We start from the raw sequence: 115,343 nt of genomic DNA, 5'->3' as shown, positions 1-115,343 counted from the left end.
CGCCCCTTCGAGCACCGCGAAGCGCTGGCGGTGAGCAACTTCGGCCACGCCTCGCTGGACACCCTGCTGGCAGGCAACCATGTGCCAAAGGAGCTGCTGCCGGCCTACGAGTCGGTGGCCCGCGACCTGCTCAAGCGGGTCGAGGCGGTCTACGCGCGTACCCCGCATCAACTGATCCGCCTGCACGGCGACTGCCACCCCGGCAACCTCATGCACCGCGACGAGGCCTACCACGTCGTCGACCTCGATGACTGCCGCATGGGCCCCGCCGTGCAAGACCTGTGGATGATGCTCGCCGGCAGCCGCGAAGAGCGCCTCGGGCAGTTGGCCGAACTGATCGACGGCTACAACGAGTTCCACGACTTCGACCCGCGCGAGCTGCCGCTGATCGAGCCGCTGCGGGCCCTGCGCCAGCTGCACTACAGCGCCTGGCTGGCACGCCGCTGGGACGACCCGGCGTTCCCGCGCAGCTTCCCCTGGTTCGGCCAGCCGCGCTACTGGGGCGACCAGATCCTGGCCCTGCGCGAACAGTGCGCAGCCCTCGACGAGCAGCCGCTGAAATTGTTCTAGAACCCCCTGCAGGTCTGTCTACAATAGGTGTCGCTGTATTTAGCTACCTAAGCAAGGATTCTGCATGCACGCTGCAAACCCGCGTCGCGGGTATATTCTGGGCCTTACGGCCTACATCATCTGGGGCCTGTTCCCGCTGTACTTCAAAGCCATCCAGAGTGTGCCGGCGGTCGAGATCATCGTCCACCGGGTGCTCTGGTCGGCGCTGTTCGGTTCGCTCTTGCTGCTGGTCTGGAAACACCCGGGCTGGTGGCGCGAGCTGCGCGACAACCCGCGCCGGCTGGCGATCCTGGCCCTGAGCGGGGCGTTGATCGCCGGCAATTGGCTGACCTACGTGTGGGCGGTCAATAACGGCCGCATGCTCGAGGCCAGCCTGGGCTACTACATCAACCCGTTGGTCAACGTGCTGCTCGGCATGCTGCTGCTCGGCGAACGGCTGCGCCGCCTGCAATGGCTGGCGGTGGCGCTGGCGGCGCTGGGTGTCGCCCAGCAGGTGTGGCAGGTCGGCAGTTTGCCGTGGATCTCGCTGGTGCTGGCGCTGACGTTTGGCTTCTATGGCCTGATCCGCAAGCAGGCGCCGGTCGCGGCGTTGCCAGGGCTGGTGGTGGAAACCTGGATGCTGGTGCCGCTGGCGCTTGGCTGGTTGCTGCTGAACCCGACCGCGAGCAGTGTCCAGGGTGACTTTTTCACCACCAGCGAGGCGCTCTGGCTGATCGCTGCCGGGCCGGTGACCCTGGTCCCGCTGGTGTGCTTCAACGCGGCGGCGCGGCACCTGCCCTACACCACCTTGGGCTTCCTGCAGTACCTGGCGCCTACCCTGGTGCTGCTGCAGGCGGTGCTGCTGTTCAACGAGCACCTGTCGTCGAGCAGCCTGGTGGCGTTCGTATGTATCTGGGCGGGCCTGGCGCTGTACAGCGTGGATGCCTGGCTGTCGCTGCGCAAGCGCGCCTGATCATTAAATGATCAAAACCCTGCAGGCCACGGCTGGCGTGGCCTGTAGAGACATCTCCAGAGGTTATCCACACCCTGATCCCCGTGCTTTGTGCACAAGCAGCTGATTTCTGGACGTTTTTTGCTCAGTTGGCTGCAAGCCTCGGTGCGCGTGGGCTGGCGGCGAGCGCCCCCAGGTTATCCACAGGCAGACCCCCTTAAAACAGGGATAACTGCGCTGGTCTTTTCGCGGGTAAACCCGCTCCCACAGGGTGGTGGCACTTGTCCGTGTGGGAGCGGGTTTACCCGCGAAGAGGCCTGCACTGACACCGCCTAGTCCTCGGGCCGCAATTCAAGCTCCACCATCAGGTCGTCCGCCAGGTCCTCCAGGCGCTTCTGCAGTTCGTCCAGTGACAAGGTCAACGGCAGCGCCAGCAGCGCATCGGCATGAAACAGCGGCTCACTGCTCATCGGCGCGGGCCGCACCTCGGTGGTAAAGCGCTCAAGGTTTACCCCCAATTCGGCCAACAACCGTGTAATGTCCCGGACGATGCCCGGCCGATCATTGCCGACCAGCGCCATGGCGATCGGTTTCCAGGTACAGGAAGGCTCGATACCGCTCTGGGCGATCAGCACCCGAATATCGTATTTGCCCAACGCCTGAAGCGACTTCACCAGATCGTCATAGGATTCCGCCGGCACCGCCACCCGCAGGATCCCGGCAAACTGCCCGGCCATGCGCGACATGCGACTCTCCAGCCAGTTGCCGTTATGCTCGGCGATGCACTGGGCGATGCGCTCGACCTGCCCGGCCTTGTCGGGGGCGATGACTGTCAATACGAGGTGGTCCACTGAGCTCTCCTCTCCTGCGGTTCGGCTTCAGGCCCCGCCGTACAAGGCGTGAACCCTGGGGATCGAATCAGTATAGGCAAGCCGCGGCAACCTGCCGCAGGGCAATCCAGACAACCAATCGTGTACTGTTTCAAGATTTATCTGGAACAATCCCCCTGTTTTTTGCGAACATGCCGTTTCCCGGCCTGACTCTAAGCGACCAACGGGTCGCGCAACGACGTTTTTAGTCTGATGTTCACCCGCCTGCTGCTTCATGTAGTATGCCCCGACGCGGACTACAAAACGTCGTTTGGATGTCTGCCATGGCGCCTGTGAAAATACGCAACCCGCCCGCCGGCCCTTCTGGCAGGCCGCACCCAGCCGCCCTTGGGCACGAACTGGTGCGTGTTTAGAGAAGCGCTACAGGCTTAATACGATGAGCGAAATAGCTGAGCAGAGTGAGGCAAGCAATGACTGAACACGTTCAAGTCGGTGGCCTTCAGGTCGCCAAGGTCCTGTACGACTTCGTCAACAACGAAGCCATTCCAGGGACCGGCATCGTCGCCGAGCAGTTCTGGGCCGGTGCGCAAAAGATCATCAACGACCTCGCTCCAAAGAACAAAGCCCTGCTCGCCAAACGCGACCAGCTGCAAGCCCAGATCGACGCCTGGCACCAGGCGCGCCAAGGCCAGGCCCACGACGCCGTCGCCTACAAGGCTTTCCTCGAGGAAATCGGCTACCTGCTGCCGCAGGTAGCCGATTTCCAGGCCACCACGCAGAACGTGGACGAAGAGATCGCACGCATGGCCGGCCCACAGCTGGTGGTGCCGGTGATGAACGCCCGCTTCGCCCTCAACGCCGCCAACGCCCGTTGGGGTTCGCTGTATGACGCGCTGTACGGCACCGATGCCATCAGCGAAGCAGGCGGCGCCGAAAAAGGCCAAGGCTACAACAAGGTCCGTGGCGACAAGGTAATCGCCTTCGCCCGCGCCTTCCTCGACGAAGCCGCACCACTGGCTGCCGGCTCGCACGTCGACGCCAGCGCCTACCGCATCGACGCCGGCAAGCTGATCGTCGCCCTCAAGGGTGGCAGCAACAGCGGCCTGCGTGACGACGCTCAACTGATCGGCTTCCAGGGCGACGCCAACGCGCCGACCTCGGTGCTGCTCAAGCACAACGGCCTGCACTTCGAAATCCAATTCGATGCCAGCACCCCGGTCGGCAGCACCGACGCCGCCGGTGTCAAAGACATCCTGATGGAATCGGCGCTGACCACCATCATGGACTGCGAAGACTCGGTCGCCGCCGTCGACGCCGACGACAAGGTGGTGGTCTACCGCAACTGGCTGGGCCTGATGAAAGGCGACCTGGCCGAGAGCGTCAGCAAAGGCGGCAAGACCTTTACCCGCACCATGAACCCGGACCGCGAGTACGCCGCGCCGAACGGCGGCACGGTGACCCTGCACGGTCGCTCGCTGCTGTTCGTGCGTAACGTCGGTCACCTGATGACCAACCCGGCGATCCTCGATGCCCAGGGCAACGAAATCCCCGAAGGTATCCAGGACGGCCTGTTCACCGGCCTGATCGCCCTGCACAACCTCAACGGCAGCAGCACCCGCAAGAACAGCCGCACCGGCAGCGTGTACATCGTCAAGCCGAAGATGCACGGCCCTGAAGAAGTGGCCTTTGCCGCCGAGATCTTCAGCCGCGTCGAAGACGTGCTGGGCATGCCGCGCAACACCATGAAGGTCGGCATCATGGACGAGGAGCGCCGCACCACGGTCAACCTCAAGGCCTGCATCAAGGCGGCTGCCGAGCGCGTGGTGTTCATCAACACCGGCTTCCTCGACCGTACCGGCGACGAGATCCACACCTCGATGGAAGCCGGCGCCGTCGTGCGCAAGGGCGCCATGAAGCACCAGAAGTGGATCGGCGCCTACGAGAACAACAACGTCGACGTTGGCCTGGCCACCGGCCTGCAGGGCCGTGCGCAGATCGGCAAAGGGATGTGGGCCATGCCCGACCTGATGGCCGACATGCTCGAGCAGAAGATCGCTCACCCGCTGGCCGGTGCCAACACTGCCTGGGTGCCGTCGCCGACCGCAGCCGTGTTGCACGCGCTGCACTACCACAAGGTCGACGTGCAGGCGCGTCAGGCTGAACTGGCCAAGCGTGCGCCAGCATCGGTCGACGACATCCTGACCATCCCGCTGGCCGCCGACACCAACTGGTCAGCCGACGAGATCCGCAACGAGCTGGACAACAACGCCCAGGGCATCCTCGGCTACGTGGTGCGCTGGATCGACCACGGCGTCGGTTGCTCGAAGGTGCCGGACATCAACAACGTCGGCCTGATGGAAGACCGCGCCACCCTGCGTATTTCCGCGCAGCTGCTGGCCAACTGGCTGCGCCATGGCATCGTCAGCCAGGAGCAGGTGGTGGAAAGCCTCAAGCGCATGGCGGCGGTGGTCGACAAGCAGAACGCCGGCGATGCCGAGTACCGCCCGATGGCGGCGAACTTCGACGACAACGTGGCCTTCCAGGCGGCGGTGGAGTTGGTTGTCGAGGGTGCCAAGCAACCGAACGGCTATACCGAGCCGGTCTTGCACCGTCGTCGCCGCGAGTTCAAGGCGCGTAACGGCCTGTAAGCTAAAAGCCTGGGCCGCTGTGCGGCCCAATCGCGGGCAAGCCCGCTCCTACTAGATCGTGCGATCCCTGTAGGAGCGGGCTTGCCCGCGATTGCGTCAGGTCTGGCAACCCTTCACTCGATCCGCAACTCCTTCCTTACCAACTCCAGCAACCTCCCCAGGTCCACCGGTTTCAACAAGAAGTCCACCACCCCCAGGTGCATCACGTCCACCGCCTCCTTCACATCGGTGTCGCCCGACACGACGATGATCGATAACGCCGCCCGCTCCGACTCACGAATCTGCCGAATCAGCTCCAGGCCATCCTTGGGCTCCATGCGCAGGTCGGTGATCATCAGGCCGATACTCGGGTCCTTGCGCAGCTTGTTCAGCGCCGCCTGCGCGCCGTCGGCAGTGACACACTCGACGCCCTTGGTCTGCAGGTAGATGCACAGCGCCTCGCTGTTGACCGGATTGTCATCCACCACCAACACCCGCTGGGTCGCCGCCAGCGGCGCGCTTACCATGGCCAACGCCTCGCGCTCGGCGTCACTCAGGATCTCGTCATGCTCAGCCATGGTCATCTCGTCATCTGATCGGGTGCACGGGTAGGACCGCAAAACACTCAGGTGTGCAGTCGGCCTTTCGTCGGAATGCTGATCGTCGCAGGGCTCGATCAGCGGCCCAGTGCACTCATAGACTTACGTCCAATGGGCACACGCTGGCCGCCAGCCGACCATGGGGTCCGAGAACAACAAAGGCCGATATCACTATATATAGATAGAGATATATAGATCGGCATAGCGATACGGTCAGTTCATGAGTAAAAAGGACGCCTACAGCCAAGCTGGCAGAACCGCGGTTCTGCAGAACATCCAGGGCACCCTGCAATTATTGCAGCGCTTCCCGCCGTTCAACCAGATGGAGCACAGCCACCTGGCGTACCTGGTGGAGCAGTGCCAACTGCGTTTCTACGCCAGCGGCGAGAGCATCATCAAGCCCGCCGACGGCCCGGTCGAGCACTTCTACATCGTCAAGCAGGGGCGGGTCGCCGGTGAGCGCCAACACGTCAGCAAGCCCGGCGTGGAGACCACCTTCGAGATCGCCAGCGGCGAGTGCTTCCCGCTGGCGGCGCTGCTCGGCGAACGTGCCACGCGCACCGAGCACGTGGCGGTCGAAGACACCTTCTGCCTGCAACTGAACAAGGCGGCGTTCATCCGCCTGTTCTCGATGTCGGAGGTGTTTCGTGATTTCGCCTTGCGCGGGGTCAGCAGCCTGCTCGACCAGGTCAACCAACAGGTGCGCCAGCGCGCCGTGGAAACCCTCGGCACCCAGTACTCGCTGAACACCCCGCTGGGCGAACTGGCCATGCGCCACCCGGTGGTGTGCGGCCCGGACATGCCGCTGCGCGAGGCCGTGGGGCTGATGCACGAACAGCAGGTCGGCAGCATCGTGATCATCGACCCGCAGCGCTTTCCGATCGGCATCTTCACCCTGCGCGACCTGCGCCAGGTGGTGGCCGACGCCAGCGCCGAACTCAGCGCACCGATCGCCCGGCACATGACCGCCGCCCCGTTCTACCTGGCGCCCGAAGCCAGCGCGTTCGACGCCGCCATGGCCATGACCGAGCGGCATATCGCGCATGTCTGCCTGGTCGACAGGCAACGCCTGTGCGGGGTGGTCTCCGAGCGCGACCTGTTCTCGCTGCAGCGGGTCGACCTGGTGCACCTGGCGCGCACCATCCGCCACGCACCGCGGCTGGACACCCTGGTGGCGCTGCGCGGCGAAATCGGCCAACTGGTCGAACGCATGCTCGCCCATGGCGCCTCGTCGACGCAGATCACCCAGATCATCACCCTGCTCAACGACCACACCGTGTGCCGGGTGATCGAGCTGGCGCTGGCCGAGCGCGGCGACCCCGGCGTGCCGTTCAGCTGGCTGTGCTTTGGCAGCGAAGGCCGGCGCGAGCAGACCCTGCACACCGACCAGGACAACGGCATCCTCTTCGAAGCGGCCGACGCCCGCGAGGCCGAGGCCGTGCGCCAGCGCCTGCTGCCGCTGGCGCAGTACATCAACCAGTGCCTGGCGCAGTGCGGCTTCAGCCTGTGCCAGGGCAATGTCATGGCCGGCAACCCCGCGCTGTGCCTGTCACGCGGCGAGTGGGCGCGGCGCTTCGCCGGGTTCGTCCGCGAGGCCAGCCCGGAGAACCTGCTCGGCTCGACCATCTACTTCGATCTGCGCGTGGTCTGGGGCGATGAGCAGGCCTGCGAGCAACTGCGCCAGGGCATGCTCGCGCAGGTCCAGGACAACCGCATCTTCCAGCGCATGATGGCCGACAACGCCCTGCGCCAGCGCCCGCCGGTCGGGCGCCTGCGTGACTTCGTGCTGACCCGCCAAGGCAACGACAAGGCCGCCACCCTCGACCTCAAGGTGCAGGGCCTGACGCCCTTCGTCGATGGCGCGCGGCTGCTGGCGCTGGCCAACGGCATCGCCGCCTGCAACACCCTCGAGCGCCTGCGCCAGCTGGTCGCCAAGGGCGTCATCGAGGCGCTCGACGGCGCGGCCTTCGAAGAGGCCTACCACTTCATCCAGCAGACCCGCATGCAGCAGCACCAACGCCAGAGCCGCGATAACCTGCCCTACTCCAACCGGCTCGACCCGGACACCCTCAACCACCTCGACCGGCGCATCCTGCGCGAGTCGCTGCGCCAGGCCCAACGCCTGCAGGCCAGCCTGACCCTGCGGTACCAGCTGTGAGCCTGTTTGCCTGGCTGCGCCCAGCCACGCCGGCGCTGGACGAAGACGTGCGCCGGCGCCTGGCGCAACTGCCCAGGCCCACCGCGCTGAGCGTGCAGTCGCTGCGCGAACAGCGCTGGGTGGTACTCGACCTGGAAACCAGCGGCCTCAACCTCAACCGTGACCAGGTGCTGTCGATCGGCGCCGTGGCGATCGAAGACGGCGCCATCGACTTCAGCCAGCAGTTCGAACGCACCCTGCACCGCCCCGCGCAGAAGACCAACCCCAGCGTGCTGATCCACGGCCTCGGCCCCGACGCCCTGGCCGCTGGCTGTGATCCCGGCGGGGCGCTGCTGGAGCTGATGGAGTTCATCGGCGACAGCCCGGTGTTGGCGTTTCATGCGCCGTTCGATCAGCGCATGCTCGCCCGTGCCCTCAAGGACAGCCTCGGCTACCGCCTGCAGCAGGTGTTTGTCGATGTCGCCGAACTGGCGCCGATGCTCAACCCCGATACCGTGCTGCGCGAGGCTGGCCTCGACGACTGGATCGCCCGCTTCGGTTTGCAGGTCGGCGAACGCCACCACGCCAGCGCCGACGCCCAGGTCACCGCCGAGCTGGCCTTGATCCTGCTCAGCCAGGCCCGCCGCCAGCAGCTCGACAGCCCGCTGCAACTGAGCCTGCGCCTGCAGCAATGGCGCCGCCGCAAAACCCAGCTACACAGTTGGTAGTGGCTATCCGATAGACGTCGATTGCGCCGCCCACCCCGCCTCTGCAACAATCGCGAATAATTATCGTTAGTTAACGCATTGTTTTTTCGGGGGACGCTGCTTGTCGTCTGCGCAAAGCCCACACGCCGACCTGGTCGGCGCGCTGTACCGCGACCACCGCAGCTGGCTGATGGCCTGGCTGCAGCGCAGTACCACCTGCCGCCAGCGCGCCGAAGACCTCAGCCAGGACACCTTCGTGCGCCTGCTCGGCCGCGACCAGCTGGCCGCACCGCGTGAGCCGCGGGCGTTTCTGGTGGCGGTGGCCAAGGGCTTGTTGTTCGACCATTTTCGCCGCGCTGCGCTGGAGCAGGCCTACCTGGCCGAGCTGGCGCTGATCCCCACTGCCGAACAGCCCTCGCCGGAACTGCAACTGCTGGTCCTCGAAGACCTCAAGGCCATCGACCGCCTGCTCGGCAAGCTGTCGAGCAAGGCCCGCGCGGCCTTCCTGCACAACCGCCTGGACGGCATGGGCCACGCCGAAATCGCCGAGCAGCTGGGCGTTTCGGTGTCGCGCGTGCGCCAGTACATCGCCCAGGGCATGCGCCAGTGCTACATCGCCTTGTACGGGCAGCCGACGTGAACGCCAAACCCGTTTCGAGCAAGGTCCTGGATGCGGCGATTGCCTGGAAGCTGTGCCTGGACGACAGCGCCGACGCGGCCCAGGAGCGCAGCGCCTTCATCCATTGGCATGCCGCCAGCGAGGAACATGCGCGCGCCTGGCGCCAGCTGGGCATGCTCGATCAGCGCGTCAGTGCCGCCGCCGGCCCGGCGCGTAAAGCCCTGCTGCAGTCGCGGGTCAGCCTGCGCAGGCGCGTCGGCACCCTTGGCGGTGGCCTGGCCGGGCTGCTGCTGGTGGGCGCCCTGCTGCTCCAGGTCGGCGCAGGCTCGCTGGCGCCGGGCTACTGGCTGGCCGACCAACGCACGGGCACGGGCGAGTTGCGCACCCTGCGCCTGGAAGACGGCACCTTGCTGAGCCTGAACACGCACACCGCGGTCGACATCGACTTCGCCGGTGAGCAACGGGTGATCGTCCTGCACCAGGGCGAGATTTCGGTAGAAACCGGGCACGCCGACTTGCGACCGCTGCTGGTGCGCACCGACGATGGCCGCCTGCGGCCATTGGGCACGCGCTTCCTGGTCAAGCGCGAAGCCCACGGCACGCGCCTCGAAGTGCTGCAGTCGCAGGTGGCGGCGATGCCGTCCAACAGCGGCGACGAACAGATCCTCGGCGAAGGCCAGCAGGTGCTGATGAACGCCAATGGCCTGGGCCAGATCGGCCCGGTAGCCGCCGGTGCCGATGCCTGGACCCGCGGCATGCTGGTGGTCGACAACGTGCGCCTGGCCGATCTGCTCGAAGCGCTGGGGCGCTACCGCAGTGGCCACCTGGGCGTGGCCGACGAGGTCGCCGACCTGCGCGTGACCGGCAGCTTCCCGCTGACCGACACCGACCTGGCGCTGGCCTCGCTGCTGCCGGCGCTGCCAGTGAAGATCGAGCGGCATACGCCGTGGTGGGTGACCGTGGTCGCCAAGTAACGATGCGGCGCCTGGGCCGGCCTTTTCCCGGGGCAAGCCCAGGCGCAGCAGATACCCCGCCTGAAAAATAATTTCGACAGCCCCTGTCACTTTTCAACTCTCGCCCGGCATGGAAGCAGTTAGCACTTATCCTTCGAGGAGCCGCTGCATGTCCCGTGCTGTTGATTGTTTCCTGCGTCCGAGCCTGATGGCCCTGGCGATCGCCCTGTCCGCTCCGCTGATCAGCCCTGCCCTGCATGCCGCCGAGCAGTCCGTGCGTGCCTACGATCTGCCGAGCGCGCCGCTGGCCACCACCCTCAACCAGATCGCCAGCCAGGCCGGTATCGCCCTGGCCATCGATCCGACGCTGGTCAGCGGTCGCACTTCGGCGCCGGTCAGCGGCCAATATGACGGTCGCAGCGCCCTGCAAGCCGCCCTGCGCGGTACCGGCCTGCAACTGCAGCAGAGCAGCGTCGGCAGCTACAGCCTGGTCGCCACGCCGGACGGCAGCCTGGCCCTGCCGGAAACCAGTATCAACGCCAATACGCTTGAAGACGGGAGTTACGAATCGGGATACCGGGTTGAAAACCTCCGCAACGTGGGCGCCCTGGGAGGCATGAAACTGCAAGATACGCCCTACTCCATGAGTGTTGCATCACAGGCGTTTCTGAAGAACACGCTGGCTACGTCGCTAGACGATGTGATCAAACGCAATCCCGCCACGCAATTGTATGCCCCGAGAAACGCGGGCTACGCCAGCGCGGTCAGCATGCGCGGCTTCAGCGGTTCCGGGAACCTGAACATTGCCAACGATGGCCTGCGGTTCAGTAACGGTGCCGACAAAGGCAATTTCATCGAAGACACCGAGCAACTTGAAATCATCACCGGGCTGACCGGTTTTCTTTATGGGCCCGCCACACCAGGCGGGCTGGCCAACTACGTCTTGAAACGCCCAACATATGAACGCTACAACAGCGTGACTTTGGGCAATGCTGGCGGGCAGAACTATTACCTGCATGGTGATTTCGGCGGGCCGATAGACTCGCAAGGGAAGTTCGCCTATCGACTGAACGTTCTGACACAGGACGGTGAAACCGCGATCGATCTGCAAAAGCGCCGCCGCCAAATGATCAGCCTGGCATTGGACTGGAATGTCAGCGACGACCTGTTGATACAGTTCGACGCTGCGCACAAGGAAAGCCAGACCCGCGGCTTGAGCAGCTATTGGTTCGTTCCGGCAGGCATCCAACGCCCCGACGCCTCGGACTTGAAGAACGACAAGCTCTACAGCCAACGCTGGTCATTCTCCGACAACCAGACCGACAAGGCAGGTGTGCGAGCCAACTGGCGCCTGAACGACACGTTCACGCTGCGGGCAGCCTTTGCCGCGCAGCGGTACACCGATGAGTACACCTACACAGGTCCGACCCTGACCAGCGCAACTACCTACTCTCAACCGCTCTATGCATTCGCGCCCGTGGAAACCGAGGAAAAATCCGGTTATCTGTTCATGGACGCTGCGTTCGCTACAGGCCCGCTGGGCCACAAGGTCACCGTCGGCTACCAAGGTAATACGTCGCGGACCAAACAATATGTCGACCACATTCCGTTTCCTGGCCCACAGTATCAATCCCCCGTCGGCGACATACCGTTGGGCGAACAGCCGCAGGTCGGCAAACCCGGCTATTCGATTGGGCACGGGGATCAGCGCCTCGCCGACAGCTCAGAAAGCAACAACTTCTTGCTGGGTGACATCATCACCTTCAACGAGCAATGGTCAGCGATCCTGGGTGTGACCCAGACCCAGATCAAGAGCTACACGAACGAGTTCGTCTATGCCAATGCATTTGGCACCCCCGAAACAGAAACCAAATACAACAAGAGCAAAACCTCGCCCAACCTGTCGTTGATCTACAAGCCAACGCCCTGGCTGACCACCTACATCACCTACATCGAAGGCCTGCAAGCGGGCGGCGTGGCGCCCAGCGATGCCCTGAACGCCGGCCAGGCGCTTGCCCCTCAGGTCAGTGAGCAGTACGAAATCGGTGCCAAGGCAACCTTCGGTGAAACGCTGGTAACACTCGCACTGTTCAACATCGACAAACCGAACAACTACAAGAACAGCCTGGGCTTCTATGCCCAGGATGGCCGCCAGGAAAATAATGGCTTGGAGTTCAGCGTGACCGGCAAAGTCATGCCCGAATTGACTGTCGTGGGTGGGATGACCTTACTGGATCCGCAGATCAAGAAGACCAGCATCACCGCCAACGAAGGCAATGCGCCAACCAACGTGGCCAAGCAGCTGGCCAAGGTCTATGCCGAGTACGATATCGGCCAGGTGCCCGGATTCGCGTTAACCGGTGGCGCGTTCTATACCGGTAAGCAGTACGCAGACGAGGCCAACCGAACCAGCCTTCCATCCTTCACGACCTTCGACGCCGGTGCGCGCTACAAAATGCACGTCGCCCAAAATGATCTGACACTGCGTGTCAATGTCAGCAACCTGACCAACAAGGAATACTGGCTGAACAGCTTCTACCTCGGGGATCCTCGGACTGTGGCCTTTTCTGCCCAGCTAGAATTCTAACCCGCCAGCGTCAACTACAAGTTCTGAGTTGTGACCGGGGCTGCCTTGCAGCCCTTCGCGGGCAAGCCCGCTCCTACAGGGACTGCGCCGTTCTCATGTTTGGCGCGGTCCCTGTAGGAGCGGGCTTGCCCGCGAAGGGCCGCACAGCGGCCCCAATGCAGACGACACAAGAGCCCGAGCGATGAAAAGCCAAACCATCCGCCGCTGGTCCGTGATCCACACCTGGAGCAGCCTGGTGTGCACGCTGTTCCTGTTGTTGCTGGCCCTCACCGGCCTGCCGCTGATCTTCCACCACGAGCTGGAACACCTGCTCGGCGACGCCCCTGAACTGCGCGAGATGCCCGCCGACACCCCCCACCTCGACCTGCAGCAACTGGTGCTGAAGGCCGAACAGCATCGCCCCGGCGAAGTCATGCAGTACTTCGGCTACGACGAGGACGAGCGCAACGGCGTCATCGCCATTACTGCAGCCACCGCCGGTACCGACCCCAACGACTCGCACACCTTCATGCTCGACGCCCGCACCGGTGAAGCCGTGGCCATGCCGGCCGCCAACGGCGGCCTGATGATGACCTTGCTGCGCCTGCACGTCGACATGTTCGCCGGCCTCGCCGGCAAGCTCTGGCTGGCGCTCATGGGCGTACTGTTCATCCTCGCGATCATCTCCGGCACAGTGCTTTACGCGCCGTTCATGCGCCGCCTGCGGTTCGCCACCGTCCGCCACGACAAGTCGCGCCGGCTGCGCTGGCTCGACCTGCACAACCTGATCGGCATCGTCACCCTGACCTGGGCCCTGGTGGTCGGCGTCACCGGGGTGATCAGCGCCTTGTCCGACCTGGTCATCGCCGCCTGGCGCAATGAAAGCCTCAGCGCAATGGTTGCGCCCTACCGCGATGCCCCGCCGCTCACCGAACGTGCACCCGCCAGCCAGCTGCTGAGCATCGCCCGCGAGGCCGCGCCAGGCATGCACGCCGATTTCATCGCCTTCCCCGGCACCCGTTTCTCCAGCGAGCACCACTATGCAGTGTTCATGAAAGGCGCCACGCACCTGACCTCACACCTGTTCACGCCGGTGCTGATCGACGCCAGGACCCTCGAGGTCACCGCGGTCGGGGATCGGCCGTGGTACATGGACGCGCTGGGCCTGTCGCAGCCACTGCACTTCGGCGACTACGGCGGGCGACCGATGCAGATCCTCTGGGCAGTGCTCGACGTGCTGACCATCATCGTCCTGGGCAGTGGGCTGTACCTGTGGTGGGGCAAGCAGGGCAAAACCCGAGGCGCACGCGCATGAGCCACTCGGCGCAATCGACCCGACGCATTTTTGCCTGGCCCGCGTTGATCGCCGCGCTGGGTGTCGTTGGCCTGTTCGCCGCCTTGCTCGGCGACGGTGGGTGGGACGGCTTGGCCTGGCTTGCCCTGGGCGTTCCGGCAGTGCTGGCGATCAGGGGCCTGTGGCGGCGCTGAGGTAAAAGAGTAACGCCCTCAGCCGGCATCCGCTGTGCAGCATGGTCCGCCCTCACCTCAGGACACGGACCATGACCCCGCTAGAGCAATTGCAGGCGCTGGACAGCCAACTCGACACATTGATGCCGCCGCTGGCCGGCGTCGAACACAGCGTGGATCTGGGCATCGCCGCGTTGTTCCCAGGCACCAACATCAGTGCCCGCACCCTGCGTGTGGGCCGCCACAGCCTGCTTGAGCTGGTCGGGTTTCACCTGTTCGATGGCGGCCCCTTTCGCCTGCCCGCCGGCGCCCAGGCCAGCCATCCCGACTACCCGCTGCTGCGCTTGCCCAGCGATTTCAGCGCACGTATCGCCAGTGTGTGCGCCACCCTGCGCCAAGGCCTGCATGCGCGGCTGGCGGACTACTGGCAAGCACGCGACCCGCGAGGGCTGACCCGCGTGGCCCGCCTGGCCTCGCTGCGCCGCGAGCAACTGGACAGCGAAACACGCTTGCGCACGACGGACCAGACCTTGTCGGCGGAGCACGCCCAGTTGCTCAAGACCTGCCTCGAACTGCCCCTCCCCTGGCAACGCCAGCACCTGCCGGAAAACGCCCGTCCGCAGCTGTATCGCCCCCTGCTCGAGGCCACCGCACCGAACTGGCGTAGCCACCTGCCGGGGGTGCTGATCGCCACCGAGCGAGGCCCGCAAGGGCGCTTGCTGGAGGCTGACGAGCCGGTCGGGCGAGCGATCCTGTGCAGCGTTGCCCACGGCATCGAAGCCTTCGACAGCCTGGCTGCGCTGCATGTCGAGCTGTGCGAGCGGCTTGAGGACCCGCAGCAAAGCGCGCCCTTGTGCAGGCTGCTGGTCGAGCCAGAGCAACAGCAACGCGCGCGTCAGGCGGAACGCCTGCGCTATGACTGGCACACCGAAGACCTCCCCCTGACCCAGGCGATGGCCCTGCGCGAGGCCCACACCAAGCGCCTGTCCTACCTCTGGCAACAGGCCTGGCCGCGCGGCCTGCAGCGCAACATCGAACACCTCGATGCGACCTTGGCCACCGCGCTGGTATTGCGCGACTTCAACAGCCAAGGGCCGTTGGCCACCCGCTATGGGCTGCTGCTCGAGAAGCACCTGCCCAACTGGCTACGCACGGTGTCCCAGCAAGGCGTCGCGCACATCATCCAGGCCATGCAAGAGCAGATAGCCGCGATCGAAGCCGCCGCCGCGCCGGGGATTCTCACCCTGGCCCAGTTCAGCCAGCGGCATTCGTTGCTGAACTGGGTACGCGAACGCATGGGCGAATTTCTCCAGCGTGAGCCTGGCCTGGACCACGCCCCGCAAGACATCCTGATCACCGTGACCCTGGCGCGGCAGGTCGGCCCGATCGTCAATCCGCTGCCCATCGGCAGTACCGTCGGTTACGTCCCCGCCGTCAGCCAGCAAACCCTGGGCGATACCGTCGAGCGGGTCAAGCACACCTACCGGCTCGACGAACTGGCATTGCTCAACATCGCCTGGTTCGACGTCGACTACTGGCTGACCGCCCGCGTCCACCTGCGCGACAACCAGCCCCTGCCGGCGCTGACCCCACTGCGGGTCAAGCAGATCATTCGCCGCCTGAATGCCGGCAGCGGCTATCAGGCGTACCTGCGCACGCAACTGCTCGACTCGCCCCACGGCCACTGGCGGCGCCAGGCGCATGGCCAGCTCAACCGCGCCCGGATGAACGCCGAAGCGGTCAAGGCGCGCTACGCCGGGCACTTTACCCCCGACACCTTCGAGCAAGGCTATGGCTGGGCCAGCACGGTGATCCAGTCACCCGACAGCGACAACCGCCGGCACTACAACGAGCAACAGGTGATCGTCCGCCAGATGCTGATTCAAGGGCATACGTTGCAAGGCATATTGCTGCTCGTTTCACCGGAAAACTCCAACCGCATCGTCACCTACTGCCCCGACGCCCCCGACCGCCGCTTCTGGCGCGAATACGCCAACCCGAGGGCGATGATCCGCGCCGTGCGCAAGGATGCCGAGCTGCGCCGCTATGTGCTCCAGCGGATGCCACTGGCCAACCTCAAGGTGATCGAAAGCCTCCTGCTCAGAGGTCGCCTGGGTTCACACATCACCCTGCAGACCATCAGCGGCAACCTCTACGACGCCAGCTATCTGGCCGAGGTCAACAGCCTGTTGGCCCAGGCCGATGCCGTGACCCGCAGCAACCAGGAGCTGCTCGGCGAGTTCTCGGTCAACACCCTCAGGCTGTTGCTGGACATGGTCACCCTGGTGCTGCCGCAGGCCAGTTCGATTGCGCTGGCCTTCGGGCGCATGAGCATTTCCCTCTGGGACGGCTTCGAGGCGTTCGACCAGGACGACCACAGCGGTGCGTTGCACCACGCCATCGCCGCGCTCGGCCACGCCACCGCCGGGCTCAACGACATGGCCGGCTCGGGGCTGATGCGCCGGGTCATGCGCGGCCTGCCCAAACCGCCGCCCGTGCCCATACCCGCGCACCTTGAGGCCACCCCCGAAGTGGCCCGGCTGCGCCATCGGATCGACGCCGTCCATGGCGAGGCAGTCTATGAAAAGACCTCAGCGAGCTCGGGCCTGACGCAGTATTACGTGAGGGATATCCAGGGGCGCTTCTTCAATGTCGGCTTTGACGGGCAGCGCTGGCGGGTGAGCGACCCGCAGTTGCCCAATGCTTATCTGCAGTTGCCCATCAAGCGCTGCCAGGATGGCCGCTGGGTCATCGACTCGCCGCTGCTCTGGCACGACGGGCTGCCGGATATCCAGCAACTGCTGGACGACTGCCGCCTGGCGGCTGCGCTCCCCGGCAGCGCGGTCGAAGCCGATGCCGACCTGTTCGAGCACGACAGCGCGCTCTACCTGCAGCTGCGCACCCATCAACTGCCCGTGCGCCGGCATCTGCTGCCGGGCCACTATCACCTGGTGCTGCCGCCGACCTTGCGCGGCGCCGTGCCCGCCTGGGCGGTGCTGCGTCGGCAGGACGGCCAATGGCGCATCCGCGTGCGCCAGACCGCCCGCAGCAGCAACTGGCTGGCGCTGCCGAGCGACTACTCGGTAAGCCGCGGCAGCAGCTGATCGACGCGCTGATACAGGGCACTGCCACTCGGCCAGTTACGCAGCATCCGTGCCCGGTCGCGGGAATAGGCCGCGGCGAAACTGAGCTGGGTGGCGTGCTGGCACATGGCATCGAGGTCGATCAGCGACCACTGGCCGTTCTGCCAGAACAGGTTGTGGCCTTTCATGTCGCCGTGGCTGATGCGCTCGCGGATCAGCTGCTGCATCAGGTGGACCAACGCCTGCAGTTGCGCTTCTGGCGCCTCGCCGCTGTCGACATAGGGCTTGAAGCACTCGATCAGGTCGGGCCCATCGGCATACTCGGTGACCAGGTAGGCACGGCTGCGCAGGCCCATCACGCGTTGCTCGAGCACCGCCAGCGGGGTTGGCGTGGCGATATCGAGAAACGCCAGGCGATGCCCTTCGATCCACGAATGCCACGCCCGGCTCGGGCGCCAGAAGCGTTTGAACCAGTGCGCGGTGTTCTTGATGTTGTAGCGCTTGAGCACCAGGGTGCGGCCGCCCACTTCGACCCGCGCGACGCTGGCGGCGCCGCCGGTCTTGAACAGATGGCCCTGGTCGATCAGCGTGTCGGCCTGCTCCAGCACCGGCAGCATCGCCGCCACCTCGGGCCGGCGGATCGCCCGCAAGCCCGACAGGCTGCGCTGCACGCTGAACAGGGTGCACTCGCGGCCGGCCTTGTCCAGGTAGTCCTTGAGGCGCCAGGCGCGCACCTTGTCGACCTGCTTCAGCAGGGCTTCGAGGGGCAACGCGTGCTCGCCATTGGCCAACAGGTAATGCACCAGCAGCTCTTCGATGAACGGCTCCAGGCGCTTGGGCAACTGGGCGAAGAACACCCCGAGGTTTTCCAGCACGCGCTGGCGCGAGAGGTTTTGCCCAGGCGTTTCGCTTTTGATCCCCGCGCCGTCGATCAGGTACAACTGGCCGCCATGGCGCAGCAGGTTGTCCAGGTGCAGGTCGGCTTGCCACAGGCCCTTGGCGTGCATCCGGGCGACGGCGCTCAGCGCCTCGCCCAGCACCGCCTGCTGCTCATCGGCGAGGGCAGGCAAGGCTTCGACCTCGGCCCAGGCATCGCCCAGGCTTTCGGCCCCTTCGAGCAACTCGAACAGCAACCAGCCGCCCTCGCCTTCCTTGAGGCCGTCGGCGAGCAGTTGCGGGGTGGTCAGGCCTTGCGCGGCGATCAGCTTGACGCCGTCCAGCTCACGCTGGAAATGCCGGGCGGCATTGCTGCCGACCAGCAGCTTGGCCAGCACCGGCGTGCCGCGCCAGACCCCGGCACCGACATAGCGCTGGCCCGGCAGCACGCGCAGCAGGCTGAGCAGTTGCAGCTCGGCACTGCCGGCGGCGTCGGCGAGGGTCACGCTCAGTGGCAGGCTCGGGCTGCGCCCGGCGTCTTTCAGTTCGGACAAACGCATCAACGGGCCTCTTTTTCACGACGGCGGCGCACCAGGCGCTGCACCCAGGTAGTCACCAGCGTGCTGTCGGCCGGCTGCTCCAGGTAGGCCGCCAGCAGGCTGCGCACATCGCCTTCGCTCCAGGCGCGAGCGCGGCGTAGCAGCGGCTCGAGGTCCTTGAGGCGGTCGCGCATGCCCAGCAGCAGCGGGCGGGTCTTCTCCAGGTCGATCAACTGCGCCTGCCAGCCTTCACGCCGTTCACGCAGGAAGATGTGCTTGGGATAGAAGCAGCCGTGCACCTGGCCGGCCGCGTGCAGGGTGCGCCCCAGGCGACCGCAGGCCTGGAGAATCCCCAGGCGTTTTTCCGCGGCCAGTTGCGGCCATTGCCCCAGTAGCAGGTCGAGGTCGGTCCAGTCGTCCAGCGCGCGGGTCATGAGGATCGCCCGGTGCTGGCCCTTGCTCTTGCGCTCGCCATAGAACACCGCCTGCAAGGCCGGGATCTTCAGCTTCTGGTAGCGGCTGATGTTACGAAACTCACGGGCAAAGGTCGGCTCGCCGAACGGGCGGTGCAAGGTGCGCGTGAGGTAGTCGCTCTGGCGCTTGAGGTAGTAGCCCTTGCCCTCGAGTTCCAGGCGATAGACGCTGCTCCAGCCACCGCGGCCGGTGTTCGGTTCGTCCACGGCATCGAGCTGCAGCGCCCACAGCGCCTCGAAATCGTTCAAGCCGTGGCGTTGCAGCAGCGCAAGGTCGCTGCTGGCCAGGTAATCGGTCATTCCCTTCCCTCGAAAAAGCGTACGACTTCACGCACCCGCTGCTTGTCATGCGCATTGAGCCGCGCGTGCCCGCGGTACTGCAGGTAGAAGCGCAGGCGCTGGGTGGCCGACAGGTGATACTTGGCGACCTTGTCCAGGCACGCCAGGTCCTTGATGACCCGATGGCGGAGCATGAAGCCGCGCCAGAAGTCGCCGGTCGGGCAGTCGATGAAGAATAGCGTGCCCTGGTCGTCGACCAGCAGGTTGCGCCACTTCAGGTCGTTGTGGGTAAAGTGGTGGTCATGCATGACCCGGGTGTGGCGGGCCAGCTGGCGGCTGATGTGATCGACCCAGGCGCGGTCGGCCAGGCGCGGATCATTGCGTTTGGCCAGCTCGGAGAGGTCCTCGGTGCGCGGCAGCTCCCGGGTGACCATGGCCCCGCGGCCAAACGCCAGGCCCTTGCGCTCCAGGCCCCAGGCGACCACTTCGGCGGTGGGGATGCCCCACTTGGCGAACTGCTTGAGGTTCTGCCATTCGGCCTTGATCCGCGGGCGCCCAAGGTAGCGGCGCATGTGCTTGCCAGCGGCCGTGTAGCGTTTGACGTAGTAGTAGACGCCGTCGCGCTGGATCCGCACGACCTCGCTGAGCGGGTCGCTGGTGAGGCGTTCGCCCTCGATGGCGAATACCGCGTCGAGGCTGCCGAAATCCGCCGCCAGCGCTTCATAGCCTGGCGCCAGTGTCCAGCCCGCCATCAGAGCGCATCCCCGTAACGCAGCTTGCGCTCGTAGAGCTTCTGCGCCTTGCCTTCGAGCCAGGCGAGCAGCGTCGCTTCTTCGGCCAGGATCTGGCGCAGCGGCTGCTGGAAGTAGCCGCGCAGGAAGCGCAGCTTGTCACGCCGGGTCAGGCCGATGTCCAGCGCCGAGAAGTACAGTGCGGCGAGGTCCTTGTCGCGCCAGCGGCGGCTGATGCTGGCACGGGTCTGCGCGCGGTGCAGGTCGATCACCGAGAGCTTGAAGTCGTCGGCCGTCACCGGCCGGTCGGTGTGCAGCAGGAAGTGGCAGATGTAGCAGTCGCGGTGGTTGACCCCGGCGCGGTGCATGCCGCCGGTCATCTTCGCCACTTCGCCGATCAGTGCGCGCTTGAGGCGCGGCTGCGGCGGCTGGCGGACCCAGTCGAGGCTGAAGTCTTCCAGGCTGATGGTCGGCGCCAGCTCTTCGGTGACGATGAACGAGTGCTGGCTGGCCGGGTTGCTGCCACGCTCGCCGTAAGCCACGGCGGTCATGGTCGGCACGCCCACCTCATGCAGGCGCTGGATAGCCCGCCATTCCTGGCCGGCACCGAGCACTGGCAGCTTGGCCGTGAGCAGGTTCTTGAAGATCTCGCCCCAGCCGATGCCGCGGTGGATCTTGACGAAGTAACCCTCGCCCTCGACCTCGGTGCGCAGCGTGCGGCGGCCTTCGAGCTCGCGGAACACCTCGCCTTGCAGCTGCTCGGCGGCCTCGAAGGCATCGCGCCCGGCCCACAGGCGTTTGAACGGTTCAGCCAGTATCAGCTTCATGCGCGCTCCTGCTTGAGGATCACATCGGCGGCATGCTGCGGCATGCTATACAGGTCGGCGCTGTCGGCAAACGCCAGGCCATTGCGCGACCAGGCGGCGCGGCCCGCGTCGTCTTCGAGGATGCGCTGCAGGTAGCGGTTGAGCTGCTCCTGCTCGAACGGCTCGTCGAGCACCAGGCCACTATCGGCCTCGGCGATGTAATGGGCATAGCCACAGACCTGCGACACCAGCACCGGCAGGCCGGCGACCAGCGCTTCGAGCAACACCGTGCCGGTGTTTTCGTTGTACGCCGGGTGGATCAGCAGGTCGGCGCCGAGCAGGAACCGCGGGATATCACTGCGGCCCTTGAGGAACTGCACCTGATCGGTCAGCCCCAGGGTCGCGCTCTGCAGCTGGAACACCTTGGGGTCGTCCTGGCCGATGACCATCAGCCGGGTGCGCTTGCGCAGGGCCGACGGCAGGGCGGCCAGGGCCTTGAGGCTGCGGTCGACGCCCTTGGTCTTGAACCCCGAGCCGATCTGCACCAGCAGCAGGTCGTCTTCGCCGAGGTTGAATTCCTTGCGGAACTCGGCGCGGATCTCGGCCGCATTGGCCGGCGCGCGACGGTCCTGGGAAATGCCCGGCGGCAGCAGGTGGAAGCGTTCCACTGGGGTGTCGTAGTGCTTGATGAACAGCGGCTGCTGCACTTCGGAGATCATCAGGATCTCGGTACGGGCATCCTTGGCGAACACCGCGCGCTCGTACTCGGCGAAGTGCCGGTAGCGGCCCCAGCGGCGGTAAAGGCCGCCACGCAGGGTTTGCGCCTTGTCTTCAAAGCAGCCATCGGCGGCGTAGTAGACGTCCAGGCCGGGCATCTTGTTGAAGCCGATCAGGCGGTCGACCGGGCGCTTGGCCAGGTCTTCGGCCATCCAGGCGCTGAGCTTCTCGTTACGGCGGTGGTTGAACAGCGCCTTGACCGGCGCCACCAGCACTTCGAAGCCCGGCGGGATGTCACCTTCCCAGATCAGCGTGTAGACGCGGATCTGGTGGCCGCGCTGCTGGCACTCCAGCGCAATGCGCATGAAGTCACGCTGCAGCCCGCCGAAGGGGAAGTATTTGTAAAGCACGAAAGCCAGTTGCATCAACGAACATCCTCAGCCAGCAGCAACGCGCTCAAGCGGCTCGCCACATGCTCGGGATTCAGGCGAGTGAAGCACAGTGGCCACTCGCGTTTGAGATCGAACCGGCGCAGGTCCTCGGCGCTCGGTTTATAGGTGCACTTCTTCTGCAGGCAGGGCGCGCAGGGGAAGTCGCTCGCCTGGTGGACCTGGACACGTCCATAGGCGCCGGTCAAACCAGGGTTGGTGGGGCCAAACAGGGAGATGGTCGGCACATCCAGCGCGGCGGCCAGGTGGCCGAGGCCAGTGTCCACCGCCACGCAGGCCTTGGCCGCGGCCAGCACGCGGGCGACCCCGGCCAGGTTCAATTTGGGCAGTACCTGGCAGTTCTTCAAGCCCTGGGCGATGCGCTCGGCACGTTCTTTTTCGGCCGGGTTGCCCCACGGCAGGCACACCTGCAGGTTGCGCCGGCCCATGCGCTCGGCGAGCTCACGCCAGTAGGCCTCGGGCCAGTGCTTGGTAGCCCAGGTGGTGCCATGCAGGAACACCACGTAGGGCTTGGTCGGCGGCAGCTGCAGGCGCTCGAGGTCCAGGCCGTAGTCGCCGAGGCCCTCGGGCAGGTCGTAGGCCAGGGCCAGCGCGAACAGCTGGCGCACGCGCTCTACCGCGTGCTGGCCGACGGCGACCGAGAGTGGCCGGTCATAGAAGCGGCTGGACAGCCCCTCACGTGCCGAATAACGGTCCAGGCCGGCCACCGGTGCCTTGACGTAGCGGGTCAGCCAGGCCGACTTGAGCAAGCCCTGGGCGTCGATCACCAGGTCGTATTTGTGTGCCCGGACGCGCTGTTTGAAGGCCTTCCACTCGCCACTCTTGAGGGTCTGCCAGAGGTTCTTGCGCCAGCGCCGGATGGCCACCGGGATGACCTGGTCGACCGCCGGGTGCCAGCTCGGGATCTCGGCAAAGCCCTCCTCCACCACCCAGTCGAAACGGATCCCGGGGATGGCGTGGGCGGCATCGGTGAGCGCCGGCAGGGTGTGGATCACATCCCCCAGCGAAGACGTCTTGATGATCAGGACCCGCACTTAGTCGACCTCTGCCGTGACATCGATCAGGTTCGGCCCGGCCAGGTGCTGCAGCGCGGCGATGACCTTGCCAGGCTCGAGCAGGCGCAGGCAGTTGTAGTGGCCGAAGCGGCAGGTGCGGTCGAAGCACGGGCTGCACTCCAGGCCCAGGCGCACCACCTCGACCTGGTCGGCCAAGGGCGGCGTGAAGCCTGGCGAGGTCGAGCCGTAGACCGCCACCAGCGGGCGGTTCAGCGCTGCGGCGACGTGCATCAGGCCAGAATCGTTGGACACCACCGCGTCGGCGCAGGACATCAGGTCGATGGCCTCGGCCATCGAGGTTTCACCAGCCAGGTTGCTCGACTCTTCACGCAGGCCGGGGATCAGCCGCTCGCGGATCGACTCACCCACCGGGTGGTCTTTCTTCGAGCCGAACAGCCACACCTGCCAGCCCTGGCGGATCATCGCGTCGGCCACTTCAGCGTAGTGCTCGGCCGGCCAGCGCTTGGCTTCGCCGAACTCGGCGCCCGGGCACAGCGCCAGCACCGGCCGGTCCAGCGCCAGGCCGAACTTGGCCAGGGCCGCGTCACGGCTCGGCGCTTCGATCTGCAGGCTCGGCTGCGGGTAAGGCTTGGGCAGCTCGGCGCCCGGCGCGTAGGCCAAGGCCATGAAGCGCTCGATCATCAGCGGGTAACGCGCCTTGTCCAGCTTGCGCACGTCGTTGAGCAGCAGGTAGCGCATCTCGCCGCGCCAGCCGGTGCGCTTGGGGATCCCGGCGAAGTACGGCACCAGCGCCGACTTCAGCGAGTTGGGCAACAGGATGGCCTGGTCGTACTGGCCGGCCAGGGACTTGCCGATGCGCCGGCGCGTGGCCAGCTCCAGCGCGCCATGGCCGAGCGGGAAACTCAGCGCCTGACGCACCTCGGGCATGCGCTCGAGGATCGGCCGGCTCCACTCGGGGGCCAGCACGTCGATCACGCAATCGGGGTGCTGCTGCTTCAGGCACTGGAACAGGGTCTGCGCCATTACCATGTCGCCGACCCAGCTGGGGCCAATGATCAGTATTCTCATGCTTTGTCCAGGAACGCTCGGGAAGGCTGTACTTGGCCCCCTGTGGGAGCGGGTTCACCCGCGAATGCGATAGTGGGTTCACCGACGCATTCGCGGGTAAACCCGCTCCTACAGAGTTCAGTGCAGGCCATCCAGATGGCCTCCCCTCTTTATATTCAGGCTATGTGGCGTGCAGTGTACCACTGGCGCCCAATCGTCGCCCTGAACGCTCAATTCAAGCCAAGTTGGGCCCAGATCCGCCGCACCTCTCGGCGCTCGTCGGCGAACTGCGCGGCGTCGATCACCCCGGCCTGCTTCTGCAAGGCCTGGCGGTGCGACGCCGAGCGGAACGCCTTGTACACCTCGCGCAACAATACCGCATCGCTGGCAGGCAGCAGCCCGGCCTGCTCGAGCTCTTCGAGAATGCGGATATTGTCGGTCCAGCGCAGCAGCGCCGGGTGATCGTGCGACCAGGCCAGCGCGGCGTACTGGACCATGAACTCGATGTCGACGATACCGCCGGCATCCTGCTTGATGTCGAACGGCACGCCCGCGTCGAAGGCATTGGCGCCGGTGCCGGCGACGGTCAGCTTGGTGCCCAGGTTGTCGCGCATCTTGGCGCGCATCTCGCTGACGTCCACCCGCAGTTTATCCAGGTCACGGGCCTGCCCCAGGACCTGCGCGCGCACCGCCTCGAAGGCCGTGGTCACCTGCTTGCAGCCGACCAGTACCCGTGCGCGCACCAGTGCCTGGTGCTCCCAGGTCCAGGCCTCGGCCTGCTGGTAACGCTCGAACGCCCCCAGTGAGCTGACCAACAGCCCCGAAGCCCCCGACGGGCGCAGGCGCATGTCGACGTCATACAGCTGGCCGGAGTTGGTCTGGGTGGTCAGCAGGTGAATGATCCGCTGGCCCAGGCGGGTGAAGAACTGCGCGCTGTCGATCGGCTTGGCGCCGTCGGTTTCGGCATGCAGGTCGCCGTCGTGGATGAACACCAGGTCGAGGTCCGAACCATGGCCCAGCTCGATGCCGCCGACCTTGCCGTAGCCGACGATGATGAAGTCCGGGTCGCAAGGGCTGCCGTCGCTGCGCCTGGGCTGGCCATGGCGCGCCACGGTCTGACGCCAGGCCAGGGCCAGCACCTGGTCGAGGATCGCTTCGGCGAGCCAGGTCAAATAGTCGCTGACTTTCATCAAGGGCAGGTTGCCGCTGATTTCCGAGGCGGCCACCCGCAGGCTGTGCGCCAGCTTGAAGTGGCGCAGGGCCTCCATCTGCTGCTCGAGGTCATCCTCGGGGATCCGCGTCAGCCGTTCACGCAGCTCAGAGGCCAGCTCCGGCGCCAGCGGCGGGCTGAACAGCCGGCCTTCGTTGAGCAGTTCGTCGAGCAGCAGCGGGTAGCGGGCGATCTGCTCGGCGATCCACGGGCTGGCGGCGCACAGCGTCAGCAGCCGGCGCAGCGCGCCAGGGTTTTCAGTCAGCAGCACCAGGTACGCCGAACGCCGCGCCACGGCCTCGACCAGCGGCAACACCCGCTCCAGTACCAGGTCAGGGTTGGCGTGTTCGACCGCCTGGGCCAGCAGCCGTGGGATGAACGCATCGAGCCGCTCACGGCCCAGGCGCTGCATCGAGCGCAACTGCGGGCTGGCGCGCAACCCGGCCAACCGGCGCAGGGCATCGGCAGGCTGCCGGAAACCCGCCTCCTCCAGCTGACGGCAGGCCGCCTCTTCATCCTGCGCCTGCTCCCACAACGGCGACCACTCGCCGCCGACCACCAGCTCACCTTCGCCTTCGTCCTCATCCGGGTCGGCGATCACCTGGCGGAAATGCCAGTCGATGCGCCCACGCCAGTACATCAGTTGCTCGTGGAAGCTGCTCCAGTCGGCAAAGCCGAGCATGAAGGCAACACGGGCGCGGTCGGTCTCGTCTTCCGGGAGCATCTGTGTCTGGCGGTCGGCGATGGCCTGGATGGCGTGCTCGGTGTACCGCAGGAACTCATAACCCTCGCGCAGCTCGGCGACCACCGCCGGCGGCAGGTAGCCCTGCCCTTCGAGGGTGGCGAGGACCTTGAGCAACGGCCGCTGCTGCAGGCTCAGGTCGCGCCCGCCATGGATCAGCTGGAACGCCTGGGCGATGAACTCGACTTCGCGGATGCCGCCCGCGCCCAGCTTGATGTTGTCGGCCATGCCCTTGCGGCGGACTTCCTGCTGGATCAGCTGCTTCATGGTGCGCAGCGCTTCGATCGCCGAGAAGTCCAGGTACCGGCGGTACACGAACGGGCGCAGCATCTCCTGCAACTGGGCGCCGGCGGCCTGGTCACCGGCCACCACCCGCGCCTTGATCATGGCGTAGCGTTCCCAGTCACGGCCCTGGTCCTGGTAATACTGCTCGAGCGCATTGAACGACAACACCAGGGCGCCGGCCGAGCCGTACGGGCGCAGGCGCATGTCGACGCGAAACACGAAGCCGTCGACGGTCACTGGGTCGAGCGCCTTGATCAGGCGCTGGCCCAGGCGAGTAAAGAACTCCTGGTTGTCCAGCGAACGCTTGACCCCTTCGGTCTCGCCGCCCTCGGGGTAGGCGAAGATCAGGTCGATGTCAGACGACAGGTTCAGCTCGACGGCGCCGAGCTTGCCCATGCCCAGCACGACCATGTGCTGCGCCTCACCGCTGCGGTGGCCGATCGGCGTACCGAACTGCTGGCAATGGCGCGGGTACAGCCACTGATAAGCCTGGTCGATGCTGGCATCGGCCAGGTCTGAAAGGTCGCGGCAGGTTTCGCCGAGCGCCGCCTGGCGGGTCAGGTCGCGCCAGATGATCCGCAGTTGCTGGCGGTTGCGCGCGCGGCGCAGGTTGCGCGCCAGCTCCTCTTCGCTCTGCGCCGCCTGGGCCACCGCCGCAATCTGCGCGCACAGCTCACCGGGGGCGTACGCCCGCTCCAGCTCACCACTGCCGAGCAGCTCGAACAGCACAGCCGGTTCACGCTGGGCCTGGCCCAGGACAAAGTCACTGGCCGCCGCCACCTGATCGAACTGCTGGCGATGAAGCGCGCTCAGCGTTTGCAGGTCGAGCTCGGCGTGAAGGGTGACGGCGTCGCCCAGGATCTGCTGGTTGCGGGCGACCAGTGGTTGCAGGGCGGCAGGCAGATCGAGCGGCAAAGGCAGGCGCATGGACTATCCTTGATCGGCGTGAAAGAGAGGGCTGAATGCGGTCGCGGCGGTGCGGGACCCCGGTTGGACTGTCATACAAAAGTTGGAAATAGCTGAAACACTCGAATCGTTGGCAAGAATCATCTCAAATCACCCGCCTCGAACACACCGGCAACCAACATGAACGTTTTTCCCCACAACCCGAGGTGCGACCAAACGCCGCATTTCTGTAGTATTACTACTACCCCGACCGTGTAAAAGCATGAAATGCGAAAGCTTTTGTAGTAAAACTACACGGCGCCGGATGACAGTCCGGTAATCCAAGAATTCACGACGTCTGCCCATAAGGCCAGTCGCAAACTCAGGCAGCCGATTCTGGTTGCCTTTCCGCCCTGGAGCAAGCCATGCAAGACCTCGATCCAATCGAAACCCAGGAATGGCTGGATGCCCTGGAGTCGGTCCTCGACAAAGAAGGCGAAGACCGCGCTCATTACCTGATGACCCGTATGGGCGAGCTGGCCACCCGCAGTGGCTCCCAGCTGCCGTATGCGATCACCACGCCATACCGCAACACCATCCCTGTCACCCACGAAGCACGCATGCCTGGCGACCTGTTCATGGAACGCCGCATTCGCTCGTTGGTGCGTTGGAACGCCCTGGCCATGGTCATGCGCACCAACCTGAAGGATTCGGACCTGGGCGGACACATCTCGAGCTTCGCCTCCAGTGCCACCCTGTATGACATCGGCTTCAACTACTTCTTCCAGGCTCCGACCGACGAGCACGGCGGCGACCTGATCTTCTTCCAGGGCCACGCCTCGCCTGGCGTCTACGCCCGTGCCTTCATGGAAGGCCGGATCAGCGAAGACCAGATGAACAACTTCCGTCAGGAAGTCGATGGCAAGGGTCTGTCCTCGTACCCGCACCCTTGGCTGATGCCGGACTTCTGGCAGTTCCCGACCGTTTCGATGGGTCTGGGCCCGATCCAGGCGATCTACCAGGCTCGCTTCATGAAGTACCTCGAAGCGCGCGGCTACATCCCGGCCGGCAAGCAGAAGGTCTGGTGCTTCATGGGCGACGGCGAGTGCGACGAGCCGGAATCCCTCGGCGCGATCTCCCTGGCTGGCCGCGAGAAACTGGACAACCTGATCTTCGTCATCAACTGCAACCTGCAGCGCCTCGACGGCCCGGTTCGCGGTAACGGCAAGATCATCCAGGAACTCGAAGGCGTGTTCCGTGGCGGTGGCTGGAACGTCAACAAAGTGGTCTGGGGCCGTTTCTGGGACCCACTGCTGGCCAAGGACGTCGACGGTATCCTGCAGCGTCGCATGGACGAAGTCATCGACGGCGAGTACCAGAACTACAAGGCCAAGGACGGCGCGTACGTCCGTCAGCACTTCTTCAACACCCCGGAACTCAAGGCCATGGTCGAAGACCTGTCCGACGACGAGATCTGGAAGCTCAACCGTGGCGGCCACGACCCGTACAAGGTCTACGCGGCGTACCACCAGGCTGTGAACCACAAGGACCAGCCGACCGTCATCCTGGCCAAGACCATCAAGGGTTACGGCACCGGTGCTGGCGAAGCCAAGAACACCGCGCACAACACCAAGAAGGTCGACGTCGACAGCCTGCGTCACTTCCGCGATCGTTTCGACATCCCGGTCAAGGACGATGAGCTCGAAAGCCTGCCGTTCTTCAAGCCTGAGCCTGGCAGCGCCGAAGCGCGTTACCTGGCCGAGCGCCGCACCGCGCTGGGTGGTTTCGTGCCGCAGCGCCGCGAGAAGAGCATCAGCATCCCGACCCCGCCACTGGAAACCCTGAAGGCGATCCTGGACGGCTCGGGCGACCGTGAAATCTCCACCACCATGGCCTTCGTGCGGATCCTCGCGCAGCTGGTCAAGGACAAGGAGATCGGTCAGCGCATCGTGCCGATCATCCCGGACGAAGCCCGTACCTTCGGTATGGAAGGCATGTTCCGCCAGCTGGGCATCTACTCGTCGGTCGGCCAGCTCTACGAGCCAGTCGATAAAGACCAGGTGATGTTCTACCGCGAAGACAAGAAGGGCCAGATCCTCGAGGAAGGCATCAACGAAGCCGGCGCCATGTCGTCGTTCATCGCGGCCGGTACCTCGTACTCGAACCACAACCAGCCGATGCTGCCGTTCTACATCTTCTACTCGATGTTCGGCTTCCAGCGTATCGGTGACCTGGCCTGGGCCGCTGGCGACAGCCGCACCCGCGGCTTCCTGATCGGCGGTACCGCCGGCCGTACCACCCTCAACGGTGAAGGCCTGCAGCACGAAGACGGTCACAGCCACCTGCTGGCCGGGACCATCCCGAACTGCCGCACCTATGATCCGACCTACGGCTACGAGCTGGCGGTGATCATCCAGGACGGCATGAAGAAGATGACCGAAGAGCAACAGGACATCTTCTACTACATCACCGTGATGAACGAATCCTACCAGCAGCCGGCTATCCCGGCCGGTGTCGAGGAAGGTATCGTCAAGGGCATGTACCTGCTCGAGGAAGACACCCGCGACGCGGCGCACCACGTTCAGCTGATGGGCTCCGGCACCATCCTGCGTGAAGTCCGTGAAGCGGCGAAGATCCTGCGTGAAGAGTTCAACGTCGGCGCCGACGTGTGGAGCGTTACCAGCTTCAACGAACTGCGTCGCGACGGCCTGGCCGTAGAACGCGCCAACCGCCTCAAGCCTGGCCAGAAGCCACAGCAGACTTACGTCGAGCAGTGCCTGACCGGTCGCAAGGGTCCGGTTATCGCATCGACCGACTACATGAAGATTTTTGCCGAGCAGATCCGTCAGTGGGTGCCGAGCAAAGAGTTCAAAGTCCTGGGTACCGATGGCTTCGGTCGCAGCGACAGCCGCAAGAAGCTGCGTCACTTCTTCGAAGTCGACCGTCACTTCGTCGTGCTGGCTGCCCTGGAAGCCTTGGCTGACCGTGGCGAGATCGAACCCAAGGTGGTGGCGGATGCCATCGTCAAGTTCGGCATCGACCCGGACAAGCGCAACCCACTGGACTGCTGAGGAGTATTTTTAAGTGAGCGAACTCATTCGCGTACCTGACATCGGCAGCGGTGAAGGTGAAATCATCGAGCTGTTCGTCAAGGTCGGCGACCGCATCGAGGCTGACCAGAGCCTGCTGACCCTGGAGTCCGACAAGGCCTCCATGGAGATCCCTGCCCCCAAGGCCGGTATCGTCAAAGAGCTGAAGGTCAAGCTGGGCGATCGCCTGAAAGAAGGCGACGAGCTGCTGGTCCTGGAAGTCGAGGGCGCTTCGGCGTCCGAGGCTCCGGCCGCCGCCGCTGCGCCTGCCGCTGAAGAAAAACCGGCTGCCGCGCCTGCCGCTGCCGCCGAGGCTGCTCCTGCTCCGGCCGCAGCCCCTGCTGCTGCCACCGTGCAGGACATCCACGTGCCGGACATCGGCTCGTCGGGCAAGGCCAAGATCATCGAAGTGCTGGTCAAGGCCGGCGACACCGTCGAAGCCGACCAGTCGCTGATCACCCTGGAGTCCGACAAGGCCTCCATGGAGATCCCTTCGCCCGCCGCTGGCGTGGTCGAAGAAGTGATCGTCAAGCTGGACGACGAAGTCGGTACCGGCGACCTGATCCTCAAGCTGAAGATCGCTGGCGCCGCCCCGGCTGCTGCCCCGGCCCAAGCTGCCGCGCCTGCGCCAGCCAAGGCTGAAGCCGCACCGGCTGCTGCCGCCCCTGCCGCTGCCCCGGCTGCACCTGCGCCTGCCGCTGCCGCTCCGGCTGCCGCGAGCAACGCCAAGGTCCACGCGGGCCCGGCAGTGCGTCAGCTGGCCCGTGAATTCGGTGTCGAGCTGAGCGCTGTGTCGGCCTCCGGCCCGCACGGCCGGATCCTCAAGGAAGACGTGCAGGTGTACGTCAAGGCGATGATGCAGAAGGCCAAGGAAGCACCGGCAGCCGCCGCGGCGACCGGTGGTGCTGGCATCCCGCCGATCCCGGTGGTCGACTTCAGCAAGTTCGGTGAAATCGAAGAAGTACCGATGACCCGCCTGATGCAGGTCGGCGCTGCCAACCTGCACCGCAGCTGGCTGAACGTGCCGCACGTGACTCAGTTCGACTCGGCCGACATCACCGAGCTGGAAGCCTTCCGCGTGGCCCAGAAGGCCGTGGCAGAAAAGGCCGGCGTCAAGCTGACCGTGCTGCCACTGCTGCTCAAGGCCTGCGCCCACCTGCTCAAGGAGCTGCCGGACTTCAACAGTTCGCTGGCGCCAAGCGGCAAGGCGATCATCCGCAAGAAGTACGTCAACGTCGGTTTCGCCGTCGACACCCCGGATGGTCTGCTGGTCCCGGTGATCAAGAACGTCGACCAGAAGAGCCTGCTGCAACTGGCAGCCGAAGCCGCGGCGCTGGCTGAAAAAGCCCGCACCAAGAAGCTCTCGGCAGACGAGATGCAAGGCGCCTGCTTCACCATCTCCAGCCTCGGTCACATTGGCGGCACCGGCTTCACGCCGATCGTCAACGCGCCTGAAGTGGCGATCCTGGGTGTGTCCAAGGCGACCATCCAGCCGGTCTGGGATGGCAAGGCCTTCCAGCCCAAGCTGATGCTGCCGCTGTCGCTGTCGTACGATCACCGTGTGATCAACGGCGCCGCCGCCGCGCGCTTCACCAAGCGCCTGAGCGACCTGCTGGGCGACATCCGTACCATCTTGCTGTAACGCTGCAGCCTGCCCCTCCCTGGAGGGGCAGTACCCTTTTCGAGCTGCCACGCTCGTACCTCAACCCCGCCCCTGGCGGGGCTTTTTTTTGCCTGCCGTTTACGCCTGCGCGACCTGCGCTGACGCGGCTTGGAGGTCAAGAATCCCGACAATCTGCCGACAACCTGTTGATAGCACCCTATGGCCGCTTGCCAGCCTCCAGGACATCATGCAACCTTGCCAGATGCGCCGCCGTACAGGCCCGCGCCACCCTCTTCAAGCGAGTCGTCGATGAAAAGCCAACCCGATGCCGCCAGCCGTGTGGCGGCCGAGGTCGTCACGCAGCTCCCCGTGCCTTCGCGGCTCGGCATGCTGCGTTTCGAACGGCTCAATGAAGCCAATTGGGCGATGCTCTACCTCGACCCCGCCTGCGAGCGCCAGTTCGGCCTGCCCGCCGCCGAGCTGTGTGCGCTGATCGGTTCGCCCTTCGCCAGCCTGATGGAGCCCGAAGCGCGCTACCGGCTGCACGACGAAATCCAGCTGCAACTGTCGCGCCGCGGCTATTACCGGGTGCGCTATACCCTGCACGCCAGCCCTGCACCGCTGCGCCTGCTGGAAACCGGTGAAGCCTACAAGCAACACGGCCGCCAACTGCTGCGCGGCTACCTGGCGGTGCTCGACGACGCCGGCGAAGACAGCCCCGAGGTCGCCGCCAGCGACCTCGAAACCCGTAACAACCGCCTGCAGATCGCCCTGCAGCTGAACCAGCGGGCCCAGCAGGAGCAGCTCGAACACCTGGAGCGAGTGCGCGCCCAGCAAGACCTGATCCTGCGCCTCGCGCGCCAGCGCTACAGTGCCAACAACTCGCTGCTCGAAGCCGCCGAGCTGATCACCCAGAGCGCCTGCGAGATCTACAAGGTCCACTGCGCGAGCATCTGGTACCTGCACGACCAGCGCCTGGAGCCGATCAGCGCCTGGCATCGGCTCGAACAAAAGCACCGCCTGCCCGAGCCGATCGACGCCAGCCGCTTCCCCGACTACCTCGACGCCCTGCACGCCAGCCGCGCCATCGACGCGCACAATGCCAGCAACGACCCGCGCACCCGCGAAGTGGCCCAGACCCTCTATCCGACCGCCAACAACGCCATGCTCGACGCCAGTGTCCGCGTCGACGGCCAGGTGGTCGGCGTGGTGTGCCTGGAGCAGCGGGGTACCACGCGCGCCTGGCAGTCCGACGAAATCGCCTTTGCCGGCGAGCTGGCCGACCAGTTCGCCCAGGTCATCACCAACCACAACCGGCGCACCGCGGCGAGCGCGCTGCACCTGTTCCAGCGCGCGGTCGAGCAGAGCGCCAGCGCGTTCCTGCTGGTCAACCGCGACGGCGTGGTCGAGTACGTCAACCCGAGCTTCACGGCGATCACCCAGTACAGCACCGACGAAGTCCAGGGCCACCGCCTGGCGGAGCTGCCTGCCCTGGAAAACCTCAGCGAGCTGCTGTTCGACTCGCCCTCGAGCCTGGACATGGGCAACAGCTGGCAAGGCGAATTCAAGAGCCGGCGCAAGAACCTCGAGCCCTACTGGGGCCAGCTGTCGATCTCCAAGGTGTATGGCGACAACCGTGAGCTGACCCACTACATCGGCATCTACGAAGACATCACCCAGACCAAGCTGGCCCAGCAGCGCATCGAGCGCCTGGCCTACACCGACAACCTGACCAACCTGGGCAACCGACCGGCGTTCATCCGCAACCTCGACGAGCGCTTCGCCCGCGACGGCCAGACGGCGATCTGCCTGCTGCTGGTGGACATCGACAACTTCAAGCGGATCAACGACAGCCTCGGCCACCACACCGGCGACAAACTGCTGGTGAGCCTGGCCCGACGCCTGCGCAACAGCCTCAGTGCCGGCGGCATCCTGGCCCGCTTTGCCAGTAACGAGTTTGCCGTGCTGCTCGACAACATCAGCCTGGAGGACGGCCAGATCCTGGCCCAGCAGTTGCTGCACACCCTCGACAAGCCGATGTTCGTCGACAATCAGCTGATCAACGTCACCGCCTCCGTGGGCCTTGCCTGCGCGCCGCTGCACGGCAGCGACCCGCAGACCCTGATGAAGAACGCAGGCCTGGCACTGCACAAGGCCAAGGCCAACGGCAAGCACCAGGTCCAGGTGTTCACCGAGGTGCTCAACGCCGAGGCCAGCTACAAGCTGTTCGTCGAGAACAACCTGCGCCGCGCCCTGACCCAGAACGAGCTCGAGGTGTTCTACCAGCCCAAGCTGTGCCTGCGCAGCGGCCGCCTGCTCGGCCTCGAGGCGCTGCTGCGCTGGAACCACCCGGAACGCGGCATGATCCGCCCCGACCAGTTCATCAGCGTCGCCGAAGAAACCGGCCTGATCATCCCCATCGGCAAGTGGGTGGTGCGCCAGTCGTGCCGCATGAGCCTGGAGCTGCGCGAGGCCGGCATGGGCAACCTGCACGTGGCCATCAACCTCTCGCCCAAGCAGTTCTCCGACCCCGAGCTGGTCAGCTCGATCGGCACCATCATCCGCGAAGAGGCCTTGCCGCCGCACCTGCTCGAGCTGGAGCTGACCGAAGGCCTGCTGCTGGAGGCCACCGAAGACACCCACCGCCAGCTCGACGAACTCAAGGCACTGGGCCTGACCCTGGCCATGGACGACTTCGGCACCGGTTATTCGTCGCTGAGCTACCTGAAGAAGTTTCCGATCGACATCATCAAGATCGACCGCAGCTTCATCAACGAGATCCCCGACAACCAGGACGACATGGAGATCACCTCGGCGGTGGTGGCCATGGCCCACAACCTCAAGCTCAAGGTCGTGGCGGAAGGCATCGAGACCGCCGAGCAGCTGGCGTTTCTGCGTCGGCACCGCTGTGATGTCGGCCAGGGTTACCTGTTCGACCGGCCGATCCCGGGGCGCGAGCTGGTGGAACGGCTGCGGCGTTATCCGCGAGGTCCGGTGGACTGACAGCGGCGCTGTAGTCGTGCACTATTAGCCATAGCGTCGGCCCCTTCGCGGGTAAACCCGCTCCTACAGGGTTCCTGCAATGCCCAGATTTTGGGCTTTGCGCAGAACCTGTGGGAGCGGGCTTGCCCGCGAAGAAGCCCCCCCATTCTCGACTTGGAAAACAGAGGAACAGTCATGGTCCTGCGTTCGGAAATCCTGGTGAACAAAAACGTCCTGCCCACCGCGGAACAGGCCCTGCCTGGCCGTGAAACGCCGATGAGCCTGCCCGAGAAGCACTTCGTCTTCGAAGACACGCCCCTGCTCGGCCCATTCTTCGACGATGTCGATTTCGCCATCTTCGGCCTCGGCTGCTTCTGGGGCGCCGAGCGCCGCTTCTGGCAGCGCGACGGCGTGGTCAGCACCGTGGTCGGCTATGCCGGCGGCACCACCCCCAACCCGACCTACGAAGAAGTCTGCTCGGGCCTGACCGGCCACACCGAAGTGGTGCTGGTGGTGTTCGACAAGGCCAAGGTCAGCTACGGCGAACTGCTGGCGATGTTCTGGGAGCTGCACAACCCGACCCAAGGCATGCGCCAGGGCAACGACATCGGCACCCAGTACCGTTCGGCGATCTTCTGCACCAGCCCTGAGCAGCTGGAGCAGGCCCAGGCCAGCCAGGCGGCCTACCAGGCCGAGCTGGACAAGGCCGGTTTCGGCCCGATCACCACCGAGATCGACCAGGCGCCGACCGTCTACTTCGCCGAGGCCTACCACCAGCAGTACCTGGCCAAGAACCCCAACGGCTACTGCGGCATCGGCGGTACCGGTGTCTGCCTGCCACCTAGCCTGCAAGGCAACTGAGGGCAACTTATGGCCACCATGACCCTGTTCCACTCGCCCTTGTCGCCGTTCGTGCGCAAGGTGATGGTCGTGCTGCACGAGACCGGCCAGCTCGGCCGCGTGCAGCTGCAGGCGGTCAATGTCAGCCCGGTGGCGGGCGACGACCAGCTCAACCGCGGCAACCCGATCGGCAAGATCCCCGCGTTGCGCCTGGAAGACGGCCATGTGCTGCATGACAGCCGGGTGATCTGCGAGTACCTCGATACCCAGCATGTCGGCCTGCCGCTGATCCCGCGGCAAGGCTCGGCGCGCTGGCGCCGGCTGACCCTCGCCTCGCAGGCAGACGCGATCATGGACGCCGCGGTATCGACGCGCTATGAGACGTTTCTGCGGCCTGCGGACAAGCGCTGGGACGGTTGGGTCGAGGCGCAGGGCGAGAAGATCCGCCGCAGCCTGGCCAACCTCGAGCAGGAGCACCTGGCTGAGCTGATCTCGGGGTTCGATATCGTGGCCATCGGCGTGGCCTGTGCGTTGGGTTATCTCGACCTGCGCCAGCCCGACTTTGGCTGGCGTGACCAGCAGCCGGGGTTGGCTGCCTGGTATGCCGAGGTGATCAAGCGGCCGTCGATGGTCGCCACGGCGCCGGTGGCCTGAAACTCCTGGGGCCGCTCTGCGGCCCTTCGCGGGTGAAGCCCGCTCCCACAGGTACTGCGCTTTACTCCAGGCCGGCGCGGGGCCTGTGGGAGCGGGCTTCACCCGCGAAGGGCTGCAAAGCAGCCCCAGCTTCACTTCGGTAGCACAGGAAACAACAGCCCAATCCTGATTGCCAACCAGCGCCCCACTTCACGATCCTCCCTCATGCCATTCTCCCCACCCGCGACCAGTCCAGCCGGCGGGTCAGCACCATGAACACCCCCAGCAAGCCAAAGCACAGCAACGAGCCCATCAGCAGCGCATAGTCCTCGGCGCTCAGCAGCCCATAGAGCATCGCGTAGAGCACCGCCAACCCCGCCGCAAAGCCGACCCCGCGCCACAAGCTGCGCAGCACATGGCTCAGGTAGAAGCCGATCAGCAGCACGCACGCCGACGCCGACAAGCCGTACGCCACGCCAAACCCAAGGTGTTCCGAGAGCGACAGCAACAGCAGGTAGAAGAACGCCAGCGCCACCCCGACCAACACGTACTGCACCGGATGCACGCTGAGGTTCTTCAGCACTTCGAACAGGAAGAAGCCGGCAAAGGTCAGGGCGATGAACAGCAACGCGTATTTGATCGCCCGCTCGCTCTTCAGGTACTGGTCGACCGGGTCGACGAAGCTCACACCAAAGGTGCGGTCCTTGTAGTCCGCGCACTGCTCGACCGTCGCGCACTGGCGCAAGGCATCTTCCAGGTTGGTGGCGAAGAACGACGTCTGCCAGTGCGCCTTGAAGCCCTCGGCATTGATCTCGCGGCGGCTCGGCAGGTAGCTGCCGACAAAGCTCGGGTGGGGCCAGTTAGCCTGCATGTCGACGCTGCTGGTACGCCCGACCGGCAACACATGCAGCTGACCGGTGCCCTGCAGGGCGAGGTCGAAGCCGTAGCTGAATTCAGTCGCTTGCTGGCCGTCCAGGGCCGGCAGCGGAACATGTACGCCCCCGCGCATCCAGTCCAGGCCGGTGCCAGCCTCGAAGGCCAGACGCTGGTCATCGAGGCTCAGCTCGAGGTTGCTTTCGATGCCGCGGATATCACTGATACCCACCGCCAGGAACGGCTTGTCGAAACGGTAATCCTCATAGTCCTTCTCGACGCCCCAGCGCGCAGGCAGCTTGAAACGCCCGGCGACCTGGCTCTTGGCGTGGAACAGCCGCGCCTGGTAGATGCCCCGGGCGCGCAGCTCGGTGTCGATGCCGATGGTGGCCTCGAAGGTTTCCGGGAGAAAGTACAGGTGGCCGCTGACCGTGCTGGTCTCCTGCACGCTGTGGCCGTCCTTGTCGATCCAGCGGCGCTCGTACTTGCGGTAGGGCACCACCAGCAGCGGGCCGGCGATGACCTGGTCGAAGCTCGAACTCTGGGCGATGTCGGCCAGGACCGTATCGCGCAGGCTTTGCCGCTCATCGATCAGGCCGCCGATCATCAGCAGCGGGATCAACAGCAGCAACATCAGCAGGGCAATCATGCCGAGCTTGAAACTCAGGGTCTTGTTCATGGGGCTTGGGCTCCGTTGGCGATGGGCACAGTCTGTGCCGCATGCGTGGAGCCCTCAGGGAGGCTGTGTGGAGAGTCTGTGGTGATTGTGTGAAGCCCGAATCGTCCGAGAGAACAGCCCACATCCTGTGGGAGCGGCCTTGCGTCGCGAAAGGGCCGCAAAGCGGCCCCGGCAATTCAGCTGATACGCCGCACCGGCAGCCACAACCTGACCCGCACCCCGCCCTCGACGTTGTCCACCGCCAACGCCCCGCCATGCAGCTGCATCACCTCCTCGACGAAGTTCAGCCCCAGCCCCGTGCTCTTGCGCCCACTGGCCGGTCGCGGCAGCGAATAGAACCGCTCACTGACCCGCCCGATCGCATACGGCGGGATCGCCTCACCCTGGTTGAACAGGCTTAATGCCACCCGCTCACCCGCCTGCTCCAGCTCGAACAGCAACGCCCCGCCGGCCGGCGTGAAGTCCAACGCGTTCTCCAGCAGGTTGGCCAACGCCTGGCGCATCAGGAACGGGTCACACAGCAGCCGCACCCCCACCGGCACCCGCTGGCGCACCTGCAAGCCGGCACTCTCGATACGCGCGGCATGGGCCAGCAGCAACTCGTCGACCAACGCCGCCAGGGCCACCGCCTGCTCATCCTCCAGGGCCTGCATCTGCTCGACCTGGGCCAGGTTGAGCAAGCGCTCGATCATCTGCTGCAAGCGCCCGCTTTCACGTTCGATGTTGCTGGCAAAACGCACCCGCTGCTCGTCCGGCATATCACCTTGAAGCAGCTCCGAGGCGCCGCGGATCGCCGCCAGCGGGCTCTTCAGCTCATGCGTCAGGGTGTGCACGTAGCGCTCCACATAGGCCTTGCCGGCCAACTCGGTGCGCATCCGTTCGACCGCCGTCGCCAACTGGCCGAGTTCACCGCTGTTGTAATGCGGCAGTGCGGCGCGCTCACCCTCGCTGACCGCCTGGGCGTAATGCGTCAGCTTGCGCAGCGAGCGCGACAGCCACCACGACAGCAACGCGCCGACCAGCAGGCCAAGCACGATCAGGCCCAGGCCGAGGTTGAGCAGGCGCCGCTCGGCACGGTCGATGTACGGCTGCAGCGAGCTGTTGGGCTTGGCCACGGTGACCACGCCAATGATCTTGCCGGCATCCATGATCGGCGCCGCCACGTGCATCACCGAGGTGCTTTCATCCTCCGGATCGCTGCGCGACGAGCGCGCGCCGTACTTGCCCTGCAGGGTCAGGTAGACGTCGTTCCAGCGCGAATAGTCCTGGCCCAGGTCGTGGCCGGTAGAGTCCAGCAGGACGATCCCCTTGGCATCGGTGACATAGATACGGTGGCTGACCTGGTTCTTCGCCAGCCCCCAGATCGCTGCACCCGGCTGGCGCTGACCGTAGGCTTCGAGCAACTGCGGCAGGCGGCTTTGGCCGAGGGTGCCGGCCTTGACGTCGTCGCGCAGGATCTCGGCGAGCAGGTTGGCGGTGTCGACCAGGGTTTCCTCGGACGACTGGCGCACCACCGGGCGGATCTGTTCGCGCACGGTATTGAGCAGGAAATAACCCGAGAGCCCGACGAACAGGAAGTACACCAGAAAGATCCGCAGCCCCAGGCGCATCAGGCATGCTCCGGGCTGTAGCTGTAGCCCAGGCCGCGGTGGGTCTGGATCGGCTCGGCGTCGGCGGCGACCAGGCGCAGCTTGGCGCGCAGGCTCTTGATGTGGCTGTCGATGGTCCGTTCGTAGCCCGAGTCGCCGGCGACACCGAGGGCATCGAGCAGTTGCTCGCGGCTGAACACCCGCTGCGGCTGCTCGATCAGGCATTGCAGCAGGCGGAACTCGTGGCGGGTCAGCGCCAACGTGGCGCCGCGGTAGACGATCTGCATGCGCAGGGTATCGAGCTGAAACACCGCCACGGCGCTGACCGGTTCGGCGCGCGGGGCCATGCGCTTGAGGATCGCCCGCACCCGCGCCGCCACTTCACGCGGGCTGAACGGCTTGACCACATAATCGTCGGCACCGATCTCCAGGCCCAGGACCCGATCGATCTCGGCGTCGCGGGCACTGAGGAACATCACCGGCACCTCGCTGAAGCGGCGCAGTTGGCGGCAGGTTTCAAAGCCGCTGATATCGGGCAGGCCAATGTCGAGGATCACCAGGTCGGCCGGTTGCAGGCGTTGGCGCTCGACGGCGGCGCTGCCCAGCGAGACCCATTCGGTGCTGTGGCCATCGGCTTGCAGAGCGTAGATCAGGGTGTCGGCGATGGCGGATTCGTCTTCGACGATGAGAATGTGAGGCATGGCGTCCGGCCTGACTGGGGCAATGCAGGACTTTTAGGGGATTGTGGAGGTTGTGGCAAGTAGCGACTGGGTTTGCCGCGCATTCCGGCCTCATCGCGGGTAAACCCGCTCCTACAGGCTTGTGGCGCGATCCCTGTAGGAGCGGGTTTACCCGCGATGAGGCCAGCAGGGCTGCCGCCAATCAGCAGTCAGGCTTGCCCGCCGTGAACCGGCGCGCCGGGTTCACCGCCGCCTTGAACTCACGCAACGCCTTGGCGCCGATCAGCAGCGGGTAATTGAAGCTGCTGCGGTCGGTCAGGTTGACCTCGACCGTGCGCTTTTCTCCCCCGAGGCACAGCTCCAGGTCGACCACCGGCCGCCGCGCCGCCTCGACGCTGTCGCCCTCTTCATCCTCTTCGTCGGCACGGCTCTTGATCTTGCTGATGCGCGCGACCTTGTGCTCATAAACCTTGCCGTCGGCGTCCTTGGTGGCCAGGCGAAAACGCACCCAGTCCTCGCCATCGCGGGTAAACCGCTCGATGTCCTTGGCCGACAACGACGCCGTCAGCGCGCCAGTGTCCATCTTGGCCTTGAGAGTTTCGCCGCCGATTTCCGGCAGGCTGATGTACTCGTACCGGCCATACAGGGTCGGCTCTGCCGCCATGACCGGCAGGGCGAGCAGCGACAACAGGGCAAACAATGCTTTCACGGGCTAACTTCCTTAGACGAGACAGTGCTTAGACTGCGCAAGCGCGATAGGTTCGTCGGCAAAGCTTATCCAACATAATGTGAAACATTTGTCCCGCCCGCTGGGCACTGGAAATTTGGCGTAGGCGATTGCCGCACTTATTATTGCCGGCCGCTTAATTCACACAACACGAGTCTCTTTATGCGTCGCCTGCTGACCGGCATCCTCACAACCCTGCTGCTGGTGCTCAACACCGTGGTGATGATCTGCCCGCTGATGGTCTTTGCCCTGCTCAAACTGGTGCTGCCGGGCCGTGGGCGCGACTATGCGTCGGCGGGCGCGATGTGCATGGCCGAGACCTGGTCGGCGATCGACAAAGCCATCTTCGCCCTGTGCATCCCCACCCAGTGGGACGTGCGCGGCGTCGACAAGCTGCGCCAGGACACCTCCTACCTGTGCGTGAGCAACCACCAGACCTGGGTCGACATCCCCGCGCTGATCGAGAGCCTCAACCGCCGGGTGCCGTTCTTCAAGTTCTTCCTCAAGAAGGAGCTGATCTGGGTGCCGCTGCTGGGCCTGGCCTGGTGGGGGCTCGACTATCCGTTCATGAAGCGCTACAGCAAGGCGTTTCTGGCCAAGCACCCGGAGCTCAAGGGCAAGGACCTGGAGATCACCAAGGCCGCCTGCGAGCTGTTCAAGCGCCAGCCGGTGACCGTGGTCAACTACCTGGAGGGCACGCGCTTCACCGAGGCCAAGCACCGCGAGCAGCAGTCGCCGTACACCTACCTGCTCAAGCCCAAGGCGGGTGGCGTGGCGTTCGTGCTGGCGGCGCTGGGCGAGCAGCTGGATGCGCTGCTGGACGTGACCATCGTCTATCCGGGCGACAAGGCACCGGGGTTCTGGGACCTGCTCAATGGCAGCATCAGTCGGGTGATTATCGACATTCGCGTGCATGAGCTGGACCCGGCGTTGTGGGCCGGGGATTACGAGAATGACCCGGCGTTCCGCGAGACGGTGCAGGCCTGGGTGAACCAGTTGTGGGCAGAGAAGGACCGGCGTATCGAGCAGTTGCGCGCTGAAATGAACTGAGGCCGTTCAGGCCGGCGGCAGATTCCAAGCGTACATCCCAACACCTAAGTGTATTAATCCAGCGTTCAGAGCACACACTGAACGCTGGCTAATCTACACCGTGGGTGTTTATCGATTGCCGTCGTCTTCCAGCGCTACGATAAAGTCGTCCAATTCGAAATCATTGCCGCCGGAGCCTTCTACTCGATTCCTGACGCTGAGTGTCAGGGGGCCTTCGTGAACAAAGTGACCTTGCAACGAGACCCACTCCCTGTTTTTCAACTCCAGCGCTGCTGAAATGCAAACATCATTGGCGTACAGCGCGAGCACCGCGTATGCCTTGACATTGGTGGTTCGACGCGCCCGAATGGTAAAGCTGTAACGATGGTTTGCGGTTAATTTCGTATAGGTCTTTTGAACCAAGGTTTTCTTGTTATCGCCTGCATGGGTAGGGAACGATAATACATTGTTAGCATGCTTCGCCCCCAGCAGCGGCGCGACGAGCGCCCAGCCATTCATTTCCGAGCCTTCAAAGGATGTGTGTTCGGCAAATTGGGTCATTGTGCAGACTCCTGCGTGTTCAGCGAGGGTTGAGGTGAGCGATAAAAGTAAATCCAGCTCAAACCCGTCCGCTACTGACAGAAGTACCAGTTGACGCATGATCATCGGCATAGGAAGCAGCCAGGACCCGCGTTTACAAACGCTGCTTCAGCTCGCGTGTCCCACAGCGCAACCACGCGAGTTAAGCCGCTACGCCTCCATTAAAAGCCTGGCTAATAATCATCATAACGATTACTTCTTTGTCACCCTTCCCCTAAGTGGATAAAAATCGATAAAAGCACAACTACAAAAATTCCCTGGATCGATCGATGGCCACTCAAGCTAGCTCCGCCCCCGCCCAGCTTCGCCGTGTCCTGGGCCTGCCCGCCCTGGTGTTCTTCGGCCTGGTGTACATGGTCCCGCTGACCATCTTCACCACCTACGGCATCGTCACCGAGCTCACGGGCGGGCGCACCGCCGGGGCCTACCTGGTGACCCTGCTGGCGATGATGTTCACCGCCACCTCCTACAGCTTCATGGTCAAGCGCTACCCGGTCGCCGGCTCGGCGTACTCCTACACCAACATGGCCTTCGGCCCCAACGTCGGCTTTCTGGCTGGCTGGTCGCTGCTGCTCGACTACCTGTTCATCCCGATGATCAACTACCTGCTCATCGGCCTGTTCCTCAACATCGCCTTCCCGGCCATCCCAGCGTGGAGCATCATCCTCGCCTCGATCGCCCTGGTGACGGTGCTCAACGTCATCGGCATCCACTCGGTGGCAAAAGCCAGCAACCTGATCGTCGGCGCACAGATCGTCTTCATCGGGGTGTTTGTCGCCCTGTCGTGGCAGACCCTGGGCACGGGCCAGTCGGTCGACTACCTCGCCCCGCTGCTGGGCGATGGCTCGGCCCCCGGCTTCGGCGCGCTGATGGCCGGCGCCGCGGTGCTGTGCCTGTCTTTCCTCGGCTTCGACGCCGTCTCGACCCTCGCTGAAGAAAGCCGCGATGCCCGCCGCGACGTCCCGCGGGCAATCATCCTGACCACCCTCGGCGCCGGCTTGCTGTTCACCCTGCTGGCCTACATCAGCCAACTGGTGCTGCCGGGCAGCAGCTTCGCCAACGTCGACGCGGCAGCCAACGAAGTGATGTTCAAGGCCGGTGGCCAGTTCCTCGCCAACTTCTTCACCGCCGCCTTTGTCGCCGGCAGCCTCGGCTCGGCGCTGGCCTCGCAAGCCGCGGTGTCGCGCATCCTGTTCACCATGGGCCGCGACGGGGTGCTGCCGCAGCGCACCTTCGGCCAGCTGTCGCCGCGCTTCGGCACGCCGGTGTTCGCCATCCTGCTGGTCTCGGCGTTCTCGCTGCTGGCACTGGTGATCGACCTCGCCACCCTCGCCTCGCTGATCAGCTTTGGCGCGTTGGTGGCCTTTTCGGCAGTCAACCTGGCGGTGGTGCGCACACACCTGATGATGGACAACGCCGAGCGCAACCTGCTGGGCCTGCTGCGCTACGGCGTGGTGCCGCTGGTCGGGTTGAGCCTGACCCTGTGGCTGTGGACCAGCCTGTCGGCGCTGACCCTGGTGATCGGCCTGTGCTGGTTCGCCCTGGGCCTGGCGTACCTGGCCGTGCTCACCGCCGGCTTCCGCCGGCCGATGCGCCTGGTGGATTTCTCCGAAGCGGGTTGAGCCTTACACCGACGGCGTGGTCGCTGGCGCCGGGGTAGTCCACAGGCTACCCAAGTTCTGCAGCAGCGACCCGGCAATGCCCTGCTGGCCGAGGTACTGGAGGATCAGCGGGGCGAACTGGCCGATCATCCCGGTATCCATGCCCAGCGCCTTGAAGGCGCTGTCCAGGTCGCTGCGGTCTTCGACGTTATTGCCCAGGGCATTGCTCAGGGCCGACTGATTCTCGCTGTTCTTGCCGAGCAACTCGCCCAGACCGCTCAGGCCACCGAGGGCGTTGGCGCCGGAGAGCAGGTCCAGGCCTGGGACCGCCTTGGTCAGCTGGCCGTAGTCGTCGGTGCTGAGGTTATTGCGTGCCAGGCCCAACATCGCCCCGGCGCCGCCGACGGCCTGCTCGGGGGTGATCTTCAGTTCGCTGCCCAGGGTGTTGAGCAGGTTGGCCGACTCGGCCGGCGCCTGCACCTTGCCTTGTGCATTCTGGTTCTGCATGCCGGACACGGCGTTAGCGGCGTCGCTGAGGTTGAAGGCGAACGCTGGGGTTGCGGCCAGGGTCATCAGGGTTGCCAGGGTGAACGCTTTCATCGGGAGGGACCTCGTCGGCCGGGATGGCCTGGGAAACGAGGCATTCGACTGGGGGTTGGGAGGTTTGTTCCGGGCCGTGTATCGGCGGGCACAGCACGCGCGTGATAGCCACCTGCGCGTCGCCTGGCCTAGGGCTGCTGTGGGTAGCCCTTCGCGGGGCAAGCCCGCTCCCACAGGTTCTGTGGAAAGCCCAGAATTCAGGCATTCCAGGCCGCTCGAAAGAGCCCTGAATTCGGGTATTGCGCAGATCCTGTGGGAGCGGGCTTGCCCCGCGAAAGCGTCAGTGCAGGCAACCAATTACTTACCTGACTGGCGTTGAAGGCAAGCCCATGAAAGACCGCAAGCTGCCCCGGCACGCTCACTGACACAGCGCCAATCGGTCAGTGCAACCTGTTCCGGGCGATCTCGATGTCATCCATGATCGCCTTGGCAAACGCGCTCAGGTAATCCGCCGCACCGAGAAACTTATGGTCGTCTTCCATATCCCCCTCACGCACCAGGTGCTTGATGTACCCCAGCAGCACCGACACCTGCTCGTAGGCATGCTCGAACGGCACCCCTGGCATCACTCGGAAGATATGGCAGGGCTTGTCGCCGGCCTCGAAAAACGTCTCGACGCCTACCGTCACGTCGGTTTTGGGATCGTCGCTCATCGCACTACTCCTTCGCCGTTGCAGCAGTCGAATACGTGTTCGATCAGGGCAAGGGCCGTGTCGGTGCAGTGGGCTGCGTTCGCCACTATCGGCGTACCTGGCTCGCCGGTATGCACGCGGCAATGGGCCTCGAGCGTGCTGGAAACGCCGCGCAGCAACTCGCAGGCGTGAGCCAGGGCGTCGGGCGGGAAGAGATCGGGGTGAATGGAGGCGTAGAAGGGGTTGCGCTGGGGTGGGTCGGGGACAATTTTTTTCATCAGTGCACCATGCAGAGTTAGGTGCCATCCGTCCGTTTCCACACATCAGGGTGACAGCTGTACGCAGGGTGGAAAGACCGGTGCATGATGAACCCGGCAGGTCCTTAGACCTCCCGCGTACAGCCGTCATAACGACAACCATCATGCAAACTGCCGGGTTTCCACACCCGATCGCTGAACCGTTCAGCGACCCGGTGAGCCTAGAGGGCGAGGATTCCCAGGGCAATCAGACGGGAGTCGACAGAATGTGTAGGATATTTCCCAGAGCTACCAACTACCAGAGCCGGCATGTGAGGAATATCCTCACATTACGTAGGAACTCGCCCTAAATACTCCCGTTTTAAAGCGCCCACCTATCATTTCTGCCAGTAGCCACGCATCTCAATCGCCTAAATACTCATTTGCGGGACCGTGTACGTGCACCGCACTCTCAGCAGACAATGGGTTCATATCGATGAAAAAGAAAGCCCTCACCAATCAGTTTTTCTACCAGAACAACAAGCTGATCACTGTGAAATCGGACGGCCAGAGCCGGACAATTTTTCGCGCTGCCGATCAGCCTTTGGCTGAAAATAATGTCGCCGGCGAGCAAACTTCAGGCCTATTGGCAACAGATCAAATGGGATCAGTGCTAAAAGCTAAAGACCAAAAAAATGCAGAACGGCATGTGTATTCCGCATATGGGTACACCTCAAAACTTCCCTCAACAATGACGCAGCTTGGCTTCAACGGCGAACATTTTGAGAGCGTAGCGAAGAGTTACCTACTCGGACTAGGTTATCGTGCGTATGCAACAACGATGATGCGATTTCTTTCGCCTGACAGCATGAGCCCCTTCGGTGCGGGGGGGATAAACGCGTACAGCTATTGTGCAGGCGACCCTGTAAACAATTCAGATCCTACCGGACACATAAAGCTTGGGAGGCCTACCAAAAATGTAGCCTACTACCAGAAAAAGGTCACAAACACCACTACCGACATTAAGAGCAAGAATGACTATCTCGACAAAATGTCCGTGATTTATAAAAAAGGCACTGCCACAGAAGCCGATCAACACAGGCGCTTTGGAAGAGCGTCGCCAGAGGTGACTGCAACACTCAACGAAATGGAAAAAAAAGCAAACGCCATTAGCGCAAACATTGAAAAACTCAATATAAAACTCGCTAAAAAACAAAAAAAACTCATCGGTGCTGAAAACGCAGTGCTCGCTGCCGCTGGCCCATCTGCACCGAGCGCCGAAAGCATGGGAATCCCGCTCAATTATAGCCCCTATGATCCCATGGCACCCCGGGTGAGCATCATGTCGGTGGCCTTCGCACCACGCGCCAGCATCATGTCAATAGCTTCAAATTATAGTCCCTTTGATCCCACCGCACCTCGAGCAAGCATTATGTCGCTATTGCCCAGCCGTCATGCCAGTACACCTAACCTGTACGGAACAATGGACGATTCGATCATAGTGAGGCGGGCAAGCATTTAAGCAGAGCCCAGGCCCCGAGCGCCTATGAGTGTCTGGCGTGGGACGACGCGCAAAAAATACACGGTACGCAAAAACAACGCCCCTCATAGGAGGGGCGCTGCTTATAAACTCACGTTAAGCCGCACTAAACGTCTTGTGCGGATCAATCACAAACTTCTTCGGCACCCCAGCATCAAACTCGCCATACCCCTCAGGCGCCTGATCCAGGCTGATCACCTGCACCCCAACCACTTCCGCGATATTGATCCGGTCCCACATGATCGCCTGCATCAACTGGCGGTTGTACTTCATGGTCGGGGTCTGCCCGGTGTGGAAGCTGTGCGATTTCGCCCAGCCCAAGCCAAAGCGGATGCTCAGCGCGCCGATCTTGGCGGCGGCATCCACCGCGCCTGGGTCTTCGGTCACGTACAGCCCTGGGATACCGATGTTGCCGGCAACGCGGGTCACCTGCATCAGCGAGTTCAGCACCGTGGCCGGTGCTTCATGCTTGGCGCCCTCGTGGCCATGGCCGCGCGCCTCGAAGCCGACGGCGTCCACGGCGCAGTCCACCTCCGGCTCGCCGAGGATGTCGACGATCTGCTCGTGCAGCGGGGTGTCCTTGGACAGGTCGACCACTTCGAAGCCCTGCGACTTGGCGTGCGCCAGGCGAGCCGGGTTGAGGTCGCCGACGATCACGCAGGCGGCGCCCAGCAGCCGTGCCGACGCAGCGGCAGCCAGCCCGACCGGGCCGGCACCGGCGACATAGACGGTGCTGCCGGGGCCAACGCCGGCCGTGACTGCGCCGTGGTAGCCGGTGGGCAGGATGTCGGACAGGCAGGTCAGGTCACGGATCTTTTCCATGGCCTTGTCGCGATCCGGCAGTTTCAGCAGGTTGAAGTCGGCGTAGGGCACCAGCACGTATTCAGCCTGGCCGCCGGTCCAGTCACCCATGTCGACGTAGCCGTACGCGCCACCGGCGCGGGCCGGGTTGACGGTGAGGCAGACACCGGTGTGCATCTCTTTGCACGAGCGGCAGCGGCCGCAGGCCACGTTGAACGGGACGGACACCAGGTCGCCGATTTTCATGCGCTCGACGTCGCGGCCCATCTCGATGATTTCGCCGGTGATTTCGTGGCCCAGGACCAGGCCAACCTGAGCGGTGGTGCGGCCGCGGACCATGTGCTGGTCGGAGCCGCAGATGTTGGTGGAGACCACCTTGAGGATCACCCCGTGCTCGATCTTCTTGCCGCGTGGGTCCTGCATTTTGGGGTAGTCGATGTTTCGCACCTCGACTTTGCCGCCACCGAGATACACCACTCCACGGTTACCAGACATGCTCTTACCTCGCTTGATTTGTACTTATGCAGCGTTGGTTGAAGCGCCGCCATCCATGGGCGGCATGTGTTACTGGAATGGGGGAATTGTGGGCTTGTGGCGGCGGGATGCCGTGACTGGAAACGACAACGACTTGTCAGGGGGCGTCAGCGGGGCGGAGGAGGATGGAAGATAGCCGGGGCCGCTTTGCGGCCCATCGCAGGACAAGCCAGCTCCTACAGGGACCGCGCTGTCTCAAGAACGGCGCGCTACCTGTAGGAGCTGGCTTGCCTGCGATGGGCTGCAAAGCAGCCCCAAAATAGTCAGAGCACCACAGTCCGATTGGCGTTCAAGAACACCCGCCGCTCAATGTGATACCCCACGGCCCGCGCCAGTGTCAGGCCTTCGATATCCCGCCCTTTGGCAATCAGGTCCTCAGGGTAGTGGCTGTGATCCACCACCTCGACCCCCTGGGCAATGATCGGGCCTTCATCGAGGTCGTTGTTGATGTAGTGCGCAGTCGCACCGACCATCTTCACGCCCTTGTTGTAAGCCTGGTGATACGGCTTGGCGCCCTTGAACCCCGGCAGCAGCGAGTGATGGATGTTGATCGCCCAGCCGTCCAGGCGGCGGCACAGTTCAGGCGACAGCACCTGCATGTAGCGCGCCAGGATCACCAGCTCGGCCCCGCTCTCCTCGATCACCTGCAGCACCTTGCGCTCTTGCGCCGGCTTGTCCTTGGGGTCGAGGGCGAAGTGGTAGTACGGGATCTTGTGCCAGTGCGCCAGCGGCTCGAGGTCCGGGTGGTTGGAGATCACCGCGACCACGTCCATGCCCAGCTGACCAATGCGCTGACGGTACAGCAGGTCGTTCAGGCAATGGTCGGCCTTGGACACCATGATCACCACCTTGGGGCGGTGATTGGGCGCGGTCAGCTCGAAGGTCATGCCGAACGCATCACTGCGCTCGGCCAGGCCGGCACGGAAGCCCGCCTCGTCGAAATCGTCCGGCTGGCGGAACTCGACGCGAATGAAGAAGCGCCCCGACAGCCGGTCATCGAAGGAGTGGTGCTCCGTGACATAGCAGCGTTGCTCGTAGAGGAAACGCGTCACCACATCGACGGTACCGAGCATGCTCGGGCAGTCGGCGGTCAGAATCCAGGTATCCGGTGCCCGACTCATGTCGCTCTCCTTAGGCTTCGATGCTCAGGCCGTATTCGGCCGAAGCGTCCTGCAGCCACAGCCACCAGTAATCGGCGAAGCTGCGGCGGATCACCAGCTCCCAGGTGTCTTCGGCGGTGCGGCGGATCACCAGTTGCGACTTGGCGAACACGGTGCCGACAGCCTTGCCGACCGGGAAGTTGTTGGGGTGCACATCATAGCTGGTGGACTTCATCAGCACGTCACGCACGTTCGGCCCGCGCAGTTCGAGCAGGCTCTGCCCGCCGCTGACGTTGACCACCTGGATGTGCTGGCCAGTGAGGGCGTCGCGCAGTTTCTGCTCGACCGCCAACTCCTGGCCGCCCGGGACGATCAGCAGCCACTCATCGGGGCCGACCCACTGCAGCGAGGTCTCGCCGCTGGCGACCACGGTCAGCGCGACCGGCAGCTCGAGGCCCAGGGCCTTGTGCACGCCGGCGGCGAACGCTGGGTCATGGCCGTCGCCACGGATGGTCAGGTGACCGAGAAGCTTCTTTTCACGCAGGGTCACGCCTGCGTTCTTGCGGCCCTTGCCAACCAGGCTGGCGAGGTCTGCGTGGTGCAGCGGCGTCTGTGCCTTGGCATCGGCGCCGGGGTGTTGCTGGAAGACGTTGATAGCGCTCATTTGTTACCTGCCTTGAATTCTGTTCTTCGGAGCGACGCGATCCCTGTAGGAGCGGGTTTACCCGCGAAGGCGGCGTTGCAGCCACCCTCGCATTCGCGGGCAAGCCCGCGCCTACAGGATTTCCAGGAGCCTTTAGACGTTCTGCCGCTCACCCTTCGGATCGAAGAACACCGAAGACACGATCTCGGCCTCGATCACGCTGCCATCGGCCTGCGGCGAATACACCCGCTCGCCCATGCGCTTGAGGCCGCCCTTGACCACACCCATGGCAAACGAATAGCCCAGGGAGTTGGAGGCGTAGCTGGAGGTCACGTGGCCGACCATGTCCATCGGGATCGGCTGCTTGGGGTCGAAGACCAGCTGGGCGCCTTCCGGCAGCCACTTCTGCGGATCGACCGGCTTGAGGCCGACCAGTTGCTTGCGGTCTTCACGCAGGCAGTCTTCGCGGTTCATGCCGCGCAGGCCGATCCACGAGTACGGCTTGTTGCGCCCGACACACCAGCTCATGTTGAGGTCGTCGGCGTTCATCGAGCCATCGGTATCCTGGCCAACGATGATGAAGCCCTTCTCGGCACGCAGTACGTGCATGGTCTCGGTGCCGTACGGGGTCAGGTTGAACTGCTTGCCGGCCTCGACGATCTTTTCCAGCACACCCATGGCGTAGTTGGCCTGGACGTTGACTTCGTACGACAGCTCGCCGGTGAACGAGATGCGGAACACCCGCGCCGGCACGCCGCCGACGTGGCCTTCCTTCCAGCTCATGAACGGGAACGACTCTTTGTCCAGGTCGATGTCGCTGATCTGCTCGAGCAGCTTGCGGCTGTTCGGGCCGGACAGGGTCATGGTCGCCCAGTGGTCGGTGACCGAGGTGAAGTACACCTTGAGCTCCGGCCATTCGGTCTGGTGGTACAGCTCCAGCCACTGCAGCACGCGTGCAGCGCCGCCGGTGGTGGTGGTCATGATGAAGTGGTTGTCGGCGACGCAGGCGGTGACGCCGTCGTCGAAGACCATGCCGTCTTCCTTGCACATCAGGCCGTAACGCGCCTTGCCGACGTCGAGCTTGGTCCAGGCGTTGGTGTACACGCGGTTGAGGAACTCGCGCGCATCCGCGCCCTGGATGTCGATCTTGCCCAGGGTCGAGGCGTCGAGCAGGCCAACGCTGTCGCGCACGGCCTTGCACTCACGCTCTACCGCGGCATGGATGTCTTCGCCCGGCTTGGGGAAGTACCACGGGCGTTTCCACTGGCCGACATCTTCGAACTCGGCGCCGTTTTTCACGTGCCAGGCATGCAGGGCGGTGAAGCGCACAGGCTCGAACAGGTGGCCGCAGTGACGGCCGGCTACCGCGCCGAAAGTCACCGGGGTGTAGTTGGGGCGGAACATGGTGGTGCCCATTTCCGGGATGGTGATCCCCAGGGAACGGGCGGCAATCGCCAGGCCGTTGATGTTGCCCAGCTTGCCCTGGTCGGTACCGAAGCCCAGCGCGGTGTAGCGCTTGACGTGCTCGACCGACTCAAAGCCTTCACGCGTTGCCAGCTCGATGCCGGCGGCGGTGACGTCGTTCTGCTGGTCGACGAACTGTTTCGGGCCTTTGCTGCCTTTGTCGTGCGGCACCTGGAACAGCGCCACGGTGGCCTCTTCCTTGCGCTGGACGGTTTTCGGCAAGGTGCCGGTGGTGGCCTTGAAGCCGGCTTCGGTAGCTGCGCGAACGCCGCCTTCGAAGCCGTCGGCGAGCACGTCACCGAGCGGGTAGACGCCATTCACGCCACCGACGCAGACGCGTTTCTGCGGCGCATCGCCCGGCACGAAGCCGAGGATGTCTTCACGCCAGACCGGGCGACCGCCCAGGTGCGACGCCAGGTGGACGATCGGGCTGTAGCCGCCGGAGGTGGCGATCAGGTCGCACTCGAGCACTTCACCGGGGCTGGTGACCTTGAAGCCCGGCACGTCGATGGCGGCCACGCGGGCGCCGGTCACGTGCTTGCTGCCCTTGGCCTCGACCACGGCGCTGGAGGTGAGGATGCGGATGCCCTTGGCACGTGCTTCCTCGACCAGCGACCCGCGTGGATTATGGCGGGCGTCGGCGATGGCGACCACTTGCAGGCCGGCGTCGTGCCAGTCCAGCGCGGTGCGGTAGGCATGGTCGTTGTTGGTCGACAGCACCAGCTTGCGGCCCGGGGCGACGCCATAGCGACGCACGTAGGTCGACACTGCGCCGGCGAGCATGTTGCCCGGCACATCGTTGTTGCCGTACACCAGCGGACGCTCGTGGGCGCCAGCGGCCAGCACGACCTGCTTGGCACGTACACGGTGCACGCGGTGGCGAACCTGGCCGATCGGCGCGCGGTCACCGAGGTGGTCGGTGAGGCGCTCGTGAATGGTCAGGAAGTTGTGGTCGTGGTAACCGTTGACCGTGGCGCGCGGCAGCAGGGTGACTTCCGCCAGGCCTTGCAGCTCGGCGAGGGTGGCTGCGATCCAGTCGGCGGCCGGCTTGCCGTCGAGGGTCTCGCGGGTGTCCAGCAGGCTGCCACCGAACTCTTCCTGCTCGTCGGCAAGAATAACGCGGGCACCGCTACGGCCCGCGGCCAGGGCAGCGGCCAGGCCAGCAGGGCCACCACCGACGATCAGCACGTCGCAGTGCTGGCTCATATAGTCGTAGCTGTCCGGGTCGTTCTGCAGCGGCGCGCGGCCAAGGCCGGCGGCTTTACGGATGTACTTCTCGTAGGTCATCCAGAACGATTTGGGGTACATGAAGGTTTTGTAGTAGAAGCCCGGCGGCATCATGCTGCCGCCAACCTTGCCAAGGATGCCCATGACGTCGTTGTTGACGTTCGGCCAGCCGTTGGTGCTGGTGGCTACCAGGCCTGCGTACAGCGCCTGTTGGGTGGCGCGCACGTTGGGGATCTGGGTGGCTTCGCTGGAGCCGATCTGCAGGATCGCGTTCGGCTCTTCGGTGCCGGCGGCAACGATGCCGCGCGGACGCGAATACTTGAAGCTGCGGCCGACGATGTCGACACCGTTGGCCAGCAGCGCGGCGGCCAGGCTGTCACCGGCATAACCCTGGTAGGTCTTGCCGTTGAAGGTGAAGTTCAGGACCTTGCTGCGGTCGATACGGCCGCCGCTGGCGAGGCGATAGGTCTGGCTCATACTTTTTCCCCCTGGCCTTTGACGGTCGATGCACCGGCGCTCAACTTGCCGTTGGCGGTGATCTGCGGCTTCTCGCCGATCTTGTAGGTTTCCAGAATTTCGTAGGTCACGGTGTCACGGGTGACGTTGAAATACTGGCGGCAACCGGCGACGTGGTCCCACAGCTCGTGGTGAATGCCACGCGGGTTGTCGCGGAAGAACATGTAGGTACCCCACTCCTCGTCGGAGCAGGCAGCCGGGTCCAGCGGGCGGGCGATGTGCGCCTGGCCTGAGGCGTGGAACTCTTCTTCGGAGCGCAGCTCGCCGCAGTGGGGACAGAAAATATGCAACATGACGATTGTCTCCGATTAGTGGGCGACGGCCGCGGCGCCGTGTTCGTCGATCAACGCACCGTTGTAGAAACGGTCGATGGAGAATGGCGCGGCCAGCGGGTGCATCTCGCCTTTGGCCAGGCTCGCCGCGAAGACGTTGCCTGAACCTGGGGTCGCCTTGAAGCCGCCGGTGCCCCAGCCGCAGTTGAAGAACAGGTTCTTCACCGGGGTCTTGGAGATGATCGGGCAGGCGTCCGGGCAGGTGTCGACGATGCCGCCCCATTGGCGGTTCATGCGCACCCGGGAGAGGATCGGGAACATCTCGACGATCGCCTGCAGGGTGTGTTCGATGACCGGGTACGAGCCGCGCTGGCCGTAGCCGACCCAGCTGTCGATACCGGCGCCGATGACCAGGTCGCCTTTGTCCGACTGGCTGATGTAACCGTGCACGGCGTTGGACATGATCACGCTGTCGATGATCGGCTTGATCGGCTCGGACACCAGCGCTTGCAGCGGGTGCGACTCGAGCGGCAAGCGGAAGCCCGCCAGGCGCGCCATGTGCCCGGAGTTACCGGCGGTGACCACACCGACGCGCTTGGCACCGATGAAGCCTTTGTTGGTTTCGACACCGATCACGGCGCCGTTTTCCTTGCGGAAACCGGTCACTTCGGTCTGCTGGATCAGGTCCACGCCGAGGGCGTCGGCGGCACGCGCGAAGCCCCAGGCCACGGCATCGTGACGGGCGACGCCGCCACGCCGTTGAACGGTCGCACCGAGGATCGGGTAGCGGGTGTTCTTCGAGCAGTCGAGGTAAGGGATCTCTGCCGCCACCTGGTCGGTGTTGAGCAGCTCGCCATCGACGCCATTGAGGCGGTTGGCGCTGACCCGACGCTCGGAGTCACGGATGTCCTGCAGGGTGTGGCACAGGTTGTAGACGCCGCGCTGGGAGAACATCACGTTGTAGTTGATGTCCTGCGACAGGCCTTCCCACAGTTTCATGGCGTGTTCGTAGAGCTTGGCCGATTCGTCCCAGAGGTAGTTGGAACGCACGATGGTGGTGTTACGGGCGGTGTTGCCGCCGCCCAGCCAGCCTTTCTCGACCACGGCCACGTTGGTGATGCCGTGCACCTTGGCCAGGTAGTAAGCGGTGGCCAGGCCGTGCCCGCCGCCGCCAACGATCACCACGTCATAGACCTTTTTAGGGGTCGGCGTGCGCCACATGCGCTGCCAGTTTTCGTGGTGGCTGAGGGAGTGTTTGAAGAGGCCGAAGCCCGAATAGCGTTGCATGGTGTGTTACTCCACTCAGCGGTAGACCGGGAAGTCGGCGCACAGCGCGGCGACCTGCTTGGCAACGTCGGCTTCGACATCGGCGTCGCCCAGGTTGTCGAGCACGTCGCAGATCCAGCCGGCCAGTGCGACGCACTGGGCAACCTTGAAGCCGCGGGTGGTGACAGCTGGGGTGCCGATGCGCAGGCCGGAAGTGACGAACGGCGACTGCGGGTCGTTGGGCACGGCGTTCTTGTTGACGGTAATGTGCGCGCGGCCCAGGGCTGCGTCAGCGTCCTTGCCGGTCAGGCCCTGGCGAATCAGGCTGACCAGGAACAGGTGGTTGTCGGTACCGCCGGAGACCACGTCGTAGCCGCGCTCGATGAACACCTGGGCCATGGCCTGGGCGTTGTCGATGACTTGCTTCTGGTAGGTCTTGAACTCAGGTTCTTGCGCTTCCTTGAAGCACACCGCCTTGCCGGCGATGACGTGCATCAGTGGGCCGCCCTGGGCGCCCGGGAAGACCGCAGCGTTGAGCTTTTTCTCGATCGCTTCGTTGGACTTGGCCAGGATCAGGCCGCCACGTGGACCGCGCAGGGTCTTGTGGGTAGTGGTGGTGACCACGTCGGCGAAAGGGATCGGGTTAGGGTACAGGCCAGCGGCGACCAGGCCGGCGACGTGGGCCATGTCGACGAACAGCAGCGCCCCGACCTTGTCGGCGATGGCGCGGAAGCGCGGGAAGTCGAGGGTCTTGGAGTAGGCCGAGAAGCCGGCGACGATCATCTTCGGCTTGTGCTCGACGGCCAGGCGCTCGACCTCGTCGTAGTCGATCAGGCCGGTGTCGGTGTTGATCCCGTACTGAACGGCGTTGTACAGCTTGCCCGAAGACGACACCTTGGCGCCGTGGGTCAGGTGACCACCGTGGGCCAGGCTCATGCCCAGGATGGTGTCACCGGCCTGCAGCAGCGCCAGGTAGACGGCGCTGTTGGCCGACGAGCCGGAGTGCGGCTGGACGTTGGCGTAGTCGGCGCCGAACAGCTGCTTGGCGCGTTCGATGGCCAGTGCCTCGACCTTGTCGACGTGCTCGCAGCCACCGTAGTAGCGCTTGCCCGGGTAGCCTTCGGCGTATTTGTTGGTGAGGCCGCTGCCTTGGGCCTGCATGACGCGCTTGCTGGTGTAGTTTTCGGAGGCGATCAGTTCGATGTGATCTTCCTGACGCTGTTCCTCGGCATTCATCGCCGCCAGCAGTGCGTCGTCGTAACCCTGGATCTGGTCTTGCTTGCTGAACATCATGTATCTCCCGGCAGCGATCATTTTTTGTCAGTAGGGTTCAGTGCCCCTTTGTGCCGATGGTATGACTGGCCGAGGGGAGTCAGATGCCTGCGCACGCCTTGCAATGGCGCGTTTACGACATTCGTTGAAACGCGGTTGGCTCAGTCATGGCCTCATCGCGGGCACGCCCGCTCCTACAGGCGTCTGTAGGCGCGGGCTCGCCCGCGATGAGGCCGGCATGAACAGCGCGCCACCCGGTTGTATAGGCAACCACCGGAATCATGGTTTAGAGTGCTGATCTGCGTCGTTCACAGGACCGTGTCATGACAGATAACAGCCAACAATTCGCCAGCGACAACTATTCCGGAATCTGCCCAGAAGCCTGGGCGGCGATGGCCAAGGCCAACCAGGGTCACGAACGCGCCTACGGCGACGACCAGTGGACCGAGCGCGCCTCGGCATACTTCCGCAAGCTGTTCGAAACCGACTGCGAGGTGTTTTTCGCCTTCAACGGCACCGCCGCCAACTCGCTGGCCCTGGCCTCGTTGTGCCAGAGCTACCACAGCGTGATCTGCTCGGAGACCGCCCACGTCGAGACCGACGAATGTGGCGCGCCGGAGTTCTTCTCCAACGGCTCCAAGCTGCTCACCGCGCCCAGCGTCAATGGCAAGCTGACCCCGGAGTCGATCCGCGAGGTCGCGATCAAGCGCCAGGACATCCACTACCCCAAGCCACGCGTGGTCACCCTCACCCAGGCCACCGAAGTCGGCACCGTGTACCGCCCCGACGAGCTCAAGGCGATCAGTGCCACCTGCAAGGAGCTGGGCCTGAACCTGCACATGGACGGCGCGCGCTTTACCAATGCCTGCTCGTTCCTCGGTTGCTCGCCGGCTGAGCTGACCTGGAAGGCCGGCGTCGATGTGCTGTGCTTTGGCGGCACCAAGAACGGCATGGCGGTGGGCGAGGCGATCCTGTTCTTCAACCGCGAGCTGGCCGAAGACTTCGACTACCGCTGCAAGCAGGCCGGGCAACTGGCGTCGAAGATGCGTTTCTTGTCCGCGCCTTGGGTGGGGATTCTCGAAGACTGTGCCTGGATGCGCCATGGCAATCACGCCAACCATTGCGCGCAGTTGCTGGCGTCGCTGGTGAGTGACTTGCCGGGGGTCGAGCTGATGTTCCCGGTGGAGGCCAACGGGGTGTTCCTGCAGATGCCGGAGCCGGCGATCGAAGCGCTGCGTGGCCGGGGCTGGCGGTTCTATACCTTTATTGGTAGTGGTGGGGCACGGTTCATGTGCTCCTGGGATACCGAGGAAGCGCGGGTGCGTGAACTGGCTGCGGATATCCGCGCGATCGTCGCTGGCTGATCGACCGCTTTCGCGGGTAAACCCGCTCCCACAGGGTTCTGTGGAGCCCCTAAAATCAGGGCCATTACAGAGAATCCTGTGGGAGCGGGTTTACCCGCGAAGAGGCCATCAGCAGCACTACAACCGCTACAGCCTGAACCCACCCATCTGCCGCGCCAGGTCATCGGCCAGGCCGCGCAAGGCCTGACACTCCTGCCGACACCCCTGCACCTCGGCCGCCGTCTGCCGCGCCAGGTCGGAAATCCCCTGCACATTGCGGTTGATCTCTTCGGTCACCGCCGACTGCTCCTCCGTCGCCGTCGCCACCTGGTGGTTCATGTCGCTGATGCGCTCCACCTGATCGGTGATCGCCCCCAACGACGCGCCGGTACGCTGGCTCGACTCGACCCCACTGCCCGTCGCCGACTGCCCGGCCTGCATCGAGGCCACCGCCGTGCCCGCCCCTTGCTTGAGCCGCTGGATCATCTGCTGCACTTCATCGGTGGACAGCTGCGTGCGCCGGGCCAAGGTCCGCACCTCATCGGCCACCACGGCAAAGCCGCGCCCCATCTCCCCTGCCCGGGCCGCTTCGATGGCGGCATTCAGCGCCAGCAGGTTGGTCTGCTCGGAGACGCTGCGGATCACCGCCAGCACTTCGTCGATCGAGGCCACCTCGGTCGCCAACTGTTCGACGGCGGTTGCCGCCCGGCCAATCTCACCGGACATGCCTTCAATGCCCTGCACCGAGCGCTGCACCACCTCACGCGCCTGCAACGCTTCGTCACGCGCCGCCTGCGAGGCCTGCGCGGCATTGCCGGCGCTGTGGGCGATCTCCTGCACGGTCAGGCCCATCTCGTGCACCGCAGTGGCGACCATTTCGGTCATCTCCTGCTGGCGCCCGGAGCGCTGCGCGGTGTCGTCGACCACCTGGGTCACCTGCGCCACCGAATGATGCAGGCGCTCGGTGGTGCGCAGCACATCGCCGATCAACGCCCTCTGGCTGTCGAGAAAACGGTTGAAGCCCCGCGCCAGGTCGCCCAGCTCATCCTCGCGGGCGTCGTTCAGGCGATGGCTGAGGTCGCCGCCCCCGCTACCGATCTGCACCAGCGCCGCCGTCACTTGGCGAATCGGCCGCACCAGCCCGCGCGCCAGCAGCACCACCAGCAGCAGCGAGACCAATGCCACCGCACCGCCGATCAGGCTGGTCAGCCACACTGCCTGGCGCATCTGCGCGTAGATCTGCGCCTCTGGCACTTCGGCCACCAGGGTCCAGTTGAGATCGCGCAACGGCAGGCCGAGGGCCAGGTACGCCTCGCCATCGCGAGTGAAGCGGCTGCTGTGCAGGCTCTGGCCCTGGGCCATGACGGCCTTGGCCGCTTCGCCACCGATCTGTTCGCTGAGCTGGCGCTTGGCGCTGAACTGGTTTTGCGGATGGACCTGGATCAAGCCGTCGTTGCGCACCAGCATCACCCGGCCGTGCTCGCCAAAGCTGAAGTCGTGGATCAGTTTCGACAGTTCGGTCAGGCGCAGGCCCATGCCGGCGACGCCGACCAGTTGGCCGTCCTTTTCCACCCGGTAGTCGATGAACAACGCCACTTCGCCGGTGGCGCCATCGATGTCGATGTTGATCAGGCGCTCGGCGCCACTGTCGGTGTAGCCGTAGAACCATTTGTCCTTGGGGTTCTCGCGGCTGAGGGTGCGGTCGAGGCCGTTCTCGTTGTAGTAATGGCCGCTCACAGTCGAGGCAAACAGCGCCGTGAAGGCGTTGTTGCGCTGCTTGGCGGCTTGCAGGTATTCGATGAAGCGCGGCGCTTCGGCGGGGTTTTCGCCGGCGGCCAGCCAGTCACGCAGGAGGGTGTTGCCGGCAATGTCGGCGGCCGCCACCAAGGGCTGGCTGAGCATGCGCTCGATGTCGTTGCGGATCGCTTCGATGCTGGCCGGCAGGGCCGTGTCGAGCAGGTAGCGCTCGGTCAGGCGGTTGAGCGCCGCGGTAAAGATGATCACTACCACCAGAATGCTCGCCAGCAGGGCTGCGCCCATGCTTGCGATCAACTGCCACTGAATGCTTCGACGCCAGATACGCATGCCCTTGCTCCCCGCCAAATATTGTTTTGGGGGAAGTGTATACACTTACGTATCCAGTTATTCCAGATTACTGTGACAATATTCCAGAAACGATTGGGGCTGCTGCGCAGCCCCAAAATATTCAGGCTTCGCCGATCGTCCGGACGATGGCATCGACAGTAGCGTCGATCTGCGCCTGGGTGCGCTCGAGCGTCTGCTGATGGGCTTTCTGCAGTTCGATCTGCTTGGAGCACAGGTTCAACGCTGCCAGCACCAGCAGCTTGTCGCCGATCAGGGTCGGGTACTGACGCTTGGTTTCAGCCAAGGCGGTGTTGAGCATCCGCACAGCCTGCGACAGGGTCTCTTCCTGGCCTTCGGGCGCCTTGATCGAGTAGTCGCTGCCTAGGATCGACACGACATTGATCGGCTGCGCTTGCAGTTTCATGCGTTGACGACACCGGCGCTAGCACGCTCGACCAGGGCCTGGATGCGCGCGGCGGCGGCACCGTTTTTCTCTTCATGTTCCATCAGCGACAGCTGCAGACTGTCGTTTTCTTCTTTGGCCTGGGCCAGTTGCTGGGCGACGGCGGCATTCTGCTCGCTCAGCTGGGCGTTTTTCTGCATCAGGTCGGTGACCAGTTGCTCGAGTTGATTCAGGGAGGTTTCCAACATGGGGTCTGTCTATCTCGGGTTGTTGCAAAGGGCGCACAGGATAAAGAACAGCACGCGCCCCCGCCATTAAATATCGGGATCAAAAGGCTTCAGCCTGGGCAGATTGACCGGGGATCGCCAACCTTGTTCCGACCTGGGTCAACCGCCGGTCAGGAAAACACCTGGCCAGTACGCAGTTTTCATCGCCGTCGACTCAAGACTGGCCGGTCACGACCGATAGCTCAGTAGGTCTTGTTTCGTCGCAAAGGCCCCCGCGCCCCTCTTCCTCCTCTGGATGCTCCCCCACCATGTCCCTACGCAACATGAATATCGCCCCGCGCGCGCTGCTCGGATTCGCCCTGATCGGCGTGCTGATGCTCGGCCTTGGCGTCTTTTCGCTGATCCAGATGGGCAACATTCGCCAGGCCGGGGTGGCTATCGAGAGCATCAGCGTGCCGAGCATCAAGACCCTCGATGAGCTCAACGCGCTCAACCTGCGCCTGCGCAGCCTGTCGTACCGGCTGCTGATCAACCGCGAGCCGGCCACCCAGCAGGAGACCCTGCGCCTGCTCGACGAGCGCAATACCCAGATCGACCAGGCCAAGCGCGCGTACGAGCCGCTGATCAGCGCGGCCGACGAGCAAGCCGCCTACGATCAGTACGTGCAACTGCTCGGCCAGTACCGCCAGCTCGAGTCGCGCATGCGCACCCTGAGCCAGACCAACCGCCTGGAGGAGCTCGGCGACCTGCTCAACCGTGACCTGCTGGCCAACTCCGAGCAGATCAACAAGGTCATGGAGAACCTGGTACGGATCAACACCGAGCAGACCCGCCAGACCAACCAGACCGCCGCCAGCCAGTACTCGAGCGCCTTTACCCTGGTGATCGGCCTGTTGATCGCCGCCACCGCACTGACCTTGCTCTGCGCCCTGCTGCTGACCCGCAGCATCGTCAAACCGATCGACGACGCGCTGCAGGCTGCCGAGCGCGTGGCCGACGGCGACCTGACCCAGGTCATTCGTGCCGAGGGCACCGACGAAGCCGCACGCCTGCTGCGGGCCATGGGGCGCATGCAGGACAAACTGCGCGACACCCTGCACCTGATCGCCGGCTCCGCCACTCAGCTGGCCTCGGCCGCCGAAGAGCTCAACAGTGTCACCGACGAGAGCGCGCGTGGCCTGCAGCAGCAGAACAATGAAATCGAACAGGCGGCCACCGCCGTCACCGAAATGACCAGCGCCGTGGAAGAAGTCGCACGCAACGCCGTGAGCACCTCCGAGGCCTCCGCCGAAGCCAGCCGTTCGGCCGGTGATGGGCGTGACCTGGTGATGGAGACCGTCGGTGCCATCGAACGCATGAGCGGTGATGTGCAGGCCACCGGCAAGCTGATCACCCACCTGGCGGAGCAGTCGCGCGATATCGGCAAGGTACTCGATGTGATCCGCGGCCTGGCCGACCAGACCAACCTGCTGGCGCTGAACGCCGCGATCGAAGCCGCGCGTGCCGGTGAGGCTGGCCGTGGTTTTGCCGTGGTGGCGGATGAGGTACGTGCACTGGCTCACCGCACCCAGCAGTCGACCAGCGAGATCGAGCGGATGATCGGCACCATCCAGGGTGGTACCGAAGAGGCGGTGGACTCGATGCGTACCAGCACCGAGCGCGCCGAATCGACCCTGAACATCGCCCGCGGCGCGGGCCTGGCGCTGGACACCATCGCCGGTGCGGTGGCGCAGATCAACGAGCGTAACCTGGTGATCGCCAGTGCGGCCGAAGAGCAGGCGCAGGTGGCGCGGGAAGTGGACCGCAACCTGGTCAACATCAATGACCTGTCGGTGCAGAGCGCAACCGGCGCCCACCAGACCAGCGCGGCCAGTGCCGAGCTGTCGCGCCTGGCGGTGGATTTGAACGGTTTGGTGGCGCGCTTCCGTACCTGAGACAGCAGCTGCAAGCCATGAGCTTCAAGCTACAAGAAACAGCAGATCGGCGTACAACCGGCTGTTACTTGCGGCTTGAAGCTCAACGCTTGAAGCTCAATATTCGATCCGCACATCCCCTTTCGGCACGCTGCAGCACGACAGGATGTAGCCCTCGGCCTCGTCGTCCTCGGTAATCCCGCCGTTGTGCTCCATCTCCACCTCGCCGCCCAGCTTGAGCACCTTGCAGGTCCCGCAGATGCCCATCCCGCAGGCCTTGGGAATCATCAGCCCGACTTTGGCCGCCGCCGCATGCACGGTCTCGCCCGGGGCCACGCGAATGCTCTTGTCGCTGCCGACGAACTCCACCAGGTTCAGATCCGACAGGTCCACTTCCGGCGCATCCGCCGCCTGCTCGGCATGCTCCACCGCATCCGCCTTGGCCTCGGCCGGCGTCGCGCCAAACGACTCCTCGTGGTAGTTCTTCATGTCGAAGCCGACCGCTTCGAGCATGCGCTTGACCGCGCTCATGTAGGGCGTCGGCCCGCAGCAGAACACCGTGCGCTCCATGTAGTCCGGCGCTATCAGCTCCATCAGGCGCTGGTTCAGGTAGCCGCGATACCCGGCCCACGGCTCGCCCAGCCCGTGCTTCTCGCAAATGATATGCAGGCTGAAGTTGGGGATCCGCGAGGCCATCTGCTCCAGCTCGCGGTGGAAGATGATGTCTTTCGGTGAACGCGCGCTGTGCACGAAGACCATGTCGACATTGGCGTTGGTGTCATAGAACCAACGGGCCATCGACATCACCGGAGTGATCCCCACACCGCCGCTCAGGTAGAGCACCTTGGGCGCCGGGAAATCGATGGCATTGAACAGCCCCACCGGCCCGTGCACCGGCAGCTCGGCCCCTTCGTGCATGGTGTCGTGCAGGTGGTTGGAGACATGCCCGCCCGGCACCCGCTTGACGGTGATGGAGAAGCTGTACGGCACCGACGGCGAGCTGGAGATGGTGTACGAGCGCATCACCTGCTTGCCGTCGATCTCAAGCTCCAGGGTGACGAACTGGCCCGGCTTGAAGAAGAACATGATCGGCTGGTCGGCCATGAAGCAGAAGGTGCGTACATCCCAGGTTTCCTGGATGACCTTGACGCAGCGCACGATGTGGCGGCCATTGGCCCAGGTCTGGGTGCTGACCGGGTTGAGGAAGGTATCGGACATGTTCTTCTCCAGCGGCCGACTACCGGCCTTTTATGGCTCCGATAATGCTCAAGCGCGGGGGCTGGCACTTTCCTGCCAGCGACATCGGCGTGCTTATCGCGACCAGCCCCGCTGGACAAGGGCTGGCGCGTCGGAATTCGATTCGGCCATGTCGCCCATGGATACGGATCGAGGCGCGGGTAATCGCACACTCCACGGCAAATGGACCTGATGTTTTTTGCACGTGCCTTGCGCCAACCACAATAACGATTAGCCACCTTTCGCCGGCCCTTATCGGCCATGAGGATAAAACGATGGACGTCACCGCAACCCTGAGCCTGGGCGATCCACTGGAAGCTGCACGCAAGGCCACCGCCGAGATGCTGCAGACCCGCGAGCGCACCTACTCGCTGCCCCAGCCGTTCTACACCGACGAGCGTCTGTTCCAGATCGACATGCAGGAGATCTTCCACAAGGAGTGGCTGATCGCCGGCATGACCAGCGAGATCCCGGCCAAGGGCAACTTCATCACCCTGCAGATCGGCAAGAACCCGATCATCGTCATCCGTGGCGCCGAAGGCAAGGTGCATGCCTTCCACAACGTCTGCCGCCACCGCGGCTCGCGCCTGTGCACCAGCGACAAGGGCAAGGTGGCCAAGCTGGTCTGCCATTACCACCAGTGGACCTACGAGCTGGACGGCCGCCTGCTGTTCGCCGGCACCGAGATGGGCGCCGACTTCGACATGAAGGAGTACGGCCTCAAGCCTGTGAACGTGAAGGTCGCAGGTGGCTACATCTTCATCAGCCTGGCGGAAAACCCGCCCGCCATCGACGAGTTCCTGGCCACGCTGGACCATTACATGGAACCGTACGACATGGAGAACACCAAGATCGCGGTGCAGACCCAGTTGCTGGAAAAGGCCAACTGGAAGCTGGTGCTGGAAAACAACCGCGAGTGCTACCACTGCAGCGGCTCGCACCCTGAGCTGCTGAAGACCCTGCTCGAGTGGGACGACACCGAAGACCCACGCGCCGACCAGGCCTTCAAGGACCACGTGGCCGCCTCGGCCGCCGCCTGGGACGCCGAAAAGATCCCCTACCTGCACAAGAGCCACGGCCTGCGTAACCGCATCGTGCGCATGCCGCTGCTCAAGGGCACCGTGTCGATGACCATGGACGGCAAGCAGGCGTGCAAGAAGCTGATGGGGCGGATCAAGAACCCCGACCTCGGCTCGATGCGCATCCTGCACCTGCCGCACTCGTGGAACCACTGCATGGGCGATCACATGATCGTCTTCACCGTGTGGCCGATCAGCGCCCAGGAGACCCTGGTCACCACCAAGTGGCTGGTGCACAAGGACGCGGTCGAAGGCGTCGATTACGACCCTGAGCAGATGCGCAAGGTGTGGGACGCGACCAACGACCAGGACCGCCGCCTGGCGGAAGAGAACCAGCGCGGGATCAACTCCACGGCGTACCAGCCTGGGCCGTATTCGAAGACCTATGAGTTTGGCGTGGTGAACTTCATCGACTGGTACAGCCAGCGGGTGCTGGAGAACCTCGGGGCGGAGCCGGCGCCTTACCTGAAGGAAGTGAAGGCGCAGTAACGCGCGTTCTGCAGGCCGACAGCGGCGCCCGCCGCTGTTTGGCTATCCTGGCGACCTGATGGATTTCGCCGAGGCCCGAGGGTCAAGGTTGATTCCCGGCGGAGGGTTGCTTGAGGTTCGAGCGGAGGCAGGAATCGTCTGATGGCGCTCCCCCCTTATGATGGGATATCGCTCCCAAGGCTTGGCGCCACGCAATCGCCAAGCATCGATCGCCATAGGGCCCATCGATAACAATCCCAGGCCAAAAAGCGCCCACGATTGCCATTCCTCTCCCGGTTTCGCGATTCGCGCGACACCCAAGACCAGCCCGGCCGTGCCCGCCACAAAACTCACACCCGCAAGCGCTGCATCCAATTTGCGCGGCAAAGGCACTGAGGCTTCGGCCGATGCAGGCGTAAAGCCCTCGATGCGAGCCTTGTAGGTTTTCGTCACTTTGTACATCGAGCGTATTTTCAGGCCGGAGGAGAACATGCCGAACAGGCTGGTCGCCACGGCCAGCGCAGGTAACAACCACTCAGGTTCGTGCCCGCTAGGGTCGCGACGGTTAATCGGATCACCGACGCAGTACGCATAGCTGTTGAGCCCCCCCTTGTCGAATGGGCTCAGGCGATCTGGCGCGTTGAATCGCTGCAGATGCGGATTGTAGGCACGGTAGCCATTGCCCAAGTGATGGTGCCCGGTGAGCGGGTCTGGAGGATGTCCGGCATATCCCAGGGCAGGCCCTGCCGTGGCAGAGGGCGCGCCATAAGGCGAATAGGCGCGCGCGGCAAACCCACTCCCACACAAGGTCGATTGCTGTCGGTCGGTGCCCAGCAGATAGGTAGCACTCATAGTTAGTGTCCTTGGGGAAATACCGAGTCACGCTAGCAACCGTGACGGCCAGTCAAAACTGGCAAAAATACTAGGTACAGAACCGGCTTTTTTCTATTTATCCACAGGATATGAAGCAGTTATGTGGACAGCGCTCAAACCGAGGAACAGCAAAGCCCGGACACCCACCTGTACAAATATTGACCAAAACCCTACAACCCTTTGGAACTGTGGCCTACAGCGATGCCCGAACATCTTGTCCACAGAGACACCAACAGACTTTGTGTGCAACATCCGCAGGGGCAGAAAAATCGCTGTGGATAAACCTCACAAGCCTTTATTTATAGTGGCTCCGGTAGCTTTCGAGAGGTTTCGATCAGTTTTTGATCAATCCACTGTAGGCCTTGTCAGCCGTGCCCTGTAGACGATGCCCAACAGATTATCCACAGACCCGCCAACAGCGATTGTGGGAAACTTCACCAGACCGCCTCGGGTTGTAAATAAAAAAGCCATGAAAATCCGTTGCTTAACTTGATCGTTTTTTGACCATAACCCTGAAGGCCCTGACCCTGTTGGGCTACAGCAATGCGCAAACACTTTATCCACAGAGTGGCGAACAGAGATTGGGGGTAAGCGCGGTGAGCTGCCGAGACCTGGCATTTTTGCCAGTTTCGGCCGCCTGAGAGGTGTGCTGAAGTAACAGCCCCACCTTGCCGCAAGGCGATTTCATGCACAGGCGTGTCACGGGTACCGTCAAATGGTTTTACGCGCCCAACGGCGTGGGGATGATCAGCGCCGATGATGGCAGTGGTGACTACTTCGTCTCGCGTAACGCGATCCTGGTGCTGGGCACTGTCACCTTGCTGGAAGGGCAACGCGTGACGTTCGATCCACAGCTGGAGGGGTTGACCCTGGTGGCGTTCAACGTGGGCCTGGCGCTGGGTTGAGGGCCGCCTGGCGGCCCCGGTGCGCTGCACGGCTAGCGCAACACGCCCTCCTCCACCAGCAGCTTGAGGATCGCCTCGGCGCCCTCCTGTGGCGACACATCCTTGAGCACCTTGCCGCCGCCACCGCTGGCCTTGGCCGTGGCGGCCTTCATCCGGTCGGCGCCGCTCTTGGCCTTGATCACCTTGAGCCGCTTGGGCCGAGGCCGCGCCGGTTGCAGCTCGGCATCGGCGAACAGCGCATCGTCCACCACCTCGACATCGCGTGCCGCCAACACCCCGCGACGTGCCGGGCCAAACGCGCTCTGGCGGGGCTTGGGCGCGGCGTTATCCACAGTGGCCAACAACGGCAGACGCACCTTCAAGCGCCGCCGCTGACCGCGTGGCAGCGCCTGCAGGACCTGGGCGGTGCCATTCTCGATGGACTCGACCTCAGCCAGGCCGACGATCAACGGCCAGCCGAGCTTCTCGGCCAGCAAGAACGGCAACATGCCCGAGCCTTCGCCGGTCTCGGCCTGGCTGCCGGTCAACACCAGCTGGGCGCCGGCATCACGCAGGTAATCCCCCAGCACCCCGAGCACATCGGCGCCCGCGGGCTGTTCCAGCACATCCAGGTGGTCCAGGCCCATCCCTAAGTAGGCGCGCAACGCCTCCTCAGCCGGGTCGCCGGCATGCACCACCTGCAAGTTATCCCCAGCCAGCTGCAAGCCCAGCTCCACCGCGCGGGCGTCCTGCTCGGCGCGCCGGGTGCGGCCGGAGGTCGGGTGGGCGCCGATCGAGACCAGGCTGATCACTTTGGTAGTCATGCTCGTGTCCTTATGCCGCGTCGCGCTGGGCGCCGCTGCGGTAGTTGTGCACCGCCTCGATCAGCGCCTCAAGGATGGCCGCGCTGTCGCCAATCACCGACAGGTCGGCCCGTTTGATCATGTCGCAGCCAGGGTCCATGTTCACCGCCACCACCTTGTCGCAGGCACCGATGCCCTGCAGGTGCTGGATCGCCCCGGAGATACCCACCGCCACATAGACCCGTGCCGTGACCCACGTACCGGTGGCGCCAACCTGGCGGGTGCGCGGCATGAAGCCGTCGTCCACCGCCACCCGCGAGGCACCCTCGGTGGCGCCCAGCGCGGCCGTGGCCCTGTGGAAAAGCTCCCAGTCCTTGACGCCGTTGCCGCCCGAGATGATGAACTCGGACTCGGCCATGGCAATCGCCGCCGGGTCCACCGCCACCGGGCCAAGGTCTTCGATACGCGACAGGCTGCGCGCGACGCTTGTGGATAACTCCACCGGCAGGACCTCGTGGCGGGTGTCGCTGACCGGCTCGGCACATTCCGCGGCGGCCAGGATCAGCCGCGCCATGCCGCGCTGCAGGTCTTGCTGACCGGCACCGGCGCGGCCTATACAAACGCCGTCCTTGACCTGCCAGACGCGCGTCGCCGGGCGCTCGCCCAGTGCTGCGCCGAGCCGCCGGCCGAGTTCGCCGCCGCCGGTGCGGCTGTCGGGCAACAGCCAGTGACGTGGGCTGAACTGGTTATCCACAGCGCGCAGGCCCTGCACCAGTTGCTCCGGCGCGTAACCCTGGTACTGCTCGCCATCGATGACCAGCAGGCGGTCGACGCCGGCTGTGGAAAACTTGCTTTCCTTGTGCTCACCAAAGACGATCGCCAGCACCGCACCGTCGCTGCCGGCCAGGCTGTGGGCCAGGCCGAGCAGGTCGCGGTCATGGCTGCCCAGGCGGCCACCGACCATGTCCGGTACCACGGCAATGTAGAACGCCGGTTCAGGCACCTGATGCAGCGGCAGCTGCACTTCGGCGGCGGCACTGCGCCGGCCACCGACAGCGGTGCCCTGCTGGGCGCCGCTGCGGTCGATGCGCTTGAGACCGCTCGGGCCGATGAAGCCCGCGGCAATCGCGTGCGGGTTCTTGCGGATCAAGCCGTTAGGGCCCATCCAATTCGTCTGTTGCGTCTGCATCGCTACATGCAGCGGGTGCAGACGGTTACGGGCGATCCACTCGGCGCGTGGGTCGCGGCGGATGATGTCGCTCATCAGTGCACCTCCGCAGGTTCACGTTTGACCACTGGCGGCTTTGCGGCGGCCGCGGCGTCCTCTTCGATCAGCACATCGGCGACCAGCTCGGCCAGGTCCTTGATCTGTGGACGCGGTTCGACCACCCCTTCGAGCATCGCCGTGCACTGCGGGCAACCCACGGCGACCAGCTCGGCCTCGGTTTCGCGGATGTCGTCCATGCGCATGTCGGGGATCCGTTGCTTGCCGGGGATGTCGGTGATCGGCGCACCGCCGCCACCGCCGCAGCAGCGCGAACGGAAGCCCGAGCGTTGCATCTCTTTGACCTCGATGCCCAACGCACGGAGGACTTCACGCGGCGCTTCGTACTCGCCGTTGTAGCGGCCCAGGTAGCACGGGTCGTGATAGGTCACGCTGCCGCCCTTGTGCTGGCCGAGGTTGAGTTTTTTAGCGGCGATCAGTTCGGCCATGTAAGTGCTGTGGTGCTGCACTTCATAGTGGCCGCCGAGCGCGCCGTATTCGTTCTTCAGCACATGGAAGCTGTGCGGGTCACAGGTGACGATGCGCTGGAAGCGGTACTTGGCCAGGGTCTGGATATTGCGCTTGGCCAGCACCTGGAAGGTCGCTTCGTCGCCCAGGCGACGGGCCACGTCGCCGCTGTCGCGCTCTTCCAGGCCGAGCACGGCAAAGTCCACGCCGGAGGCCTTGAGCACTTTGACGAAGGCGCGCAGGGTGCGCTGGTTGCGCATGTCGAAGGCGCCATCACCGACCCAGAACAGCACCTCGGTGCTCTTCACGTCTTCCAGCAACTGCATGTTCAGGTCGGCCGCCCAGTTCATCCGCCCGCCCGGGTTGAAGCCGCCGGGGTTGTCGGTGGCGATCAGGTTGTCCAGCACCTCGGCGCCTTTGTTCGGCGTCGCGCCTTTTTCCAGGGTGAGGTGGCGGCGCATGTCGACGATCGCATCGACGTGCTCGATCATCATCGGGCACTCCTCGACGCAGGCGCGGCAGGTGGTGCACGACCAGAGGGTGTCGGCGTCGACCAGGCCATTGACGATCGGCTGGTGCGGATGGCCGCCATGCTCGCCGATCGGCTTGCCCGGATACGGGCTGCCGGCGAACTGGGCGTCGGTACCACCGGCCAGGCCGATGACCATGTCCTGGATGAGTTTTTTCGGGTTCAGCGGCTGGCCGGCGGCAAACGCCGGGCACATCGCTTCACATTTGCCGCACTGCACGCAGGCGTCGAAGCCGAGCAGCTGGTTCCAGGTGAAGTCGACCGGTTTGGCCACGCCCAGCGGCGCGTTCGGGTCTTCCAGGTCGAGCGGCTTGAGGCCGGTCGAGCGGCCGCCGCCGAAGCGCTCGGCGCGGCGGTGCCAGGCCAGGTGCAGGGCACCGGCGAAGGCATGCTTCATCGGCCCGCCCCAGGTCATGCCGAAGAACAGCTCGGACACGCCCCACAGCACGCCGAGGCCGAGCACGGCGACCATCACCCAGCCGCCGGTGTTGGCCGGCAGGATGCCGGCCACCGGCAAGGTGGCGATGAAGAAGCTCGCGGCGAACATCAGCAGGCTTTTCGGCAGGCGCATCCACGGGCCTTTGGACAGGCGCGCGGGGGGGTTGAGGCGGCGCTTGAAGACGAACAGCGCACCGCTGAACATGATCACCGTGGCGACCAGCAGCGCATAGCCGAGGATCTGGCTGTGCAGGCCGAAGCCGTGCACCAGGATCGCCAGCGCCGCCGACAGAACGAAGCCGCCTGCGGTCGCCACGTGGGTCCTGGACATGTACTTGTCGCGCTCGACCACGTGGTGCAAGTCGACCAGGTAGCGTCGCGGCATGGCCAGCAGCCCGCCGATCAGGTCGACCTTGGACGCCCGGCCACGGCGCCACATGCGCACCCGGCGCACGGCGCCGAGCACTGCCAGGGCCAGGGCGGTGAACAGCAGGATGGGTAAAAGGGTGTTCAACATGGGAGGCTCCCACAACAGCTGGATTCTTGCGTCGTCCTAGCGCCTGGATTGGCCCCATGTGGGAGCGGGTTTACCCGCGAATGCGTCAGATCAGACACCCATGTTGCTTGTGCTGACGCTTTCGCGGGTAAACCCGCTCCCACAGGGTCCGCGCTCAGTGGCGACGACTGTTAACGATCAGAAGTCCTTGCACAGGCGCAGGGCGTCGTAGATCGCCGCATGCACGTTGCGCTGGGCCACGCAGTCGCCGATGCGGTACAGCAGGTAACCTTCGCCCGGCTGGCTGAGGATCGGCTGCGGCTTGATCGCGAACAGCGCCTCGACGTCGATCTGGCCCTTGTTCCGTGAACCGTCCTTGAGCGCGTAGTACAGCGCCTCGTCAGGCCGCACGCCGTTCTCCACCACCACCTGGTCGACCACCCGCTCCTCTTTCGCGCCGGTGTATTCGTTCTCCAGCACCGCCACCAGCTTGTCGCCTTCGCGGTAGACCTTTTCCAGCATCATGTCGCCGGTCATGATCACTTCTTTGGGGTACATGCTGCGGTAGTAGGTCGGGAAGGTCGTGCCGCCCATTGCCACGCCCGGCTTGATGTCGTCGGTGACGATCTCGACCTGGCTGCCCTTGTCGGCAATGAAGTCGGCAGTGGACATGCCGGTGAATTCGCAGATGGTGTCGTACACCAGTACGTTCTTGCCCGGCGCGACCTTGCCGTCGAGCACGTCCCAGCTGCTCACCACCAGCCCTTCGGCGGCGCCCCAGTGCTCGTTCTGCTCGACGAACGGATGACCGCCCACCGCCAGCACGATGACGTCCGGGCGCAGGTCCTGGATGGCGTCCACACTGGCCGCGGTGCCCAGGCGCAGGTCGACTTTCAGGCGCGCCAGTTCCAGCTGGTACCAGCGGGTGATGCCGGCGATCTGATCACGCTGCGGCGCCTTGGCGGCAATGGTGATCTGCCCGCCGATCTGGTCTTTCTTCTCGAACAGGGTCACGTCGTGGCCACGTTCGGCGGCCACACGGGCGGCTTCCATACCGGCAGGGCCGGCGCCAACCACCACCACCTTGCGTTTGACGCCGGTGGTCTTCTCGATGATGTGCGGCACGCCCAGGTATTCACGGGAGGTCGCGGCGTTCTGGATGCACAGCACGTCCAGGCCCTGGTACTGGCGGTCGATGCAGTAGTTGGCACCGACGCACTGCTTGATCTGGTCGATCTGGCCCATCTTGATCTTGGCGATCAGGTGCGGGTCGGCCATGTGCGCACGGGTCATGCCGACCATGTCGACATAGCCGCCCTCGAGGATGCGCTGGGCCTGGTTCGGGTCCTTGATGTTCTGCGCGTGCAGCACCGGGACCTTGACCACTTCCTTGATGCCGGCCGCCAGGTGCAGGAACGGCTCCGGCGGGTAGCTCATGTTGGGGATGACGTTGGCCAGGGTGTTGTGGGTGTCGCATCCCGAGCCGACCACGCCGAAGAAGTCGAGCATGCCGGTGGCGTCGTAGTACGCGGCGATCTGCTTCATGTCTTCGTGGCTGAGGCCATCGGGGTGGAACTCGTCACCACAGATACGCATGCCCACGCAGAAGTCGTCGCCGACTTCGGCGCGCACCGCCTTGAGCACTTCCATGCCGAACTTCATGCGGCCTTCGAAACTGCCGCCCCATTCGTCGGTACGCTTGTTGACCCGCGGGCTCCAGAACTGGTCGATCATGTGCTGGTGCACCGCCGACAGCTCGACGCCGTCCAGGCCACCTTCCTTGGCACGCCGCGCAGCCTGCGCGTAGTTGCCGATCACGCGCCAGATCTCTTCCACCTCGATGGTCTTGCAGGTGGCGCGGTGCACCGGTTCGCGGATGCCCGACGGCGACATCAGGGTCGGCCAGTTGAAGCCGTCCCAGCGCGAGCGACGGCCCATGTGGGTAATCTGGATCATGATCTTGGCGCCATGCTTGTGCATGGCGTCGGCGAGGTTCTGGAAGTGCGGGATGATCCGGTCGGTCGACAGGTTGACCGAAGCCCACCATTCCTGCGGGCTGTCGATGGCGACCACCGACGAACCGCCGCAGATGGCCAGGCCGATGCCGCCCTTGGCCTTCTCTTCGTAGTACTTGACGTAGCGGTCGGTGGTCATGCCGCCGTCGGTGGCATACACCTCGGCGTGCGCAGTGCTGAGCACACGGTTGCGGATGGTCAGTTTGCCGATCTGGATCGGCTGGAACATTGCTTCGAAGGCCATGACGCTATCTCCGGCTTACAACGGCTTTGTAACGAACAGGCCATCTTCGTGGCCTTCTTCCGACCCGCCATAGACCTGCTCGGCCACGGTGCGGATCTTGCTGCCGCGGGCAGCGAGAATCTGGTCCATTGCGCCGGCGAACCAGCCAGTGAACATGTAGTCGACCTTGCGCCCGACCTTGCCGTACACGTAGACGAAGGCCGAGTGCTTGAGCTTGACGCTGCAGGTGCCTTTATCGAGGTCGATGGCCTCGATCTCGAACAGGCCCCAACCGCGCTGGGACAGACGCTTCATGTAGTGCTCGAACACCGCTACGCCTTCCAGGCCATGGCACTCGGCTTCTTTTTCACACCAGTGCCAGGCGGACTTGTAGCCGGCCTTGTAGAGGATCTCGGCATAGGCGTCGGCGCCCAGCACTTCCTCGATGCCGATGTGGTTGTTGACGAAGAAATGCCGCGGTACATACAGCATCGGCAGGGCGTCGGAGGTCCAGACACCGGTCTCGCTGTCGACTTCGATAGGCAATTGCGGGGCGGTCTTGGCCATGGAAACTTAACTCCAGAATTTTTTGGGTGTGATGGCCCGGGCGTCTGGCCCGGGCGGACAGGCTTGGAGTGCGGCTTACTCGCCCCACACATCCTTGAGGACATTGACCCAGTTCTCGCCCATGATCTTGCGCACCACGCGTTCGCTGTGGCCGCGCTTGAGCAAGGTTTCGGTGAGGTTGGGGAACTCGCCGACGGTACGGATACCCAGCGGGTTGATGATCTTGCCGAAGCTGGTCAGGCGGCGGGCGTAGCCCTTGTCGTGGGTCAGGTATTCGAAGAAGTCCTGGCCGTGACCCTGGGTGAAGTCGGTACCGATACCGATGGCGTCTTCACCGACGATGTTCATGGTGTACTCGATGGCTTCGGCGTAGTCGTCGATGGTCGAGTCGATGCCCTTGGCCAGGAACGGCGCGAACATGGTCACGCCGACGAAACCGCCGTGGTCGGCGATGAACTTCAGCTCCGCGTCGGACTTGTTGCGTGGGTGTTCTTTCAGGCCGGACGGCAGGCAATGCGAGTAGCAGACCGGCTTTTTCGATTCGAGGATGACTTCTTCGGAGGTTTTCGAGCCGACGTGGGACAGGTCGCACATGATGCCGACGCGGTTCATCTCGGCGACGATCTCGCGGCCGAAGCCCGACAGGCCGCCATCACGCTCGTAGCAGCCGGTGCCGACCAGGTTCTGGGTGTTGTAGCACATCTGCACGATGCCGACGCCGAGCTGCTTGAACACGTCGACGTAGGCGATCTGGTCTTCGAAGGCGTGGGCGTTCTGGAAGCCGAAGAGGATGCCTGTCTTGCCCAACTCCTTGGCCTTGCGGATGTCGGCGGTGGTGCGCACCGGCATCACCAGGTCGCTGTTGTCGCGGATCAGCTTCTGGCTGGCGGCGATCTGGTCGACCGTGGCCTTGAACCCTTCCCACACCGACACCGTGCAGTTGGCCGCGGTGAGCCCGCCTTTGCGCATGTCTTCGAACAGCTCGCGGTTCCACTTGGCGATGATCAGGCCATCGATGACGATGCTGTCGGCGTGTAATTCGGCTGGGCTCATCAGGCTGTCCCCTTTTTATCGAGTTGGGTTGCGCCGAACATTGTGCCGGCGCTTTGGGGCCAGCATATGCCTGCGCGACCGGGGAGCCGGATGCAAAAACGACAGGGGGTTTGCCGAAAGCGTCAATCCACGACAAGTGCCCTGAACCGCGGCCTGTGGTGTTGAGAGCGACTCTCGATAAGCCTGTCGGAAGGGTCGTACATGAACATTTCGTCAGGGAGCTATCGTCGGCGGCTGGGCTGAGCGAGAATCAGCCGGATTAGTCAGCCGGTCGAGGAGAACACCGATGAAATCAATGGCATGCCTGGTGTTGCTGGCCGTCGCGCTGGGCGCCCACGCCGGCGAGGAAGACAGCACCCCGTGCGATAACGTCGACAGCGACCAGCAAGGGTATGCGTGTGCGCTGTATAACAAGCAGACCGCCGAACGTGAGCTGAAAGCGGCGTTCGATGACCTGATCCAGCGGATTCGCGACCAGTACCCGGACGAAGGCGACAAGGTCGAGGCGCTGAGCGGGCGTTTGCAAGCCGCCGAGACGCTGTGGACGCAAGTGCGGGATGCCGACTGCAAGGTCGAGACCTTGGCCGAGAAGCCCGGCAGCAAGGCCTTTGAAGCGGCGTGGAACACCTGTGTGGCGCAGCGCAGCGATGATCGCTCGGAGTACCTGCAGTCTATCGGCCAGCAGTAAGACTGCCGGGGCCGCTACGCGACCCATTCGCGACACAAGGCCGCTCCCACAGGGACCGCGCTCGCCACGAGCCAGGCGCCGACTCTGTGGGAGCGGCCTTGTGTCGCGAAAGGGCTGCGCAGCAGCCCCAAAATCAGCACAGCCGACACCCCTTTTCATGACACCCCGCTGGCCTGCCGATCCTTGCGCGGGCAGCAGGCGAACCGCGCCCGGTAACAACGGGTGAAATACGACGCCGACTCGAACCCGCAGGCAATGCTCACCTCCAGCACACTCATGTCGGTCTGGCGCAACAACTGCCGCGCCTTGTCTACCCTCAGCCTCAGGTAGAACCCACTCGGCGTGTCCGCCAGGTGCAGGCGGAACAACCGCTCCAGCTGGCGCCGGGTCACCTGCACGGCATCCGCCAGCACCTGGGTGTTCAGCGGCTGCTCGGTGTTGCGCTCCATCTCGCCGATCACCTTCACCAGCTTCTTGTTGCTGATGCCATAGCGCGAGGCGATCTGCATGCGCTGGTGATCCTGCCGCGGGCGGATCCTGCCCAGCACAAACTGCTCCGACACCTGCACCGCCAACTCGCTGCCATGGGCCTGGGCGATCAGGTCGAGCATCAGGTCGATTGATGCAGTCCCGCCCGCGCAGGTAATCCGCCGGCGGTCGATCTCGAACAGCTCCTGGGTCGCCTGCAACCTGGGATAACGCTCCTTGAACGCCTCGAGCGCCTCCCAGTGCAAGGTCGCCCGGTGCCCATCGAGCAAGCCGGCCTCGGCCAGCAACATAGCGCCGGTATCGATGCCGCCGAGGATCACCCCCTCATGGTCGAACCGCCGCAACGCCTGTTGCAGTAGCGGGCCGAAATGCGCCAGCGGCTCGAAGCCTGCGACCACCAGCAACATCCGACCCGCGGCCTCGAGCGCCAGCGCACCGTCGGCGTTCACCGACATGCCATTGCTCGCCTGCACCGCGCCCCCGTCCAGGCTCAGCACCCGCCAGCGGTACAGCTGACCGCGAAAACGGTTGGCCACCCGCAGCGGCTCCAGGGCACTGATAAAGCCCATCGCCGAGAACCCCGGCAACAGCAGGAAGTGAATGGTGTCCGCCATCGAATGCTCCACAGGAGAGGTGGTCGCTTGGGTGCAAGTGTTGGTCGCCAGCGTGCGATTTTCCACCCGGCCAGCGGCGTAGTTTAAGCACACGGTCCGCAGAGGCCGCCAACCATAACAAGATGCACTGCCGATGGAGAGCCACCATGCACCGCTTGATCCGCCGCAGCCTGTTATCCCTTGCTTTGAGCACCACCCTGGCAGCCCCGGCATTCGCCGCCGAGCCCGCCGCCTGCAAGAACGTGCGCCTGGGCGTGGTCAACTGGACCGACGTCATCGCCACCAGCGCCATGGCCCAGGTGCTGCTCGACGGCCTGGGCTACCAGACCAAACAGACCAGCGCCTCGCAGCAGATCATCTTCGCCGGCATCCGCGACCAGCGCCTGGACATGTTCCTGGGCTACTGGAACCCGATCATGAACCAGACCATCACCCCGTTCATCGACGCCAAGCAGGTCAAGGTGCTCGCCGAGCCCAGCCTGAGCGATGCGCGGGCGACCTTGGCGGTGCCCAAATACCTCGCCGACAAAGGCCTGAAAACCTTTGCCGATATCCACAAGTTCGAGAAAGAGCTGGGCGGCAAGATCTACGGCATCGAGCCAGGCTCGGGCGCCAACACCCAGATCAAGGCAATGATCGCCAAGAACCAGTTTGGCCTGGGCAAATTCCAGCTGGTCGAGTCGAGCGAAGCCGGCATGCTCGCCGCGGTCGACCGTGCGGTGCGGCGCAAGGAGGCGGTGGTGTTCTTCGGCTGGGCGCCGCACCCGATGAACGTCAATGTCGACATGGCGTACCTGGGCGAGAGCGAAGGTGCCCTCGGCCCGGACGAAGGCCGCGCCACGGTGTGGACGGTGACCGCGCCAGACTATGCCGAGCGCTGCCCCAACGCCAGCCGCCTGCTGGCCAACCTGAGCTTCAGCGCCGAGGACGAGAGCCGCATGATGCAGCCGCTGCTCGACCACAAGGACGCGCTGGAGTCGGCCCGCCAGTGGCTCAAGGACCATCCCGAAGACAAGGCCCGCTGGCTCGAAGGCGTCACCACCTTCGACGGCAAGCCTGCCGCTGACAACCTCAAGCTCACTGCCAACTGACAGATCGCTTTCGCGGGTAAACCCGCTCCCACAGGGTTCGTGCGCACCCTGGTTCAGTGGAAATCCTGTGGGAGCGGGTTTACCCGCGAAAAGAACACCACCGACCTCCCAGACACACCGCCAAGGATTCGTGCCATGAACCACGACGTCATCATCACCTGCGCCCTCACCGGCGCCGGCGACACGGTCGCCAAGAGCCACCTGGTCCCCGTCACCCCACAACAGATCGCCGCCGCCGCCGTCGAAGCCGCCAAGGCCGGCGCCACCGTGGTCCACTGCCACGTCCGCGACCCACAAACCGGCCGCTTCAGCCGCGACGTCAGCCTCTACCGCGAAGTCATGGAGCGCATCCGCGAAGCCGACGTCGACATCATCGTCAACCTCACTGCCGGGATGGGCGGCGACCTCGAGATCGGCCCCGGTGAAACGCCCATGGAGTTCGGCCCCGGCACCGACCTGATCGGCCCGCTGGAGCGCCTGGCCCACGTCGAGGCGCTGCTCCCGGAAATCTGCACCCTGGACTGCGGCACGCTCAACTTCGGCGACGGCAACGCCATCTACGTCTCTACTCCCGCACAACTGCGCGCCGGCGCTAAGCGCATCACCGAGCTGGGGGTCAAAGCCGAGCTGGAGATCTTCGACACCGGCCACCTCTGGTTCGCCAAGCAGATGATCAAGGAAGGCCTGCTCGACGACCCGCTGTTCCAACTGTGCCTGGGCATCCCATGGGGCGCCCCGGCCGACACCGGCACCATGAAAGCCATGGTCGACAACTTGCCACCCACCGCCACCTGGGCCGGCTTCGGCATCGGCCGCATGCAGATGCCGATGGCCGCCCAGGCGGTGCTGCTCGGCGGCAACGTGCGGGTCGGCCTGGAAGACAACCTGTACCTGGACAAAGGCGTGCTGGCCAGCAACGGCCAACTGGTCGAGCGCGCGGTGGAGATCGTCACCCGCCTCGGAGCCCGCGTACTGACCCCGGCCGAGGGCCGGGCAAAAATGAACCTCAAGCGCCGCTGAACCTTCAGGAGATCGACATGCCCTTCATCACCGAGATCAAGACCTTCGCCGCGCTTGGCAGTGGCGTCATCGGCAGCGGCTGGGTCGCCCGCGCCCTCGCCCACGGCCTGGACGTGATCGCCTGGGACCCGGCCCCCGGCGCCGAAGCCGCGCTGCGCCAGCGCATCGCCAATGCCTGGCCGGCGCTCGAGCAACAAGGCCTGGCGCCCGGCGCGGCGCAGAGCCGACTGCGCTTCGTCGACACGGTCGAAGCCTGCGTGCGCGACGCCGATTTCATCCAGGAAAGCGCGCCCGAGCGGCTCGAGCTGAAGCTTGACCTGCATGCCCGCATCAGCGCCGCGGCGAAGCCCGAGGCGATCATCGGCTCGAGTACCTCGGGGCTGTTGCCGAGCGAGTTCTACGAGTCGTCGACGCACCCCGAACGCTGCGTGGTCGGCCACCCGTTCAACCCGGTCTACCTGTTGCCGCTGGTGGAAATCGTCGGCGGTCGCAACACCGCGCCCGAGGCGATCGAGGCCGCAAAAACCATCTATACCGCGCTCGGCATGCGCCCCTTGCATGTGCGCAAGGAAGTCCCTGGCTTTATCGCCGATCGCCTGCTCGAAGCGCTCTGGCGCGAGGCGCTGCACCTGGTCAACGATGGCGTGGCGACCACCGGCGAGATCGACGATGCGATCCGCTTTGGCGCCGGCCTGCGCTGGTCGTTCATGGGCACCTTCCTCACCTACACGCTGGCCGGTGGCGATGCTGGCATGCGCCACTTCATGGCCCAGTTCGGCCCCGCCCTGCAGCTGCCTTGGACGTACCTGCCTGCGCCGCAGCTGACCGACAAACTGATCGATGATGTGGTCGAGGGCACCGCCGAGCAACAAGGCCAACGCAGCATCGCCGCGCTGGAGCGCTACCGTGATGATTGCCTGCTGGCCGTGCTGGACGCGGTAAAAGCCACCAAGGCCAAGCACGGCATGGCCTTCAGCGATTGAGGAGAGTGCGATGCCGGCATTGATCACTTACCGCACCCCAGTCCAGCAGGACTGGGTCGACTACAACGGGCACCTGCGCGACGCCTATTACCTGCTGATCTTCAGCTACGCCACCGATGCGCTGATGGAGCAGATCGGCCTGGATGCCGACAGCCGCGGGCAGAGTGGACACTCGTTGTTCACGCTCGAAGCGCATATCAATTACCTGCACGAGGTGAAGCTGGGCACACAGGTGTGGGTGCAGACGCAGATCATCGGCTTTGATCGCAAGCGCCTGCACTTGTATCACAGCCTGCATCGGGCGGGGTTCGATGAAGCGTTGGCGGCGAGTGAGCAGATGCTGCTGCATGTGGATTTGGCGGGGCCTAAGTCGGCACCGTTCGGCGATATGAGCGCCTCGCTGTTGGCGGGGTTGGTCGAGCAACAGCGAGACCTTCCCGTGGCGCAGTTCAGCGGTCGTGTGATCCAGATTCCGAGTTGAGCAAGGGCCACCAAGTGCATGTCGTTGCTCTTTTAGCGCCCTCGAGATCGAGCGCCGCCCGCGCGGCGCATCGCGGGCAAGCCCGCTCCTACATTGTTGCAACGTACCATGGCCTTATAGACCGAGGTTTTAGCCTTGTTTGTACGACGACGGTCCTGAGCCGACCTCGACGGCCTCTCTGCAACCTTTCGATATGCACCAAGGCTGGCAACGCCTCTCTCATAGGCCATGGTGCGTTGCAACAAATGTAGGAGCGGCGGTGCGGCGATCCGACTTGCCCGCGATGCGCCGCGCGGGCGGCGCTCGATCCAAAAGGCGCCAGAACAATCAAGGCATGCACCCAGAGGCCTTCACACGCCCAAAAAAATAACCCCGCAAAGCCGTGAGCCAGCGGGGCCAAGAGCGAGCAACATCCACTGTGCACGAGCGAGGGTGACCAAACCCTCCGTATCGGTGAATGGCCCCAGTGTGCTGACTTCCCGCGGGCTGGATTTAGCCGGGAACGACCTGTTCTTAGCCAAAGCAGTCATGGCGACAATCTGTTGTTGCGGGCGTGTCGCTGTAGACACAGAATCAGTCGTAAATCACAGCAGCACTCTCTTAGCGATAAAAGGGACAACAGCCATGATGCATGCGGATTTGATTGATCAGGACGACCTGTTGGGGCAGATGCGCGCGCGGGGGTTCGACATCCCGGCGGGAGCCAGTGCCGAGCAGGCCTGTGAGGTGGTGGTGCGTGGGCTGACCGAGCCCAATGCGCGTGCGCTCAAGGGTATGGTCGAACAGATGTATACCGGGAGTGCGACGATTTTGCCGGCGGTGCGCCAGGCGATCGACAAGCAATTGCTGCCGGCGTTGGCGCAGTTCAACAACCGCGGCTGACTTCAAGATTGCCGGGGCCGCTTTGCGGCCCTATCGCGACGCAAGGCCGCTCCCACAGAGATCAGCGTACGCCGTACCTTGTGGGAGCGGCCTTGTGTCGCGATAGGGCTGCGCAGCAGCCCCGGCGATTTCAGGGTTAAACCAACGCGGGCTGTTTCTCCAACTCCAGCGTGCGCTCGAACAACTCGGCCAGCCCGGCCTGATGGGTTACCCCCACCACCGTACACGCCGGCAGTTCGTGCCTGAGCATCACCAGCAAGCCACGCGCCGACGCGAAGTCCAGCTGACTGGTCGCCTCATCCAGGTACAGGGTATCCGGCCGGTACAACAAGGCCCGCGCCAGGCTCAAGCGCTGCTGCTCGCCCCCCGAGAGCACCCGCTCCCACTCGGCTTCATCCTGCAGACGCCCGCTCAACCCCGCCAGCCCGACCTTGCCCAGCGCGTCGATCAGCAGCCGGTCGTCAACTTCGCGCACCTGTGGATAAGCCAGCAACCCGCGCAAGCTCATCTGCGGCAGGTAGGGTTTTTGCGGCAACAGCAAACTGCGCCCGGGCGGCAGCTGCCAGTCGCCCAGGCAGTACGGCCACAGCCCCTGCAAGGTGCGCAGCAAGGTCGACTTGCCCAGGCCACTGCGCCCGGCCAAGCGCAGCCATTGCCCTTGCCCTACGCGCAGTTCCAGGTCGCTCAGCAAGGTGCTGCCATCCGGCCGGCACAAGGTCAGCCCCTGCATGCACAGGCAACTCCCCTGCGGCGCCTTGATCACCTGCTGGCGGCTGGCCTCGATGGCCCGCTCGAACTGGTCGAGCCGCTCCAGCGCGGCGCTCCAGCGCACCAGCTTGTGGTACAGCTTGATGAACCAGCTGAGCGAGTCATGCACCGCATTGAACGCGCTGCGGATCTGCATCAGGCCACCCAGGGTGATGGTCTTGGCCATGAACGCCGGCAGCGCGGCGAACACCGGCACGATCAGGCTGAAGCGCTGGTAGGCGACGGTGAACAGGCTCAGGTCACGCTCACGGCCCATGAGCTGCCGCCAGTTGTCGGCAATCGCCCGAAAGCGCTGCGCCAGCTGTTGCCGCTCGACGCCCTCGCCCTGGTAGAGGGCGATCTGCTCGGCGTGGTCGCGCTTGCGCAGCAGGCTTGCACGAAAGTCCGCTTCGCGGTGCTCGCGCTCGTAGTTGAGCACGTGCAACGGTTTGCCGATCAGGTGGGTCACGACGCTGCCGATCACGGTGTAGGCGAGCACGATCCACACCAGGTAGCCGTGCACGGTATAGCTTTCACCGAACAGGCTGAAGGTCTGCACCCCAGACAAATTCCACAGGATCACCACGAACGCGCCCACCTGGGCCAGGTTGACCACCAGCGAGGCGACCAGCTCGATGCTCAGGTCGACCATCAGGTCGACATCCTGGGCGATCCGCTGATCGGGGTTGTCCGGCTCGCCGCTGAGGCCCAGGCGATAGAACGCCTGGTCGCCCAGCCAGGCATCGACCAGGCGCCCGGTCATCGCCTGGCGCCAGCGCAGCACCAGGCCTTTGCGGATGTAGTCGAGGGCCACGTAGATCAATACGTAGAGCCCCAGATAGAGCGCGTACTCACCGGCCAGACCGTACAGCCCAGCGGTGTCGAACGACGCCAGCGTGTCGTAGAAGGTCTTGCTCCAGCTGTTGATCAGCACGTTGATCTGCACGATCAGCAGGCCCAGGCCGATCACCGCCGCCAGCATCAGCCAGGCCAGCCACTGCTGGCGGTCTTGCCAGAATGGCCGGCTCAGCCGATAGAACCTGCGCAGGGTGTTCACAGCGCCTGCTCCAGGGCCGCGGCCGATGGCAGCAGGCGCAGTTGCACCTGGTTGGCCGCCGGGAACAGCTGGCGCGACTGTTGTTGCAGGGCCGGCAGGGTCAGCGCTTCAGGTAGTTGAGCCTGGGTGCTGAGGTAGCGCGGGTCCTGCCAGTGGCGTTCGCTGAGGATCAGGCGCTTGAACTGAGTCTGCGGGTCGTCACGACGCTTGGCTTCCTGGCGCGACAGCTCTTTGCGTTGTTCACCCAGCCACTGCGGGTCGACCTTGAGCCCGGCCAGGGTCTGCTGCGCCATGGCCCACAGCTCATCCACCCGGGCAGGGTCACAGGTGAAGTTCAGGCGGCTCTCGATGCGCTGGGTGTCCTGGTTGAGTTCGCTCTCGAAGCTCAAACGGTAGACGCCAGAGGCCTCGCCACGCAGCTGCTGCTTGAGGCGCTGGTTGGCCAGGTCACGCAGGGCTGCGACGCGCATGGCGGCTTCCGGGCTCCACGGCTGCGGCTGGTAGCTGCTGGCGTCGAGCACCACCCGTGGCTCCAGCGCGATGGCCAGGTCGTGGCGGCGCTGGCCGGGCTGCTGCAAGGCGGGCTGGGTGGTCACCGCGGCCTGCCGTGGCAGGCTCGCCAGTTGCTCGCGGACCCAGGTGTCCAGGCGCGCAGGCTCGACATCGGCCATCAGGTAGTAGGTCACCGGGGCGCCCGCCAGGCGCTGCCAGTCAGCCTCCAGCTGCTCGCGGGTCAGGGCCTGCAACGCCGCCAGCTCCGGACCCTGCCATTGATCGGCGCCGTACTTCAGCGCGCGCTGTTGAGTCTCCTGGCGGCTGCGCACATCGTCTGGGCGATTGCTCACGCGTTGCAGCAGATCGTCGCGCGACTCGCTGAACAGCAACGGGTCGATGCTCGCCTGCTGGCTGATCCGGTAGCTCTGCAGCAGGCCTGGCAGTTGCTCGGGCGTGCCGCTGAGGTTGAGTTGCAGGCGTTGCGGCTGGTGCGTGAGGCTGATGGTGGCGCGCTGCTGCTGGCGCCACTCGGCCAAGGCCTGGTGATCGGTGCCCGGCGGTCCACTGCGCAGGGCCAGCTGGGCAGCCATCTGCAGGCGCCAGTCGGCAGCGCCGGCCACGCTGTAGCCAGCGGACGAATCGGCCTGCAGCAACCAGGTGCCGTCGGGGCCGTTGCGGCGCAGCCAGACCAGGCGATCGCCGTTGCTCAGCGTCCAGTGCTCGACTTGCTCCTTCGGGAAAGCCTTGCGGGCGGTCACGGTGCCTGCCGGCCCCGGTGCAGCGGGCTTGAAAGGGGCCGGCGGCGCAACCGCCTTCAGCGACTCGGTGGCGGGTGCCGAGAGGCTGGTCTGGGCCAGGCTGGCTTGCAGGGCTTCGACCTCGGCCACCGACGGCAGCCGGGTCAACGAAGCACTCGGCGCGCTGATCTGCAGGACCTGATCGCGGCTGGCGAGCCAGCGTTGCAGGCGCTGCTCGAGGTCAGCCTTGTCGATGCCTTCGAGGACTTCCAGGTAGCGGCTGGCGCTGGCGTGGCGCTCGACCACGCGGCCCTCTGGCGCGCTGGCGTTGTTCAACTGCTCGACCCATTGGGCAAAGGTGCGCGGCTCAGTGTTGGCCAGGGTCTTGGCGCCCAGGCTGCGGATATGCGCCTGCTCACGCGCAAAGTCGGCGTCGCTGAAGCCATGCTGACGCAGGCGTTCGAGCTCGCCGAGGAGTTGGCGCAGGGCCCTGTCGTGGGCTTGGCCGTCGACACCGGCGGCAATCCCGAGCACGGTCGACTGGCTGCCGATCAGGGTCTTCTGCGCGATCAGGCTGCGCACCCCGGGCTCCAGCGGCTGGCGGCGCAGGCTGTCGAGCAAGGCGGCCAGGGTCATGCGGTCGATCAGTCGCTCGCGCAGGGCGGCGCGGCTCGTGCCACGGCTGTCAGGCTCATGCAGGCGGAACAGCAAGGCGACCTGGTTGCTGCCGGACTGCGGGTCCTGCAGGCGGAAGATCTTCAGCTTTTCATCCAGCGGCAGGTCGCGGTGATCACGCAGCGGGCTGCTGCCGCCCTCCACCTTGCCGAAGGTCTGCTCGATCTGCGCCAGCATGGCCTCGGGCTCGAAATCGCCCACCACCGAAATGACCATGTTCGGCGCCTGGTACCAGCGCGCCTGGAAGTCTTGCAGGCTGGCCAGGCTGGCACTGCGAATGGCCGCCTCGTTGCCGATGGTGCGGTGCTCCGGGTAGCGCGAGCCGACCCGCTGCGAGGCGGTGCGCTGCTGATTCATGCGCTGGGCCACGCCCAGGCCACCGCGCCACTCTTCGATGACGATCGGCCGTTCACGTTCCAGGTCGGCGGCCGTGTAGTCGCCGGCGAACACCAGGTCGGCCAGCGCCTGCAGGGCCTGCGGGCTCTGGCGTACGCCGGCCGGTGGGCTGAGCATGAACTGGGTGCGTTCGTAGTTGGTCACGGCGTTGAAGTGCCGACCCTGCACCCAGCCCAGCGCGGTCATGCGCTGGCGCAGGTTGTCGGCCTGGCCGGCACGGCTGTGGAACACCAGGTGTTCGACCATGTGGGCGACGCCGACCTGGTCGTCGGCTTCGTCGATGGAGCCGGCATTGACCGTCAGGCGCAGGTCGAGCCGGCCCGGCTGGGCGGTCTCGCGCACCAGCCGGTACTGCAGGCCGTTGGCCATGGTGCCTTGGCTGACCTGGGGGTCCCAGGGCAGCGGTGCATCAGCTTCGGGCAGCGCCACGCAGGCGCCGAGCAGCAGCGGGCCGAGCAGGCCCGCGATGAGCTTTTTCATCAGGTTGTCCACGGTTTCTTATAGGAGGATCAGAAGCGGTAACCGACTTCCAGCCAGTACTGGCGGCCGACTTCGTAGCTGACCAGGCTCACCGACTCACGGCTGGAGATCTTGTTGACCTTGTCGGTGACGTTGGTGACATCGACATTGACGAAGAACGCCTGGTCCTTGCCGGTGGGGATGTCCCAGGCCAGCTTCATGTCCCAGGTCGGCGCCGCCGGAGTGGCGACGGTCTCGTAGCGGCTGAGCACCTCGCCATCGACTTCAGCATCCGGGGTGACCCTGACCACCTGGTCGTAGGCGCCGCGGTAACGCAGGAAGTTGCTGATCGACAGGTTCCACTGAGGAATGTCAGTGATGGTGATCAGGCGCGCGGTCCAAGGCCGGTTGTAGTCGCTGGCCGGTAGCTCGTGGTAGGCGATGCGCGTGCCGTCGAGCACCACGTCGTTGTCGGACAGTTCTTCGCCATCAAGGCCCGCCTCGTAGGTCGAACCGTAGGCGTCCTTGCTCCGCGACCAGTCCAAGGCCAGCTGCACGCTGGTGCTGGTGCCCTTGAACCGCAGCGCCTGCATGGGCGTCACGGTCAGGCTGAGGTTTTCGCTCTCGCTGGTGCCCGCGTTGAGGTAGGTGTAGTAATCCTTGCTGTAGCCTTCGGGGATGTCCTTGGCGTCCAGGTAGTAGTAGGGGCGGGTCCGGTAGATCTGGCCCTTGCCCTTGCGATTGACGTACTTGAGCTGGAATTCGGTGTCGAACCAGCGTTGGTTGAGCCCCAGCATCCACTCATCGTCGTAGGGGATGTCCATGCTCGAGAACTTGCTGAGGTTCTTGCTCTGGCTGGCGAGCGCCCAGTCACTGTCCTGGGTGGCGCGGGTGTAGCGCGAAGTATAGGCCTGGCGGCCATCAGCCAGGCGGTACTTGAACAGGTTTCGGCCGTAGTAGCGGTTAAGGCCGAACACCAGCACCGTGCTGCGATCACCGAAGAAGTCATAGTCGCCCGAGAAGCGTGGCGCCAGGCTCTTCTTCTCCATATAGTCGTCGCCCTCGTAGCGCAGGCCGGGACGCAGGCTGAGGTTGCCGAGGCCGATCTCGTCCTGGATGAACAGTGCGTACTTCTTCTGCTCCATTTCGATCTTGCCGGCACCGTAGACCATCATCGCCGAGCCGTACTGGCGGTTCATGCCGTTCAGCATCAGGCCGTTCGAGCACCACGGGTCACCGCCGCTGCAAACGCCGTTGTCACGCTTCAGGGTGGTGATGGACGACGCCTCGTCCTCACGCTCCCAGGTTGCCTGCTGGTACCCGAGCTCGAAGCCGGTGGTCAGGCTGTGCGTGGTACCGGCGATGTTGAAGGTCTGCCAGTCGGCCTTGAGCTTGTAGTCGATGCTGCGTTGGGTCTGGTACAGGCTGCCGAAACCGCCCTCGGCACTGCGCGCGCTGCTGTCGTCAGGGTTGCCCCAGTCCTTGGTCTCGGACCAGTACCACTTGATCTCCTGGTCGCTGTCCGAATCACGCGAGGCATACAGGTTGCTCACCGCCAACTGCTGGGTCCAGCGGGCATTATCGCCTTCGTAGATCGCCTTGAACGAGCCCTGCCAGCCACCGTTGATGTTGGTGTAGCCGGAGTCGCGGTAGTCCTCGCGGTAGTAGGTGTTCTCCTGCGGGGCGTAGACGATCGAGGTGTCCAGGGTCAGGCGATCGTTGACCGTCCAGTAGGTCTTGAGCAGGAAGTTGTCCAGCGCACGCGTCTGCTCTTCCTCGTTGTCGTTATTGGGGCTGTTGTAGCCATTGGCGTAGGTGCGCAGCGGCAGGTAGGAACGCTTCTGCGAGAAGTTGAACAAGGCACCAAAGTCGTCGGTGATGTGCCCTTCAAGGGTGCCGCGCAGGGTGGTCTTGGTGAATTCGGGCTGGTTCTTCTCGTTGGAAGAAGTCTCGAAGGTTTCCTGGTTTGCCTGGGTGATGTGGTAGCTGGTCCACTCCGAGCGGGTCATCGCGTAGGAAATCTTGCCATGCAGGTCGTGGCTCGGACGGCGGGTGATGGCATCGACCACACCGCCATTGAAGCCGCCGTACTCGACCGGCACGTTGCTGTCGTAGACCTTGATCTCCTCGAGCAGGTCAGCGTCCAGGGCGATACCGTGCGAACGGCTTGGCGCCGAGTCGAACTGGCGGGTTTCGTTGTAGCCGTGGGCGCCCGGGTCCAGGTCGTTGTTGATCGAGATACCATCGATCATGAAGTTGTTCTGGTAAAACTTTGCACCGTTGATGCTGACGTCGGCCGGGTCGATTTCGCCGGGCGTGTTGGAGCTCTTCTGATCGGTGCTGAACTGCACGTTGGGGTGCATCTGCAGCAGGGTGGTGATGTCGCCGTTGGCACCGGGGAAGGCCTGGATCGCCTTGCGGTCGATGACCGTCGCGCCCATGTAGCTGTTCTCTTCGGTATCGCCGAGGACTACTGTGTTGTGCAACTCGAGCGCGCCATCGGAGCTGCTTTGCAGCAGGCGAAAGACCAGCGCGCCGTATTCATACTCCCAGGTGATGCCGGTGCCCTGGAGCAGCCGCGACAGGGCCACTTCGCTGCTCAGCTGACCGCTGATGGCGGTGGAATGCAGGCCATCGAGCAGGTCGGGGTCGACGGTGACTTGCAGGTTGCTCTGCTGGCCGAAGTTGATCAGGGCGATGGCGAGCTTTTGCGCCGGGATGTCAAACGCGTGCACCTGGGTGAGCACGGCGCGCACGGTCGGCTCTTCGGCAGAGGCCGGCAGCATGACGAACGCGCAGCACAGCCCGAGCATACCGCCCCCTGCGGCCTGCTTCAGGCGCAACGACCAATCCCGCGCTGGGCGCGGCCTACGGCTTGATACTTCAGTCATCCCACGTCCCCGCCCCGGACACACTCCGGGCAGCAAAAATGAATACGAATCGATCTCAGTTGTTGCGCGCGGGGAAGAAGACGGGGCAGTTCAGGGATTTTTCAGAAAATTCTGAAATATTTTTTAACGAGGGGATTTTCGGGGCTGCCACGCAGCCCCAGGGATCTCACGGACGGCCCAAGACAACCAGCCAAGGCCCATATGTGGTGACCTTGCCACCGTGCGGGCGGACCACGGCACTCAACGCCGCCTGCGGGTTGTGCAGGTCATACACGCCCGTGACGCGCTTCTCGCCAAGGCCCTGGTCACGCAGCACGACCTTGCCCGGCAAATAGCGTCCCAACGCTTCGACCAGTTCCGCCACCGTGGTCTCGTCGGCAATCAACTGGCCCTGGCGCCAGGCCGCCGCCTGCGACGGCTGGAACGTGCGCACCTGGACCCGCCCATCGACATAGCGCAGGCGCTGCCCCGCCGTCAGTGCACTGGCCAATGCCCGCTTGGCATCATCGACCCGCACCGAGCCATGCTCTACATCGACGTCCACCCGCCCGGGGCGCAGCTCGACGTTGAACGCGGTGCCGGTCACCGTCACCCGCACCTCGGCGGCGCGCACATGGAACGGCTTGCTCTTGTCCGGGGTGACCTTGAAAAACGCCTGCCCGCTGAGCAGCCGCACATCACGCTGGCTGCCGTGGTAATCGACAGCGATGGCCGTGTCGCTGTCCATCTGCACCACGCTGCCGTCAGCCAATGTGACATCGCGGGTCTCACCCTGGACCGTGCGGTAGTCGGCCTGCAAGCGCAGAGTCAGTGAGGGCGCCACAGCGATCATCAGGCACGCCGCGACGGCTGCGCCCAGCCAGTAACGGCGACGGCGCGTCGGGCGCCCAGCGGGCATCGCCACGGCAGTGGCCGGCATTGCCTGCGGCCATTGCTCGGCAGTGGCGGGCGCCAATTGACCGGTCAGCCGCCAGATCCGTTCGGCCTTGCCGTAGGCTTCAGCGTTGGCCACATCACGGGCGCACCACTGCGCCAGCTCGGCGCGCAGCTGGGTGTCGTGCGGGGCTTGCTGCACGCGCAGGAGCCAGTCCAGGGCCTGGTCGCGGCGGCTGGATACGGGGTCTGCTGGCATCATTTCCGGCAAGTCTCCTCAGGGCTCGGGGGCGCGAAGGGTCGCACAGAGTCGGCCCGTTGAGCAAAGGACGCACCAGCAGCGGTTTTTTTCACAGATCCATTCACGGCTCGCCCTCCAGCCGCTCCAGGCAATGGCGCAGGGCGTCATGGACCAACTGATGGACCAGGCTGACCGAGACGTTCAGGTGAGTGGCCACGTGCTGCAGGGTGAACCCGCCGAGCCGGTGCATCTCGAACGCCAGGCGGGTGCGCTCGGGCAGTTCTTCGAGGGCACGGCTGATGGCCGCCAGTTCGTTCTGCTGGCTCACCGCCTGTTCAGGCGAGGCCGTGCTGGATGGCAGCTCGGCGAGCAGCTCGTCACCACCGGGCTGGGCCTTTTCAGTGGCGCTGCGGCGGGTCTGGTCGAGGGCCAGGTTGCGCACGATGCGGTACAGGTAGCTGGCCGGGTGGCGGATATCCGCAGCGTCGTCATGGCGGCTGAAGCGCAGCCAGGCTTCCTGCACCACATCCTCTGCGCGGGCACGGCAGCCCACGATCGGCGCGGCGTAATCGACCAACGCCGCCCGATGGGTCAGGTACAGCTGCAGTTTGTCGTCCGCCACAGGGGGGTATGCCAGGAAATGCTCGGGGGCGGCGATGTTACCCGTAGTTGCGAATCATTATCAACATAATAGGCGTGCTTCGCACGCCCTTAAGCCTAGAGCCTTACGCTGGCAAAGGTCGATTCGTTGCGCGCCTGGCTCAGCGCCGCCAACGGCCCGCTGTGCGGCGACAGCGCCATGGCCTGCGGGATCGGCATCATCGCCACCTGCTGGGCGGTGTTGGAACCGACCCGCTCGTCACGCGGCGGAATGCCGAAGTACTCGCGGTAGCACTTGGAGAAGTGCGGCGTGGAGACGAAGCCACACACCGACGCCACCTCGATGATCGACATCGGCGTCTGCTTGAGCAGCTGCCGGGCACGGATCAGCCGCAGCTTGAGGTAATAGCGCGACGGCGAGCAGTGCAGGTACTTCTGGAACAGGCGCTCGAGCTGGCGACGCGACACCGCGACATACACGGCGAGCTCGTCGAGGTCGATCGGCTCTTCGAGGTTGGCCTCCATCAGCGCGACGATCTCCTGCAGCTTCGGCTGATTGGTGCCGAGCATGTGCTTGAGCGGCACGCGCTGGTGGTCCTGCTCGTTGCGGATGCGTTCGTAGACGAACATCTCGGAGATCGCCGCCGACAGTTCGCGACCATGATCACGGCTGATCAGGTGGAGCATCATGTCCAGCGGCGCGGTGCCGCCGGAGCTGGTGAAGCGGTTGCGGTCGAGGGTGAACAGGCGGGTGCTCATGTTGACCCGCGGGAAGGCTTCCTGCATCGACGCCAGGCACTCCCAGTGCACGCTGCAATCGAAGCCGTCGAGCAGCCCGGCACACGCCAGTGCCCAGCTACCGGTGCACACGGCGCCCAGGCGGCGCGACTGACGCGCTTGCGCCTGCAGCCAGGTGACGTGCTCACGGGTCACGGTGCGCTGGATGCCGACACCGCCGCAGACGATCACCGTGTCGATCGGTGGTGCGCTGTGCATCGCGGCATCCGGGGTGATCTGCAGGCCGTCACTGGCCCACACCTGACCGCCATCGACGGTCAACGTGTGCCAGCGATACAGCTCGCGACCGGAGAGCTGGTTGGCCATGCGCAGGGGCTCGACGGCCGATGCCAGGGAAATCAGGGTGAAGTTGTCCAGAAGGAGAAATCCGATGGACTGAGGTGCTGTGCGGTTCTGGGTTGGGTTCCCGGAGGTGGACGACGTCATCGCGATTTCTCCTCACACAAATACAGGGTGTGCCTCAGGCGGGCACTGATTTTGTAATGGCCCCAGTTCGCTTGCGGGGGCTTTGGTAATTGCAACGCAATTGGCATGCCTGAAATTGAACGGGCATCCAAGAAAATCCAAAAACGACTCTAAAAGCCCATGGGTTGGGACTTTTCCTACAACCGTTTGCAGCGCTCAAAGACCCGTCGCAGGGCTTTTCCTTGGTAACAGTGAGCATTTAGGTAGCAGTGTTGGGGGGCATGTCCATCAACGACAGGTTTAACTGTCACCGCCTCAGTATCGGCTTGTTGCACGGCTACATTGAAAATGCAGATGGCCGGTGCACCAAAATAAGGCGTGGCGACGGATAAATAGCCAAAAGGGCCGCAAAGCGGCCCCTGGGGAATACGTCAGTTCAGCACTCGATCGCGCTGACCGCCAGCCCGCCGCGCGAGGTTTCCTTGTACTTGTCGTGCATGTCGGCGCCGGTATCACGCATGGTGCGGATCACCTGGTCGAGGGAGATGAAGTGCTCGCCATCGCCACGCAGGGCCATCTGCACCGCGTTGATGGCCTTTACCGCCGCGATCGCGTTGCGCTCGATGCACGGCACCTGGACCAAGCCGCCGACCGGGTCGCAGGTCAGCCCGAGGTTGTGTTCGAGGGCGATCTCAGCGGCGTTTTCCAGCTGCCCGGGTGTCGCCCCGAGCACTTGCGCCAGGCCCGCGGCAGCCATCGCACAGGCCGAACCGACTTCACCCTGGCAACCGACCTCGGCGCCGGAAATCGAGGCGTTCTTCTTGCACAGAATGCCCACCGCGGCCGCGGCCAGGAAGAAGTCGACCACGTTGGAGTCGTCGACCACGTCGGAGAAGCGCATGAAGTAGTGCAGCACCGCCGGGATGATCCCCGCCGCGCCATTGGTGGGCGCGGTGACCATGCGCCCGCCGGCGGCGTTTTCTTCGTTGACGGCGAGGGCGAACAGGTTGACCCACTCCATCGCGCTCATGGTCGAGCCGATCACATTGGGCTTGCCGATCTCCTGCAGGCTGCGGTGCAGCTTGGCCGCACGGCGGCGCACATTGAGCCCGCCGGGCAGCGTGCCTTCGTGCTTGAGACCGTTGTTGACGCAGTCCTGCATGGCCGCCCAGAGCGTGAGCAGGCCGGCGCGAATCTCTTCTTCGCTGCGCCAGACCAACTCGTTGGCCATCATCAATTGCGACACGCTGAGGTCGTTTTGCTTGCACAGGCGCAGCAGTTCGGCGGCGCTGTTGAAATCGTACGGCAGCACCGTCTGGTCGGCGTCGAGCACGCCGCTGGCGGCCTGCGCCGCGTCGACCACAAAGCCGCCGCCGACCGAGTAGTAGGTGTCCTGGTGCAGCTCGCCGTGCTCACCTTGCGCCACCAGGGTCATGGCGTTGGGGTGGTACGGCAGGTTCTCTTCGAGCAGCAGCATGTCGCGCGCCCAGACGAACTCGATGGGCAGGCGGTTATCCAGTTGCAGGGTGTTGGTTTCACGCAGGTCGGCGATCCGCGGGACGATCTGGCTGGGGTCGATGGCGTCCGGCCATTCGCCCATCAGGCCCATGATGGTGGCGTGGTCGGTGCCGTGGCCGATACCGGTGGCGGACAGCGAGCCGTACAGGCGCACTTCGATGCGCCGCACCTGCTCCAGCTCACCGCGTTGACGCAGGCCCTGGACGAACAGCGCGGCGGCGCGCATGGGGCCGACGGTGTGTGAGCTGGAAGGCCCGACACCAATCTTGAACAGGTCGAACACGCTGATGGCCATTGTCGAATCACCTCTTGCTGGGCTTGTCTGGCCGCGCCATGTGGCGGGCCCTGCAACTGCTAGTCTGAGACCTGCGAGTTGCGGCTAATGCACGCATCATCGGGCTTTTACCCCTGCCCTCGCCGTCTGCAACCGACGTACTTTTGTCCGACCGCGCCGCACTGATCCGGCCCTGTTTGCGCCGTTTTCCAGCGACCGGGTGACGCAAAATCGCGGTCGTGGGGGAGGAAAAATCCAGTTGCGACATTGCCCGTACTGGATGCGACCCATCCTGTACTGGTTACGACCCTACCAGTAGGCGATTGCCCGGCGCTGGAGGATTATCAAAAGCGACTCGTATTGCACGGCCCCGCAACCTGCCCTCTGCAGGCCTGGTCGACCGGACCCTGAGAAACCCCGGCGACCCACGCGAACCCGAAGAAAAAACTACAGGAGTCCATCCATGAAAGGTTCACCCTCGCTGTTGCTGGTTGCGTTGCTCGCTGCACCGTTGCTGGCCCAGGCCGCCGAACCCGAACAGTGCCAGACGGTAAGGTTCTCTGACGTCGGCTGGACCGACATCACCGTGACCACCGCCGCCACCAGCGTCGTGCTCGAAGCCCTGGGCTACAAGACCCACACCACCATGATCTCGGTACCGGTGACCTACAAGTCGCTGGCCGCCGGCAAGGACCTGGACGTGTTCCTCGGCAACTGGATGCCAACCATGGAGAACGACATCAAGCAGTACCGCGACGCCGGCACTGTCGAGACCGTGCGCGCCAACCTGGAAAACGCCAAGTACACCCTGGCGGTGCCACAGGCGCTGTACGACAAGGGCCTCAAGGATTTCGCCGACATCGCCAAGTTCAAGACCGAGCTCAAGGGCAAGATCTACGGCATCGAGCCGGGCAACGACGGCAACCGCACCATCCAGAGCATGATCGACAAGAACGCCTTTGGCCTGAAGGACGCTGGCTTCCAGATCGTCCAGTCGAGTGAGGCGGGCATGCTCTCGCAGGTCGACCGGGCGCAGAAGCGTGGCGACGCGCTGGTGTTCCTCGGCTGGGAACCGCACCCGATGAACACCCGCTTCAAGATGCAGTACCTGACCGGCGGGGACGACTTCTTCGGCCCCGACTTCGGCAAGGCGACCGTGCTCACCAACACCCGCAAGGGCTATGCGCAGGAGTGCAGCAACGTAGGTCAGCTGCTGAAGAACCTGTCGTTCGACCTCAAGGATGAAAGCACCATGATGGGCTACGTCCTGGACGACAAGATGAAACCCGACGCGGCCGCGCAGAAATGGCTCAAGGCCAACCCGGGCAAGCTCGACACCTGGCTGGCCGGGGTAACGACCGTTGATGGCAAACCGGGGCTGGAGGCGGCCAAGGCCAAGCTGACGCAATAACCGACGTAACGTAGCAGTAGGCACTACTTCGGGGCGGGACCGTGCCCGCCCCGGACTGATTCCAATCTATGCAGGTGGAAGCTCGCTATCATGCTTATTGATCAGAAAATACCCCTGGGACAGTACATCGCGTCGTTCGTCGAATGGCTGACTCAGAACGGCGCCGATTACTTCGATGCCATCGCCCAAGGCCTGGAATTCATGATCCATGGGGTCACCAGCGCTCTGACCTGGTTCAACCCACTCGTCCTTATCGCCCTGTTCGCCGCCCTGGCTCACCTGATCCAGCGCAAATGGTCACTCACTGCATTCGTTGCGCTGTCGTTTCTGCTGATCCTCAACCTGGGGTACTGGCAGGAAACCATGGAGACCCTCGCCCAGGTGACCTTCGCCACGGTGGTGTGCGTGGCCATCGGTGTGCCGGTGGGCATTCTTGCCGCGCACAAGCCGATGTTCTACACCGGCCTGCGGCCGGTGCTCGACCTGATGCAGACGGTGCCGACCTTCGTCTACCTGATCCCGACCCTGACCCTGTTCGGCCTGGGCGTGGTACCGGGGCTGATCTCGACGGTGGTGTTCGCCATCGCCGCGCCGATCCGCCTGACCTACCTGGGCATCTGCGACGTGCCGCAGGAGCTGCTCGACGCCGGCAAGGCCTTTGGTTGCTCGCGCCGCCAGCTGCTGACGCGCATCGAGCTGCCCCACGCGATGCCGAGCATCGCCGCCGGCGTGACCCAATGCATCATGCTGTCGCTGTCGATGGTGGTGATCGCGGCCCTGGTGGGCGCCGATGGCTTGGGCAAACCCGTGGTCAACGCACTGAACACCGCCGATATCTCCCTCGGCTTCGAAGCGGGCCTGGCGATCGTGCTGCTGGCGATCATGCTCGACCGTATCTGCAAGCAACCGGAAGTCACGGTAAGGGGTGAGGCATGAGCATCATTCGATTCGAAGACGTCGACGTCATCTTCTCCAACAAGCCGCGCGAGGCCCTGGCGCTGCTCGACCAGGGCCAGACCCGCGAGCAGATCCTCAAGCAGACCGGGCTGGTGGTCGGCGTCGAAAAAGCCAACCTGGACATCAACAAGGGCGAGATCTGCGTGCTGATGGGCTTGTCCGGTTCGGGCAAGTCGAGCCTGCTGCGCTGCATCAACGGCCTCAACACGGTCAGCCGCGGCAAGTTGTTCGTCGAGCACGAAGGCAAACACATCGACATCGCCCACTGCACCCCGGCGGAGCTGAAGATGATGCGCACCCAGCGCATCGCCATGGTGTTCCAGAAGTTCGCCCTGATGCCCTGGCTGACCGTGCGCGAGAACATCAGCTTCGGCCTGGAGATGCAGGGCCGGCCCGAGAAGGAACGGCGCAAGCTGGTCGATGAAAAGCTCGAGCTGGTGGGCCTGACCCAGTGGCGCAACAAGAAGCCCGACGAGCTTTCTGGCGGCATGCAACAGCGCGTGGGCCTGGCCCGGGCGCTGGCGATGGATGCCGACATCCTGCTGATGGACGAACCGTTCTCGGCGCTCGACCCGTTGATCCGCCAGGGCCTGCAGGATGAACTGCTGGCCCTGCAGCACAAGCTCAACAAGACCATCGTGTTCGTCAGCCATGACCTGGATGAAGCGCTCAAACTGGGCAGCCGCATCGCGATCATGAAGGACGGGCGGATCATCCAGTACAGCAAGCCCGAAGAGATCGTGCTCAACCCGGCGGATGAGTATGTGCGCACCTTTGTCGCCCACACCAACCCGCTCAACGTGCTGTGCGGCCGCAGCCTGATGCGCACGCTGGACAAGTGCAAGCGGGTCAATGGCTCGGTGTGCCTGGATCCGGGCGGCGATTCGTGGCTGGACCTGGGCGAAGGCGGCTTGCTCAAGCGCGCGCGTCAGGGCCAGAACGGCCTGGACATGCAGAACTGGGCACCGGGGCAGGATGTCGCCCTGCTCGACCGCAGGCCGACCGTGGTGCACGCCGATATCGGCATGCGCGAGGCGCTGCAGATTCGTTATCAGACGGGCAACAAGCTGGTGCTGCAGGAGAACGACAAGGTGGTCGGGATTCTGGGGGATACCGAGCTGTATCACGCGTTGCTCGGCAAGAATCACGGGTGATGCCGGTGGGGCCGCTGTGCGGCCCATCGCAGGCAAGCCAGCTCCTACATGTTCAGCGCGGACCCTGTAGGAGCGGGCTCGCCCGCGATGGGCTGCGCAGCAGCCCCAATCAATGTGTCAGCGAACGACGATCCCGCGCGCAGCCATATAGGCCTTGGCCTCAGGCACCGTGTACTCGCCAAAGTGGAAGATACTCGCCGCCAGCACCGCACTGGCATGCCCTTCCAGGATCCCGTCCGCCAGGTGTTGCAGGTTACCCACACCCCCCGAGGCAATCACCGGAATCCCCACGGCATCACTGATGGCCCGGGTCACGCCCAGGTCGAAGCCGTTCTTCATGCCGTCCTGGTCCATGCTGGTGAGGAGGATCTCGCCAGCACCCAGGCCTTCCATCTTCTTCGCCCACTGCACTGCATCCAGCCCGGTAGGCTTGCGCCCGCCATGGGTAAAGATCTCCCAGCGCGGCACTTCGCCCGGGCCGGAGACCTTCTTGGCATCGATGGCAACAACGATGCACTGCGAACCAAAGCGCTGCGCCGCCTCGCCAACGAACTCCGGGTTGACCACCGCGGCGGTGTTGATCGAAACCTTGTCGGCACCGGCATTGAGCAGGTTGCGGATGTCTTCCACCTTGCGCACGCCACCGCCCACGGTCAGTGGGATGAACACCTGGCTGGCCATGCGCTCGACGGTATGCAGGGTGGTGTCACGGCCATCGACGCTGGCGGTGATGTCGAGAAAGGTAATCTCGTCGGCACCCTGCTCGTCATAGCGACGGGCGATTTCCACCGGGTCGCCGGCATCGCGGATGCTCTCGAACTTGACGCCCTTGACCACCCGGCCGTTGTCCACGTCCAGGCAAGGGATGATGCGCTTGGCCAGTGCCATGTGTCGCTCCTCAGCCTTGGTAGGCGTCGCAGAAGGCCTGGGCCTCGGCAACATCCAGGGTGCCTTCGTAGATCGCGCGGCCGGTGATGGCGCCGACGATGCCTGGCGCCTTGGCGTCCAGCAGGGCCTTGATGTCGCCCAGGTTGTGGATGCCGCCGGAAGCGATCACCGGGATCCGCGTGGCTTCGGCCAGGGCCTTGGTGAAGGGCACGTTGCAGCCCTGCATCATGCCGTCCTTGGCGATGTCGGTGTAGACGATCGCCGAGACGCCATCGGCCTCGAAACGCTTGGCCAGGTCGATGACCTGCACCGAGCTGACTTCAGCCCAGCCGTCGGTGGCGACGAAGCCATCCTTGGCATCCAGGCCAACGATGACCTTGCCTGGGAACGCCTTGCACGCTTCGGCGACGAACTCAGGCTGCTTGACCGCCTTGGTGCCGATGATCACGTAGCTGACGCCAGCCTTGACGTAGTGCTCGATGGTTTCCAGCGAGCGGATACCGCCACCGATCTGGATCGGCAGGTGCGGGTAGCGCTTGGCGATCGCGGTGACCACTTCGCCGTTGACCGGCTGGCCTTCGAAGGCGCCATTGAGGTCGACCAGGTGCAGGCGACGGCAGCCACCCTCGACCCACTTGGCGGCCATGCTCACCGGGTCATCGGAGAACACCGTGGAGTCTTCCATGCGGCCTTGGCGCAGGCGTACGCAGGCACCGTCCTTGAGATCGATAGCGGGGATAATCAGCATGCTCTTTCCTTCAATTCAAGCTGCACGCTGCAAGCCACAGGCTGCAAGCAATGCGCGGCGGTTGTTCGGTAGGCGATCAGGTTGTCATGCAGCGTGAAGCGTGAAGCTTCACGCTCACCAGCGCCCATCCCAGGCGACGAAGTTCTGCAGCAGCTGCAGGCCATGGGTATGGCTCTTCTCTGGGTGGAACTGCACGGCAAAGCGCGAGCCTTCGGCCAGCGCGGCAGCAAAGTCGACGCCGTAATGGCCACGGCCGACGACCTGGCTCGGCTTGCCGGCATCGATGTAGTAGCTGTGCACGAAATAGAAGCGCGCACGGTCGGGGATGTCGTGCCAGAGCGGATGCTCGACCGCATGGCTGACTTCGTTCCAGCCCATGTGCGGCACCTTGAGGTGCTCGCCGTCCTCTTGCAGGTCCTTGCCGAAGAACTTCACCTGGCCAGGGAACAGGCCGATGCAGTCGACGCCGTCGTTTTCTTCACTGTGCTCGAGCAGCGCTTGCATGCCGACGCAGATGCCGAGGAACGGCCGGTCCTGGCTGACCTCGCGCACCAGGCTGTCGAAGCCCAGGCGGCGGATCTCGGCCATGCAGTCGCGAATCGCACCGACGCCTGGGAACACCACCCGGTCGGCTTCGCGGATTACCGCAGCGTCGCTGGTGACCAGCACCTTGCCGGCACCGACGTGTTCAAGCGCCTTGGCCACCGAGTGCAGGTTGCCCATGCCATAGTCGATTACGGCTACCGTCTGCATTTACAGGCATCCCTTGGTCGACGGCATCTGCCCGGCCATGCGCTCGTCCTGTTCGACGGCCATGCGCAGGGCGCGACCGAAGGCCTTGAACACGGTCTCGATCTGGTGGTGGGTGTTGTGCCCACGCAGGTTGTCGATGTGCAGGGTCACCAGGGCGTGGTTGACGAAGCCCTGGAAAAACTCCTGGAACAGGTCGACGTCGAAGCCACCGACCGAAGCGCGGGTGTACGGGACGTGCATCTGCAGGCCTGGACGGCCAGAGAAGTCGATGACCACACGCGACAACGCTTCGTCCAGCGGCACATAGGCATGGCCGTAGCGATAGATGCCTTTCTTGTCACCGATGGCCTGGGCAAACGCCTGGCCGAGGGTGATACCGACGTCTTCGACGGTGTGGTGGTCATCGATGTGCAGGTCGCCCTTGCACTCGATATCCAGATCGAACAGCCCATGCCGGGCGATCTGGTCGAGCATGTGTTCAAGGAAAGGCACACCGATATCGAATCGGGCCTTGCCACTGCCATCGAGGTTGATCGAGGCCTTCACCTGGGTTTCCAGGGTATTGCGCTCGACGGAAGCCTTACGTTCGACCATCACCAGCTCCGCAAAATCATTGGGCGAAAAGGCGATCATTATAGGCCTAGAACGCGCCCGCTTGAAACGCGGATGACATATGGTGCTTGTAAAGCAAGCGCGGGCAAGCCCGCGCCTACAGAGATCGGGTGATCCTGTAGGAGCGGGCTTGCCCGCGATTGGGGCCTTGCAGGCTATATCAGTGGAACAATACCGCCGTCTTCTGCAAGGTAATCCAGACACCCCACGCCAGCGGAATCACCACCACCGCCCAGGCCACCAGCACCAGCGGCAGGCTCCCCGGCGCGGCGTGCCACTCCAGCGAACGCGCACTGTCGGCGCCCTTGTCATGGCTCAGCGCCCGCTCGGCCGCCAGCTCCGCCTCGGTCATGAAGTACTTGTCGGCCACCGGCCGCACCAGCGCGTTGCAGATAAAGCCCAGCACCAGCAGCCCGGCCAGAATGTACAAGGTCATGTCGTAAGCCGCCGCGCGCTCGACGCCCGCCGCCAGCTGCGACTCGCGCAGATAGGTGATCAGCACCGGCCCGAGCACGCCCGCAGCCGCCCAGGCGGTCAACAGGCGACCATGGATCGCACCGACCATCTGCGTGCCGAACAGGTCGGCGAGGTACGCCGGCACCGTGGCAAAACCACCGCCGTACATCGACAGGATGATGCAGAACGCCGCCACGAACAGCGCCACGTTGCCCAGGTGGCCCATGTTCGGCACCAGGCTGTAGAGGCCGATCCCCAGGGCGAAGAAGGCGAAGTAGGTGTTCTTGCGGCCAATATAGTCGGAGAACGACGCCCAGAAGAACCGCCCGCCGATGTTGAACAGGCTCAGCAGGCCGGTGAAGCCGGCGGCAATCGCGGCGATCTGCGCCAGCTGCGCGCTGTTCAGCTCGCTGAAGGTCAGCTCATTGCCCAGCAGCTTGCCAGCGAACACTTCCTGCAGCAGTGGCGAGGCCATGCCGAGGATGCCGATGCCGGCCGAGACGTTCAGGCACAGCACCAGCCAGACCAGGGCGAACTGCGGGGTTTTCCAGGCGACGCTGACATGCACGTGACGGTCGGTGACCATCGCATTGGCCTTTTTCGCCGCGGGGGTCCAGCCCTCAGGCTTCCAGCCGGTCGGCGGCACGCGATAGGCCAGCGCGCCAGCGGTCATGAACACAAAGTAGATCACCGCCATGGCGACGAAGCTCTGCCACACGCCGACTTCAGTAGCGCTGCCAAAATGCCCCATCAGTGCGGTCGCCAGCGGTGCGCCGACCATGGCGCCGCCACCGAAGCCCATGATCGCCATGCCGGTGGCCATCCCGCGCTTGTCCGGGAACCACTTGATCAGGGTCGATACTGGCGAAATGTAGCCCAGGCCCAGGCCGATCCCGCCGATCACCCCCGAGCCCAGCCACATCAGCCACAGCTGATGGGTTTTCACCCCGATCGCCGAAATCAGCAGGCCGCCGCACCAGCACAGCGCCGAAACCAGGCCGGCCTTGCGCGGGCCGGCGTGTTCCAGCCAACCGCCGAGCACGGCTGCCGAGCAACCGAGGAAGACGAAGAACAGCGTGTAGATCCAGCTCAACATCGAGATCGGCCAGTCGCACTCGGCGCTGAACAGTCGAGCGACGAAGCCCATGTCCGCCGCGCAGGCGACCGGCGCGCTGACCCCGAGGGCTTGCGACAATGGCAGCCAGAACACCGAGAAGCCGTAGGCCATGCCGATGCACAGGTGAATGGCCAGGGCGGCCGGGGGTACCAGCCAGCGGTTGAAGCCCGGGCGGGCGATGATGCGCTCTTTCGACAGGAAGCCCGGCGCGCGCGCCACTTCTCCCGCCGTGATACTGCTGCTCATGGTTTTTCCTCTTGTTGTGGGCGTTGCTCACGGATGGAATGCTTGGCTCTTCCCGGCTGCACGAAGGCGGTGCCCGGCCATTTATGGCGACATCCGCGACGATACGTCGCGTAATGCTCCGAAAGCGGCGCAAGATTACCAGCTGAAACGCTCAATGGAAGCAATCTGATATCGTTATTTTTCTATCCACTGAGTACGTTTAATGAACTGTCGCGGCCCAGGCGGTCGAATTTCGAATCCAGGGTGAACCGCGACGAAGCCGACACATTTGCAGGGAAATTCCCTGTATCTATCGTCAGATCCACCCACATGCGGCGCTATACTCTGCCGCTTGAATTTTCACCCATCGGACTACAAGGACTCGCCCATGAAAGCGTTCGGCAAAATCCTGGGGCTGGGGCTTCTCGGGTTGCTGCTGATCATCGTGGCACTGGGCTTCGCCCTGACCCACCTCTTCGATCCCAACGACTATAAAGACGAGATTCGCCAACTGGCGCGCGACAAGGCCCACGTCGAGCTGACCCTCAATGGCGATATCGGCTGGAGCCTGTTCCCCTGGCTGGGCCTCGAGTTGCACGAGGCAAGCATAGCCACCCTGAACAAGCCCACCGAGCCATTCGCCGACCTGCAGATGCTCGGCCTGTCGGTGCGCGTCCTGCCGTTGCTGCGCCGTGAGGTGCAGATGAGCGACGTGCGCGTCGAAGGGCTGAACCTGAGCCTGGTGCGTGATGAAAACGGCCACGGCAACTGGCAGGACATCGGCAAGCCGCTGCCCGCCCAGGGCACCAGCACGCCGAGCACGCCCGCCGCAACGCCGGCCGGTGAGCCTGCAGCGCAGGACAACCCCACCGAGCGCGCGGTCAAGCTGGACATCGACAGCCTGACCGTGAACAACGCCCGGGTGCAGTACAGCGATGCCAAGACCGGCCAGAGCTACAGCGCCGAAAGCATCCAGCTGAGCACCGGCGCGGTCCACGAAGGGGTGAACATCCCCCTCAAGGCCAGCGCCTTCCTCAGCGCCGCGCAGCCGAACATGAAAGCGCGCACCGAACTCAGCGGCGAGCTGCGCTTCGACCGCAAGCTCAAGCGCTACAACTTCGAAGACCTGCGCCTGTCCGGCGAAACCTCGGGCGAGCCGCTGGCGGGCAAGACCCTGACCTTCGCCGCCCAAGGCCAGTTGCTGGTCGACCTGGCGGCCAACGTCGCCTCGTGGAACAGCCTCAAGGTCTCCGCCAACCAGTTGCGCGCGCTGGGCGAGCTGAACGTGCGTGAGCTGGACAAGACGCCACAGGTCAGCGGTGGCCTGTCGATCGCCCAGTTCGACCTGCGCACCTTCCTCGACGGCATCGGCCAGCCGCTGCCGGCCACGGCCGACCCGGCCGCGTTCAGCAAGCTGGAGCTGGTCAGCCGCCTGGCCGGCAGCAGCAACAGCCTGGCCCTGGAAGACCTCGCGGTGAAGCTCGACGACAGCAGCTTCACCGGCCGCGTGGCCATCGAGGACATCGCCAAGCAGGCGCTGCGCGTGCAGTTGAAGGCCGATAAGTTCGACGCCGACCGCTACTTCCCGGCCAAGAGCGAAGCGGCCAAGGGCGCCACCGCTGCGCGCCAGGCCGAGGTCAAGCAACAGGAAGCCAGCGCCGTGGCCGGTGCCGGCAGCACGCCGCTGCCAACGGCCCCGACCCAGGTGTCCTGGAGCACCGACAAACTGCTGCCGGTCGACCGCCTGCGCGCGCTCGACCTGCAAGCCGATATCAGCTTCGGCGCCCTCACCCTGGACAAGCTGCCGATCACCGACGCTCAGCTCAAGGCCAAGGGCCAAGCCGGCCTGGTGACCCTCGAGACACTGCGCGGCGGCCTCTACAACGGCAGCTTCGAAGCCAAGGGCACGGTCGACGTGCGCCCTGCCGTGCCGCAGATCGGGGTCAACACCAAGATCAATCGGGTACCGGTCGAGCATTTCATCAAGTCCGACAGCCCCGAGCAGGCACCGCCGGTCAAAGGCCTGCTGACCCTGAGCAGCGACCTGACCGCCACCGGCAACAGTCAAAAGGCCCTGGTCGACACCCTCAACGGCAACGCCACCTTCACCATCAATGACGGCGTGCTGGTCAACGCCAACCTCGAACAGCAGCTGTGCCAAGCCATCGCCACCCTCAACCGCAAGCAACTGAGCGGTGACCCACGCGGCAAGGACACGCCGTTCGAAGAGCTGCGCGGCAGCCTCGTGGTGCGTAATGGCGTGGCCAGCAACCCGGACCTCAAGGCGCGCATTCCTGGCCTGACCGTCAACGGCCAGGGCGACCTCGACCTGCGCGTACTGGGCATGGACTACCGGGTGGGCGTGGTCGTCGAAGGCGATCAGCGGGCCATGCCGGACCCCGCCTGCCAGGTCAACGAACGCTTTGTCGGCGTCGAACTGCCGCTGCGCTGCCGCGGCCCGCTGGAGCTGGGCGCCAAGGCTTGCCGGCTGGACCAGGACGGCCTGGGCAAGGTGGCGGCCAAGCTGGCCGGCAACCGCCTGAAAGACAAGATCGATGAAAAACTCGAAGAAAAACTCGGAGACAAAGTGAGCCCTGAACTGAAAGACGCACTCAAGGGGCTGTTCAAGCGATGAGCCCCCAGCAGTTCTCCAGCGCTGTACTGGAGTGGTACGACCAGCACGGCCGCCACGACCTGCCCTGGCAGCAAGGCATCAACCCCTACCGGGTGTGGGTGTCGGAAATCATGCTGCAACAGACCCAGGTCAGCACCGTGCTGAACTACTTCGACCGCTTCATGCAGGCCCTGCCCACCGTGCAGGCGCTGGCTGAGGCGCCGGAGGACGAAGTGCTGCACCTGTGGACCGGGCTCGGCTACTACACCCGCGCACGCAACCTGCAGAAGGCCGCACAGATCGTCGTCAGCCAGCACGGTGGCGAGTTTCCGCGCAGCGTCGAGCAGCTTACCGAGCTGCCCGGCATCGGTCGCTCCACCGCGGGCGCAATCGCCAGCATCAGCATGGGCATCCGCGCGCCGATCCTCGACGGTAACGTCAAGCGCGTGCTGGCGCGGTTCAGCGCCCAGGGCGGCTACCCGGGCGAACCCAAGGTGGCCAACGCGCTGTGGGCGACGGCTGAACGCTACACGCCGCAGGCCCGCGCCAACCACTACACCCAGGCGATGATGGACCTCGGTGCGACCCTGTGCACGCGCAGCAAGCCCAGCTGCCTGATCTGCCCCCTGCAGCGCGGCTGCGAGGCGCACATGCTCGGCCAGGAAACCCGCTACCCCGAGCCCAAGCCGCGCAAGGCGCTGCCGCAGCGGCGTACGCTGATGCCGATGCTGGCCAACCAGGAAGGCGCCATCCTGCTCTACCGGCGGCCCTCCAGCGGGCTCTGGGGCGGCCTGTGGAGCCTGCCCGAGCTGGAAAACCTCGAGCAGCTCGACGACCTCGTCTACCAGCATGGCCTGCGCCTGGCCAGCAGCCAGGCCCTGGACGGCCTGACCCACACCTTCAGCCACTTCCAGCTGGCCATCGAGCCTTGGCTGGTGCGTGTCGACCCGCTCGGCACGCACGTGGCCGAGGCCGACTGGCTCTGGTATAACCTCGCCACCCCGCCGCGCCTGGGCCTCGCCGCCCCGGTCAAGAAGCTGCTCAAACGCGCGGCCGACGAATTGATTGCAGGAGAGTCCCGATGACCCGCACCGTTATGTGCCGCAAGTACCACGAACAACTGCCCGGCCTCGAGCGCCCACCGTACCCCGGTGCCAAGGGCCAGGACATCTTCGACAACATCTCCCAGCAGGCCTGGGGCGATTGGCTGAAGCACCAGACCCTGCTGATCAACGAGAAGCGTCTGAACATGATGAACGCCGAGGACCGTAAATACCTTCAGCAGGAGATGGATAAATACTTCTCCGGCGAGGACTACGCCAAGGCGGACGGCTACGTGCCACCGGCCGAATGACCCCGAAAAATCGTAAGCGACGGAATTAATTTAAAAAATTTTCAAAAAGTCGTTGACGCAAGGTCTGAAAACCTTTTTAATTCGCCCCGTCGCCCAGATAGCTCAGTCGGTAGAGCAGAGGATTGAAAATCCTCGTGTCGGCGGTTCGACTCCGTCTCTGGGCACCACCTTAAGCTTCTGGTGGTTGCAAAGTTACCCGAAGCGACACAAGAAACCCGCCTAGTGCGGGTTTTTTGTTGCCTGCGATTTTTGCTGTGGAAATGACGACCAGCCATCTCGCCGCCATCCCCACAGATCAATCCCTACCCCATCGCCCGGGGCGGCAACACCTCTGCGTGCAGCTTCACCCCAAGCGCCGCCATGACCTTCATGATCGTCGCCAGGCTTGGGTTACCCTCGGCGGACAACGCCTTGTACAACCCTTCGCGGGTCAGACCGGTGTCGCGCGCCAGCTGACTCATGCCACGTGCACGGGCGATATCGCCCAAGGCAGCGGCCAGTAGCGCCGGGTCGTTTTCTTCAAGGCATGCCTCAAGGTACAAGGCAATGTCCTGTTCGGTGTTCAAATGGTCTGCAGCATCCCATTTGCTCAGTTTGATATCAGTCATGACGGCCTCTTAAAGATCGCGAGCCAGCTTCAGCGCAGACCTGATGTCCCTAGCCTGGTCAGCCTTGTCGCCGCCTGCCAGCAGGATGATCACTTCATAGCCTCGCTGGATGAAATACACCCGATAACCTGGGCCATAGTCGATCCGCAGCTCGGATACACCCTCCCCAACCGGCTTACAGTCACCCATCACTCCAAGCTCGACTCGACGTAGTCGCACGTTGATCCGAGCTTGTGCGCGAGCATCTCGCAACGCAGCAAACCACCTTTTGTACGTGTCGGTCTGTATGAGTGTGTGCATGAGAAAAATGTAAACCACAGTTCACACTACATCAATTCTGATCTGTTTCAACCTGTTTATGCTGCGTCGCCCACACCCCCAATCGAAAAGTTCAGGATTGAGTACGCCTGCGGTTTTTCCCGCACACCCCTGGCGCAAGTATGGCCACATGCTATTATCGCCGCCGCGCCTGCCCCTCTCCTCGCAGGCGCTCACCCCCAAGGACGATGGTTGAGCAAGGAATGCCTCATCAGACACCCGATGTCTCAGCCCGTTTTTCTCACTCGGAAATCGGAAGCCCCATGACATCCCCAAGCGAACTCATGAACAAGGTCGATCGCAAGACACTGCACCTGGTACTGCTGTGCGCAGTGACCGGCGGCCTGTACTTGCTGATCTGGCTGTACAAGACCAACCAGCACCTGCTCGAAGCCACCGGGCAACGCCTGTGCAGCGAGACGTACATCATCTGGATCTGCGTCTGCGCAGGCCTGGGCGGCGCCCTGGTAAGCGATGAAGATGTCTACGTGGCCGGCCTTGGCGGCCTGCTGAGCATCGCCAGCTGGGTGCTCTACATCATCTGGTCGTTCAACGCCCGCACCCTGCTGGTGAGCTACGCCCACAGCAAGGGGCAAACCCATTTCAGCATGAACGCCTTCTACACGTTCCTGTTCAACCTGTACTACATCAACTACTGCATCAACGAGCTGGGCGAGACCGATCGCCGCCAGCAGCCGGTGTACGGACAGGTTTCCCCGAACTGATTCGAGCGCAAACGGATCTTGCATGTGAGCCCGATCATGCCATCTGAAAATCGGGCATCAAGGACAGAGCAATGGCTTACACATCGATCATCTTCAAGAACAGCAGAACCGGCGCGATGAAAGAAGCACCAGTCGGCTTCTCCTGGACCACCTTCTTCTTCGGCTTCTTCCCGGCGCTGTTCCGCGGTGACTGGAAATTCGCCGCAATCCAGTTCCTGCTGCAGATGCTGACCATGGGCTTGAGCTCGCTGGTGTTCTGCTTCATCTACAACAAGCTGTACATCAAGGACCTGATCGGCGCCGGCTTCCAGGCCCAGTCGATCTCCAAGGGCGACATGGACTACGCTGCCGCCAAGCTCGGCATGCAGATCCCGGCCCTCAGCGCCGCGGCCTGATCCGCCTCAGGGCACTGCGCCGCAGCCAACCGCGGCGCGTTGCCCTCGTGCTGATGATGGCCCCATCATCAGCTGTCGCTTGGGTTTAACCGGCAAGTGCGATTCAATACGCACCTTTCCGCGCCCCCAAGGACTTCAAGCCCCATGGCCTCCAACACCAAGCAACAGAAACGCGCCAAGCGCGCCGCCAGCAAAGCCAAGCAGAACCGCATGGTGCGCAGCGGCCAGACGGTCAAGGCGAGCGCCGGCGACAGCGCCAGCGTCGAGCAGATCTTCAACAAGGCGATGGAGTCGGACAGCTATGGCGAGCTGTTCGAGAAGATGAAAGCGGCCCAGGAGAACGGGCTGGTGGCGATGATCTCGGTGTTCCTGGTCGACCCGCTGCTGACCCTGGTGCTCAAAGGCCACAAGGAAGAGCACGCGACCGACTACATCGTGCTGGTATTCACCGCCTACCGCACCTGGCTCGACGGCGCCGACGAAGAGGCCACCATGGCCTGGCTGGAAAGCGACGAGTTCCAGGACGCCTACATCGCGGCCTCGGAAGTGGTGGCCAAGCAGCAGCAACAGCAGAAGCAGTTCGGCTGAGGCTGTTAAAGCGCCAAACAAAAGGCCGCGCCCCTCTCGGGACGCGGCCTTTTCATTTCACAGAGCCTGGATCAGTTATCCAGCGCCACCCGCCCTGCGGCCTGCTCAGCTTTGCGCTTGCGATGCACCAGCAAGCCCGCTGCGACCACACCGATGCTCAGCAGCGCCGTGGCGATGATCTCGGCACGGTGATCCGGACGGATCGCCATCACTACCAGTACTGCGATGATGAAGGCGATGGTGACCCAGGTCAGGCCCGGGAACAGCCACATCTTGAAGTCGATCTTCTCGCCACGCGCTTCCCGCTGGCTGCGCATGCGCAGCTGCGACACGGCGATCACCAGGTACACCAGCAGCGCAATGGCGCCGGAGCTGGCCAGGAGGAACTCGAACACCTGGGCCGGCGCGACGAAGTTGGCAAACACGCAGAGGAACGCCGCCGCAGTCGACAACAGCACGGCCCAGTGCGGGGTGCCCGCCTTGGTGGTGCGCTGGGCGATCGCCGGGGCGTCGCCACGCTTGCTCAGCGAGAAGAGCATGCGCGACGAGGTGTACAGCGCCGAGTTCAGGCAGCTGGTCACGGCGATCAGGACGACGATGTCGACGATCAGCTTGGCGTTCGGCACGCCGATGCGGCTCAGCACGGTCTGGTAGGAACCGGTCTCGGCCAACGCCGGATCGTTCCACGGCACCAGTGCCACGACCAGGAATATCGACACCAGGTAGAACAGGCAGATACGCCAGATCACCGAGTTGGTGGCGCGGCTGATCTGCTTGCCAGGGTCCTTCGACTCGGCGGCGGCAATGGTGACGATTTCGGTACCCATGAACGAGAACATGGTGGTCAGCATCGCTGCCAGTACGGCGCCCAGGCCATTGGGCATGAAGCCCTGGGTATCGAACAGGTGGCTGACACCGCTGATCTGGCTGCTCGGCACCATGCCGAACATGGCCGCGCAACCGACCACGATGAAGCCGATGATCGCCAGCACCTTGAGCAGGGCGAACCAGAACTCGAATTCACCGTAGTTCTTCACGCTGCACAGGTTGGTGGCGGTCAGCGCCAGGGTGATCAGCAGGGAGAACGCCCACAGGTCGACGGCCGGGAACCAGGCATTGAGGATCGCCGCAGCGGCGTTGGCCTCCAGCGGGATCACCAGGACCCAGAACCACCAGTACAGCCAGCCGATGGTAAAGCCGGCCCAGCGCCCGATGGAGCGGTCGGCATAGGTGGAGAACGAACCGGTGTCAGGCGAGGCGATGGCCATCTCGCCGAGCATGCGCATCACCAGCACCACCAGGGTACCAGCAGCCGCGTAGGCCAGCAGCACGGCAGGGCCGGCAGCGGCAATGGCGTGGCCGGAGCCGACGAACAGGCCGGCACCGATGACGCCGGCGATCGACAGCATGGTGACATGCCGTTGTTTGAGCCCCTGAGCGAGGTCGTTGGAATTGTTACCGCTCATAAAACTACCTTTGTAAGGAGGTGGACTACACGAATGATTGCCAGCGCGCCTGGGGGTGGAAGTCGGCGGCGCTGCATTCAGTGATTTCCATAGGGCAATAAGCGGGCCAGGTGAGAATCGGTTTCGTCTGAATTCTTTCAGCACGCAGAAACGGCGCGGGTTGCAGGCCATTCGGCCAGTGCCTGACCGAAAGGTCGCCAAATCACCATGCCAAGCCCGGATTACAGAAATACCCACTTACAAACGCACCAACGGTGCTCCTTGGTAACACCTTGGCACACAAAGGAGGCAAAAAAGTGCAACCGCACAGGAGCAACCCAAAATCGGTGTTGGCCTCTTCGCGGGTGAACCCGCTCCCACAGGATCCTCGCAACTGTCTGAATTGGTGGTGAAACCGTTATGCCGGGTAGATCCATGAAGAAGCGGAAAAACGGCTTCCCTCGTTGGTCCAAAGCTGGCACCATCGCGCCTTTTTTCATCAAGGCTCCGGTGCTGTGCGACGCCTTCGCGGACATCCTCGCGACGTTGCGCTGCAGCGATGCGACAAACTGTCCCGTCAGCGCCCCGAGCCCCCTGCGACCCGGTTGGATGTCACTGAGCCGCTATGCTAGCGTGGCGCTCGCCAGGAAGGCCGCCAACAGCTGGGAACGCACCCGAACACATGAGGACCGCACATGGCCCAGGCCACGCCCGCCCTAGAAATACGCAACCTGCACAAACGCTACGGCGCGCAGGAAATTCTCAAGGGCATTTCGCTGACCGCGCGTGACGGTGACGTTATCTCCATCCTGGGATCGTCCGGGTCCGGCAAGTCCACCCTGCTGCGCTGCATCAACCTGCTGGAAAACCCCCACCAGGGTCAGATCCTCGTCGCCGGTGAAGAGCTCAAGCTCAAGGCCGCGAAGAATGGCGACCTGATCCCGTCCGACAACCGCCAGATCAATCGCCTGCGCAGCGAGATCGGCTTTGTCTTCCAGAATTTCAACCTGTGGCCGCACATGTCGGTCCTCGACAACATCATCGAGGCGCCGCGCCGCGTGCTTGGCCAGAGCAAGGCCGAGGCGATCGAGCACGCCGAAGCGCTGCTGAACAAGGTCGGCATCTACGACAAGCGCCACAGCTACCCCGCCCAGCTTTCCGGTGGCCAGCAGCAGCGCGCCGCCATTGCCCGTACCCTGGCCATGAAGCCCAAGGTCATCCTGTTCGACGAGCCGACGTCGGCGCTCGATCCGGAAATGGTCCAGGAAGTGCTTAACGTTATCCGCGCACTGGCCGACGAAGGCCGTACCATGCTGCTGGTAACCCACGAGATGAACTTTGCCCGCCAGGTGTCCAGCGAAGTGGTCTTCCTGCACCAGGGCCTGGTCGAAGAGCAAGGAACGCCGCAGCAGGTCTTCGAAAACCCGAACTCGGCGCGTTGCAAGCAATTCATGTCCAGCCACCGCTAACGGAGCAATACATGCAGACCTACAAGAAATTGATCCTGGCCGCTGCCGCCACGCTGGTCTTCTCGGCCAACGCCATGGCTGCAGAAAAACTGCGCATGGGTATCGAAGCGGCCTACCCGCCGTTCAACAACAAGGATGCCAGCGGTAACGTCGTCGGCTTCGACAAGGACATCGGCGACGCCCTGTGCGCCAAGATGAAGACCGACTGCTCGGTGGTCACCTCCGACTGGGACGGCATCATCCCTGCGCTGAACGCGAAGAAGTTCGACTTCCTGGTGTCGTCGCTGTCGATCACCGACGAGCGCAAGCAGGCGGTCGACTTCACCGACCCGTACTACTCCAACAAGCTGCAGTTCATCGCACCGAAAAACGTCGACTTCAAGACCGACAAGGCCTCGCTCAAGGGCAAGGTGATCGGTACCCAGCGCGCCACCCTGTCGGGCACCTGGCTGGAAGACAACTACGGTGATGACATCCAGGTGAAGCTGTACGACACCCAGGAAAACGCCTACCTGGACCTGATCTCCGGGCGCATCGACGGCATCCTCGCCGACAAGTACGTGCAGTACGAGTGGCTCAAGAGCACCGACGGCCGCAACTTCGAGTTCAAGGGCGAGCCAGTACTGGACAGCGACAAGATCGGCATCGCCGTGCGCAAGGGTGATGACAAGCTGCGCAACGAGCTCAACGCTGCCCTGAAAGAAATCAAGGCCGACGGTACGTACAAGAAGATCAACGACAAGTACTTCCCGTTCAGCATCGAATGATTCGCCCCGACCGGCACGCCCTTGCGGCGTGTCGGTCCCTAGAACGCACCTAATCAATGAATATCGACCTGCACGGATTCGGTCCGGCCTTGATGGCCGGCACCTTGATGACCGTAAAACTGGCGCTCTGCGCCCTGCTGCTGGGCCTTGTGCTGGGCCTGCTCGGCGCCTTGGCCAAGACCTCTTCGCACAAGCCCCTGCAATGGCTTGGCGGCTTTTATTCGACCCTGGTTCGTGGCGTCCCCGAACTGCTGTGGGTCCTGCTGATCTACTTCGGCACCGTCGGGCTGGTCAACAGCATCGGCGAGGCCCTGAATATTCCCGGCCTGGAGCTCAGCGCCTTTGCCGCGGGCGTCATAGCCCTGGGCCTGTGCTTTGGCGCCTACGCCACCGAGGTGTTCCGTGGTGCGATCCTCGCGGTCCCCAAGGGCCACCGTGAAGCGGGCATGGCCCTGGGCCTGTCCAAGGGCCGCATCCTGGCGCGGATCATCCTGCCGCAGATGTGGCGGATCGCCCTGCCGGGCCTGGGCAACCTGTTCATGATCCTGATGAAGGACACCGCCCTGGTGTCGGTGATCGGCCTGGAAGAAATCATGCGCCACTCGCAGATCGCGGTGACCGTGAGCAAGGAGCCGTTCACCTTCTACATGGTCGCCGCGTGCATCTACCTGAGCCTGACGGTGGTTGCCATGACGGGCATGTACTTCCTGGAAAAACGCGCCGCTCGCGGCTTCGTGAGGGCTGAATAATGAACTGGGAAGTCATCATCAAATGGCTGCCACGGCTGGCCCAGGGCGCGACCCTGACCCTGGAGCTGGTGGCCATCGCGGTGGTCGCCGGGCTGATCCTGGCCATCCCGCTGGGTGTCGCCCGGGCCTCGCGCCTCTGGTACGTGCGCGCCCTGCCGTACGGCTACATCTTCTTCTTCCGCGGCACGCCGCTGCTGGTGCAGCTGTTTCTGGTGTACTACGGCCTGGCGCAGTTCGATGCGGTGCGCAGCAGCGCGTTGTGGCCGTACCTGCGCGATCCGTTCTGGTGCACCGTGCTGACCATGACCCTGCACACCGCCGCCTACATCGCCGAGATCCTCCGGGGCGCGCTGCAGGCGATCCCCAAGGGCGAGATCGAGGCGGCGCGGGCGCTGGGCATGTCGCGCGCCAAGACGCTGTTCTACATCATGCTGCCACGCGCCACGCGCATCGGCCTGCCGGCGTACAGCAACGAAGTGATCCTGATGCTCAAGGCCAGCGCCCTGGCCAGTACCGTGACGCTGCTGGAACTGACCGGCATGGCGCGCACGATCATTGCCCGGACCTACCTGCCGGTGGAGATCTTCTTCGCCGCCGGGGTGTTCTACCTGGTGATCTCGTTCGCCTTGGTGCAAGGCTTCAAGGTGCTTGAGCGCTGGCTGCGCGTGGACGCCAGCCAGGGGCGCTGAAGCATCCTTCACGGTGTCAGGATTGGCCTCTTCGCGGGTAAACCCGCTCCCACAGAGACCGCGCCGCTCTACAGATAGGCGCATATCCCTGTGGGAGCGGGTTTACCCGCGAAGAGGCCGGCATTGATGGACACACATCTCAATTGACACCGCCCCTATGACCACCACCGCCCACCTCCACAGCGAGCAACTCCTCCAGCGCTTCCAAGCCATTGACCAGTTCCTCGTCGAGCACCAAGCCCTGTGGAAGCCAAGACCCTTCACCACGCTGCAGCTGGACTGGGAGACCCAGCACCCGGCCCTGTCGACGTGGCTGCGCCAACGCACGCTGGAAGACGCCGAAGCCCCGCTCGACCCTAGCCAGCCGCCCGCCCCCTACGCGCACCTGGCCAGCCAGGCCGAGCACCTCAGCCAACTCGGCGAACTGCCCGACGCCGGCCTGCCCGCAGCCGGCCACCGCCTCGACGTCGGCGTCCCCGGCCGCAAATGGCAACAGATCGAGGCCTTCAGCCGCCGCCTGGGCTTTCGCCAGCAGACCGGCCACTGGCTGGACTGGTGCTCGGGCAAGGGCCACCTCGGCCGTCGCCTGTTGCAACCCGGCCAGCAGCTGACCTGCCTGGAGTACGACGCCCAGCTGGTCGCCGCCGGCCAGGCCTTGAGTGACCACCACCAACTGCCAGCGGCCCACGTGCATCAGGATGTAATGGCCGACGACAGCGCTCGCCACCTGGGCACCGACAAAAGCGTGGTCGCCCTGCATGCCTGCGGCGACCTGCACGTACGCCTGTTGCAACTGGCCGCGCAGCAGGGCTGCCGGCACGTGGCCGTCGCCCCGTGCTGCTACAACCGCATCCAGGCCGAGCACTACCAGGCGTTGTCGGCCGCTGCACGCGCCTCGACGCTGCAGCTGGACCTCGACGACCTCGGCCTGCCGCTGAGCGAAACGGTCACGGCCGGCGCCCGCGTGCGCCGCCAGCGCGACACCTCGATGGCGCGGCGCCTGGGCTTTGACCTGCTGCAACGCGAGCAACGCCAGTGCGACAGTTACCTACCCACCCCCTCGCTGCCGGTCAGCTGGCTGGAAAAACCGTTCGAGCAGTACTGCCGTGACCTGGCCGAGCTCAAGCAACTGGCGCTGACCGGTGAACCGGATTGGCCGATGCTGGAGGCCGCGGGTTGGCAACGCCTGGCCCAGGTACGCAACCTGGAGCGAGTGCGCAATCTGTTCAGGCGGCCGCTGGAGCTGTGGTTGGTGCTCGATCGTGCGCTGTTCCTGCAGGAACAGGGTTACATCGTGCGGCTCGGGGTGTTCTGCGCGTACCCACTGACGCCTCGAAACCTGCTGCTTCTGGCCGAGAAAAACAGCTGAAAACCTGTGGATAAGTCTGTGCACAAGCTTTTGATGAAAGGCACCTGATTTCGGATCCACAGCGCTATTTAAAGCCCTCTGCTTATTCCCTTAAACCTTCAAGCCCAGCAAAAACAGGGCTTTGCGCAAAGACCAGCGGTCGCGACGAGTGGCATGCCCTGGACGCAACGCTGGCATGCCGCTTGTGCATAAGGTTTTACAGGCTTAGTTCTAAAGGGGGATGGCAACCTGCCCTGAGGCTTGCCCAACTGGGTTACACTTGCGCTCATCCTGCTATCCGCCCAGCCCGGCTGCCACCTCTTCGAAGGCACCCGGCAGCCTTGGCAATGCGCATAAAACAACGACCAACCTACGAATGGACATCGCCACCGTGAACCACGCCAAGCCCCTCGCCCTGCTGACCCTCGCCCTGGTGCTCTGCGGCTGCGCAAACAATGCCCCGACGCACCGGCCCGAAGACCTGGGTTGGAACACGCCCGGCATGCAGCTCGGCGGCGACCACGGCCTGCCGCTGCGGGCCGAAACCCCCTGCCGCAAGCGCGGCTGCGACAACGACAAGCTGTTTTTCAACCCCGGCACGCCCGAGCCGAGCGTCAACAGCATCCACCGCGGCTGGTAGGAAAATTCTCCTTTTGCGCCGGTGACTTAGGTATTTATGCATTGGTTGCAAGGAAGTGGTTTACAGGCGCAATCGGATCGCTATAATGACGCCCCATTGCCGGTATAGCTCAGATGGTAGAGCAACTGACTTGTAATCAGTAGGTCCCGGGTTCGATTCCTGGTGCCGGCACCATACGCAGTATCAAAAAAGGCTCACCGCAAGGTGAGCCTTTTTTGTTTGTCTTGGCTCCCGCTCATGGAGCGCTCTGAGCTAGCGCATCCAGTAATAGAGTGTCGGCACCGATCTGGATGTCCAGCTCTGGCCATTCCACAGACCAGCCCCCATCACCTAGCGTGACACCTTCGAACGCGTTGCCCT

General features: G+C 64.2%; 96 protein-coding genes, 2 tRNA genes and 3 pseudogenes (2 of these 101 running past the window's edge). 47 read left to right on the top strand and 54 right to left on the bottom strand.

What is annotated here, in order from left to right; genetic code table 11:
* Window positions 1-570, top strand: partial view of a serine/threonine protein kinase gene (locus tag CCOS865_RS02650; protein WP_119137650.1) — the 3' portion only. The gene continues 405 nt to the left of window position 1, outside the view; only the last 570 of its 975 coding nucleotides appear in the window; its start codon lies off the left edge, out of view; it ends in the stop codon at window positions 568-570.
* Between the two features lie 64 nt (window positions 571-634).
* Window positions 635-1,522, top strand: a complete 888-nt coding sequence (gene rarD, locus CCOS865_RS02645) for an EamA family transporter RarD (RefSeq protein ID WP_119137648.1) — start codon at window positions 635-637, stop codon at window positions 1,520-1,522.
* A gap of 311 nt (window positions 1,523-1,833) precedes the next feature.
* Here rarD and CCOS865_RS02640 read toward each other — a convergent pair whose 3' ends face one another.
* A complete protein-coding gene (locus CCOS865_RS02640) occupies window positions 1,834-2,352 on the bottom strand; it encodes a glycine cleavage system transcriptional repressor (protein WP_119137646.1) in 519 nt (172 codons plus the stop codon).
* Between the two features lie 449 nt (window positions 2,353-2,801).
* On the opposite strand from CCOS865_RS02640, the gene CCOS865_RS02635 reads away from it, so the two are divergent.
* Complete coding sequence (locus CCOS865_RS02635; protein WP_119137644.1) at window positions 2,802-4,979, top strand: malate synthase G; 2,178 nt, start codon at window positions 2,802-2,804, stop codon at window positions 4,977-4,979.
* Between the two features lie 113 nt (window positions 4,980-5,092).
* Here CCOS865_RS02635 and CCOS865_RS02630 read toward each other — a convergent pair whose 3' ends face one another.
* Window positions 5,093-5,536 (bottom strand): response regulator, encoded by a 444-nt coding sequence (locus CCOS865_RS02630; protein ID WP_119137642.1) that lies wholly within the window; start codon window positions 5,534-5,536, stop codon window positions 5,093-5,095.
* 241 nt (window positions 5,537-5,777) lie between these two features.
* Between CCOS865_RS02630 and CCOS865_RS02625 the strand changes: the two genes are divergently transcribed.
* From CCOS865_RS02625 to CCOS865_RS02595, 8 genes are all read left to right on the top strand, one after another.
* Window positions 5,778-7,715, top strand: a complete 1,938-nt coding sequence (locus CCOS865_RS02625) for a putative nucleotidyltransferase substrate binding domain-containing protein (protein WP_119137640.1) — start codon at window positions 5,778-5,780, stop codon at window positions 7,713-7,715.
* Window positions 7,712-8,422 carry a 3'-5' exonuclease gene (locus CCOS865_RS02620; RefSeq protein ID WP_119137638.1) on the top strand — a complete coding sequence of 237 codons (711 nt, stop codon included), beginning with the start codon at window positions 7,712-7,714 and terminating at the stop codon, window positions 8,420-8,422. Before CCOS865_RS02625 ends, CCOS865_RS02620 begins: the two co-directional genes overlap by 4 nt.
* Before the next feature lie 100 nt (window positions 8,423-8,522).
* Window positions 8,523-9,041: an RNA polymerase sigma factor gene (locus tag CCOS865_RS02615; RefSeq protein WP_119137636.1), complete on the top strand. Its 519-nt coding sequence runs from the start codon at window positions 8,523-8,525 to the stop codon at window positions 9,039-9,041.
* Window positions 9,038-9,994: a FecR domain-containing protein gene (locus CCOS865_RS02610; RefSeq protein WP_119137634.1), complete on the top strand. Its 957-nt coding sequence runs from the start codon at window positions 9,038-9,040 to the stop codon at window positions 9,992-9,994. Before CCOS865_RS02615 ends, CCOS865_RS02610 begins: the two co-directional genes overlap by 4 nt.
* Window positions 9,995-10,142: 148 nt before the next feature.
* Window positions 10,143-12,560 (top strand): TonB-dependent receptor, encoded by a 2,418-nt coding sequence (locus tag CCOS865_RS02605; protein WP_119137632.1) that lies wholly within the window; start codon window positions 10,143-10,145, stop codon window positions 12,558-12,560.
* A gap of 181 nt (window positions 12,561-12,741) precedes the next feature.
* On the top strand, window positions 12,742-13,854 hold the full coding sequence (locus CCOS865_RS02600; RefSeq protein ID WP_119137630.1) for a PepSY-associated TM helix domain-containing protein: 1,113 nt from the start codon (window positions 12,742-12,744) through the stop codon (window positions 13,852-13,854).
* Complete coding sequence (locus CCOS865_RS28015; RefSeq protein ID WP_147406485.1) at window positions 13,851-14,027, top strand: DUF4175 domain-containing protein; 177 nt, start codon at window positions 13,851-13,853, stop codon at window positions 14,025-14,027. Before CCOS865_RS02600 ends, CCOS865_RS28015 begins: the two co-directional genes overlap by 4 nt.
* Before the next feature lie 71 nt (window positions 14,028-14,098).
* A complete protein-coding gene (locus CCOS865_RS02595; RefSeq protein WP_119137628.1) occupies window positions 14,099-17,110 on the top strand; it encodes a dermonecrotic toxin domain-containing protein in 3,012 nt (1,003 codons plus the stop codon).
* Here the strand turns inward: CCOS865_RS02595 and CCOS865_RS02590 are convergent.
* The 8 genes from CCOS865_RS02590 to glnE all read right to left on the bottom strand — a co-directional run bounded on the left by CCOS865_RS02590 (window position 17,083) and on the right by glnE (window position 27,186).
* The gene (locus tag CCOS865_RS02590) at window positions 17,083-18,525 is read right to left on the bottom strand and encodes a lipopolysaccharide kinase InaA family protein (RefSeq protein WP_119137627.1); all 1,443 of its coding nucleotides are present in this window, start codon (window positions 18,523-18,525) and stop codon (window positions 17,083-17,085) included. The genes CCOS865_RS02595 and CCOS865_RS02590 overlap by 28 nt on opposite strands.
* A complete protein-coding gene (locus tag CCOS865_RS02585) occupies window positions 18,525-19,277 on the bottom strand; it encodes a lipopolysaccharide kinase InaA family protein (RefSeq protein WP_119137625.1) in 753 nt (250 codons plus the stop codon). The genes CCOS865_RS02590 and CCOS865_RS02585 overlap by 1 nt, the downstream gene beginning before the upstream one ends.
* Entirely contained in the window at window positions 19,274-20,008 is a 735-nt protein-coding gene (locus CCOS865_RS02580; RefSeq protein ID WP_119137623.1) for a lipopolysaccharide kinase InaA family protein, read from the bottom strand. Before CCOS865_RS02580 ends, CCOS865_RS02585 begins: the two co-directional genes overlap by 4 nt.
* Window positions 20,008-20,814 carry a lipopolysaccharide core heptose(I) kinase RfaP gene (gene rfaP / locus CCOS865_RS02575; protein WP_119137621.1) on the bottom strand — a complete coding sequence of 269 codons (807 nt, stop codon included), beginning with the start codon at window positions 20,812-20,814 and terminating at the stop codon, window positions 20,008-20,010. The genes CCOS865_RS02580 and rfaP overlap by 1 nt, the downstream gene beginning before the upstream one ends.
* Entirely contained in the window at window positions 20,811-21,935 is a 1,125-nt protein-coding gene (locus CCOS865_RS02570; protein WP_119137619.1) for a glycosyltransferase family 4 protein, read from the bottom strand. The genes rfaP and CCOS865_RS02570 overlap by 4 nt, the downstream gene beginning before the upstream one ends.
* Window positions 21,935-22,993 carry a lipopolysaccharide heptosyltransferase I gene (gene waaC, locus CCOS865_RS02565; RefSeq protein ID WP_119137617.1) on the bottom strand — a complete coding sequence of 353 codons (1,059 nt, stop codon included), beginning with the start codon at window positions 22,991-22,993 and terminating at the stop codon, window positions 21,935-21,937. The genes CCOS865_RS02570 and waaC overlap by 1 nt, the downstream gene beginning before the upstream one ends.
* Entirely contained in the window at window positions 22,994-24,043 is a 1,050-nt protein-coding gene (waaF, locus tag CCOS865_RS02560; protein WP_119137615.1) for a lipopolysaccharide heptosyltransferase II, read from the bottom strand.
* A 209-nt stretch (window positions 24,044-24,252) separates the two neighbouring features.
* Window positions 24,253-27,186: a bifunctional [glutamate--ammonia ligase]-adenylyl-L-tyrosine phosphorylase/[glutamate--ammonia-ligase] adenylyltransferase gene (glnE, locus tag CCOS865_RS02555; RefSeq protein WP_119137613.1), complete on the bottom strand. Its 2,934-nt coding sequence runs from the start codon at window positions 27,184-27,186 to the stop codon at window positions 24,253-24,255.
* A 383-nt stretch (window positions 27,187-27,569) separates the two neighbouring features.
* Here glnE and aceE point away from each other — a divergent pair, with 383 nt between their 5' ends.
* From aceE to CCOS865_RS02525, 5 genes are all read left to right on the top strand, one after another.
* A complete protein-coding gene (gene aceE, locus CCOS865_RS02550) occupies window positions 27,570-30,215 on the top strand; it encodes a pyruvate dehydrogenase (acetyl-transferring), homodimeric type (protein WP_119137611.1) in 2,646 nt (881 codons plus the stop codon).
* A 13-nt stretch (window positions 30,216-30,228) separates the two neighbouring features.
* Window positions 30,229-31,875 carry a dihydrolipoyllysine-residue acetyltransferase gene (gene aceF / locus CCOS865_RS02545; RefSeq protein ID WP_119137609.1) on the top strand — a complete coding sequence of 549 codons (1,647 nt, stop codon included), beginning with the start codon at window positions 30,229-30,231 and terminating at the stop codon, window positions 31,873-31,875.
* A gap of 270 nt (window positions 31,876-32,145) precedes the next feature.
* Window positions 32,146-34,839: a putative bifunctional diguanylate cyclase/phosphodiesterase gene (locus CCOS865_RS02540; protein WP_119137607.1), complete on the top strand. Its 2,694-nt coding sequence runs from the start codon at window positions 32,146-32,148 to the stop codon at window positions 34,837-34,839.
* Between the two features lie 174 nt (window positions 34,840-35,013).
* On the top strand, window positions 35,014-35,679 hold the full coding sequence (gene msrA / locus CCOS865_RS02530; protein WP_119137605.1) for a peptide-methionine (S)-S-oxide reductase MsrA: 666 nt from the start codon (window positions 35,014-35,016) through the stop codon (window positions 35,677-35,679).
* A 9-nt stretch (window positions 35,680-35,688) separates the two neighbouring features.
* Complete coding sequence (locus CCOS865_RS02525; RefSeq protein WP_119137603.1) at window positions 35,689-36,312, top strand: glutathione S-transferase; 624 nt, start codon at window positions 35,689-35,691, stop codon at window positions 36,310-36,312.
* Window positions 36,313-36,514: 202 nt separating this feature from the next.
* Here the strand turns inward: CCOS865_RS02525 and creD are convergent, their stop codons facing one another.
* The 4 genes from creD to rloA2 all read right to left on the bottom strand — a co-directional run bounded on the left by creD (window position 36,515) and on the right by rloA2 (window position 40,821).
* Window positions 36,515-37,843, bottom strand: a complete 1,329-nt coding sequence (gene creD / locus CCOS865_RS02520; protein WP_119137601.1) for a cell envelope integrity protein CreD — start codon at window positions 37,841-37,843, stop codon at window positions 36,515-36,517.
* A 176-nt stretch (window positions 37,844-38,019) separates the two neighbouring features.
* The gene (gene creC, locus CCOS865_RS02515; RefSeq protein ID WP_119137599.1) at window positions 38,020-39,453 is read right to left on the bottom strand and encodes a two-component system sensor histidine kinase CreC; all 1,434 of its coding nucleotides are present in this window, start codon (window positions 39,451-39,453) and stop codon (window positions 38,020-38,022) included.
* The gene (gene creB, locus CCOS865_RS02510) at window positions 39,453-40,133 is read right to left on the bottom strand and encodes a two-component system response regulator CreB (protein WP_119137597.1); all 681 of its coding nucleotides are present in this window, start codon (window positions 40,131-40,133) and stop codon (window positions 39,453-39,455) included. Before creB ends, creC begins: the two co-directional genes overlap by 1 nt.
* Window positions 40,134-40,314: 181 nt before the next feature.
* Window positions 40,315-40,821, bottom strand: coding sequence for a retropepsin-like aspartic peptidase RloA2 (rloA2, locus tag CCOS865_RS02505; protein WP_119137595.1), 507 nt, complete (start codon window positions 40,819-40,821; stop codon window positions 40,315-40,317).
* 180 nt (window positions 40,822-41,001) lie between these two features.
* On the opposite strand from rloA2, the gene CCOS865_RS02500 reads away from it, so the two are divergent.
* Window positions 41,002-41,889, top strand: a complete 888-nt coding sequence (locus CCOS865_RS02500) for an acyltransferase (protein WP_119137593.1) — start codon at window positions 41,002-41,004, stop codon at window positions 41,887-41,889.
* 108 nt (window positions 41,890-41,997) lie between these two features.
* Here CCOS865_RS02500 and CCOS865_RS02495 read toward each other — a convergent pair whose 3' ends face one another.
* Window positions 41,998-42,429, bottom strand: coding sequence for a hypothetical protein (locus CCOS865_RS02495; protein WP_119137591.1), 432 nt, complete (start codon window positions 42,427-42,429; stop codon window positions 41,998-42,000).
* Between the two features lie 308 nt (window positions 42,430-42,737).
* Between CCOS865_RS02495 and CCOS865_RS02490 the strand changes: the two genes are divergently transcribed.
* Window positions 42,738-44,090: an APC family permease gene (locus tag CCOS865_RS02490; RefSeq protein WP_119137589.1), complete on the top strand. Its 1,353-nt coding sequence runs from the start codon at window positions 42,738-42,740 to the stop codon at window positions 44,088-44,090.
* A 3-nt stretch (window positions 44,091-44,093) separates the two neighbouring features.
* Here the strand turns inward: CCOS865_RS02490 and CCOS865_RS02485 are convergent, their stop codons facing one another.
* The 3 genes from CCOS865_RS02485 to CCOS865_RS02475 all read right to left on the bottom strand — a co-directional run bounded on the left by CCOS865_RS02485 (window position 44,094) and on the right by CCOS865_RS02475 (window position 45,579).
* Window positions 44,094-44,669 carry a DUF2780 domain-containing protein gene (locus tag CCOS865_RS02485; RefSeq protein WP_119137587.1) on the bottom strand — a complete coding sequence of 192 codons (576 nt, stop codon included), beginning with the start codon at window positions 44,667-44,669 and terminating at the stop codon, window positions 44,094-44,096.
* A 380-nt stretch (window positions 44,670-45,049) separates the two neighbouring features.
* Window positions 45,050-45,322 carry a DUF3077 domain-containing protein gene (locus CCOS865_RS02480; protein WP_119137585.1) on the bottom strand — a complete coding sequence of 91 codons (273 nt, stop codon included), beginning with the start codon at window positions 45,320-45,322 and terminating at the stop codon, window positions 45,050-45,052.
* Window positions 45,319-45,579 (bottom strand): hypothetical protein, encoded by a 261-nt coding sequence (locus CCOS865_RS02475; protein ID WP_119137584.1) that lies wholly within the window; start codon window positions 45,577-45,579, stop codon window positions 45,319-45,321. The genes CCOS865_RS02480 and CCOS865_RS02475 overlap by 4 nt, the downstream gene beginning before the upstream one ends.
* A 454-nt stretch (window positions 45,580-46,033) precedes the next feature.
* On the opposite strand from CCOS865_RS02475, the gene CCOS865_RS02470 reads away from it, so the two are divergent.
* Window positions 46,034-47,059: an RHS repeat-associated core domain-containing protein gene (locus CCOS865_RS02470; protein WP_119137583.1), complete on the top strand. Its 1,026-nt coding sequence runs from the start codon at window positions 46,034-46,036 to the stop codon at window positions 47,057-47,059.
* A gap of 114 nt (window positions 47,060-47,173) precedes the next feature.
* Here CCOS865_RS02470 and fdhA read toward each other — a convergent pair whose 3' ends face one another.
* The 7 genes from fdhA to CCOS865_RS02435 form a co-directional block, all read right to left on the bottom strand.
* Window positions 47,174-48,373 (bottom strand): formaldehyde dehydrogenase, glutathione-independent, encoded by a 1,200-nt coding sequence (gene fdhA, locus CCOS865_RS02465; RefSeq protein ID WP_119137581.1) that lies wholly within the window; start codon window positions 48,371-48,373, stop codon window positions 47,174-47,176.
* A 302-nt stretch (window positions 48,374-48,675) separates the two neighbouring features.
* Window positions 48,676-49,533, bottom strand: coding sequence for a formyltetrahydrofolate deformylase (gene purU, locus CCOS865_RS02460; protein ID WP_119137579.1), 858 nt, complete (start codon window positions 49,531-49,533; stop codon window positions 48,676-48,678).
* Between the two features lie 10 nt (window positions 49,534-49,543).
* Complete coding sequence (locus CCOS865_RS02455; protein WP_119137577.1) at window positions 49,544-50,176, bottom strand: sarcosine oxidase subunit gamma; 633 nt, start codon at window positions 50,174-50,176, stop codon at window positions 49,544-49,546.
* 132 nt (window positions 50,177-50,308) lie between these two features.
* On the bottom strand, window positions 50,309-53,323 hold the full coding sequence (locus CCOS865_RS02450) for a sarcosine oxidase subunit alpha (RefSeq protein ID WP_119137575.1): 3,015 nt from the start codon (window positions 53,321-53,323) through the stop codon (window positions 50,309-50,311).
* A complete protein-coding gene (locus CCOS865_RS02445; RefSeq protein WP_119137573.1) occupies window positions 53,320-53,655 on the bottom strand; it encodes a sarcosine oxidase subunit delta in 336 nt (111 codons plus the stop codon). Before CCOS865_RS02445 ends, CCOS865_RS02450 begins: the two co-directional genes overlap by 4 nt.
* Window positions 53,656-53,670: 15 nt before the next feature.
* Entirely contained in the window at window positions 53,671-54,921 is a 1,251-nt protein-coding gene (locus CCOS865_RS02440) for a sarcosine oxidase subunit beta family protein (RefSeq protein WP_119137571.1), read from the bottom strand.
* Window positions 54,922-54,936: 15 nt separating this feature from the next.
* Complete coding sequence (locus tag CCOS865_RS02435; RefSeq protein ID WP_119137569.1) at window positions 54,937-56,190, bottom strand: serine hydroxymethyltransferase; 1,254 nt, start codon at window positions 56,188-56,190, stop codon at window positions 54,937-54,939.
* Window positions 56,191-56,495: 305 nt separating this feature from the next.
* Between CCOS865_RS02435 and CCOS865_RS02430 the strand changes: the two genes are divergently transcribed.
* Window positions 56,496-57,536: a threonine aldolase family protein gene (locus CCOS865_RS02430; protein WP_119137567.1), complete on the top strand. Its 1,041-nt coding sequence runs from the start codon at window positions 56,496-56,498 to the stop codon at window positions 57,534-57,536.
* Window positions 57,537-57,662: 126 nt separating this feature from the next.
* Here CCOS865_RS02430 and CCOS865_RS28650 read toward each other — a convergent pair whose 3' ends face one another.
* The 4 genes and pseudogenes from CCOS865_RS28650 to CCOS865_RS02415 form a co-directional block, all read right to left on the bottom strand.
* Window positions 57,663-58,391, bottom strand: coding sequence for a methyl-accepting chemotaxis protein (locus CCOS865_RS28650; protein ID WP_425272948.1), 729 nt, complete (start codon window positions 58,389-58,391; stop codon window positions 57,663-57,665).
* 135 nt (window positions 58,392-58,526) lie between these two features.
* Window positions 58,527-59,555 (bottom strand): annotated as a pseudogene (locus CCOS865_RS28645) (HAMP domain-containing protein); the annotation flags it as partial.
* A gap of 166 nt (window positions 59,556-59,721) precedes the next feature.
* Window positions 59,722-60,024 carry a cell division protein ZapA gene (locus CCOS865_RS02420; protein ID WP_119137563.1) on the bottom strand — a complete coding sequence of 101 codons (303 nt, stop codon included), beginning with the start codon at window positions 60,022-60,024 and terminating at the stop codon, window positions 59,722-59,724.
* Window positions 60,021-60,251 carry a hypothetical protein gene (locus CCOS865_RS02415; RefSeq protein WP_119137561.1) on the bottom strand — a complete coding sequence of 77 codons (231 nt, stop codon included), beginning with the start codon at window positions 60,249-60,251 and terminating at the stop codon, window positions 60,021-60,023. Before CCOS865_RS02415 ends, CCOS865_RS02420 begins: the two co-directional genes overlap by 4 nt.
* Before the next feature lie 287 nt (window positions 60,252-60,538).
* Between CCOS865_RS02415 and CCOS865_RS28640 the strand changes: the two are divergent.
* Both CCOS865_RS28640 and CCOS865_RS28635 read left to right on the top strand, forming a co-directional pair.
* Window positions 60,539-61,309: pseudogene (locus tag CCOS865_RS28640) on the top strand (MCP four helix bundle domain-containing protein); the annotation flags it as partial.
* Window positions 61,292-62,164, top strand: coding sequence for a methyl-accepting chemotaxis protein (locus CCOS865_RS28635; RefSeq protein WP_425272947.1), 873 nt, complete (start codon window positions 61,292-61,294; stop codon window positions 62,162-62,164). The pseudogene CCOS865_RS28640 and the gene CCOS865_RS28635, both read left to right, overlap by 18 nt.
* A 96-nt stretch (window positions 62,165-62,260) precedes the next feature.
* On the opposite strand, the gene gbcB is transcribed toward CCOS865_RS28635, so the two are convergent.
* The gene (gene gbcB / locus CCOS865_RS02405) at window positions 62,261-63,361 is read right to left on the bottom strand and encodes a glycine-betaine demethylase subunit GbcB (RefSeq protein WP_119137557.1); all 1,101 of its coding nucleotides are present in this window, start codon (window positions 63,359-63,361) and stop codon (window positions 62,261-62,263) included.
* Window positions 63,362-63,654: 293 nt separating this feature from the next.
* Between gbcB and gbcA the strand changes: the two genes are divergently transcribed.
* Window positions 63,655-64,947 (top strand): glycine-betaine demethylase subunit GbcA, encoded by a 1,293-nt coding sequence (gene gbcA / locus CCOS865_RS02400; RefSeq protein WP_119137555.1) that lies wholly within the window; start codon window positions 63,655-63,657, stop codon window positions 64,945-64,947.
* A gap of 42 nt (window positions 64,948-64,989) precedes the next feature.
* On the opposite strand, the gene CCOS865_RS02395 is transcribed toward gbcA, so the two are convergent.
* Window positions 64,990-65,778: an RHS repeat-associated core domain-containing protein gene (locus tag CCOS865_RS02395; protein WP_119137553.1), complete on the bottom strand. Its 789-nt coding sequence runs from the start codon at window positions 65,776-65,778 to the stop codon at window positions 64,990-64,992.
* 707 nt (window positions 65,779-66,485) lie between these two features.
* Here CCOS865_RS02395 and CCOS865_RS02390 point away from each other — a divergent pair.
* The gene (locus CCOS865_RS02390) at window positions 66,486-66,704 is read left to right on the top strand and encodes a cold-shock protein (protein ID WP_119137551.1); all 219 of its coding nucleotides are present in this window, start codon (window positions 66,486-66,488) and stop codon (window positions 66,702-66,704) included.
* Between the two features lie 32 nt (window positions 66,705-66,736).
* On the opposite strand, the gene etfB is transcribed toward CCOS865_RS02390, so the two are convergent.
* From etfB to CCOS865_RS02360, 6 genes are all read right to left on the bottom strand, one after another.
* Window positions 66,737-67,507, bottom strand: a complete 771-nt coding sequence (gene etfB, locus CCOS865_RS02385; RefSeq protein WP_119137549.1) for an electron transfer flavoprotein subunit beta — start codon at window positions 67,505-67,507, stop codon at window positions 66,737-66,739.
* Window positions 67,508-67,517: 10 nt separating this feature from the next.
* Window positions 67,518-68,750: an electron transfer flavoprotein subunit alpha gene (gene etfA / locus CCOS865_RS02380; protein ID WP_119137548.1), complete on the bottom strand. Its 1,233-nt coding sequence runs from the start codon at window positions 68,748-68,750 to the stop codon at window positions 67,518-67,520.
* Window positions 68,750-70,702: a dimethylglycine demethylation protein DgcB gene (gene dgcB, locus CCOS865_RS02375; protein WP_119137546.1), complete on the bottom strand. Its 1,953-nt coding sequence runs from the start codon at window positions 70,700-70,702 to the stop codon at window positions 68,750-68,752. Before dgcB ends, etfA begins: the two co-directional genes overlap by 1 nt.
* Window positions 70,703-70,879: 177 nt before the next feature.
* On the bottom strand, window positions 70,880-72,940 hold the full coding sequence (dgcA, locus tag CCOS865_RS02370) for a dimethylglycine demethylation protein DgcA (RefSeq protein WP_119137544.1): 2,061 nt from the start codon (window positions 72,938-72,940) through the stop codon (window positions 70,880-70,882).
* Window positions 72,941-72,955: 15 nt separating this feature from the next.
* A complete protein-coding gene (locus tag CCOS865_RS02365; protein ID WP_119137542.1) occupies window positions 72,956-73,486 on the bottom strand; it encodes a DUF5943 domain-containing protein in 531 nt (176 codons plus the stop codon).
* 75 nt (window positions 73,487-73,561) lie between these two features.
* Window positions 73,562-74,539, bottom strand: coding sequence for a dipeptidase (locus tag CCOS865_RS02360; protein ID WP_119137540.1), 978 nt, complete (start codon window positions 74,537-74,539; stop codon window positions 73,562-73,564).
* A 286-nt stretch (window positions 74,540-74,825) separates the two neighbouring features.
* Between CCOS865_RS02360 and CCOS865_RS02355 the strand changes: the two genes are divergently transcribed.
* A complete protein-coding gene (locus CCOS865_RS02355) occupies window positions 74,826-75,227 on the top strand; it encodes a lysozyme inhibitor LprI family protein (protein ID WP_119137538.1) in 402 nt (133 codons plus the stop codon).
* 155 nt (window positions 75,228-75,382) lie between these two features.
* Here CCOS865_RS02355 and CCOS865_RS02350 read toward each other — a convergent pair whose 3' ends face one another.
* Window positions 75,383-76,330: a GlxA family transcriptional regulator gene (locus tag CCOS865_RS02350; protein ID WP_119137536.1), complete on the bottom strand. Its 948-nt coding sequence runs from the start codon at window positions 76,328-76,330 to the stop codon at window positions 75,383-75,385.
* A 146-nt stretch (window positions 76,331-76,476) separates the two neighbouring features.
* Here CCOS865_RS02350 and choX point away from each other — a divergent pair, with 146 nt between their 5' ends.
* From choX to CCOS865_RS02325, 5 genes are all read left to right on the top strand, one after another.
* Window positions 76,477-77,421, top strand: coding sequence for a choline ABC transporter substrate-binding protein (gene choX / locus CCOS865_RS02345; RefSeq protein WP_119137534.1), 945 nt, complete (start codon window positions 76,477-76,479; stop codon window positions 77,419-77,421).
* Window positions 77,422-77,556: 135 nt separating this feature from the next.
* Window positions 77,557-78,441, top strand: a complete 885-nt coding sequence (gene cdhC / locus CCOS865_RS02340) for a 3-dehydrocarnitine:acetyl-CoA trimethylamine transferase CdhC (RefSeq protein ID WP_119137532.1) — start codon at window positions 77,557-77,559, stop codon at window positions 78,439-78,441.
* 17 nt (window positions 78,442-78,458) lie between these two features.
* Entirely contained in the window at window positions 78,459-79,424 is a 966-nt protein-coding gene (locus CCOS865_RS02335) for an L-carnitine dehydrogenase (RefSeq protein WP_119137530.1), read from the top strand.
* A 10-nt stretch (window positions 79,425-79,434) separates the two neighbouring features.
* Entirely contained in the window at window positions 79,435-79,905 is a 471-nt protein-coding gene (locus CCOS865_RS02330) for a thioesterase family protein (protein WP_119137528.1), read from the top strand.
* 624 nt (window positions 79,906-80,529) lie between these two features.
* Window positions 80,530-80,787: a hypothetical protein gene (locus CCOS865_RS02325; RefSeq protein ID WP_119137526.1), complete on the top strand. Its 258-nt coding sequence runs from the start codon at window positions 80,530-80,532 to the stop codon at window positions 80,785-80,787.
* 136 nt (window positions 80,788-80,923) lie between these two features.
* On the opposite strand, the gene CCOS865_RS02320 is transcribed toward CCOS865_RS02325, so the two are convergent.
* The 7 genes from CCOS865_RS02320 to CCOS865_RS02290 all read right to left on the bottom strand — a co-directional run bounded on the left by CCOS865_RS02320 (window position 80,924) and on the right by CCOS865_RS02290 (window position 92,974).
* Entirely contained in the window at window positions 80,924-82,591 is a 1,668-nt protein-coding gene (locus CCOS865_RS02320; RefSeq protein ID WP_119137524.1) for an ABC transporter ATP-binding protein/permease, read from the bottom strand.
* Entirely contained in the window at window positions 82,588-85,374 is a 2,787-nt protein-coding gene (locus CCOS865_RS02315; RefSeq protein WP_119137522.1) for a M16 family metallopeptidase, read from the bottom strand. The genes CCOS865_RS02320 and CCOS865_RS02315 overlap by 4 nt, the downstream gene beginning before the upstream one ends.
* 29 nt (window positions 85,375-85,403) lie before the next feature.
* Window positions 85,404-88,244 carry a TonB-dependent receptor gene (locus tag CCOS865_RS02310; protein ID WP_244216056.1) on the bottom strand — a complete coding sequence of 947 codons (2,841 nt, stop codon included), beginning with the start codon at window positions 88,242-88,244 and terminating at the stop codon, window positions 85,404-85,406.
* Window positions 88,245-88,410: 166 nt separating this feature from the next.
* Entirely contained in the window at window positions 88,411-89,379 is a 969-nt protein-coding gene (locus CCOS865_RS02305; RefSeq protein WP_119137518.1) for a FecR family protein, read from the bottom strand.
* A 100-nt stretch (window positions 89,380-89,479) separates the two neighbouring features.
* Entirely contained in the window at window positions 89,480-89,980 is a 501-nt protein-coding gene (locus tag CCOS865_RS02300; protein WP_119137516.1) for a sigma-70 family RNA polymerase sigma factor, read from the bottom strand.
* A gap of 95 nt (window positions 89,981-90,075) precedes the next feature.
* On the bottom strand, window positions 90,076-91,182 hold the full coding sequence (gene gbdR / locus CCOS865_RS02295; protein WP_119137514.1) for a choline metabolism transcriptional regulator GbdR: 1,107 nt from the start codon (window positions 91,180-91,182) through the stop codon (window positions 90,076-90,078).
* A 415-nt stretch (window positions 91,183-91,597) separates the two neighbouring features.
* Window positions 91,598-92,974 (bottom strand): L-serine ammonia-lyase, encoded by a 1,377-nt coding sequence (locus CCOS865_RS02290; protein ID WP_119137512.1) that lies wholly within the window; start codon window positions 92,972-92,974, stop codon window positions 91,598-91,600.
* A gap of 442 nt (window positions 92,975-93,416) precedes the next feature.
* Between CCOS865_RS02290 and CCOS865_RS02285 the strand changes: the two genes are divergently transcribed.
* From CCOS865_RS02285 to choV, 3 genes are all read left to right on the top strand, one after another.
* Window positions 93,417-94,364, top strand: coding sequence for a choline ABC transporter substrate-binding protein (locus tag CCOS865_RS02285; protein WP_119137510.1), 948 nt, complete (start codon window positions 93,417-93,419; stop codon window positions 94,362-94,364).
* A gap of 87 nt (window positions 94,365-94,451) precedes the next feature.
* Window positions 94,452-95,300: a choline ABC transporter permease subunit gene (gene choW / locus CCOS865_RS02280; protein WP_208644489.1), complete on the top strand. Its 849-nt coding sequence runs from the start codon at window positions 94,452-94,454 to the stop codon at window positions 95,298-95,300.
* Window positions 95,297-96,475 (top strand): choline ABC transporter ATP-binding protein, encoded by a 1,179-nt coding sequence (gene choV / locus CCOS865_RS02275; RefSeq protein ID WP_119137507.1) that lies wholly within the window; start codon window positions 95,297-95,299, stop codon window positions 96,473-96,475. Before choW ends, choV begins: the two co-directional genes overlap by 4 nt.
* 117 nt (window positions 96,476-96,592) lie before the next feature.
* On the opposite strand, the gene hisF is transcribed toward choV, so the two are convergent.
* The 5 genes from hisF to CCOS865_RS02250 all read right to left on the bottom strand — a co-directional run bounded on the left by hisF (window position 96,593) and on the right by CCOS865_RS02250 (window position 101,295).
* The gene (gene hisF, locus CCOS865_RS02270; protein WP_119137505.1) at window positions 96,593-97,363 is read right to left on the bottom strand and encodes an imidazole glycerol phosphate synthase subunit HisF; all 771 of its coding nucleotides are present in this window, start codon (window positions 97,361-97,363) and stop codon (window positions 96,593-96,595) included.
* A 10-nt stretch (window positions 97,364-97,373) separates the two neighbouring features.
* Entirely contained in the window at window positions 97,374-98,111 is a 738-nt protein-coding gene (hisA, locus tag CCOS865_RS02265; RefSeq protein ID WP_119137503.1) for a 1-(5-phosphoribosyl)-5-[(5-phosphoribosylamino)methylideneamino]imidazole-4-carboxamide isomerase, read from the bottom strand.
* Between the two features lie 114 nt (window positions 98,112-98,225).
* Window positions 98,226-98,864 carry an imidazole glycerol phosphate synthase subunit HisH gene (gene hisH / locus CCOS865_RS02260; RefSeq protein ID WP_119137501.1) on the bottom strand — a complete coding sequence of 213 codons (639 nt, stop codon included), beginning with the start codon at window positions 98,862-98,864 and terminating at the stop codon, window positions 98,226-98,228.
* Window positions 98,865-99,458, bottom strand: coding sequence for an imidazoleglycerol-phosphate dehydratase HisB (gene hisB, locus CCOS865_RS02255; RefSeq protein ID WP_119137824.1), 594 nt, complete (start codon window positions 99,456-99,458; stop codon window positions 98,865-98,867).
* Window positions 99,459-99,636: 178 nt separating this feature from the next.
* Complete coding sequence (locus CCOS865_RS02250; protein WP_119137499.1) at window positions 99,637-101,295, bottom strand: OFA family MFS transporter; 1,659 nt, start codon at window positions 101,293-101,295, stop codon at window positions 99,637-99,639.
* Between the two features lie 367 nt (window positions 101,296-101,662).
* Between CCOS865_RS02250 and CCOS865_RS02245 the strand changes: the two genes are divergently transcribed.
* From CCOS865_RS02245 to CCOS865_RS02230, 4 genes are all read left to right on the top strand, one after another.
* Window positions 101,663-103,909 (top strand): AsmA family protein, encoded by a 2,247-nt coding sequence (locus tag CCOS865_RS02245; protein ID WP_119137497.1) that lies wholly within the window; start codon window positions 101,663-101,665, stop codon window positions 103,907-103,909.
* A complete protein-coding gene (gene mutY / locus CCOS865_RS02240) occupies window positions 103,906-104,973 on the top strand; it encodes an A/G-specific adenine glycosylase (protein WP_119137495.1) in 1,068 nt (355 codons plus the stop codon). The genes CCOS865_RS02245 and mutY overlap by 4 nt, the downstream gene beginning before the upstream one ends.
* Complete coding sequence (locus tag CCOS865_RS02235) at window positions 104,970-105,242, top strand: oxidative damage protection protein (RefSeq protein ID WP_119137493.1); 273 nt, start codon at window positions 104,970-104,972, stop codon at window positions 105,240-105,242. The genes mutY and CCOS865_RS02235 overlap by 4 nt, the downstream gene beginning before the upstream one ends.
* 91 nt (window positions 105,243-105,333) lie before the next feature.
* Window positions 105,334-105,409 (top strand) — tRNA-Phe (locus CCOS865_RS02230).
* Between the two features lie 135 nt (window positions 105,410-105,544).
* Here the strand turns inward: CCOS865_RS02230 and CCOS865_RS02225 are convergent.
* Window positions 105,545-105,850, bottom strand: coding sequence for an addiction module antidote protein (locus CCOS865_RS02225; RefSeq protein ID WP_119137491.1), 306 nt, complete (start codon window positions 105,848-105,850; stop codon window positions 105,545-105,547).
* Window positions 105,851-105,859: 9 nt separating this feature from the next.
* A complete protein-coding gene (locus tag CCOS865_RS02220) occupies window positions 105,860-106,150 on the bottom strand; it encodes a type II toxin-antitoxin system RelE/ParE family toxin (RefSeq protein ID WP_119137489.1) in 291 nt (96 codons plus the stop codon).
* A gap of 302 nt (window positions 106,151-106,452) precedes the next feature.
* Here CCOS865_RS02220 and CCOS865_RS02215 point away from each other — a divergent pair, with 302 nt between their 5' ends.
* The 3 genes from CCOS865_RS02215 to CCOS865_RS02205 all read left to right on the top strand — a co-directional run bounded on the left by CCOS865_RS02215 (window position 106,453) and on the right by CCOS865_RS02205 (window position 107,876).
* Window positions 106,453-106,893 carry a DUF4234 domain-containing protein gene (locus CCOS865_RS02215; RefSeq protein WP_119137487.1) on the top strand — a complete coding sequence of 147 codons (441 nt, stop codon included), beginning with the start codon at window positions 106,453-106,455 and terminating at the stop codon, window positions 106,891-106,893.
* Between the two features lie 71 nt (window positions 106,894-106,964).
* Window positions 106,965-107,288: a hypothetical protein gene (locus CCOS865_RS02210; protein ID WP_119137485.1), complete on the top strand. Its 324-nt coding sequence runs from the start codon at window positions 106,965-106,967 to the stop codon at window positions 107,286-107,288.
* Window positions 107,289-107,432: 144 nt separating this feature from the next.
* The gene (locus CCOS865_RS02205; protein ID WP_119137483.1) at window positions 107,433-107,876 is read left to right on the top strand and encodes a hypothetical protein; all 444 of its coding nucleotides are present in this window, start codon (window positions 107,433-107,435) and stop codon (window positions 107,874-107,876) included.
* A gap of 71 nt (window positions 107,877-107,947) precedes the next feature.
* Here CCOS865_RS02205 and gabP read toward each other — a convergent pair whose 3' ends face one another.
* On the bottom strand, window positions 107,948-109,342 hold the full coding sequence (gene gabP, locus CCOS865_RS02200; protein ID WP_119137481.1) for a GABA permease: 1,395 nt from the start codon (window positions 109,340-109,342) through the stop codon (window positions 107,948-107,950).
* Window positions 109,343-110,016: 674 nt separating this feature from the next.
* Here gabP and CCOS865_RS02195 point away from each other — a divergent pair.
* From CCOS865_RS02195 to CCOS865_RS02165, 7 genes are all read left to right on the top strand, one after another.
* Window positions 110,017-110,790, top strand: a complete 774-nt coding sequence (locus CCOS865_RS02195) for an ABC transporter ATP-binding protein (RefSeq protein WP_119137479.1) — start codon at window positions 110,017-110,019, stop codon at window positions 110,788-110,790.
* 11 nt (window positions 110,791-110,801) lie between these two features.
* Window positions 110,802-111,557: an ABC transporter substrate-binding protein gene (locus CCOS865_RS02190; protein WP_119137477.1), complete on the top strand. Its 756-nt coding sequence runs from the start codon at window positions 110,802-110,804 to the stop codon at window positions 111,555-111,557.
* Between the two features lie 56 nt (window positions 111,558-111,613).
* On the top strand, window positions 111,614-112,306 hold the full coding sequence (locus CCOS865_RS02185) for an ABC transporter permease (protein WP_119137475.1): 693 nt from the start codon (window positions 111,614-111,616) through the stop codon (window positions 112,304-112,306).
* Window positions 112,306-112,995 (top strand): ABC transporter permease, encoded by a 690-nt coding sequence (locus CCOS865_RS02180; protein WP_119137473.1) that lies wholly within the window; start codon window positions 112,306-112,308, stop codon window positions 112,993-112,995. Before CCOS865_RS02185 ends, CCOS865_RS02180 begins: the two co-directional genes overlap by 1 nt.
* A 157-nt stretch (window positions 112,996-113,152) precedes the next feature.
* A complete protein-coding gene (locus CCOS865_RS02175; protein WP_119137471.1) occupies window positions 113,153-114,364 on the top strand; it encodes a methyltransferase in 1,212 nt (403 codons plus the stop codon).
* A 370-nt stretch (window positions 114,365-114,734) separates the two neighbouring features.
* Window positions 114,735-114,983, top strand: coding sequence for a hypothetical protein (locus CCOS865_RS02170; protein ID WP_119137822.1), 249 nt, complete (start codon window positions 114,735-114,737; stop codon window positions 114,981-114,983).
* A gap of 98 nt (window positions 114,984-115,081) precedes the next feature.
* Window positions 115,082-115,157: transfer RNA gene (locus CCOS865_RS02165), tRNA-Thr, on the top strand.
* 64 nt (window positions 115,158-115,221) lie between these two features.
* Here CCOS865_RS02165 and CCOS865_RS02160 read toward each other — a convergent pair.
* A pseudogene (locus tag CCOS865_RS02160) lies at window positions 115,222-115,343 on the bottom strand (DUF2442 domain-containing protein); its annotated part runs 145 nt beyond the window's last position; the annotation flags it as partial.

Origin of the sequence: Pseudomonas reidholzensis, from assembly GCF_900536025.1 — a bacterium.
GTDB classification, from domain to species: domain Bacteria; phylum Pseudomonadota; class Gammaproteobacteria; order Pseudomonadales; family Pseudomonadaceae; genus Aquipseudomonas; species Aquipseudomonas reidholzensis.
This window is presented reverse-complemented; position numbering and strand designations above follow the sequence as displayed.

Coding starts and splice junctions, on each gene's coding strand:
- CCOS865_RS02590 (WP_119137627.1), bottom strand. CDS start 18,525: ATGCGTTTGTCCGAACTGAAAGACGCCGGGCGCAGCCCGAGCCTGCCA.
- CCOS865_RS02185 (WP_119137475.1), top strand. CDS start 111,614: ATGAATATCGACCTGCACGGATTCGGTCCGGCCTTGATGGCCGGCACC.
- CCOS865_RS02225 (WP_119137491.1), bottom strand. CDS start 105,850: ATGACTGATATCAAACTGAGCAAATGGGATGCTGCAGACCATTTGAAC.
- gbcB (WP_119137557.1), bottom strand. CDS start 63,361: ATGTCCGATACCTTCCTCAACCCGGTCAGCACCCAGACCTGGGCCAAT.
- hisA (WP_119137503.1), bottom strand. CDS start 98,111: ATGCTGATTATCCCCGCTATCGATCTCAAGGACGGTGCCTGCGTACGC.
- rfaP (WP_119137621.1), bottom strand. CDS start 20,814: ATGAAGCTGATACTGGCTGAACCGTTCAAACGCCTGTGGGCCGGGCGC.
- CCOS865_RS02450 (WP_119137575.1), bottom strand. CDS start 53,323: ATGAGCCAGACCTATCGCCTCGCCAGCGGCGGCCGTATCGACCGCAGC.
- CCOS865_RS02570 (WP_119137619.1), bottom strand. CDS start 21,935: ATGCAACTGGCTTTCGTGCTTTACAAATACTTCCCCTTCGGCGGGCTG.
- CCOS865_RS02635 (WP_119137644.1), top strand. CDS start 2,802: ATGACTGAACACGTTCAAGTCGGTGGCCTTCAGGTCGCCAAGGTCCTG.
- CCOS865_RS02395 (WP_119137553.1), bottom strand. CDS start 65,778: ATGAGTGCTACCTATCTGCTGGGCACCGACCGACAGCAATCGACCTTG.
- CCOS865_RS02360 (WP_119137540.1), bottom strand. CDS start 74,539: ATGAGCCCAGCCGAATTACACGCCGACAGCATCGTCATCGATGGCCTG.
- gbcA (WP_119137555.1), top strand. CDS start 63,655: ATGGACGTCACCGCAACCCTGAGCCTGGGCGATCCACTGGAAGCTGCA.
- hisH (WP_119137501.1), bottom strand. CDS start 98,864: ATGCAGACGGTAGCCGTAATCGACTATGGCATGGGCAACCTGCACTCG.
- etfA (WP_119137548.1), bottom strand. CDS start 68,750: ATGAGCGACATCATCCGCCGCGACCCACGCGCCGAGTGGATCGCCCGT.
- CCOS865_RS02335 (WP_119137530.1), top strand. CDS start 78,459: ATGCCCTTCATCACCGAGATCAAGACCTTCGCCGCGCTTGGCAGTGGC.
- CCOS865_RS28650 (WP_425272948.1), bottom strand. CDS start 58,391: ATGGTCGCCACTGCGGTGCACGAGATGGGCCTGACCGTGCAGGAGATC.
- CCOS865_RS02305 (WP_119137518.1), bottom strand. CDS start 89,379: ATGATGCCAGCAGACCCCGTATCCAGCCGCCGCGACCAGGCCCTGGAC.
- CCOS865_RS02485 (WP_119137587.1), bottom strand. CDS start 44,669: ATGAAAGCGTTCACCCTGGCAACCCTGATGACCCTGGCCGCAACCCCA.
- hisB (WP_119137824.1), bottom strand. CDS start 99,458: ATGGTCGAACGTAAGGCTTCCGTCGAGCGCAATACCCTGGAAACCCAG.
- choV (WP_119137507.1), top strand. CDS start 95,297: ATGAGCATCATTCGATTCGAAGACGTCGACGTCATCTTCTCCAACAAG.
- aceE (WP_119137611.1), top strand. CDS start 27,570: ATGCAAGACCTCGATCCAATCGAAACCCAGGAATGGCTGGATGCCCTG.
- CCOS865_RS02445 (WP_119137573.1), bottom strand. CDS start 53,655: ATGTTGCATATTTTCTGTCCCCACTGCGGCGAGCTGCGCTCCGAAGAA.
- CCOS865_RS02235 (WP_119137493.1), top strand. CDS start 104,970: ATGACCCGCACCGTTATGTGCCGCAAGTACCACGAACAACTGCCCGGC.
- CCOS865_RS02435 (WP_119137569.1), bottom strand. CDS start 56,190: ATGTTCAGCAAGCAAGACCAGATCCAGGGTTACGACGACGCACTGCTG.
- fdhA (WP_119137581.1), bottom strand. CDS start 48,373: ATGTCTGGTAACCGTGGAGTGGTGTATCTCGGTGGCGGCAAAGTCGAG.
- CCOS865_RS02190 (WP_119137477.1), top strand. CDS start 110,802: ATGCAGACCTACAAGAAATTGATCCTGGCCGCTGCCGCCACGCTGGTC.
- CCOS865_RS02195 (WP_119137479.1), top strand. CDS start 110,017: ATGGCCCAGGCCACGCCCGCCCTAGAAATACGCAACCTGCACAAACGC.
- CCOS865_RS02540 (WP_119137607.1), top strand. CDS start 32,146: ATGAAAAGCCAACCCGATGCCGCCAGCCGTGTGGCGGCCGAGGTCGTC.
- mutY (WP_119137495.1), top strand. CDS start 103,906: ATGAGCCCCCAGCAGTTCTCCAGCGCTGTACTGGAGTGGTACGACCAG.
- CCOS865_RS02470 (WP_119137583.1), top strand. CDS start 46,034: ATGAAAAAGAAAGCCCTCACCAATCAGTTTTTCTACCAGAACAACAAG.
- CCOS865_RS02205 (WP_119137483.1), top strand. CDS start 107,433: ATGGCCTCCAACACCAAGCAACAGAAACGCGCCAAGCGCGCCGCCAGC.
- CCOS865_RS02605 (WP_119137632.1), top strand. CDS start 10,143: ATGTCCCGTGCTGTTGATTGTTTCCTGCGTCCGAGCCTGATGGCCCTG.
- CCOS865_RS02210 (WP_119137485.1), top strand. CDS start 106,965: ATGGCTTACACATCGATCATCTTCAAGAACAGCAGAACCGGCGCGATG.
- creC (WP_119137599.1), bottom strand. CDS start 39,453: ATGCGCCTGGGGCTGCGGATCTTTCTGGTGTACTTCCTGTTCGTCGGG.
- msrA (WP_119137605.1), top strand. CDS start 35,014: ATGGTCCTGCGTTCGGAAATCCTGGTGAACAAAAACGTCCTGCCCACC.
- CCOS865_RS02245 (WP_119137497.1), top strand. CDS start 101,663: ATGAAAGCGTTCGGCAAAATCCTGGGGCTGGGGCTTCTCGGGTTGCTG.
- dgcB (WP_119137546.1), bottom strand. CDS start 70,702: ATGTTGAACACCCTTTTACCCATCCTGCTGTTCACCGCCCTGGCCCTG.
- CCOS865_RS02625 (WP_119137640.1), top strand. CDS start 5,778: ATGAGTAAAAAGGACGCCTACAGCCAAGCTGGCAGAACCGCGGTTCTG.
- CCOS865_RS02630 (WP_119137642.1), bottom strand. CDS start 5,536: ATGGCTGAGCATGACGAGATCCTGAGTGACGCCGAGCGCGAGGCGTTG.
- purU (WP_119137579.1), bottom strand. CDS start 49,533: ATGAGTCGGGCACCGGATACCTGGATTCTGACCGCCGACTGCCCGAGC.
- CCOS865_RS02430 (WP_119137567.1), top strand. CDS start 56,496: ATGACAGATAACAGCCAACAATTCGCCAGCGACAACTATTCCGGAATC.
- CCOS865_RS02495 (WP_119137591.1), bottom strand. CDS start 42,429: ATGACCCAATTTGCCGAACACACATCCTTTGAAGGCTCGGAAATGAAT.
- CCOS865_RS02525 (WP_119137603.1), top strand. CDS start 35,689: ATGGCCACCATGACCCTGTTCCACTCGCCCTTGTCGCCGTTCGTGCGC.
- CCOS865_RS02325 (WP_119137526.1), top strand. CDS start 80,530: ATGATGCATGCGGATTTGATTGATCAGGACGACCTGTTGGGGCAGATG.
- gbdR (WP_119137514.1), bottom strand. CDS start 91,182: ATGACGTCGTCCACCTCCGGGAACCCAACCCAGAACCGCACAGCACCT.
- creD (WP_119137601.1), bottom strand. CDS start 37,843: ATGAACAAGACCCTGAGTTTCAAGCTCGGCATGATTGCCCTGCTGATG.
- waaF (WP_119137615.1), bottom strand. CDS start 24,043: ATGAGAATACTGATCATTGGCCCCAGCTGGGTCGGCGACATGGTAATG.
- CCOS865_RS02250 (WP_119137499.1), bottom strand. CDS start 101,295: ATGAGCAGCAGTATCACGGCGGGAGAAGTGGCGCGCGCGCCGGGCTTC.
- CCOS865_RS02580 (WP_119137623.1), bottom strand. CDS start 20,008: ATGGCGGGCTGGACACTGGCGCCAGGCTATGAAGCGCTGGCGGCGGAT.
- creB (WP_119137597.1), bottom strand. CDS start 40,133: ATGCCTCACATTCTCATCGTCGAAGACGAATCCGCCATCGCCGACACC.
- choX (WP_119137534.1), top strand. CDS start 76,477: ATGCACCGCTTGATCCGCCGCAGCCTGTTATCCCTTGCTTTGAGCACC.
- dgcA (WP_119137544.1), bottom strand. CDS start 72,940: ATGGCCTTCGAAGCAATGTTCCAGCCGATCCAGATCGGCAAACTGACC.
- CCOS865_RS28635 (WP_425272947.1), top strand. CDS start 61,292: ATGGGGCGCATGCAGGACAAACTGCGCGACACCCTGCACCTGATCGCC.
- CCOS865_RS02310 (WP_244216056.1), bottom strand. CDS start 88,244: ATGACTGAAGTATCAAGCCGTAGGCCGCGCCCAGCGCGGGATTGGTCG.
- hisF (WP_119137505.1), bottom strand. CDS start 97,363: ATGGCACTGGCCAAGCGCATCATCCCTTGCCTGGACGTGGACAACGGC.
- rarD (WP_119137648.1), top strand. CDS start 635: ATGCACGCTGCAAACCCGCGTCGCGGGTATATTCTGGGCCTTACGGCC.
- CCOS865_RS02500 (WP_119137593.1), top strand. CDS start 41,002: ATGCGTCGCCTGCTGACCGGCATCCTCACAACCCTGCTGCTGGTGCTC.
- gabP (WP_119137481.1), bottom strand. CDS start 109,342: ATGAGCGGTAACAATTCCAACGACCTCGCTCAGGGGCTCAAACAACGG.
- CCOS865_RS02455 (WP_119137577.1), bottom strand. CDS start 50,176: ATGAGCGCTATCAACGTCTTCCAGCAACACCCCGGCGCCGATGCCAAG.
- CCOS865_RS02595 (WP_119137628.1), top strand. CDS start 14,099: ATGACCCCGCTAGAGCAATTGCAGGCGCTGGACAGCCAACTCGACACA.
- CCOS865_RS02315 (WP_119137522.1), bottom strand. CDS start 85,374: ATGAAAAAGCTCATCGCGGGCCTGCTCGGCCCGCTGCTGCTCGGCGCC.
- CCOS865_RS02480 (WP_119137585.1), bottom strand. CDS start 45,322: ATGAGCGACGATCCCAAAACCGACGTGACGGTAGGCGTCGAGACGTTT.
- CCOS865_RS02355 (WP_119137538.1), top strand. CDS start 74,826: ATGAAATCAATGGCATGCCTGGTGTTGCTGGCCGTCGCGCTGGGCGCC.
- CCOS865_RS02285 (WP_119137510.1), top strand. CDS start 93,417: ATGAAAGGTTCACCCTCGCTGTTGCTGGTTGCGTTGCTCGCTGCACCG.
- CCOS865_RS28015 (WP_147406485.1), top strand. CDS start 13,851: ATGAGCCACTCGGCGCAATCGACCCGACGCATTTTTGCCTGGCCCGCG.
- CCOS865_RS02490 (WP_119137589.1), top strand. CDS start 42,738: ATGGCCACTCAAGCTAGCTCCGCCCCCGCCCAGCTTCGCCGTGTCCTG.
- etfB (WP_119137549.1), bottom strand. CDS start 67,507: ATGACTACCAAAGTGATCAGCCTGGTCTCGATCGGCGCCCACCCGACC.
- CCOS865_RS02180 (WP_119137473.1), top strand. CDS start 112,306: ATGAACTGGGAAGTCATCATCAAATGGCTGCCACGGCTGGCCCAGGGC.
- CCOS865_RS02290 (WP_119137512.1), bottom strand. CDS start 92,974: ATGGCCATCAGCGTGTTCGACCTGTTCAAGATTGGTGTCGGGCCTTCC.
- cdhC (WP_119137532.1), top strand. CDS start 77,557: ATGAACCACGACGTCATCATCACCTGCGCCCTCACCGGCGCCGGCGAC.
- CCOS865_RS02600 (WP_119137630.1), top strand. CDS start 12,742: ATGAAAAGCCAAACCATCCGCCGCTGGTCCGTGATCCACACCTGGAGC.
- CCOS865_RS02330 (WP_119137528.1), top strand. CDS start 79,435: ATGCCGGCATTGATCACTTACCGCACCCCAGTCCAGCAGGACTGGGTC.
- CCOS865_RS02440 (WP_119137571.1), bottom strand. CDS start 54,921: ATGCAACGCTATTCGGGCTTCGGCCTCTTCAAACACTCCCTCAGCCAC.
- CCOS865_RS02420 (WP_119137563.1), bottom strand. CDS start 60,024: ATGAAACTGCAAGCGCAGCCGATCAATGTCGTGTCGATCCTAGGCAGC.
- CCOS865_RS02220 (WP_119137489.1), bottom strand. CDS start 106,150: ATGCACACACTCATACAGACCGACACGTACAAAAGGTGGTTTGCTGCG.
- CCOS865_RS02585 (WP_119137625.1), bottom strand. CDS start 19,277: ATGACCGATTACCTGGCCAGCAGCGACCTTGCGCTGCTGCAACGCCAC.
- CCOS865_RS02215 (WP_119137487.1), top strand. CDS start 106,453: ATGAACAAGGTCGATCGCAAGACACTGCACCTGGTACTGCTGTGCGCA.
- glnE (WP_119137613.1), bottom strand. CDS start 27,186: ATGCGCCTGCCTTTGCCGCTCGATCTGCCTGCCGCCCTGCAACCACTG.
- CCOS865_RS02415 (WP_119137561.1), bottom strand. CDS start 60,251: ATGTTGGAAACCTCCCTGAATCAACTCGAGCAACTGGTCACCGACCTG.
- CCOS865_RS02175 (WP_119137471.1), top strand. CDS start 113,153: ATGACCACCACCGCCCACCTCCACAGCGAGCAACTCCTCCAGCGCTTC.
- CCOS865_RS02475 (WP_119137584.1), bottom strand. CDS start 45,579: ATGAAAAAAATTGTCCCCGACCCACCCCAGCGCAACCCCTTCTACGCC.
- CCOS865_RS02350 (WP_119137536.1), bottom strand. CDS start 76,330: ATGGCGGACACCATTCACTTCCTGCTGTTGCCGGGGTTCTCGGCGATG.
- CCOS865_RS02390 (WP_119137551.1), top strand. CDS start 66,486: ATGCACAGGCGTGTCACGGGTACCGTCAAATGGTTTTACGCGCCCAAC.
- CCOS865_RS02365 (WP_119137542.1), bottom strand. CDS start 73,486: ATGGCCAAGACCGCCCCGCAATTGCCTATCGAAGTCGACAGCGAGACC.